The sequence below is a fragment of the Leptospira harrisiae genome, assembly GCF_002811945.1.
Lineage (GTDB): Bacteria > Spirochaetota > Leptospiria > Leptospirales > Leptospiraceae > Leptospira_A > Leptospira_A harrisiae.
The window spans coordinates 461,371-576,713 of sequence record NZ_NPDX01000001.1 but is presented as its reverse complement, the minus strand read 5'-3'; the positions used below and the strand labels follow the sequence as shown (position 1 = coordinate 576,713).

The 115,343-nt window shown below is 38.4% G+C and carries 101 protein-coding genes and 1 pseudogene (2 of these 102 only partly in view); 53 read left to right on the top strand and 49 right to left on the bottom strand.

Annotated elements, in window-relative coordinates; translation table 11 throughout:
* On the bottom strand, window positions 1-127 hold the beginning of the coding sequence (locus tag CH364_RS02730) for a hypothetical protein (protein WP_100742108.1). Its footprint begins 689 nt before the window's first position; only the first 127 of its 816 coding nucleotides appear in the window; its start codon is at window positions 125-127; the stop codon falls past the left edge of the window.
* Window positions 127-1,026 carry a histone deacetylase family protein gene (locus CH364_RS02725; RefSeq protein WP_100742107.1) on the bottom strand — a complete coding sequence of 300 codons (900 nt, stop codon included), beginning with the start codon at window positions 1,024-1,026 and terminating at the stop codon, window positions 127-129. The genes CH364_RS02730 and CH364_RS02725 overlap by 1 nt, the downstream gene beginning before the upstream one ends.
* Window positions 1,027-1,117: 91 nt before the next feature.
* On the opposite strand from CH364_RS02725, the gene pyk reads away from it, so the two are divergent.
* Window positions 1,118-2,554 (top strand): pyruvate kinase, encoded by a 1,437-nt coding sequence (pyk, locus tag CH364_RS02720; protein WP_100742106.1) that lies wholly within the window; start codon window positions 1,118-1,120, stop codon window positions 2,552-2,554.
* On the opposite strand, the gene CH364_RS02715 is transcribed toward pyk, so the two are convergent.
* The 7 genes from CH364_RS02715 to CH364_RS02685 all read right to left on the bottom strand — a co-directional run bounded on the left by CH364_RS02715 (window position 2,547) and on the right by CH364_RS02685 (window position 9,008).
* Window positions 2,547-3,797, bottom strand: coding sequence for a BaiN/RdsA family NAD(P)/FAD-dependent oxidoreductase (locus tag CH364_RS02715; RefSeq protein WP_100743358.1), 1,251 nt, complete (start codon window positions 3,795-3,797; stop codon window positions 2,547-2,549). The two genes, pyk and CH364_RS02715, sit on opposite strands and share 8 nt — an antisense overlap.
* A gap of 2 nt (window positions 3,798-3,799) precedes the next feature.
* Window positions 3,800-4,222 (bottom strand): VOC family protein, encoded by a 423-nt coding sequence (locus tag CH364_RS02710; protein ID WP_100742105.1) that lies wholly within the window; start codon window positions 4,220-4,222, stop codon window positions 3,800-3,802.
* 6 nt (window positions 4,223-4,228) lie between these two features.
* Window positions 4,229-5,416, bottom strand: coding sequence for a sterol desaturase family protein (locus CH364_RS02705; RefSeq protein WP_100742104.1), 1,188 nt, complete (start codon window positions 5,414-5,416; stop codon window positions 4,229-4,231).
* 142 nt (window positions 5,417-5,558) lie between these two features.
* Window positions 5,559-6,170, bottom strand: coding sequence for an ABC-type transport auxiliary lipoprotein, LBF_0736 family (locus CH364_RS02700; protein ID WP_100742103.1), 612 nt, complete (start codon window positions 6,168-6,170; stop codon window positions 5,559-5,561).
* 5 nt (window positions 6,171-6,175) lie between these two features.
* Window positions 6,176-7,123, bottom strand: coding sequence for an MlaD family protein (locus CH364_RS02695; protein ID WP_100742102.1), 948 nt, complete (start codon window positions 7,121-7,123; stop codon window positions 6,176-6,178).
* A complete protein-coding gene (locus CH364_RS02690) occupies window positions 7,120-7,887 on the bottom strand; it encodes an ABC transporter ATP-binding protein (protein WP_100742101.1) in 768 nt (255 codons plus the stop codon). The genes CH364_RS02695 and CH364_RS02690 overlap by 4 nt, the downstream gene beginning before the upstream one ends.
* Window positions 7,884-9,008 carry an ABC transporter permease gene (locus CH364_RS02685; protein WP_100742100.1) on the bottom strand — a complete coding sequence of 375 codons (1,125 nt, stop codon included), beginning with the start codon at window positions 9,006-9,008 and terminating at the stop codon, window positions 7,884-7,886. The genes CH364_RS02690 and CH364_RS02685 overlap by 4 nt, the downstream gene beginning before the upstream one ends.
* Before the next feature lie 87 nt (window positions 9,009-9,095).
* On the opposite strand from CH364_RS02685, the pseudogene CH364_RS18900 reads away from it, so the two are divergent.
* The 8 genes and pseudogenes from CH364_RS18900 to fliE all read left to right on the top strand — a co-directional run bounded on the left by CH364_RS18900 (window position 9,096) and on the right by fliE (window position 15,734).
* Window positions 9,096-10,183: pseudogene (locus tag CH364_RS18900) on the top strand (AraC family transcriptional regulator).
* Window positions 10,184-10,299: 116 nt separating this feature from the next.
* Entirely contained in the window at window positions 10,300-11,169 is an 870-nt protein-coding gene (locus CH364_RS02675) for a sterol desaturase family protein (RefSeq protein WP_100742098.1), read from the top strand.
* Window positions 11,170-11,407: 238 nt separating this feature from the next.
* A complete protein-coding gene (locus tag CH364_RS02670; protein WP_243401214.1) occupies window positions 11,408-11,698 on the top strand; it encodes a YciI family protein in 291 nt (96 codons plus the stop codon).
* Window positions 11,685-12,926: an RNA polymerase sigma factor gene (locus CH364_RS02665; RefSeq protein ID WP_100742096.1), complete on the top strand. Its 1,242-nt coding sequence runs from the start codon at window positions 11,685-11,687 to the stop codon at window positions 12,924-12,926. The genes CH364_RS02670 and CH364_RS02665 overlap by 14 nt, the downstream gene beginning before the upstream one ends.
* A gap of 80 nt (window positions 12,927-13,006) precedes the next feature.
* Window positions 13,007-13,858 carry an SDR family NAD(P)-dependent oxidoreductase gene (locus CH364_RS02660; protein ID WP_100742095.1) on the top strand — a complete coding sequence of 284 codons (852 nt, stop codon included), beginning with the start codon at window positions 13,007-13,009 and terminating at the stop codon, window positions 13,856-13,858.
* A 504-nt stretch (window positions 13,859-14,362) separates the two neighbouring features.
* Window positions 14,363-14,794 carry a flagellar basal body rod protein FlgB gene (flgB, locus tag CH364_RS02650; RefSeq protein ID WP_100742093.1) on the top strand — a complete coding sequence of 144 codons (432 nt, stop codon included), beginning with the start codon at window positions 14,363-14,365 and terminating at the stop codon, window positions 14,792-14,794.
* A gap of 10 nt (window positions 14,795-14,804) precedes the next feature.
* On the top strand, window positions 14,805-15,266 hold the full coding sequence (gene flgC, locus CH364_RS02645; protein WP_002975027.1) for a flagellar basal body rod protein FlgC: 462 nt from the start codon (window positions 14,805-14,807) through the stop codon (window positions 15,264-15,266).
* A 102-nt stretch (window positions 15,267-15,368) separates the two neighbouring features.
* On the top strand, window positions 15,369-15,734 hold the full coding sequence (gene fliE, locus CH364_RS02640; protein ID WP_100742092.1) for a flagellar hook-basal body complex protein FliE: 366 nt from the start codon (window positions 15,369-15,371) through the stop codon (window positions 15,732-15,734).
* A 69-nt stretch (window positions 15,735-15,803) separates the two neighbouring features.
* On the opposite strand, the gene CH364_RS18730 is transcribed toward fliE, so the two are convergent.
* The 5 genes from CH364_RS18730 to CH364_RS02615 form a co-directional block, all read right to left on the bottom strand.
* On the bottom strand, window positions 15,804-16,166 hold the full coding sequence (locus CH364_RS18730; protein ID WP_243401213.1) for a hypothetical protein: 363 nt from the start codon (window positions 16,164-16,166) through the stop codon (window positions 15,804-15,806).
* 139 nt (window positions 16,167-16,305) lie between these two features.
* Window positions 16,306-17,238 (bottom strand): MBL fold metallo-hydrolase, encoded by a 933-nt coding sequence (locus tag CH364_RS02630; protein ID WP_100742090.1) that lies wholly within the window; start codon window positions 17,236-17,238, stop codon window positions 16,306-16,308.
* A gap of 60 nt (window positions 17,239-17,298) precedes the next feature.
* A complete protein-coding gene (locus tag CH364_RS02625; protein ID WP_100742089.1) occupies window positions 17,299-18,903 on the bottom strand; it encodes a glycerol-3-phosphate dehydrogenase/oxidase in 1,605 nt (534 codons plus the stop codon).
* A complete protein-coding gene (locus CH364_RS02620) occupies window positions 18,900-19,751 on the bottom strand; it encodes an aminoglycoside phosphotransferase family protein (RefSeq protein WP_100742088.1) in 852 nt (283 codons plus the stop codon). Before CH364_RS02620 ends, CH364_RS02625 begins: the two co-directional genes overlap by 4 nt.
* A 15-nt stretch (window positions 19,752-19,766) precedes the next feature.
* Window positions 19,767-21,365 carry a xylulokinase gene (locus CH364_RS02615; protein WP_100742087.1) on the bottom strand — a complete coding sequence of 533 codons (1,599 nt, stop codon included), beginning with the start codon at window positions 21,363-21,365 and terminating at the stop codon, window positions 19,767-19,769.
* A gap of 242 nt (window positions 21,366-21,607) precedes the next feature.
* Between CH364_RS02615 and CH364_RS02610 the strand changes: the two genes are divergently transcribed.
* Entirely contained in the window at window positions 21,608-22,813 is a 1,206-nt protein-coding gene (locus CH364_RS02610) for an MFS transporter (protein ID WP_100742086.1), read from the top strand.
* A gap of 43 nt (window positions 22,814-22,856) precedes the next feature.
* Here CH364_RS02610 and CH364_RS02605 read toward each other — a convergent pair whose 3' ends face one another.
* Window positions 22,857-23,510, bottom strand: coding sequence for a TetR/AcrR family transcriptional regulator (locus CH364_RS02605; protein WP_100743356.1), 654 nt, complete (start codon window positions 23,508-23,510; stop codon window positions 22,857-22,859).
* Window positions 23,511-23,675: 165 nt separating this feature from the next.
* On the opposite strand from CH364_RS02605, the gene CH364_RS02600 reads away from it, so the two are divergent.
* Window positions 23,676-25,145, top strand: a complete 1,470-nt coding sequence (locus CH364_RS02600) for an aspartate aminotransferase family protein (RefSeq protein ID WP_100742085.1) — start codon at window positions 23,676-23,678, stop codon at window positions 25,143-25,145.
* A 246-nt stretch (window positions 25,146-25,391) separates the two neighbouring features.
* Window positions 25,392-27,092 (top strand): flagellar basal-body MS-ring/collar protein FliF, encoded by a 1,701-nt coding sequence (gene fliF, locus CH364_RS02595; protein ID WP_100742084.1) that lies wholly within the window; start codon window positions 25,392-25,394, stop codon window positions 27,090-27,092.
* A 1-nt stretch (window position 27,093) separates the two neighbouring features.
* Here fliF and CH364_RS02590 read toward each other — a convergent pair whose 3' ends face one another.
* Window positions 27,094-29,655 carry an adenylate/guanylate cyclase domain-containing protein gene (locus CH364_RS02590; protein ID WP_100742083.1) on the bottom strand — a complete coding sequence of 854 codons (2,562 nt, stop codon included), beginning with the start codon at window positions 29,653-29,655 and terminating at the stop codon, window positions 27,094-27,096.
* A gap of 86 nt (window positions 29,656-29,741) precedes the next feature.
* On the opposite strand from CH364_RS02590, the gene CH364_RS02585 reads away from it, so the two are divergent.
* Window positions 29,742-30,629 (top strand): alpha/beta fold hydrolase, encoded by an 888-nt coding sequence (locus CH364_RS02585; RefSeq protein ID WP_243401212.1) that lies wholly within the window; start codon window positions 29,742-29,744, stop codon window positions 30,627-30,629.
* 15 nt (window positions 30,630-30,644) lie between these two features.
* Here the strand turns inward: CH364_RS02585 and CH364_RS02580 are convergent, their stop codons facing one another.
* From CH364_RS02580 to dapA, 4 genes are read right to left on the bottom strand one after another with little or no spacing between them, the layout of a single operon-like run.
* The gene (locus CH364_RS02580; RefSeq protein ID WP_100742082.1) at window positions 30,645-31,691 is read right to left on the bottom strand and encodes a CdaR family protein; all 1,047 of its coding nucleotides are present in this window, start codon (window positions 31,689-31,691) and stop codon (window positions 30,645-30,647) included.
* Window positions 31,688-32,518 carry a diadenylate cyclase CdaA gene (cdaA, locus tag CH364_RS02575; RefSeq protein WP_100742081.1) on the bottom strand — a complete coding sequence of 277 codons (831 nt, stop codon included), beginning with the start codon at window positions 32,516-32,518 and terminating at the stop codon, window positions 31,688-31,690. The genes CH364_RS02580 and cdaA overlap by 4 nt, the downstream gene beginning before the upstream one ends.
* A 1-nt stretch (window position 32,519) precedes the next feature.
* Window positions 32,520-33,323 carry a 4-hydroxy-tetrahydrodipicolinate reductase gene (dapB, locus tag CH364_RS02570; RefSeq protein ID WP_100742080.1) on the bottom strand — a complete coding sequence of 268 codons (804 nt, stop codon included), beginning with the start codon at window positions 33,321-33,323 and terminating at the stop codon, window positions 32,520-32,522.
* Complete coding sequence (dapA, locus tag CH364_RS02565; RefSeq protein WP_100742079.1) at window positions 33,316-34,200, bottom strand: 4-hydroxy-tetrahydrodipicolinate synthase; 885 nt, start codon at window positions 34,198-34,200, stop codon at window positions 33,316-33,318. The genes dapB and dapA overlap by 8 nt, the downstream gene beginning before the upstream one ends.
* A gap of 77 nt (window positions 34,201-34,277) precedes the next feature.
* Between dapA and CH364_RS02560 the strand changes: the two genes are divergently transcribed.
* A complete protein-coding gene (locus CH364_RS02560) occupies window positions 34,278-35,345 on the top strand; it encodes an MraY family glycosyltransferase (protein WP_100742078.1) in 1,068 nt (355 codons plus the stop codon).
* Window positions 35,346-35,372: 27 nt separating this feature from the next.
* Window positions 35,373-36,356: a DUF368 domain-containing protein gene (locus CH364_RS02555; RefSeq protein ID WP_100742077.1), complete on the top strand. Its 984-nt coding sequence runs from the start codon at window positions 35,373-35,375 to the stop codon at window positions 36,354-36,356.
* Here the strand turns inward: CH364_RS02555 and CH364_RS02550 are convergent.
* From CH364_RS02550 to CH364_RS02540, 3 genes are read right to left on the bottom strand one after another with little or no spacing between them, the layout of a single operon-like run.
* Window positions 36,322-37,827, bottom strand: coding sequence for an aromatic amino acid ammonia-lyase (locus CH364_RS02550; protein ID WP_100742076.1), 1,506 nt, complete (start codon window positions 37,825-37,827; stop codon window positions 36,322-36,324). The genes CH364_RS02555 and CH364_RS02550 overlap by 35 nt on opposite strands.
* Before the next feature lie 43 nt (window positions 37,828-37,870).
* Window positions 37,871-39,340 carry a sodium:proton antiporter gene (locus tag CH364_RS02545; protein WP_100742075.1) on the bottom strand — a complete coding sequence of 490 codons (1,470 nt, stop codon included), beginning with the start codon at window positions 39,338-39,340 and terminating at the stop codon, window positions 37,871-37,873.
* A 54-nt stretch (window positions 39,341-39,394) separates the two neighbouring features.
* Window positions 39,395-40,426, bottom strand: a complete 1,032-nt coding sequence (locus CH364_RS02540; RefSeq protein ID WP_100742074.1) for an MBL fold metallo-hydrolase — start codon at window positions 40,424-40,426, stop codon at window positions 39,395-39,397.
* Between the two features lie 81 nt (window positions 40,427-40,507).
* On the opposite strand from CH364_RS02540, the gene CH364_RS02535 reads away from it, so the two are divergent.
* From CH364_RS02535 to CH364_RS02515, 5 genes are all read left to right on the top strand, one after another.
* Window positions 40,508-40,909 (top strand): hypothetical protein, encoded by a 402-nt coding sequence (locus CH364_RS02535; RefSeq protein ID WP_100742073.1) that lies wholly within the window; start codon window positions 40,508-40,510, stop codon window positions 40,907-40,909.
* A gap of 30 nt (window positions 40,910-40,939) precedes the next feature.
* The gene (locus CH364_RS02530; protein WP_100742072.1) at window positions 40,940-41,716 is read left to right on the top strand and encodes a YdcF family protein; all 777 of its coding nucleotides are present in this window, start codon (window positions 40,940-40,942) and stop codon (window positions 41,714-41,716) included.
* A gap of 100 nt (window positions 41,717-41,816) precedes the next feature.
* Window positions 41,817-42,209: a cytochrome c maturation protein CcmE domain-containing protein gene (locus tag CH364_RS02525; RefSeq protein WP_100742071.1), complete on the top strand. Its 393-nt coding sequence runs from the start codon at window positions 41,817-41,819 to the stop codon at window positions 42,207-42,209.
* Window positions 42,206-44,404 carry a heme lyase CcmF/NrfE family subunit gene (locus CH364_RS02520; protein WP_100742070.1) on the top strand — a complete coding sequence of 733 codons (2,199 nt, stop codon included), beginning with the start codon at window positions 42,206-42,208 and terminating at the stop codon, window positions 44,402-44,404. The genes CH364_RS02525 and CH364_RS02520 overlap by 4 nt, the downstream gene beginning before the upstream one ends.
* Window position 44,405: 1 nt before the next feature.
* Window positions 44,406-45,059: a cytochrome c-type biogenesis protein CcmH gene (locus CH364_RS02515; RefSeq protein WP_243401211.1), complete on the top strand. Its 654-nt coding sequence runs from the start codon at window positions 44,406-44,408 to the stop codon at window positions 45,057-45,059.
* Between the two features lie 35 nt (window positions 45,060-45,094).
* Here the strand turns inward: CH364_RS02515 and CH364_RS02510 are convergent, their stop codons facing one another.
* Window positions 45,095-46,252, bottom strand: coding sequence for an aminotransferase class I/II-fold pyridoxal phosphate-dependent enzyme (locus tag CH364_RS02510; protein ID WP_100742069.1), 1,158 nt, complete (start codon window positions 46,250-46,252; stop codon window positions 45,095-45,097).
* Window positions 46,253-46,326: 74 nt separating this feature from the next.
* Here CH364_RS02510 and CH364_RS02505 point away from each other — a divergent pair, with 74 nt between their 5' ends.
* Window positions 46,327-47,082, top strand: coding sequence for an SIR2 family NAD-dependent protein deacylase (locus CH364_RS02505; RefSeq protein WP_100742068.1), 756 nt, complete (start codon window positions 46,327-46,329; stop codon window positions 47,080-47,082).
* Between the two features lie 81 nt (window positions 47,083-47,163).
* Window positions 47,164-47,520, top strand: coding sequence for a DMT family protein (locus tag CH364_RS02500; RefSeq protein ID WP_100742067.1), 357 nt, complete (start codon window positions 47,164-47,166; stop codon window positions 47,518-47,520).
* On the opposite strand, the gene CH364_RS02495 is transcribed toward CH364_RS02500, so the two are convergent.
* The 4 genes from CH364_RS02495 to CH364_RS02480 all read right to left on the bottom strand — a co-directional run bounded on the left by CH364_RS02495 (window position 47,506) and on the right by CH364_RS02480 (window position 52,862).
* Window positions 47,506-48,183, bottom strand: a complete 678-nt coding sequence (locus CH364_RS02495) for a phosphopantothenoylcysteine decarboxylase domain-containing protein (protein WP_100742066.1) — start codon at window positions 48,181-48,183, stop codon at window positions 47,506-47,508. The genes CH364_RS02500 and CH364_RS02495 overlap by 15 nt on opposite strands.
* Window positions 48,180-48,710, bottom strand: coding sequence for a phosphopantothenoylcysteine decarboxylase (locus CH364_RS02490; protein WP_100742065.1), 531 nt, complete (start codon window positions 48,708-48,710; stop codon window positions 48,180-48,182). Before CH364_RS02490 ends, CH364_RS02495 begins: the two co-directional genes overlap by 4 nt.
* Window positions 48,711-50,081, bottom strand: a complete 1,371-nt coding sequence (locus CH364_RS02485) for a hemolysin family protein (RefSeq protein WP_100742064.1) — start codon at window positions 50,079-50,081, stop codon at window positions 48,711-48,713.
* Between the two features lie 171 nt (window positions 50,082-50,252).
* Window positions 50,253-52,862 carry a hypothetical protein gene (locus tag CH364_RS02480; RefSeq protein WP_100743353.1) on the bottom strand — a complete coding sequence of 870 codons (2,610 nt, stop codon included), beginning with the start codon at window positions 52,860-52,862 and terminating at the stop codon, window positions 50,253-50,255.
* A gap of 56 nt (window positions 52,863-52,918) precedes the next feature.
* Between CH364_RS02480 and CH364_RS02475 the strand changes: the two genes are divergently transcribed.
* The 3 genes from CH364_RS02475 (at window position 52,919) to CH364_RS02465 (ending at window position 58,997) form a co-directional block, all read left to right on the top strand.
* A complete protein-coding gene (locus CH364_RS02475; RefSeq protein WP_100787835.1) occupies window positions 52,919-56,413 on the top strand; it encodes a PAS domain-containing protein in 3,495 nt (1,164 codons plus the stop codon).
* Window positions 56,414-56,551: 138 nt separating this feature from the next.
* Window positions 56,552-57,487: a family 2A encapsulin nanocompartment shell protein gene (locus tag CH364_RS02470; protein ID WP_100742062.1), complete on the top strand. Its 936-nt coding sequence runs from the start codon at window positions 56,552-56,554 to the stop codon at window positions 57,485-57,487.
* Complete coding sequence (locus CH364_RS02465) at window positions 57,474-58,997, top strand: family 2A encapsulin nanocompartment cargo protein cysteine desulfurase (protein WP_100742061.1); 1,524 nt, start codon at window positions 57,474-57,476, stop codon at window positions 58,995-58,997. The genes CH364_RS02470 and CH364_RS02465 overlap by 14 nt, the downstream gene beginning before the upstream one ends.
* A gap of 15 nt (window positions 58,998-59,012) precedes the next feature.
* On the opposite strand, the gene epsC is transcribed toward CH364_RS02465, so the two are convergent.
* A complete protein-coding gene (gene epsC / locus CH364_RS02460; RefSeq protein WP_100742060.1) occupies window positions 59,013-59,879 on the bottom strand; it encodes a serine O-acetyltransferase EpsC in 867 nt (288 codons plus the stop codon).
* Between the two features lie 143 nt (window positions 59,880-60,022).
* Here epsC and CH364_RS02455 point away from each other — a divergent pair, with 143 nt between their 5' ends.
* Both CH364_RS02455 and CH364_RS02450 read left to right on the top strand, forming a co-directional pair.
* Window positions 60,023-61,900, top strand: coding sequence for an ABC-F family ATP-binding cassette domain-containing protein (locus CH364_RS02455; protein ID WP_100742059.1), 1,878 nt, complete (start codon window positions 60,023-60,025; stop codon window positions 61,898-61,900).
* The gene (locus CH364_RS02450; RefSeq protein ID WP_100743351.1) at window positions 61,897-63,651 is read left to right on the top strand and encodes a PP2C family protein-serine/threonine phosphatase; all 1,755 of its coding nucleotides are present in this window, start codon (window positions 61,897-61,899) and stop codon (window positions 63,649-63,651) included. Before CH364_RS02455 ends, CH364_RS02450 begins: the two co-directional genes overlap by 4 nt.
* Window positions 63,652-63,659: 8 nt before the next feature.
* On the opposite strand, the gene CH364_RS02445 is transcribed toward CH364_RS02450, so the two are convergent.
* Window positions 63,660-64,352 carry a hypothetical protein gene (locus CH364_RS02445; protein ID WP_100742058.1) on the bottom strand — a complete coding sequence of 231 codons (693 nt, stop codon included), beginning with the start codon at window positions 64,350-64,352 and terminating at the stop codon, window positions 63,660-63,662.
* A 280-nt stretch (window positions 64,353-64,632) separates the two neighbouring features.
* A complete protein-coding gene (locus CH364_RS02435) occupies window positions 64,633-65,040 on the bottom strand; it encodes a hypothetical protein (RefSeq protein WP_100742056.1) in 408 nt (135 codons plus the stop codon).
* 240 nt (window positions 65,041-65,280) lie between these two features.
* Between CH364_RS02435 and ilvC the strand changes: the two genes are divergently transcribed.
* Window positions 65,281-66,282, top strand: a complete 1,002-nt coding sequence (ilvC, locus tag CH364_RS02430; protein WP_100742055.1) for a ketol-acid reductoisomerase — start codon at window positions 65,281-65,283, stop codon at window positions 66,280-66,282.
* A 51-nt stretch (window positions 66,283-66,333) separates the two neighbouring features.
* Window positions 66,334-67,653 (top strand): thiolase family protein, encoded by a 1,320-nt coding sequence (locus CH364_RS02425; RefSeq protein WP_100742054.1) that lies wholly within the window; start codon window positions 66,334-66,336, stop codon window positions 67,651-67,653.
* A 247-nt stretch (window positions 67,654-67,900) separates the two neighbouring features.
* Here CH364_RS02425 and CH364_RS02420 read toward each other — a convergent pair whose 3' ends face one another.
* Window positions 67,901-68,773: a hypothetical protein gene (locus CH364_RS02420; protein ID WP_100742025.1), complete on the bottom strand. Its 873-nt coding sequence runs from the start codon at window positions 68,771-68,773 to the stop codon at window positions 67,901-67,903.
* A 35-nt stretch (window positions 68,774-68,808) separates the two neighbouring features.
* Between CH364_RS02420 and CH364_RS02415 the strand changes: the two genes are divergently transcribed.
* Together CH364_RS02415 and CH364_RS02410 are read left to right on the top strand one after the other, a co-directional pair.
* The gene (locus tag CH364_RS02415; protein ID WP_243401210.1) at window positions 68,809-69,735 is read left to right on the top strand and encodes an SH3 domain-containing protein; all 927 of its coding nucleotides are present in this window, start codon (window positions 68,809-68,811) and stop codon (window positions 69,733-69,735) included.
* Window positions 69,736-69,739: 4 nt separating this feature from the next.
* Complete coding sequence (locus CH364_RS02410) at window positions 69,740-70,993, top strand: phospholipase C/P1 nuclease family protein (protein WP_100743350.1); 1,254 nt, start codon at window positions 69,740-69,742, stop codon at window positions 70,991-70,993.
* On the opposite strand, the gene CH364_RS02405 is transcribed toward CH364_RS02410, so the two are convergent.
* From CH364_RS02405 to CH364_RS02395, 3 genes are all read right to left on the bottom strand, one after another.
* Entirely contained in the window at window positions 70,990-71,370 is a 381-nt protein-coding gene (locus tag CH364_RS02405; RefSeq protein WP_100742023.1) for a DUF2237 family protein, read from the bottom strand. The two genes, CH364_RS02410 and CH364_RS02405, sit on opposite strands and share 4 nt — an antisense overlap.
* A gap of 155 nt (window positions 71,371-71,525) precedes the next feature.
* Window positions 71,526-72,734 carry a M23 family metallopeptidase gene (locus tag CH364_RS02400; RefSeq protein WP_100742022.1) on the bottom strand — a complete coding sequence of 403 codons (1,209 nt, stop codon included), beginning with the start codon at window positions 72,732-72,734 and terminating at the stop codon, window positions 71,526-71,528.
* The gene (locus tag CH364_RS02395) at window positions 72,731-73,936 is read right to left on the bottom strand and encodes a M23 family metallopeptidase (protein ID WP_100742021.1); all 1,206 of its coding nucleotides are present in this window, start codon (window positions 73,934-73,936) and stop codon (window positions 72,731-72,733) included. Before CH364_RS02395 ends, CH364_RS02400 begins: the two co-directional genes overlap by 4 nt.
* 101 nt (window positions 73,937-74,037) lie before the next feature.
* On the opposite strand from CH364_RS02395, the gene CH364_RS02390 reads away from it, so the two are divergent.
* Entirely contained in the window at window positions 74,038-74,775 is a 738-nt protein-coding gene (locus CH364_RS02390) for a glutathione S-transferase family protein (protein ID WP_100742020.1), read from the top strand.
* Here CH364_RS02390 and cutA read toward each other — a convergent pair.
* Window positions 74,745-75,068: a divalent-cation tolerance protein CutA gene (gene cutA, locus CH364_RS02385; RefSeq protein ID WP_100742019.1), complete on the bottom strand. Its 324-nt coding sequence runs from the start codon at window positions 75,066-75,068 to the stop codon at window positions 74,745-74,747. The genes CH364_RS02390 and cutA overlap by 31 nt on opposite strands.
* 50 nt (window positions 75,069-75,118) lie before the next feature.
* Between cutA and CH364_RS02380 the strand changes: the two genes are divergently transcribed.
* Window positions 75,119-75,907 (top strand): NADase-type glycan-binding domain-containing protein, encoded by a 789-nt coding sequence (locus tag CH364_RS02380; RefSeq protein WP_100742018.1) that lies wholly within the window; start codon window positions 75,119-75,121, stop codon window positions 75,905-75,907.
* Window positions 75,908-75,929: 22 nt separating this feature from the next.
* Here CH364_RS02380 and CH364_RS02375 read toward each other — a convergent pair whose 3' ends face one another.
* Both CH364_RS02375 and CH364_RS02370 read right to left on the bottom strand, forming a co-directional pair.
* The gene (locus CH364_RS02375) at window positions 75,930-76,973 is read right to left on the bottom strand and encodes a hypothetical protein (protein ID WP_100742017.1); all 1,044 of its coding nucleotides are present in this window, start codon (window positions 76,971-76,973) and stop codon (window positions 75,930-75,932) included.
* Between the two features lie 108 nt (window positions 76,974-77,081).
* Window positions 77,082-78,176, bottom strand: a complete 1,095-nt coding sequence (locus CH364_RS02370; RefSeq protein ID WP_100742016.1) for a DegT/DnrJ/EryC1/StrS family aminotransferase — start codon at window positions 78,174-78,176, stop codon at window positions 77,082-77,084.
* A 133-nt stretch (window positions 78,177-78,309) separates the two neighbouring features.
* On the opposite strand from CH364_RS02370, the gene CH364_RS02365 reads away from it, so the two are divergent.
* Genes CH364_RS02365 through CH364_RS02355 form a run of 3 tightly spaced genes read left to right on the top strand, consistent with a single transcriptional unit; the run spans window position 78,310 to window position 84,212 of the window.
* Window positions 78,310-79,584 (top strand): valine--pyruvate transaminase, encoded by a 1,275-nt coding sequence (locus CH364_RS02365; protein ID WP_100743349.1) that lies wholly within the window; start codon window positions 78,310-78,312, stop codon window positions 79,582-79,584.
* Window positions 79,581-81,899, top strand: coding sequence for a hypothetical protein (locus tag CH364_RS02360; RefSeq protein WP_100742015.1), 2,319 nt, complete (start codon window positions 79,581-79,583; stop codon window positions 81,897-81,899). The genes CH364_RS02365 and CH364_RS02360 overlap by 4 nt, the downstream gene beginning before the upstream one ends.
* Window positions 81,900-81,947: 48 nt before the next feature.
* Complete coding sequence (locus tag CH364_RS02355; protein ID WP_100743348.1) at window positions 81,948-84,212, top strand: arginine/lysine/ornithine decarboxylase; 2,265 nt, start codon at window positions 81,948-81,950, stop codon at window positions 84,210-84,212.
* Window positions 84,213-84,259: 47 nt separating this feature from the next.
* Here CH364_RS02355 and CH364_RS02350 read toward each other — a convergent pair whose 3' ends face one another.
* Window positions 84,260-84,901, bottom strand: a complete 642-nt coding sequence (locus tag CH364_RS02350) for a hypothetical protein (protein ID WP_100742014.1) — start codon at window positions 84,899-84,901, stop codon at window positions 84,260-84,262.
* Between CH364_RS02350 and CH364_RS02345 the strand changes: the two genes are divergently transcribed.
* Window positions 84,900-85,934, top strand: a complete 1,035-nt coding sequence (locus tag CH364_RS02345; RefSeq protein ID WP_100742013.1) for a calcium/sodium antiporter — start codon at window positions 84,900-84,902, stop codon at window positions 85,932-85,934. The two genes, CH364_RS02350 and CH364_RS02345, sit on opposite strands and share 2 nt — an antisense overlap.
* Here the strand turns inward: CH364_RS02345 and dprA are convergent.
* On the bottom strand, window positions 85,924-86,850 hold the full coding sequence (gene dprA, locus CH364_RS02340) for a DNA-processing protein DprA (protein WP_100742012.1): 927 nt from the start codon (window positions 86,848-86,850) through the stop codon (window positions 85,924-85,926). The two genes, CH364_RS02345 and dprA, sit on opposite strands and share 11 nt — an antisense overlap.
* A gap of 11 nt (window positions 86,851-86,861) precedes the next feature.
* Window positions 86,862-87,779 carry a tetratricopeptide repeat protein gene (locus CH364_RS02335; protein ID WP_100742011.1) on the bottom strand — a complete coding sequence of 306 codons (918 nt, stop codon included), beginning with the start codon at window positions 87,777-87,779 and terminating at the stop codon, window positions 86,862-86,864.
* Window positions 87,780-87,829: 50 nt separating this feature from the next.
* Between CH364_RS02335 and CH364_RS02330 the strand changes: the two genes are divergently transcribed.
* Genes CH364_RS02330 through CH364_RS02315 form a run of 4 tightly spaced genes read left to right on the top strand, consistent with a single transcriptional unit; the run spans window position 87,830 to window position 90,894 of the window.
* Window positions 87,830-88,258: a GNAT family N-acetyltransferase gene (locus CH364_RS02330; RefSeq protein ID WP_100742010.1), complete on the top strand. Its 429-nt coding sequence runs from the start codon at window positions 87,830-87,832 to the stop codon at window positions 88,256-88,258.
* Window positions 88,255-89,028 carry an SDR family NAD(P)-dependent oxidoreductase gene (locus CH364_RS02325; RefSeq protein WP_100742009.1) on the top strand — a complete coding sequence of 258 codons (774 nt, stop codon included), beginning with the start codon at window positions 88,255-88,257 and terminating at the stop codon, window positions 89,026-89,028. Before CH364_RS02330 ends, CH364_RS02325 begins: the two co-directional genes overlap by 4 nt.
* A gap of 1 nt (window position 89,029) precedes the next feature.
* Entirely contained in the window at window positions 89,030-90,373 is a 1,344-nt protein-coding gene (locus CH364_RS02320) for a DUF445 family protein (protein ID WP_100742008.1), read from the top strand.
* Complete coding sequence (locus tag CH364_RS02315) at window positions 90,370-90,894, top strand: hypothetical protein (RefSeq protein ID WP_100742007.1); 525 nt, start codon at window positions 90,370-90,372, stop codon at window positions 90,892-90,894. Before CH364_RS02320 ends, CH364_RS02315 begins: the two co-directional genes overlap by 4 nt.
* Here CH364_RS02315 and CH364_RS02310 read toward each other — a convergent pair.
* The 4 genes from CH364_RS02310 to CH364_RS02295 are packed head-to-tail and all read right to left on the bottom strand — an operon-like array spanning window position 90,871 to window position 94,710.
* A complete protein-coding gene (locus CH364_RS02310; protein ID WP_243401207.1) occupies window positions 90,871-91,713 on the bottom strand; it encodes an alpha/beta hydrolase in 843 nt (280 codons plus the stop codon). The two genes, CH364_RS02315 and CH364_RS02310, sit on opposite strands and share 24 nt — an antisense overlap.
* The gene (locus tag CH364_RS02305) at window positions 91,676-93,661 is read right to left on the bottom strand and encodes an Lnb N-terminal periplasmic domain-containing protein (RefSeq protein ID WP_100743347.1); all 1,986 of its coding nucleotides are present in this window, start codon (window positions 93,659-93,661) and stop codon (window positions 91,676-91,678) included. Before CH364_RS02305 ends, CH364_RS02310 begins: the two co-directional genes overlap by 38 nt.
* 43 nt (window positions 93,662-93,704) lie before the next feature.
* A complete protein-coding gene (locus CH364_RS02300; protein ID WP_100742006.1) occupies window positions 93,705-94,190 on the bottom strand; it encodes a DUF3015 family protein in 486 nt (161 codons plus the stop codon).
* Between the two features lie 16 nt (window positions 94,191-94,206).
* Entirely contained in the window at window positions 94,207-94,710 is a 504-nt protein-coding gene (locus CH364_RS02295) for a DUF3015 domain-containing protein (RefSeq protein ID WP_100742005.1), read from the bottom strand.
* Window positions 94,711-95,316: 606 nt separating this feature from the next.
* Between CH364_RS02295 and CH364_RS02290 the strand changes: the two genes are divergently transcribed.
* The 3 genes from CH364_RS02290 to CH364_RS02280 are packed head-to-tail and all read left to right on the top strand — an operon-like array spanning window position 95,317 to window position 96,285.
* On the top strand, window positions 95,317-95,634 hold the full coding sequence (locus CH364_RS02290; RefSeq protein WP_100742004.1) for a TRL domain-containing protein: 318 nt from the start codon (window positions 95,317-95,319) through the stop codon (window positions 95,632-95,634).
* Window positions 95,634-95,957, top strand: coding sequence for a TRL domain-containing protein (locus CH364_RS02285; protein WP_100742003.1), 324 nt, complete (start codon window positions 95,634-95,636; stop codon window positions 95,955-95,957). Before CH364_RS02290 ends, CH364_RS02285 begins: the two co-directional genes overlap by 1 nt.
* 1 nt (window position 95,958) lies before the next feature.
* On the top strand, window positions 95,959-96,285 hold the full coding sequence (locus CH364_RS02280; protein WP_100742002.1) for a TRL domain-containing protein: 327 nt from the start codon (window positions 95,959-95,961) through the stop codon (window positions 96,283-96,285).
* Between the two features lie 58 nt (window positions 96,286-96,343).
* On the opposite strand, the gene CH364_RS02275 is transcribed toward CH364_RS02280, so the two are convergent.
* The 3 genes from CH364_RS02275 to CH364_RS02265 form a co-directional block, all read right to left on the bottom strand.
* Window positions 96,344-98,245 carry a serine hydrolase domain-containing protein gene (locus tag CH364_RS02275; protein WP_100742001.1) on the bottom strand — a complete coding sequence of 634 codons (1,902 nt, stop codon included), beginning with the start codon at window positions 98,243-98,245 and terminating at the stop codon, window positions 96,344-96,346.
* Window positions 98,246-98,404: 159 nt separating this feature from the next.
* Entirely contained in the window at window positions 98,405-100,531 is a 2,127-nt protein-coding gene (locus CH364_RS02270) for a toprim domain-containing protein (RefSeq protein ID WP_100742000.1), read from the bottom strand.
* 6 nt (window positions 100,532-100,537) lie between these two features.
* Complete coding sequence (locus tag CH364_RS02265) at window positions 100,538-101,908, bottom strand: DNA gyrase subunit A (RefSeq protein ID WP_100741999.1); 1,371 nt, start codon at window positions 101,906-101,908, stop codon at window positions 100,538-100,540.
* 239 nt (window positions 101,909-102,147) lie between these two features.
* On the opposite strand from CH364_RS02265, the gene CH364_RS02260 reads away from it, so the two are divergent.
* The 6 genes from CH364_RS02260 to CH364_RS02235 all read left to right on the top strand — a co-directional run bounded on the left by CH364_RS02260 (window position 102,148) and on the right by CH364_RS02235 (window position 110,726).
* Window positions 102,148-102,861 (top strand): hypothetical protein, encoded by a 714-nt coding sequence (locus CH364_RS02260; RefSeq protein WP_100741998.1) that lies wholly within the window; start codon window positions 102,148-102,150, stop codon window positions 102,859-102,861.
* Entirely contained in the window at window positions 102,858-104,408 is a 1,551-nt protein-coding gene (gene gltX / locus CH364_RS02255; RefSeq protein ID WP_100741997.1) for a glutamate--tRNA ligase, read from the top strand. The genes CH364_RS02260 and gltX overlap by 4 nt, the downstream gene beginning before the upstream one ends.
* A 98-nt stretch (window positions 104,409-104,506) precedes the next feature.
* Window positions 104,507-105,109 carry an ATP-binding protein gene (locus CH364_RS02250; RefSeq protein ID WP_243401205.1) on the top strand — a complete coding sequence of 201 codons (603 nt, stop codon included), beginning with the start codon at window positions 104,507-104,509 and terminating at the stop codon, window positions 105,107-105,109.
* 1 nt (window position 105,110) lies between these two features.
* Entirely contained in the window at window positions 105,111-106,217 is a 1,107-nt protein-coding gene (locus CH364_RS02245; protein WP_100741995.1) for a glycosyltransferase, read from the top strand.
* Window positions 106,214-109,033 carry a DNA polymerase I gene (polA, locus tag CH364_RS02240; protein WP_100741994.1) on the top strand — a complete coding sequence of 940 codons (2,820 nt, stop codon included), beginning with the start codon at window positions 106,214-106,216 and terminating at the stop codon, window positions 109,031-109,033. The genes CH364_RS02245 and polA overlap by 4 nt, the downstream gene beginning before the upstream one ends.
* On the top strand, window positions 109,020-110,726 hold the full coding sequence (locus CH364_RS02235) for a hypothetical protein (RefSeq protein ID WP_100741993.1): 1,707 nt from the start codon (window positions 109,020-109,022) through the stop codon (window positions 110,724-110,726). Before polA ends, CH364_RS02235 begins: the two co-directional genes overlap by 14 nt.
* Window positions 110,727-110,745: 19 nt before the next feature.
* Here the strand turns inward: CH364_RS02235 and CH364_RS02230 are convergent, their stop codons facing one another.
* Window positions 110,746-112,368 carry a hypothetical protein gene (locus CH364_RS02230; RefSeq protein ID WP_125232003.1) on the bottom strand — a complete coding sequence of 541 codons (1,623 nt, stop codon included), beginning with the start codon at window positions 112,366-112,368 and terminating at the stop codon, window positions 110,746-110,748.
* Between the two features lie 139 nt (window positions 112,369-112,507).
* On the opposite strand from CH364_RS02230, the gene CH364_RS02225 reads away from it, so the two are divergent.
* The 3 genes from CH364_RS02225 to CH364_RS02215 all read left to right on the top strand — a co-directional run.
* Entirely contained in the window at window positions 112,508-113,707 is a 1,200-nt protein-coding gene (locus CH364_RS02225) for an acyltransferase family protein (protein WP_165782913.1), read from the top strand.
* A 112-nt stretch (window positions 113,708-113,819) separates the two neighbouring features.
* A complete protein-coding gene (locus CH364_RS02220; RefSeq protein WP_004786974.1) occupies window positions 113,820-114,596 on the top strand; it encodes a GNAT family N-acetyltransferase in 777 nt (258 codons plus the stop codon).
* Window positions 114,593-115,343 carry the 5' portion of a hypothetical protein gene (locus CH364_RS02215; RefSeq protein ID WP_100741990.1) on the top strand. 380 nt of this gene lie beyond the right edge of the window, so the window shows 751 of its 1,131 coding nt (coding positions 1-751); the start codon lies at window positions 114,593-114,595; the stop codon falls past the right edge of the window. Before CH364_RS02220 ends, CH364_RS02215 begins: the two co-directional genes overlap by 4 nt.

The window sequence follows — 115,343 nt, the reverse complement described above, 5'->3', positions numbered from 1 at the left end:
TGAACAACCTTGGCTCCATATTGAGGGAGGTGTTAAGCTCTTTGGAGACATCTACTAGAGACAAATCATCTAAATTCAACCAATCAGATTCGTTTTTCTTTTTGTCTGTAGATGAAAAAACTCCCATTATTTTTCACCAAATGCTGTGATTGTATTAAAATGAATTTCAACAGTATCACGAAAATCACGAGCGTAACCACCCGCAAGAGTTACAACACAAGGTACATTCAATGACTCGGCAAACTTACGAACCATCAAGTCTCTTTCTTTTAAACCTTTCATTGAAACTTTTAATTCTCCAAGAGAATCATCTTCATAAGGATCAGCACCTGCAACATAATAAATTATATTGGAATCAAAATCTTTTCGGATTTGGTTTAAGGATGTTTCTAGAGTCGTCAAATATTCATCGTCTTTTGTATTCGGTTCAAGGTTTACATCTAAGTTAGATACTTCTTTTTTTGGATAAAGATTACCTTGGTGCATCGAAAATGTGAAAACTTTGTCATCATATTGGAAAATATAGGAATTCCCATTACCTTGGTGCAAATCCAAGTCAATGATGAGAGCATTTAAATTTGGATTTGTTTCTTTTTGTTTTCGTATAGCAATTGCTACATCATTCAAATAACAAAATCCTTCTGCTTTGTCTGGAAAGCTATGATGATAACCACCGCCCATATTAAGCGCAAACAAAAAACTTTTAGAAAGTTCTGCTGCCATTATCGTTCCGCCCACACCATACATAAAACTTTCCACAATACTTCGATTAAGTGGCAGTTCAGAATACATAGTTCGCGATGTGTGTTCGTAACTAAACAAATCGTCTAAATACTCTTTTGTATGAACGAGTTCTAAGTCCGCTTCCTCTGCTTTTTTTGGAAGCAAAATGTCCCAAGAGGCATAAACAGGATCCCTTTTGACTCGATTATAAAGATGAGAATACTTGTGAGCCGGAAACACATGACCCGGTAATTCGAGATTGTACGAAGAGTGGTAGATGAGAGCAAGTGCATTGGATGCCATTAAAATGATATTTTTGCGAAAAAAGACACAAGTCAATTCAATCCGTACAATTTACTTGCAGGAAAAATCAAAAAAGCTGAGAATAGGGTCTATGCCGGTAGACGACAAAATCCCTAACAAACGCACAAAAATTATCTGTACCATTGGACCTGCTTCAGCAAATCGTGAAACCATTCTAAATCTTATTTATTCAGGAATGGATTTGGCTCGGATGAATTTTTCCCATTCTACACATGATTACCACAAAGATATTTTCGAGTTATTACGTGAGTGTGAGCAGGAATCAGGTAAATCCATCGGCATCCTTGCGGATCTGCAAGGTCCCAAAATCAGAACGGGAAAGTTAGGTTCAGGGCCAATTGAGCTCAAAGCGGGTGACCAAATCGCCATTAACAATAAATCGGATTTCCTTGGAACTAAAGAAGAAATCGGGTGTACGTATCAATACATCTTAAATGACATCGATGTTGGACACAAACTTTTGATTGATGACGGTAAACTTTCATTTGTAGTAAAATCCAAAACGAAAGAAAAAGCAGTTTTAGAAACAGTCATTGGCGGAACGTTAAAAGATAACAAAGGAATCAACCTTCCTGGAACTCCTATCTCTGCACCTGCGCTTTCAGAAAAAGACATCGAAGATTTACAATTTGCATTATCACTAGGTGTGGATTACATCGCATTATCTTTTGTTAGACGAGCAAGCGACTTGGAAATGGCTCGGCAATTTATGAAAGATAGTTATGCCGGCCTCATCGCAAAAATAGAACGTCCAGAAGCCATTCAGAATATTGAAGAAATCATCGACAATTGTGATGGAATCATGATTGCACGTGGTGACTTAGGTGTGGAATTGGATACACAATATGTTCCCATCATTCAAAAAGAAATGATTACCAAACTGAACCAACAAGGGAAACCCGTGATTACAGCCACACAAATGTTGGAAACCATGATTGATAATCCACGTCCCACTCGTGCGGAAGCAAGTGATGTTGCCAATGCTGTGATGGATGGAACAGATGCTGTCATGTTATCTGGTGAAACAGCTTCAGGAAAATATCCAATAGAAACTGTCAGAACAATGACAAGTATCATACAAGCTGCGGAAGAATCAGAGATTTATTTATCTCATTTACGAAATATGGATAGAACTGAGTTTGAAGTAGAACGCACAGCTCTCGGAAGTGCTGCAGAATCAATTTCTAGATTGATCAATGCAAAAGCCATTATTAACTTTACGAGATCAGGTTATTCCTCCCTTCTTTCTTCTGAGTTTCGGCCTTCAAAACCAATTTATTCATTCACACCATTCCTAGGTACAGCAAGAAAGATGCAATTGTATTGGGGTGTGGAAGCATATGTAATGCCAATGATGGATAAGTTTCCAGATATGATTGCCTTTATGAGTAAAACATTAAAATCAGAAGGTAAATTAAAATCGGGTGATACAGTGGTGATTCTTTCTGGTGCACCGGGATCAGTGGCCCAAACTGTAGATTTCATTCAAATACACAAAATCAAGTAACAACTGTCTTATGAATGCCTCGGGCTGCGATACTTGCCGTAGTCCAGGCGTTTTGAAAATTAAATCCTCCTGTGATACCATCCACATCAATCACTTCACCAGTAAAAAATAGCCCAGGTGTCTGTTTACTTTCCATAGTTTGAAATTGTATATCTTTTCTAGAAACTCCGCCAGCTGTCACAAACTCTTCCTTGAAAACACCTTTCGCAACCATTCTTAATTTAGTTTGTGTTAGGGTAAGACTCAAATTTCGAATTTCCGACTTGGAAATATCTGAATAACGTTTATTTGGTTGGATCTTTGCTTCTTTCAATACCCATTCCCAAAAACGAGAAGGGAGTTTCCAATCCGGGTTTGGAGTCAATTTTTCTGCAGGAGATTTTTCTTTTTTAGAAAGGTACAAATCTTCGATGTCTTGTGCTTTTTCTCCACCAATCCAATTGATGGATAAATCCACTTTGTAATCTGCTTCAAATAAATTACGTGCTTCCCAAGCTGACAAACGCAAGGCGGCAGGTCCACTAAGCCCCCAATGTGTGATTAGAATCGGGCCTTTCTGAGGTTTGCCTTTGGGAAAAACTTTAATTTCAGCAAATGGAACAACAAGACCAGTTAAATCGATAAGATCTGTATTTTCCAAAGTTAAAGTAAAAAGAGAAGGCACAGGAGGAACTATTTTATGCCCTAATTTTTCAAGAATACTCCAAACCTTTCGGTTGGAACCAGTTGCAATGACTACAATATCAAAAGTATCTTCCAGACCACCTTCCCATAAAATGCGAAACACTGAAGGTATAGTTGGTTGTGAATTTGAATAAATACCAACTAACCCTTGTTCAAAGTGAATCGGTATTTTTTTGGATTTTAATTCGTTTAGAAAACATTGGATGATGGTTTCAGATGAATCTGTAGTTGGAAACATCCGTCCATCGGCTTCTGCTTTCAGGGCAACTCCTCTTTTTTCAAACCATTCAATTGTGTTTTTGGGTCCAAAACTTTCAAATGCCCAACGTAATTCTTTATTTCCACGAGGATAACGGTCCGAAAGAAGTTCTGGCTCAAAAAGGTTATGGGTTACATTACATCGTCCACCACCGGAAATTCGAAGTTTAGAAAGCGGTTCTTTCGATTTTTCAAAAATTTGGATTTCACACAATCCTTGTAACTCGGCTTCTATCTGAAGTGCAGCAAAACAACCAGAGGCACCTGCACCAATAATCGCAATTTTTGGTCTTTTTTTCAATCCTACCACTCACCAGTATTTGGCATTGAGGCCCAAGGTTCCTTTGGAGGTAGAGGACTGCCTTTCTGTAAAAGTTCAATTGAAATGAGGTCTGGTGACCTAACAAAAGCCATACGGCCATCACGCGGTGGCCGATTGATTGTAACACCCATCGTTTGGATCCGTTCACAAGTTTCGTAAATATTATCTACCTCGTAAGCCAAATGACCAAAGTTTCTACCTGTTGCGTAAGGTTCTGTTTGACCCCAATTGTGAGTGAGTTCGATCTCTGGGGCATCTGGTTCCCCTGTAGATAAAAACACTAGAGTGAATTTGCCTTCGGGATGGTCTTTCCTTCGTGTCACTTTTAGGCCAAGAATCTCCACAAAAAAATGAAGTGCAGCTTCCAAATCTAAAACACGAATCATTGTATGTAAATATTTCATCTTTTACTACGATAAGAAAAAATAGATCATAAGCACAAGCCAAGAAATATATTTTGGAATCTCAAATCGGTACCAATTTCGTTCTCCTTCCAAAAGTTTTCCCATGGAAATAAAGGAAAAAACTAAAAGGAAAAAAACGGAAACAATTTCTCCTAAAGAATACATATGCATTCTTTTCAAAAAGTATAATGTAAAAACCGTTGGCACAATAAAAGAAAATAAAAGGTAAATTCGGTAAACATTAGTTCCCGCCTTGTGCCTGTATTGTGGAATTCTTGATTTTCTATCAATATCCCATTTATTGTGATTTAACCAAATTTTCGGATCTCTGACCCCACGATCCAGAATCGCTTGAAGGTCATCTGGCCGAACGGAAGGGTAAGAAAAAAACGAACGAATCCCCTGCCATTTGTATTTTGTAGTCCACAAATCACTAAACAAATCACGGAATACGTGTAGTTCAGCTGTCACTGGATCATAAGTATTTAATTGAGAAACAAGTCCATACCGAGGTTCTTGTTTTTCTTCACAAAAAGTTCCAAAGATACGGTCCCAAAGAATAAATACCCCTCCATAATTTCTATCAATGTATTCGGGATTCATTGCATGGTGGACTCTGTGATGGGAAGGAGTCACAAATATATACTCAAACCAATTGGGGAGTTTTTTTATAGTACGCGTATGAACCCAAAACTGGTATGTACGATTCAACGCATCGATCACTAAATAAGACTCCACAGGAAATCCAAGTAGCGCAAGTGGTAAATAAAAAAGTCCAATTCCTATATTACGAACAAAAGACTGCCTAAGAGCAACAGACAAATTAAATTCTTCACTTGAATGATGCACTACATGAGAAGCCCACAAAACTTTGATTTCATGGCTATATCGATGCGCCCAATAGAATAAAAAATCGAGTAATACAAATAGAAGAATCCAATGTAAGGGAGAAGATGTAGATAAAAATATTTTCGAAAGGGACTCAATACCCCAAGAAATTTGATACAACTCGTTGTATACAAAAACCAAACCAAGAAGAATCACTCCGTCAAAAATTCGACTGAGAACTCCCAAACTCAAATCAGCTAAAGAATCTTCATAAAAATAATAATCCAACTTCTTGTATCGAGTGTAAATTACCTCGAGTAACAAAAGTAGAATGTAAAATGGTGCAATGGATTCGATGAGTCTCATAATACGTCCTTCAAGATCCTACTATTGACACTAGTTTCTCAGGAAAAGCAACCTCCTTTCGGAAGAGTTCAATATAACTTTTAAGAGAATAAGATACAGTTGCGCAAAATTGTTACTTTATGAGACCATTTGAATCCTAAACTCATTTTAAACGAGTACTCAGATCTAAATTTAATTCATTGAATGAATTAGTAAGTCCGATGTTCCAACCAAGAACCAATGCTTCTGGATCTTTTTTTTCAATGAGTTGATTTTGTTTGTAAGTTTTCCTGAACACTGGAGTTGAAATAGAATCCTTATCTTCATAAACAACAATCTCAAATTCGATCACAGCCTTCGGCTCTTTTGTGCGAAAATCACCATACATTTGAGAAAGGTTTAATTCAATAAAATGAGTGACATTGATTCTTGTGTTCATACTCGCATCCCACTCGAAGTTACCCGACTTCAAAAGAGAACGGACAAGTTCCTCTTTAAAGTTATGTGCAGGTGGAATAAAAAAACTATTATAAAAATCGGATTCATAAACAGCATTTTCTTTTCGATAAACGAACTCCTTTCCTTCAAACCGCTGAGAGATAAATACTTTTCGAACCACAAATGTCCGAGGTTTTGGAGTAACAAACAGTTGTTTGATTTCACCCACTTCTATTAAAAAGAATCGTTTTTCTGGGAAAGTTTTACTAACCCCAAAACACTGAGTGAATATAATTGTGAATCCAAATAAAATTAAAAAACGAATCAGGGCTTTCATACTTTTTATTTCCAAAGTTTAGATTTGTTTGGTGCTTCTCCGAAAAGAAACTGGGAAGGATATTTTTTAGCATTTGATGTTACTTCTTTTAAATCTTCCGAAGCAATACGCAAATTTTCAATCGAAGTAGAGATATCACCTTGGTTAGATGCAAGAAGAGTATCCAATCTTTTTAAAGTAGTTTGTAATTGTGAAACAGTTGCATCTAATTTTTTTGGTAACCCTTGTGTTTCAGGACTAGCAATGAGGGCTTTGACTTCTGCATTTGTTTTTCGAAGGTCGACAAGAAGGCCAGTGGACTCACGTGCCAAATCACCCAACTTTGCTTCTTGAATGGTTTGATTTAAATTTCGAATCAGCTCACCCACACCCAAAAGGATTTTATCAACATCTGCCTTTTCTACTTTATCAAAAAACTTATCCACCGATGCGGTGAAACGAGAGATGGTACTTGGTGCCGAAGGGATATAAATTGTTTTTGGCTCCCATTCTATTGACAAAGGAGGGTTTTTTTCTGGATTTAAATAGTCAACTTCGAGATACGCGGTTCCAGTTAATCCTTGTGAGGCGAGGCGAACACGAAGTCCGCTTTGGATCATTCGCTGAACAGTTCTCTTTAAATCATTTCCGTAAACACCTTTTACAAAGTCCGGAACAGACATTTTGATTAGAACATATCTCCCATACCGAAGGTCTGTATCTTCATTGAGTTTGTCTGAATATTCATTTTGGACAAAAGTAATCTCTTGAACCGTACCTACTTTCACACCTCGGTGTTTTACTGGGGAACCAATATCCAAACCTTGGACTGATTCATCAAAATAGGTCTCAAGGCTTACTGATCTTTGAAAAATATTTCCAGCTGTAAATACAATCAAAAACAAAATCAGTGTAAAAAAACTAACGAGGACAAAAATTCCAACTTTGAAATATATTTTATTCGATTGGTTCATAACTGAGAACTCTCCTGTGGGATGCGGTTGAAGAACTGTTTTACAAAAGGGTCTTTGGATTTTTCTTTTAAGTCTTTCGGTTTGCCTTCTGCAATGATTCCTTTTTTGCTTTTGTCTAAAACAATCACCCGATCTGCCATAGTAAACACAGAAGGAAGTTCATGTGTCACAATCACAAAAGTGACACCTAGAGTTCTCGACAAACGGATGATTAGGTGGTCTAACTCCACACTAGTGATTGGATCCAAACCTGCACTTGGCTCATCTAAAAATAAAATTTCTGGATCCATTGCCATAGCACGCGCAATTGCAGCACGTTTTTTCATACCACCAGAAAGTTCTGCAGGGTAAAGATGTGCAAAAGGAAAAAGCCCAACCATTTTCAACTTGGACATAGCAATTTCATTCATGATTGCTAACGGAAGTTTAGTAAACTCTTCCAAAGGCAATCGAATGTTCTCTAATAAGGACATGGAACCAAAAAGTGCACTTTGTTGGTACATCACTCCTATACGATTCCAAATTTCTATTTTTTTCTTACCTTCTGCCAATACAATATCATCTTCATCAATCCATATACGGCCGCTAAATGGTGATGTTAAACCAATCATATTTTTTAAAACGGTAGATTTACCACAGCCGGACCCACCGAGAATTCCAAAAATTTCTCCTCGGTTCACTTCAAAGGAGATATCTTCCATAATCACTGTATGGCCATATCCCGTAGTTAGATGTTCCACTCGAATGATTGGTTTATCTTTCATATTCGTAGGTAAAAATATAAGACGGAAAAAATTCCATCTAAGATGGAAACAAGTATGATAGAACCAACAACTGCCGAGGTAGTTGATTCCCCAACAGCTCCTGCTCCTGATGCAGTTTTTAGACCTCGGTAACAACCGATGGATGCGATGATCATTCCAAAAAAATAAGATTTTAAAAGTCCGCCTAAGATATCTGACAATCCCACAGCCAAATTCACTTGATTGATAAAAGTTACGAGAGGAAATCCAAAACTAATCAACACCACAGCTCCACCTATCAAACCAAACAAATTAAAAACGATGGTTAGGAGAGGAGTCATGAGTAAAGACGCCACCAAACGAGGGATAATGAGAAATTGAACAGGCGGAAGGCCCATTGTAGTTAATGCATCAATTTCCTCAGACACTTTCATGGTTCCGAGTTCCGCAGCAAACGCAGAACCAGACCTTCCAGAAAGAATGAAAGCTGTCATCAGTGGCCCAAGTTCACGAAAAAGAGAAAGTCCTACTAAGTTTGCAACGAAGATCTCCGCTCCAAACCTTCGCATAGGAATTGCTGATTGAAAGGACATGATGAGACCAAGTAAAAACCCAATCATAGCAATGATTGGGAATGCATTGACTCCCATGGATTCCGCTACACGAAAGGTATCTTTCCAACGAATTTTGGAAGGATGCAAAAAGGAACGCCAAAAAGAAACTGTAAGTTCACCGGTAAATGTAATCAGGTATTTAAACTCTAATAATGAATCGATGGTAATTTTCCCAATTTTTTCCGACCTTCTCAAAGAATGGGTATGTGTTTCCTTATTTTTTTTACTATCGTCTTCGGAGATACTCAAACGATATTTGAACTGTTCGCCTAATCCAAATAAGGTGAATTGGATTTTTCTTTGTTCACATTCCAAGCGAACTAATTTTAAAAAAGAAATCCCTGAAGAGTCTGCTTCTGTGAGATTGCCGGCGTGTAGAATAACAGTGCGTGGGGGATTTTTTTTTAAGATTTCAAAAAAGGCAGTCCAATCTTTACCAGTTTCCGTAGCCGTAAGGATTGCCGGAAGATGGATTTCTAAGTTGTTTCCTTCCCATAGAAAGGAGGATTGTCGATGAATTGTATCCACGTCTCAAACGTAATTCTAATTCGGAACGGACCCGAGGCAAGTGATTTTATTTTACAATCCAATCGATTGATTCAAATATGATCCACAATGTGGAATCTCACAAGTGGTTTGATCGGATTTTCTGCTGGGCTTTCTCTCCTCTTTGCTTGGGGCGAATTTATTAGAAAAAATACAACAGGCCAAACCAAAATCCAAGGAATGTTATTTCTCTTTGCCTCCCTGTTCCAGGCCCATACTTTCCTTTCCTACACTGGACTTTACCTTTTTTTCCCACACATTTATCTGATTCATTTACCCTTCACTGCCTGCATTGGTGCCTTCTCAAACATTATTTTTCAGAACTTTGGGACGACATTCCGAATAAAAACCGTTTTTCCTATTGGGAATTAGTCCCTGCTTTAGCGGTAATTACCTTACTACTCCCTTTTTATTTGTCTTCTGGTGAAGAAAAAATTGCTCTACACACAAAATACCAATCAGAGGGAGTGCCTCTAAGATTTCAAATTACCATTCTCATCGCTGTTTTGCCCATATTTTATGCGGCTTTTTACGTTTTTTCAAATATGGTAAAATACATTCGACTAGAGAGATTCAAAAAGTCAGCTCATCTTCGTTTGGTGGGAATTATTGTAGGTTTTGGAGCCTTTTCTAGCTTAGTGGGAATTTATACCTTATTCTTTCACCAAAGTCATGGATTGGAATTAGTTTCAACTCTCATCGCCTTACTTCTCATTGGTGTTTATTTACTCAGACAAAAAAGTCCAGAACTTTGGGGAGAAGTGCAGAGGATTGTCATCGAAGAAAAAAAATACCAAACTTCCCAACTGAGTGGATTCAACCTTGAAACTTTGCAAAGTAGGCTCAAACACTTAATGGAAGAAGAAAAAATTTACCGAGATGAAAATATCAACTTAGAGAAGTTAGCCAAAGAGATGGATCTTTCGGAACACCAACTCTCTGAATATTTAAATCTACACCAAAAGAAAAATTTCTTCCAGTTTGTGAACCATTACCGCATCCAAGAAACAAAAGAGCTTTTTTCACTACATCCTGAGAGGAATATCCTCACCATTGCCTTTGATGTTGGTTTTCCATCCAAATCCACCTTTTATGACGCCTTCAAACGTGAGGTAGGTACAAGTCCTAGCGAATTCAGAAAGTCATTAAAAGTTTGATCCGAATGGGTCCATGCGGAATCTTTTTTTATTCCGGCTTTACCAATCCGGTCGATTTGGATTTTGATTTTTGGTAGAATCGATACATTCTTGGAACAAAGGGTTAGGAGAGTTCTATGTTTGGTGGGCCGGTTCAATGTGAATTAGTTTTAGATTGTGTAACCAAAATTGGTTTTACACAAGGTGTTCTAAATTTTCTACGTTATTATCCAATTGCAGGATTTGCATTTTTACTATTCTATATTTGGCGAAAGGATTTTTTTGAAACCTACCGCATCCAAAAAGTATATCCCAAAGCAGAGAAGGTTTGGAAAGAGTTTCGCCAATCAGCAGTTACATTAATTGTTTTTACTTTAATTGCTATGACTAACATCACTTTGATGAAAGCAAAAATTGTTCCGAGTGCCGTTTACTTTGGGCCTGTTTCGAGTTTAGCGGGAATCGGATATATTTTTTTAAGTTTTTTACTGATTACCATCTGGCATGAGACTTGGTTCTATTGGATGCACAGATTTGCTCATATAAAAAAAGTATACCCACATGTCCATTCAGAACACCACCAATCGGTAAACCCATCTCCCCTTGCAGCCTACCGGTTCCAAGCAACGGAAGCATTTTTAGAAGCAATCTACATTGTTCCTTTTGTGATGTTTGTTCCTATACATTTTTATGTAGTTTTATTCCACACTTTTTATGCCATGATTCTCAACATTTGGTGGCATTTAGGATATGAATTTTTTCCGAAGGGTTGGGCCTCTCACCCCATTACAAAGTGGATCAACACATCTACTCACCATAACCTCCATCACCAAAAGTTCCAAGGAAACTACTCCCTTTATTTCAATGTATGGGATCGTCTCATGGGAACAAACTTTCCTTACTACGAATCTTACTATGAGCAAATCACAGAAGAAAGAGATATAAAACGAAAAGAACAAAAACCAAAAAGGAAAGTGGAAGCAGAAACGAATCTTTTAATCTCTTAATAAAATTGGGGTTATCTGCGAATCGATATGATGACCCCGATTCCATTCCTTATAAATTTGAACTTCAATTGCCGAGAACCTCAAAGAAATTGGTCATGAAGGGAAATATATTTTTTCCTATTTCTATGTCCCCATTTTCAAATTAGAAACGTTATCTAATTGAGGTAAAAAAATGAAAGAATTCACTTTAATTTTCAGGAATAGCAACAAGGAGGGAGAAAGACCCTCCCCAGACCAAATGCAAAAAGTGCTACAAGAATGGATGGCTTGGATGGCAAATTTATCTGCCAAAGACCAATTAGCTGACAAAGGAAACCGTTTAGCAATTACCGATGCAAAAACTGTTCACCCGGGAAATTTGGTAACAGACGGTCCTTACACAGAGATTAAAGAATTTATCAATGGTTATATCGTTGTTAGATCGGAAACTCTCGCTGATGCAGTGGAAATTGCAAAAGGTTGCCCCATTTTGAAAATAGGAGGGAATGTTGAAGTTAGAAAAGTCGTAACTCCTGATGACCACAGCTAACAAAGAAACAACAATTCTTTCCGATTTGTTTCGAAGAGAACAAGTTAAAATGACGGCTGTTTTATGCCGTCATTTTGGTTTGGAAGATCTAGATTTAATTGAAGATATAATTGCAGAAACATTTTTAAGAGCCATTGAAATATGGCCTCAAAGTGGAATTCCACAGAACCCATCGGCTTGGCTATACACCGTTGCCAAAAATATTGCCAAAGATGGTTTTAGAAAAAGAACATCTGAAACTAAAAAAATTAATAATATTATAAAAACCAATACTGAGGAAACCCAAGAAATTAGTTTTGAAGAAAGTTTGATTTCTGATAGCCAACTGGCTATGATTTTTGCTGTTTGCGAAAATACAATATCTCCTAAAAGTAGAGTTTGTTTGAGTCTACAAATTTTATGTGGCTTTAGTGTTGAAGAAATTGGATTTGCTCTTCACTCTAATAAAGAAGCGGTAAAAAAAATATTATTCCGTGCTCGTGAACAATTACGCCTATCAAACTTTGAAATTAAAGATCTAACAATTGAAGAAATCAAATTAAGAATGGACTCAGTCCTTTTAACAATTTACCTCCTATTTAACGAAGGTTATTCTTCAAAAACAAAAGATTCTGTGATTCGTTTCGATTTAATTAAACAAGCAATGAATCTTGGACTCTCCCTTTTGGAATCAAAGTTAACAAAAACACCAGAGTTATTAGCACTCATGTCACTTTTTTGTTTTCAGGCATCTCGGCTTGACTCTCGCACAAATATACATGGTTCTATCGTAATATTTACGGACCAAGATAAATCCAAATGGGACCAAAACCTAATACAAAAAGGGAATGAATATTTTTTAGAGGCGTTTACTACAACCTCTCGATCAAGATACCATTTTGAAGCCGCCATTGCCTATTGGCATACCCAAGAAGAGTCTTTGGAAAAATGGAAATACATTCTAAATATTTATGATAACTTTTTGGAAATTTATAATTCTCCTTCAGTATTTTTAAATAGAGTTTTTGCTTATTCAAAAGTTTACGGAAAACAAAAAGCATTGGATGAGATGAAAGTTTATACTAATTATAAAAATCGTGATTATCATTCTCTCCTTGGTTATTTATATTCCAATTCTAATATCGATTTGGCCTCAATTCATTACCAAAAGGCCATTCTAATGACAAAATCCAATAAGGAAATCGCACTCTTAGAACAAAAACTAAAAGAACTAGATTTAAAAAATTAACAAAAAGCAGAATTGGTTCTTTTTGAATAACGAGTTGACCAATCTTACCAATCATTCCTAACAGATAGAAAAGGAAATTTATGATCTATAATATCAAAGATAAGGTTGTTCTTATTACAGGTGCCTCAGGAGGGATAGGAGCGGCTTGTGCAAGAGAACTGTATGAACATGGCGCCAAACTTATATTAACAGATATTACTCAATCTTCCGTTGAAATATTGGCATCTGAATTTTCAAAAGAAAGAGTTTTAGCGAAGGCAATGGATGTAACCGATTGGGAATCAATCAAACAAGTGACAAGTCTCGCAGTTTCCACTTTCGGGAAAATTGATATAGTTTTTGCCAATGCTGGAATTTCATGGAAAGAGTCAGCGTATACAATTTTTAATTGTGATGAATCTGAATTTGAAAAGATTTTGGACGTAGATTTACTCGGTGTTTGGCGCACAATCAAATCCACTTTACCAGAGATTGTAAAAAACAAAGGCCAAGTGGTTGTTACCTCTTCCATCTATGCATTCACAAATGGAATGTGTAATGCACCTTATGCAACTTCTAAAGCAGGCATTGAAATGTTGACTCGCTCCCTCCGTGCGGAGCTTGCAGGTAAGTGCGCAAGTGCAAGCGTATTGTATCCAGGTTGGATTACAACCCCGCTCACCAAAGGTGTTTTTGGAGGAGACAACCTAACAACAAAGATGCGAGAGATGGGATTCCCACCGTTCCTAAGAAAAGCAATTCCTCCCGAAAAAGTAGCAAAAGCATTTTTGAAAGGACTGATCCACCGAAAACCAAGAATCATCGTACCTGCTCGTTGGATCCCCATCCAACTCCTCAGAGGAATTGTAGGGATTTTTTCGGATTGGTTTTTAGCAAAACACACCCAAATCCAATCCCTACTCCTCGAGTTGGAAAGCAGAGGAAAGAAATAAAAATGGTGAAGCGAGGACAAAAGCAGGGAAACTGAAAATTGAATGGGAAGGGAAAGGAACTGATTATGGCGAGTGCGTTTCGTTTTACACTCGGTACAAAAGGTAAGTGACTTACTTTTTGCGGTGACTTTCGATCAATTGCGAGTTTCAAAAGTGAGCGACTTTCCATTTCCAATCAACTTCCAAAGGGAATCGATTTGGGGCCAGAAATCTACACGTTGGTTTCCCATCTCACAAACTCTCCAAGAACTCGGATTTTAGTTATTTTAGTTCCATCGCCTGCGGCAGGGATCGAGCGGAAATCCCTCCCCTGAATCAATTTATGGTTTTGCTCTTAGAATGAAAGCCTTGGGGAGGATTGGAGGGAGAGCCCGACCCTGCATCCTTCTCCGTTTGGTTTTAGAAGCCATTGGGGCCGCCCCAAAAAAATCATTAAGAGGCGACATAAAATACTTTAGGAGGAAGAAAAACCGACCGAAGGGGAATGTAGAGAGGAAGAGAAATATGTTTGAAGCAACACATTTCATGAAAACTCAAGACCTTTTGGAACGTGGACTCGGCGCCGCAAGCCAGAGGCGTAAAGTGATTACTGATAATATCGCCAATGCGGACGTTCCTAATTTTAAACGTTCGGAAGTGGTCTTTGAATCGATGCTGAAACGTGCCATCGAATCAGAAAAAATTGAAAAGGACAAAGCAGTTCCCACAAAAATCACAAACGACCGTCATATTGAATTTTTTAAACCTTTAGATTATCGGGATGCAAAACCCAAAACCAATTTGGATTATCTCACAACGATGAGACCTGATGGAAACAACGTAGATATTGAAAAAGAAGTGGTGGATGCCAACCAAAACCAAATGAGTTACAGCCTTATGATTGATAGACTCAACCAAAACAACCGCCTTCTCAACATTGTGATGAGAACCAACTAAGGAGTAAGTTATGGGAATGTTTGATTCGATTAATATATCTGCCACTGGCCTTTCTGCCCAAAGACTCCGAATGGATGTCATTTCGAATAACATTGCAAACTCGACTACAACGAGAAATACCAATGGAGACGGTCCCTTTAGACGTGACCGCGTCATCCTAACACCGATTAACCTAAGAACCAATTGGAAAAGCCCTGTGTATCCTTTTGGGGTGGCTCCCGGTGAAGGCAAAGGGGTTAAGGTGATGAAAATCGAAAAGGACATGAGCCCTTTACGACTCACTTATGACCCAACCCATCCAGATGCCATCCAAACTGGCCCGAAAAAAGGCTACGTCGAACTTCCAAACATCAATATCGTTACGGAGATGACAGATATGATTTCCGCTTCTCGCTCTTATGAGGCCAATGTCCAACTCATCAATGGGTCCAAAGCCATGATGAATAAGGCAATGGAAATCGGTCGGGCGTAAAACCCGGCCTATTCCCTCAGTATTTTCACTTTTTTTAATGTGACATAATTTTTTTCTTTAGGTTTTTTAGATTTCGCCGATGGATAGAATGAGGAAACACCCATGTCCATTGACCGCATTTCCAATATCAGTTCCCAAACTTACAAACCCTATTCCCTTCTCCCACAAGGAGACAAGGTTGGGATCTTTCGTTCTGATGAACGCCACTATGGAAAAACAAATGAAGCCAAATCTCCGGATGAAGTCGCTGGAACTTTTGGGGATGCTTTGAAAAAGGCTTTTGAACAAGTCAATGACCAACAAACAGAAGCAGATGAACTCACACAGAAAATTGTTTTTGATCCAAACTCAGTGGAACTTCATGACGTGATGATTGCGGCAGAGAAGGCTCGAATCTCTTTGACATTTGCAAAAACGATGTCCGATGGATTTGTTAGAGCTTATAGAGAACTCACAACTCTTAGATAAAACTAATTCGAATTGATTCATTTTAACTTGAGAAGTTTATTATCTTAGTTAAAATCGAACTAAAATGGACTATGGCGTAGGGCGACCAAACACGCGCTCTACGGCCTCATACCTAATTTCTATTTTGTCACTAGGAGAAACTCGAACCCCGCGTTTCATTTGGATTCCATCCACTCTTTCCGCATTCACGTAAACCACCCAACCTTCTGACCAAGAATTGGATTTTCCATTCACTTCCATAATTTCTTCGGTTCTGTTGGTAGAAATAAAACGCATTGCTGGATCTTCTTTTTTGGACAACTCCGCCAAGATGAGAAGTAAATCTTTTGATTCGAATAAGGAAGAAGGGATCTTTTTTGTTTCTTCATACTCATCGGAAATAAATTGGATTTGGATTTGAGGTTCCTTGGATGTTTTCGATTTGATTGTCAAAGAGCATTGAACACCAGAAAAAATCAGTATGGCTATTATATTTAACAAAACGAATCGTGATAAAAATAATTTCCTCCACCGATTCTTAGGTTTGTATAAATTCTGATTCATATGTTTATTTATCGATTTAAGTTGGAATTTATACTTTTGGTTGTTTCTTTTCAAACGCATAGACTAACCCTTGCGCATTCAAATTCACATCTAGTTGCAGTAACTTCCAATCTGATTCGGTAAGTGTTATGGAATGTTTGTCTGCAAGCGTTTGGATCATGGCTTCTACCTTTGATTCCATAAAAGGCAAACGATTTTCTTTGGGGATGGTTTCCAAGTTTGTAATGGCTTCCTGACAAAGGATGAGACCTTCTTTTAAGTCAGTCGCATTTTCTTTTAAATTTCCGATCTCACCAAAATGAGTGAGGTAAGCAACCTCAGCTCCTGTTTCTAAAATTCGGTCGAGTGATCGGATGGCTTCCACCGAATCAAAGTCAGTGGGCGTGGTAGTCGGGAAAATAAATCGTTTTCCATTTTCTAAATGGGGATAGGAAATTCCAAAGGAATCACCGGTAAAAATTCCATTTGTTTTTTTATCATAAATACAGAAGTGGTGGTTGGCATGTCCTTTAGTATAGATAAACTGAAAGGAATGGTCTTTCCAAGAGAACCATTCCCCATCTTCCATCACACGAACTCTATCTTTAGGGACTGGTTTGATTTCTCCATACAACGAATCAAAGTTTTCTTTCCCATAAACGGATGTGGCACTTTTGATAAGTAAACTAGGGTCTATCAAGTGTTTGGCGGTTTTTGGATGAGCCAGTAGAATGGCATTAGGACAGGCTTCGAGAAGTGCCCAGGCACCACCGGCATGGTCTAAGTGCACATGAGTCACAATGACATAGTCGAGGTTTTCTCTTTTGATTCCCTCCGATTCCATAGTCATAAGAATCTTTGGAATGGCATGGGTTGTATTGGTTTCTATAACAACGCCATGGCCCTCTTCTTCTAAAAGATAAGCCGATGCCACTTGTGGCATCTTTGCATACTCGGTATCAATGGTGATCACTTTGCCCATAACATGATTGTATATGAGTAAAGTGATCTTTGTCAGCCGAAAATTAAGAACAGGAAAGGATCATACTGGTAATTTTAAAGTTTTGTAAATGATCTCTGTTTCTTTCTTTTTTGTGTCTTCCGACCATTTCCATTCCGAGGCAGCCGTATCAATGATTACCTTCATAATTTCATCCGAAAGAATTCCAAGCGTTCCAAGACCTGTTCTTCTTAAGAAAACATCCGTAAGAGATTTTGCCATTTCATAACGAATCACATACACTACTTCCGCTAAAATTTCACCATCGGCATTCAGAACTGCTGCCAGATTTTTGGATTTTCTAGCAAGTTCCAAAATGATTTCATATTGTAAACCGTAGTGACGGATCAAATAATCAATAGTATTTTCCGAGAAGTCAGAGTTTTGTTTTTTTGCCCCTTGGATGAAAATTTCCACATTCGGAATTTGCGAAGCATATAAGTGTTGTTTTGCGGAAATAGCTTCACCCGATTTTTTATCCAATTTCTTTTGGATTCGTTTGAAAATTGATTCTGCAAAATGTCTGCTTGTTGTGTACTTTCCACCGGCAGCGGTAATCAATCCTTGAATTCCATCTCGAGCATGATCATAGAGTTCTGACCTTCTTGATGCAGAATAGGTATCATCGGAACTTTCCACCAAAGGACGTAAACCCCCGTAAGCAAAAATAACATCATCCACTGTTAACTTTTCTTTCAGATGAGAAGTTTCATTGATATAATCAATAAACTCGGTGATACTTTCTTTGGTGAGTTTCCAATCTTCCACATTTCCAAAATAAGATTTTTCAGTGGGTCCAATCATCGAATGTCCGCGCCAAGGAGCGAAACTGAAATGGCCTTTATCACCCACATACAAAGTCATTAGGTTTGTTAATTTTTTGGTAATGATATAGATGCCTTCCGAACGTTTTTTCGGCATGGGTTGTTCTGTTTTAGGAGATTTAGAAAGAATGTTATGTGTCCAAGGCCCTGACGCATTGATCGTTACCTTAGAACGAATTTGGTGTTTTTGATTTGTCAAAACATCATGGACTAAAATCCCAACAACGGCTTTGTCTTCCCAAATCAAATTTTCAACCACTGTGTAGTTGGCAATTTGTGCACCATAAGAAACAGCTGATTTTAAAAAACTAAGGGTTAACCTTTCAGGACTCAAACAAATCGCATCATAAAAATAAGCGGCATCTTCAAAATCACCTAAGTTTTTTTGGTTGAGTTCTTTTCGTTTGAGATACTTATGATTGGGAATTTGTTTGGATTCGTCCCAAGTCCACTTACTATCAAAAGAAAGCAGATCATAAACAAAAAGTCCAATCCTTGCGATGAGTCCCGGTTTTGGAAGTACCATAGGATAAGGATAAACTAAATTAGGTGCGATGTTGGAAAGAATCCTTCGTTCTTTTAAGGCCTCTCGAACTAAACCAATTTCAAATTGTTTGAGATAACGTAGTCCACCGTGAATCAACTTTCCCGTTGCCGCTGAAGTGGCTCCACCGAAATCTTTTTTTTCAACCAAAGCCACCGTATAACCACGACTAGCCACTTCGTAAGCCAAAGTTGCCCCGGTGATTCCACCACCGATGATCGTGACATCAAACTCTTCACCCTTATAAGTTTCAATAAAACGATCTAACTTTAGGTTCATACTTTTCCACCATTAGCTAGCAAACGAATGGTTTGTGCCCTTAGTCCTTCTTTTTCACTTGCGATATCCCAAAGTCCCATCCGTAGGATGAGTGCAGGAAGTCTCCAAGCAGAAATTTCTGCATCCGTCATCCCACTTAATTTTTTATAAGCTTTCAAATACCCACCGAGAATGAACTTTCGGATGATTGTATAAAAAATTATTTTTAACTTTGGTGTTCCTGGCCAAAGTTCCCCATCGGTAAACAAAAGAAAGGTGAAGGCAACATCAGCGGCAGGACTACCTTTGGCCGCAGTCATCCAATCAATGATGATTTCATCTTTTCCTTCTACGATTACATTTTCTGGATGGAAATCCAAATGCAAAATGGAATTTCCATTGGGAAGAGTTGCGATATACGATTTGGCAATTTCTTTTTCAGTCGCACTCAAAAAAGAAAGTGGTGCAGATTCCAAACAATGGTTTAAGATTTCTTTTATGTCTTTAAATTTATCTGATTTTAACTGATGAATTCCGTAATGTAACTTCGCAAGTTTTCCTGCGATCCGAAAGAGTTCTAATGGATTTTTGTCTGGAAGTTTTGTAAGTGAAATTCCATTCAACCTGTCAAATACGATTCCAAACCTATTCTCCACTTTAGCTTTTCCATAACAACGCATCTTCGTTGCACCTTGCTTATTGGCTTCGATGGTGTTTGTTATTTCTAAATCGATTTCCGATTCCTTTGCCTCAGGAAAAAAAAGTTTTAGAATTTGATTTTCTGGCAATGCAAATAGATCTGCTGACCTTCCGATTGCAAAAGGTTTCCCCAAACTTGTTTCACTGTATTCTTTGTTTTGATTGTCCATTTCCTTTTCCCGAACCTATGTATTTAAAATTGCAAAATTGTTTTTATTATTTTGATAAAGTTTCTTAAAGACTTTAAAGTTTTTATCATAAACTTCTTTATGTTTCGGATTAGGAGTCCATCTGTCTTGGATGGGAATCATTGATTTGATATCTTCAAATTTTTGAATTTTTCCAATTCCAAAAGCTACAATGGCAGCTGCTCCCATCGCGCCAACGTTTTCGGGATGAACCACTCTTTCAATGGTTTTTCCCGTGATGTCAGCTAACAACTGACAGATAAAGGCAGACCTTGCCACTCCTCCGACAAATCGAATGGTATCTGATGTAGGAATCTTTTTATCAGAAAGTTCTAAAATCCAACGTTTATGAAAAAGGATTCCTTCCACTACCGCACGGATAAGAGTTCTTTTTCCTGTATGTAAGCTGATGTTAAAAAATATCCCTCTAGCTTTTGGGTCTTCAAAAGGACAACGGTTTCCATGAAGCCAAGGTGTAAATATCACTCCCTGCGAACCAGGTTCCGTATCTTTAATCGAATCAAACATAAACTCGAATAAACTTTCATACACGGCATCAGGACCATCAGTGATTTTCTTTTTTTCTAAGTACAAATCGATTTCATCTAGGGCCAAGTGGTCTCTCACCCATTGCAAACATTTCCCTGATGTTTCTTGTTCCCCAAAATAATTATAATAACCTTCTCTCGCTCCAACAATGGAAGCAATCCTTGCTTCTATATCCACAGTTCTTTTTTTGGTAACGGTTCCGATCCAACCTGAAGTTCCTGCATAGATATGTGTGTCACCTTCACTTACAGCACCGGCTCCCACACCAATGAGCGAGGCATCTCCACCACCACCAAACACGGATATGTTTTCTTTTAAACCCAAATACGCAGCAGCTTCTTTTGTGAGTCCACCCACTCTGTCAGAAGAATTCACAATCTTTGGTAAATGATCCAAACGAACACCGAATAACTTACACAAAAGAGGACTCCAATTTCCTTTCCCTACCCTTGAGTTATATAAAAAAGTAGCAAAAGCAGAATCTCTTGTCATCACTGCTTCGTTAGTTGAGCGAGCGATTAAATATTCTTTTACATCAAACCACCACTTTACTTTTGAAAATACTTCTGGTTCGTTTTTTTCGACCCATTTGTATTTCCAAATCGGATCTTTGACACTGGCAGCAACTGCCCCCGTAATCCAAAGCGATAACAAAAGTTTTACGGCATTGATGCCTTCAATTTTAAAACCGTGAACAATTCCTTTTTCTATTTCTTTGGTGGCCCTTTGGTCCATATAACTCATCGCAGGGCGTACTACTTGAAAGTTTGCATCGGTGAGCACCAAACCTTGCATTTGCGAACAAAATGAAATTCCTTGGATGGACTCTGGTTGGATTTTGGATTGGGTTAGAATTTGTGTTGTGGTTTCTTTCATGGAAAACCACCAATCTTCCGGATTTTGTTCGGCTCCCCCATTGTCAAGAAGTTGGATCGAATATTCCTTTGATGCTGAATGCACAAGCTCCAAAGCCTCTGACATCCGGAAGAGACAGGTTTTGACCCCCGTTGTGCCGATATCGTAAGTCAGTATATACCCAGATTCCATGTAATCTCCGTCCGTTCGCTTTTTCACGCAATCCTGCCTCTTTTTCCCCGCTCCAGAGAGCTATCCGAAAGGACTTTCGTTTTTCTCCTGGAACTAGAAAAAAGTGAGTGATGACTCACAAAGATTTAGAATCATCGGCTCGGATGGCAAATCATTTTCCGTCGGGATTTCTCTGTGAGAGAATTTATTCCGAACGTTTGTTTGGATGCCAAATCCGTAGATCGTAGAAAAAGGGAGTCCCCATGAGCCAAAACACTCCAAAATTATATTCCTACCGCTGGGTCGTGTTATTTGCCTATATCGTCATCACTGCCACCATTTGTTTGCAATGGTTGACCTTTGCTCCCATTGCCCGTGATGCTAAAGAGTTTTATCAGGTAAGCCCTTTACAAATCGATTTACTCTCACTCGTATTTCTCGGCGTTTTTGTTTTCATTGCGATCCCCGCTTCTTATGTAATTGATACTTACGGAATCAAAAAAGGCGTTGGGTTTGGAGCCATACTAACAGGAGTTTGCGGGTTACTCAAAGGAATTTATGCTGCCGACTATTCCATAGTTTTAATCTGCCAAATCGGTTTGGCCATAGCCCAACCTTTTTTACTAAACGCAGTCACAAAGATTAGTGTACTGTGGTTTCCCATCCAAGAAAGAGCCACAGCCGTTGCCCTTGGAACTCTCGCCCAATTTCTAGGAATCATTCTTGTGATGATCCTCACACCCATCTTACTCCAATCAGGAAATTCCATTCCGCAAGTGATGATGATTTACGGTTTTGTTTCTGTGGGTTCAGCGATTCTTTTTCTTTTACTCATAAGAGAAAAACCACCAACATCTCCGAGCACTCACGGGGAAGACCGCGAACTTCCCTTTCTGGAAGGGCTTCGTTTTTTATGGAAACAAAAAGATATGCGAAAAATCCTATTTTTGTTTCTCATTGGCCTTGGGGTCTTCAATGCCGTAAGCACTTGTATCGATCAAATTTGTGAAATCAAAGGACTGAATATCGACGAATCAGGACTTGTTGGTGGAGTGATGCTGATTTCTGGAATCATCGGAGGGATCATCATACCGCCGTTATCCGACAAATTACAAAAAAGAAAATTATTTCTCATCATTGCAATGGCAGGATTTCTCGTAGGACTTTGTTTATTCACCTTATTCCAAGGATTTATTTTCCTACTCACAGGTTCCGTGATCATTGGATTTTTTCTCCTCGGTATTGGAGCACCCATCGGATTTCAATACTGTGCGGAGATCACTTCCCCCGCACCGGAATCCACTTCACAAGGATTGTTACTCCTTGTGGGACAAGTGTCAGGAATTTTATTTATCTTAGGACTGAACTTTTTTGGAATGATATCGTTTCTCTATATCTTACTCATTTTATCACTGATTAATTTTGTGATGGTGTTTTGGTTAAAAGAATCACCGTTTATGGAAAGTTAATTGAGAAAATCATTCGCACTGGGGGTATCATTGAAAATTACCCCTACCCACCGAGTGCCCTACGGATCACTCGCATGACCCCCGCCACAACATCTTCATCCTTATCAAAGACATCTTCCCCTAAATAGATCTTCATGCGTTCTTTATAATATACGGTGGAATAAGAAAACTGTAAGGTCATAAAAATATTATCCAGTAAAAAAGCAGACAGGTTACTGTCTATATCGGAGGAGATGGTTCCTTCCTTTTTGGCAAGATTGATCATTTCGATATAACATTTTGCAGATAAAGATTCAAGCTCACCAGAAAGACGTGTGATGAGTTCATAATTACTTTCCGTTGTCATTTCATTGTAGAGACGGATGATGTCTTGGTTGATCCGCGAGTGGGTTTGGATGATACGAATGATCTTTTCTATTTTGCCAAACAAATCCAGATCCAAGGAAAGAACAGATTCTAAGGTTTTTTCTAATTGGGTGATTCCATGATCCACCACCGTGAGGAAAAAATCCTCTTTGGTTTCGAAGTATTTATAGAGGGAACCGACACTGATCCCCGCTTTTTGAGCGATGGTATTCGTATTGGCGCTGGTAAACCCGCGGTTGGCAAATTCAGAAATGGCTGTGGATAAAATTCGATTCCGTTTTTCTTCGGAAATCCGTTCAAAACTATCATTAAAATGCTTTGTCTCTGCCATACCCATCTCCTTCCTATAAATGAAAAAAGGCTGGATTTCTCAAGGAAATTGATCGCAATTTTCCAAAGAATCCGTCATTCTCGAATAATTTTTTGAATTCCTTCTTGACAATGAGTGAGTCATCACTCATTGTCAAGTAAAAAGACCCGGAAGAGGAAAGATAATATGGCCCAAGGCTTTTCCATGAACGAATACCCAGATGTAGACCAAGTTTACAAAGACTTAAGGAAACTCATTTCCCTTCCCATCCGCTCCATTCGTAAAGATGCTATGGATGATATCATTCATAATTACTTTGATAAAAAATGCAGTAAATCCAAAGCCATGATCACAAAGGCTTCGGAATACATTCCCGGTGGAGTCCAACACAACCTTTCTTTCAATCACCCCTTCCCTCTTGTATTCACAAAAGCGTCGGGTGCCTATCTCTACGATTTAGACGGAAACAAATACATCGATTTTTTACAAGCGGGTGGACCAACGGTTCTTGGTAGTAATCCTACCTCTGTCCGAAAAAAAGTCATCGAACTACTAGACACAACGGGACCTGTCACTGGCCTCTTTCACGAATACGAATACAAGTTAGCCGAAAAAATAGTAGAGTTAGTTCCTTCTGTGGAAATGTTTCGGATGCTCGGTTCGGGAACGGAAGCTTGTATGGCATCCATTCGTGTCGCAAGACTTGCCACTAAGAAAAAAAACATAGTGAAGATGGGTGGTGCATATCACGGTTGGAGTGACCAATTGGCGTATGGACTTCGGATCCCAGGCACAAGACATTTTGAAGCCAATGGAGTTCCTAAATCAATTTTCAAATACACACAAGAATTTTATCCGAACGATTTGAACGCTTTAGAATCCGTTCTCAAAAGAAATCGTTTCCGTGGTGGTACAGCCGCTGTTCTCATTGAACCAGTGGGTCCAGAAAGTGGTACAAGACCTCTTGACCGTAATTTCAACAAAGGTGTTAGAGAACTTTGTGATAAATACGGTGCTCTTCTTATTTTTGATGAAGTGGTCACTGCATTCCGTATTGGACTCAGTGGTGCACAAGGGTATTACGGTGTGACTCCTGATCTTACTATTTTTGGAAAAGTGGTGGCGGGTGGATATCCATCAGCTGGTGGACTAGGTGGTAAAAAAGAATACATGAAATATGTATCTGCTGGATTACAAACAGGCACCAAAAAGGCGTTAATCGGTGGAACCATGGCAGCAAACCCACTCAGTTCTGCTGCTGGTTACTTTACACTTTGTGAAATGGAAAAAACTGGGGCTCTTGAAAAATCAGGAAGAGCCGGAGACCGCCTAACAAAAGGATTACAAAAATTAATCAAAAAGTATGACCTTCCGTTTGTTGCCTTCAACCAAGGTTCCATTTGCCATTTAGAAACCGTTGGTACTATGTTACTCGACATCAATATCAAGAAGTTTTGGACCATCAAAAAAACCATCTCCGAAGCACATAAAAGAAAACATGCGATGGAAGAAATGGGTGCCGCTTATATGTCAGAAGGTCTAGTGACTCTCGCAGGAAGTAGACTTTATACCAGTGCTTCCGATACAGATGCAGTCATTGATGACGCCCTCAAACGATTTGATCGTGTGTTTCAAAAAGTGGAAGGTGTGGCTTAAGGGGAATTCTCCGAGAAAACTAGATCTTCCATTCGATTTCTAGTTTTCTCTATACTTTAAACCAAACCTCATTTCTGACCCGGCCCATTGAAAGACGGCTGAAAACGGGTGGGCACCACCGTTTCTAATCGGTCTCATATAGAAATTAAGCTAAATCCTCCTTAATTTCATTCTCTTGCCGAAAAGTACTTGTACATTTCGGAATTCCCGGGACATTATGTCTCAAATCCTGACGAGGCCCGTACTATGCCTGAACCACTGCAAAAAATCATCGATAATCTCAAAGAGTTATTAAACAAACTCGATAAAACCAAAAAAATGATTTTGGGTGGTGTGCTCGCCGTTGTGGTGGTGGCAGTCATCATCTTATCCAATGTCTCGTCACAACGGAACCGTGTGGTTCTCTTTAAGGATTTGGATTCCAAAGACTTTTCTGAGGTAACGAAAAAACTAGATGCTCTTGGTTACTCTTATGGTTCGAGTGAAACAAATCTCATCACAGTAGATCCCGAACAAAGACAAGAGATCGTCACAAAACTTGCACAAGAAAATTTAATTCCTGCAGGTGTGACCGGTTGGGAACTATTCGACATTGAAAAATTCACTGAAACCCAATTCGACAAAGACATTAAAAAATACAGAGCACTCAAAGGTGCGATTGAAAAATCACTCAATACCTTAAGACCCATCGAAAGATCCGATGTGAACATCGCCATCCCAGAAGGTGATCTTTTTGAATCCAATTCCTATCCTGTGAAAGCCAGTGTGATTTTACACTTCAAACCGGGTGTAGAAGGAATGAGTAAAAAAGAAATCAAAGGGATTGTGAACTTAGTCGCTCGTGCTGTTCCGAAACTCAAACCAGAAAACGTAAGTGTGGCCGATCCCGATGGTAAAATTATTTCTGACTTCGAAGAAGACTTAGAAAAAGAAAGATTAGAACTTAGGATTGTCCAAGAAAAACTCCGAATCGAAGAAGAAGAACGAGTGAAACGTCTCATCGACATTCGCAATACCCTTCGTTGGTATTTGGGTGGAGAAGATCGTGTGGACATCACACGTTTTGAATATTCCTTCAATTGGGACCAAGAATCCTTAACCGAAAATGAAGTATTACCTGTGGTTGCTGAAGAAGACAATCCGGAAACACCATATAACGAAAGAAAGTTGGTAGATGGATATTCTTTAAAAGTATCTTCCAAAGAAACAAAAGAATCGTTTAAGGGTCGCGGGTTTACTCCCGATGGTCCCGCCGGTACTGAGCCGAACCTTCCTCCTGGTTATAAAGACACGGACTACCAAAAAGCAGAATATTCCAAAGACGAAAATATCAATAACTACGAATTCAACAAACGTGTGAAAGACATCAAACGCCAACCTTGGAAGATTGAAAAAATTGGTTTGTCTGTAGTTGTGGATGGTGTTTGGGAACGAAAGGAAAGAGAAGATGGAATGGGATATGATAGAAAGTACATTCCTGTTGCCGAAAGTGACCTAAAACTCGTTCGTAAAAACTTAGAAGCTGCGATTGGATACACAAGATCTCGCGGTGACCAAATCAGTGTCATCACCATTCCAAAAGATAGAACCGAACAATTTCGTGCAGAAGATGAAGAGTTTCAAAAGCAACGTGCCATTCGTAATATGGTGATTGCCTCACTCGTAATTTTAATTTTACTCATCCTTGCGATCTTAGTTTACCGTGCGATCAAAAAAGAAATCGCAAGAAGAAGAAGACTCAGAGAAGAAGAACTTGCAGCTCAACAACAAATGATGAGAGAAGCTGCTCTTCGAGTGATGGACGAAGGGGGAGCCGAAGTCGAACTCTCCCTGGACGAAAAACTCAGAAGAGAGTTACTCGAAAACGCCATCAACCTTGCAAAAGAAAAACCAGAAGATGTGGCTCAGTTACTTCGAACTTGGCTTGCCGAGGAAGAACAAACTTAAATTAAGATTCGTTTTTCCAACGGATATTGGCACCATGAGTGATCCGGGAATACACTTCCCGGAAATACTGATTAGGTGCCTTCCCGTCCGGATCTTGCGAATAACGGGGTCTTAGGCGGTGGACAAAATACATATCTAACTCACCCTTATTTTTTCCGTGAATTTTTCCACGATATTCCGTAACAAAAAAATACTTCACTAGTTCATAAGTTTCTTTAGAAACATTGATTTTTCCTGTTTCACCACCAGACTCCATTCGGGAAGCCGTGTTGACAGTATCTCCCCAAATATCATAAGCAAACTTAAATCGACCCACAACACCTGCGACTACAGGGCCAGTATGGATTCCTAATCGGAGTTCCCAAAAAGGCAAACCTAAAGTAGATTTGATTTCTTTCAATTGGTTCATAAAACTCTGAATCTCTAATGCCGCCAAACAAGCGTCAATGGCACTGGTTCTTGTTTCTACAGGAAGGCCACCGGCACACATATAACTATCACCAATGGTTTTTAATTTTTCTAAATTGTTCCGGAGAATGATTTCATCGAATTGAGTGAAACAGGCATCCAGTTCCTCGATTAAACTTTGTTCATCCATTCCTTCGGCCACTTTGGTAAACCCTTTGAAGTCAGTAAAAAGGACTGTGACGTTTTCGATCCGAGAGGGTGTCACACTTCCTTTTTGTTTTAATTCTTGGGCGACTTTATAAGGCAAAATATTGAGAAGTAATTTTTCAGATTCCTCCATTGCTTCTTCTGCTTTGTCCTGAGCAATCAGAGCTTTTTCTCTTTCTTCATCTGCCTTTTGTTTTTCTAAATCTAGTAAAAAGTAACTGATATCAAGTTCTTCTGCTAAGGGACGAGACATGATATAAACAACAAGGTAGTTAAACAAAACAAGAGGAAGCACTATCATCGTTAAATGAAAGGCAGATTCCCCTGCCCCATATTGTTCACGGATCAGAGGAAAATACAAAATCGCAGCAATGGCCATGGTAATGAGGCCTAAGTTGGCAAGTCTTTGACTGAGTTGGATGGTTCTACCTTCCAAAGATAATGCCCCATGCCGGAGTACCGCGTAACCAAGTAAAAATGCCGGAACGAATTGAAAGTCCGCAATAGGATAAATAGGAAAACCATGGCTTGGCAAAAGTGCAGCTAATAACAAAACAGCTGATAATAAAAACGATCCAATGATCCATTTAGAAGCAAAGTTGATATACCCTTTGTTTCTTAGAAAAGTGATTAAAACTAAAACCAAAGCAATGGCGCCATTCAGCCCCACAAGAAGTTCGGCAGGTCCCCCATGATGGACTCTCGACCAAGGGTAATCAAAATATCCTACGAATAAATATGGAGAAGGTGCAAGGATTGCTGCACTCACACAAAGTAAGTCAATCCCTTGCAACCATTTCGGTGATTTTTGGCCAATGGCCTCAAATACCAAACGAACCATGATACTTGGTGCAAAAGCAAATGCTACAAAGGTCATTTGCGAAATTCGAAGTTGCACTACATAAGAAATGTTTAACTTTAGAGGAACCGATTGGATGACATAAAATCCGGTTAAGATAAGAGCAAAGGCACAGAGTTGGTTGATCCTCGCCGAAGGATTGGCACCTGCAACAATGATAGATAAAAATACGGCACCAAACACGGATACAACGGGAGGTATTCCCCAAGGATACCATTTGGCTGACTCATAAGCATCTGGAGAAAGTCCAAAAGAAACACCAAAAGAGATAAATATCAAAACAAATGATAAAAGCGCAAATAAGAAGTAAAACATTCCATTCTTTTGGAATAGCAGTTCGTTCACATCAAAAAAGTCAGAACGAAACACTCCATACGCCACAAGTAACATAGGGATGAATAAAAAGAATCCTCCCGGATACACTTTGAACCCAAGGATACTTGGTGCATTCAATGTTGTTAGTAAAAAAAGTAAATTCACTCCATGAAATAAAGTTAAGTGATAATGTTTACGAATGTATTGGTAATGTTTAATAAAAGAAGGTAAAATTAAAAAGAAATACCCGAGCGGAGCTAAAATTCCCCATGGCCGAACAAATGAACTTCCTCTAGGATACTTTCCGAAAGTGAATTCAAAAACTGTTGTTTCAAATCCTTTTCCAATCAATACACCAAAATACAATACTAAACTTGCAAACCAACAAAGATAAGAATAATACAATAATAACTTACTTTGTTTGCCAGTCATATGGTAGGCTAAATAAAAAGCGGTAGGAGCCAACGGAGCGACCAAAAAGTATAGTAGATCATTCCAAAAAACTAATGTATTTACATCTTGAATCCAAGCCCGCGTGGTTAAAACAAGTCCTACCGATCCAAAACTGATAAAAGAAATCGTAAGGTTTAAATGGAAAATTCTAGTATTTGCGTCTGATTTACGAAACTTTTGAAAGGCAAAATAACTTAAAAATACTCCTACAAAAAATGTAAGAATTCCCGGTGCTCCATAAGGGATCTGATGCCAAAAATATTCCCAATCCGAAATGGTTCCTTCCGGTTTTACAAAATAGATGAGTGGGTATGATTCCATCCCTTTAAAGATCGGCTTTGGGGAAATCAGAAAGTAGCAAATTCTTCTATTTGACTCACTTCCTCTTTTGTTGTTCTATGTCGGATATGGTTGATCTTAACTTTCCAAAAAAGAACGCTACTGAATGGTTAGCTAATGGTAAATTTTTCGAATATAAGAAGTTCCAAATCTTCTTTATCCAAGAAGGAAGAGGACAAAATTTAATTCTGCTTCATGGATTCCCCACTTCCTCATGGGACTATTCCAAAATTTTTAATGGACTCTCACGTTATTTCAATACGATTGCAATTGATTTTTTAGGATTTGGTTATTCATCAAAACCGAAAAAACATAAATATACGCTCATCGAACAAACTGATATCATAGAATCCTTTATTGAAAAAAATGCATTACGAAGAGTGAAGTTTGTTTTCCATGATTATGCAGTCAGCGTAGGTCAGGAAATTTTAGCCAGACATTTAGAACGGACGGATCGTACGTATGAAATTGACGGTGCCGTTTTTATGAATGGGGGGCTTTTTCCTCACCTACATAGACCCACATTCAAACAAAAACTTCTCGCCACACCGATCTTAGGTGCCTTCCTTTCCAGGTTTTATGATGAAAAAAAATTCGGAGTGGCTTTCGCACAAGTGTTTGGCAAAAATACAAAACCAAGTGACAAAGAAATTTCTGTTCTTTGGAAACTCATCACCTATCCAAACAAAGTTTTGATTCCACATAAACTTTTAAAATACATTCCAGAAAGAAGAATCCATGGGGAACGTTGGAAAAATGCACTCCTCCAAACAGAGGTTCCTTTACTTTTTATCAATGGAGGAGAAGATCCAGTGAGTGGACGCCATCTAGCAGATGAAATTGAAAAACTTCCGATCAAAAACAAAAAACTGATTCGTTGGGAAACAATTGGACATTATCCACAATGGGAAAATCCAGAAGAAAGTTTTAAAGAAATCTACGAATTTCTAAAATAAAATTTTGATCAAAAATTAAGATCGATCGGAGGGAATGGTTTCAGGAACTTCCATTCCCGTTCCATCATCAGTTGGATCTGCTTCCGGGTTTTGTTCTTTCACCTTATATCGAATTTCGATTTTTTCCGGACTAATCTGTAAAATTTCAATACCTTTTAAATCTTTGTTTTTGACGATCCGAACTTTAGCAACTTGCGGTTGTAATTCGGGAACAATTTTGTTTTTGATGGGATCAAAGATATAGTTACATGGAACTTGGGCTGTAATTCCCGTCAGGATTTGTGCCGAACGAATCGGTTTGAGAGAAAAATATCGAATGGCAACTTGTTCTTCCGAAAGTTCTGCATCCAAACGGACATCCTGTCCAGAACAAACGATTGGGATCCCAGCTGCGGTTTGTTCTCCGGTTTTATAAGAAAGAGGAATGATATTTACATTTACGGTGACATCTCGCGATCCAAGGACATTCACACCCTTGGGTAAATCGGGAATACGGACTGTTTTTGCGAAAGGTTCCTTTTTATCCAAAAGGGAAATTTCAGGTAATAAAACCTTATTGATTTTTTCTAAATCTTGCGGTTTGCCACTGAGTGTAATTTTTTGCGGACTTACAATTTGTGTCAACTTTTCAAAGTTAGCTGGCGGTGCTCCTTCAAAAACTACTTCCAAAGGAACAACCTTTAAACCACGAGATTCAATTTCAACAGGAACTGTTTTTTTCAGTTTGGTGACTTTGACGCCACTAGGAACTCCTACAATTTTTTTAATAGGAACTTCTGTCACACCTAACTGTACGTCTTCGGGATCAATCACAGCTTTCATAAACTGTGAGTAATAGTTTACCACATCTTTCAATCCTTCAACACGAATAGGAATGGTTTTTTCAGGGTTTTTGGAATAATTCAAATTACCAGATAACTTTGGATAATCGACTGGGACGTTAATTGTTTTAATCAATACCTTTGAATTTTGAAGATTTACGTAAAAGATACTAGCGATGATTAACGAAACAAGTTTTGCCTTCCAGTTTCGGACAATTTTTCCAAGAAGTTTTACAATCATATACTCACACTCGCATCCTTCTCTTTCGGTTTGCGAAGTGAATCATCCTTAGACCTTCGAGTTCCAGTCATCAGTCCGCTCACGAGAGCTTTGAGTTCGAGAGGTTTGACAGGATGTAACATTTCCCCTTCAAAACAAATAGTAATGTCACCTGTTTCTTCAGAAGTGACAATGATTATGGCATCTGTTTCTTCAGAAAGTCCTAAGGCAGAACGATGCCTTGCTCCCAATGTGGCAATTTCTACCGAACTACTCATTGGTAAGTAGGAAGCGGCACATACAATCCGATTTTGTTCGATAATCACTGCTCCATCATGCAGTGGAGAATTTTTAAAGAAAATGGTTTGTAAAATTTCGGATGTGACTTGTGCATCCATAGGAACTGCGTTTTCCGAAATATCTTTTAAACTAATGTCTTTCACAAGTACAATTATGGATCCTGTTTTTTCTTGTGACATGACCCGAACCGCTTCCACGATAGGATCTAAATCAAATGTTGGTTTAAGGAAAAACAATCTAAGAAGACGTATCCTTGCCAAATCTCCAGTCAACCTACGAAGCTCCGGTTGCAAAAGGACAATGATAGCAAAAACTAAAGCAGGTCTGATGTTTGTGAGAATCCATTCAAGAAGCTCAAACCCTAAATATTCAGCAAGACTACCTGAAATCCAAATGATACCGACTCCCAGTAAAAGCTGAATCCCACGTGTTCTACGTAAGGTGGTGTATGTTTTATAAATTAGAAAGGCGACGATAAGAACATCTAAAGAAATGGAGATATAATTTTTACTCCATGGAATGATGTATAATCCTCGGAAAAAATCCAATTTATATTCCTAACACATCAAACATATTATAAAGACCTTTGGATTTCCCGTGTAAAAATTCGGCAGCTTTCACCGCTCCTGTCGCAAATGTTTTACGATCTTGGGCTTTATGTGTGATTTCAATTCGTTCTTCCGGACTTAAAAAATATACAGTGTGTTCCCCGACCACTTCACCAGCTCGCATCGTATGCATGGCAATTTCTTTTTGATCTCTCTCTGAATACATTCCATGGCGACCATAAATAACATTTTCTTCCGAACGTTTGGTGGCATTCAAAAGCACTTCTTTCAAATACATAGCTGTTCCTGAAGGAGCATCCTTTTTGTGTCTATGGTGGATATCGAGAACTTCTACATCAAAATCTTCATCTAACACTTTTGCTGCGATCTCAGTTAATTTAAATAAAAGATTCACACCCACCGACATGTTTGGTGAAAACACGATTGGTATGGAAGTGGCAGCTGATTGGATGAGGGACTTATCGGAATCGGTAAGACCAGTTGTGCCAATTACCAATGGTTTTTTATTTGCCAAAGCAACATTTAAAATCGTTTCAAATCCTGTATGTGTACTAAAATCAATTAAAACATCGGAAGACTCACATGCTTTTTGTAAGTCAGAAGAAAGTAAAATTCCTGTTTCTTTAATTCCAGCATGGTTACCCGAATCAAATCCTGCATACACAGCACCTTCTCTGACAACGGCAGCACTTAACTCTGATTTTTTGGAAAGGGAAAGAACTTGGATGATGGCCTTTCCCATCCTTCCCCCAGCACCAACGATACCAACTTTGATTTTAGACAATGCCTTCCTCTTTCAATTGGAATACTGTTTTTTTGAATGTATCGGCCGCTGAGCCTTCTGACAAAGATGTCATAGGAAGACGAAGTTCATTGTCACAATACCCAAACCAACTCATAGCTGCTTTGATGGGAATAGGATTTGTTTCAATGAAGGCATTGATAAACACAGGAAGGAGTTTGTAATATATCTTTTTTGAGGCTTCGAGGTCACCACGTAAATACAAAGAAACCATATCCACACAAGCGCGAGGAAAAAGATTGGATACAACGGAAACCACTCCCCTTCCACCGATAGATAAAACCGGAAGCGTTAGGTTATCATCACCTGACAACAAATCAAAGTCAGGTGGAGTGGCAGCAATGACCTTAGCCATTTGTCCTAAATCTCCTGTTGCCTCTTTGATCGCTGCAATTTTTGGATGGGCCGCAAGCCTTGCAACAGTTTCCGGTAGGAGATTCACGTTTGTCCTTCCGGGAATGTTGTACAACATCACAGGTTTGGATGATACATTGGCAATCTCTGTAAAATGACGATACATTCCCTCTTGAGTGGGTTTGTTGTAGTATGGGTTGACAGTAAGAATTCCGTCCACCCCATCAGCACATGCAGACTCAGTAAGTTCAATTGCCTCTTTCGTAGAATTAGAACCAGTTCCAGCAATGACTTGGATTTTCCCAGCCACAACTTTGACAGTTTTTTGGATGAGTTCCTTATGTTCCGCATATGAAAGGGTAGGAGATTCCCCTGTTGTCCCACAAGGAACCACACCCGCCACGCCGGAGCGAATCTGGTTTTCTAGGATTTTAAAATAACTATCATAATCGATTTTCCCCTGGCGGAAGGGGGTGATGACCGCTGTATAAACGCCCTGAAACATAAATTAAACATCGAAGAGGGACGGAATTTTGCAATAAAAAACTGCCAAAAGACCCCGTACCGATAAACTTTGCGAAAATGGTCTCTTTTTTACCACTTACGATTGTCATTCTAGCGTTTCTCAGCCTCATTTTGCATACATTCTATGTTTATTCGCATTTTGGGGTCAAAGATGTGCCAAACGAACGGAGTTTGCACGATGTAATTACAAAAAAATCAGGAGGAATGTTCTTTATCCCTCTATTTCTCCTCGCAAGCCTCTCACTCCTTTTTTTCCCCAATCCTGATTTTTTGATTTTTTCCAAAGAGGATCCTTCGCTAAAGTTTGACATTTATCTTTTGTTAGCCGGAGTTTCTATTTTTTGTATTTTAGGTTTCGTTGATGATTTGTATCATCTTAGCCCCAAACTTCGTTTGTTTTTAGAACTGAGTGTTGTGGCCCTATTTTTAATTTTAATAAACCCAGAAATCACTTATTTTGGAATGAATACGATTCCAAAACCTCTGCAAGTGATGGTTCTTACGGTCTTTCTTGTTTTTGCAGTGAACCTAGTAAACTTTATGGATGGGATGGATTGGTATTTGGTTACAACCCTCTTTCTCTCCTTTTTTTCATTAGTGTTGGTAACTCCTCAGTTTTATGGGAATGGCCATCTTGGTTTTATTTTTTATACAATTTTATTTGTTACTATGTTTGGTTTTATATTTTATAATTTTCCTAGAGCAAAACTATTTATGGGAGATAGTGGCTCATTAGCATTAGGATTTTTTGTGATGGCATTACCATTGTTTGTTGGTAAGTGGGGAGAAACAAAATCGACAGTTTGGGATGTAACATATTATTTTTATCTGTTTCCTTATTTCTGGTTGGATGGAATTTTTATCCTTCTCAAACGATTTTTCCAAAAAAAACATTTGTTCCAAGCTCATAGAGAACATCTCTATCAAAGGATCACAGAAACCAAGTTAGGAAAAATTGGATCACTTGTTATATTTTTCATTTTAAATTTCATTGTTGTTTGTATTCATTTTGTATTAACAATTCAAAAGGTTCCGCCTCTTTTTATCTTTCTCATACTTTTCCTTTTTTCTGTCTCCAGTTACGGAATCCTTTGGATTTTGATCCGCAGAAAAAACCTTGCATAAAGACTTTGGACTTCCATCCTTTCCCTTATGCCTCTATCGAAAAAAGAAATTTTATTCTGCCTTCTCAATGGCTTTCTCATCGGGATTGCCAACCTCATCCCCGGTGTTTCCGGAGGGACCTTTGCACTCATCCTCGGACTTTATGACAGGTTAATCACTGCCATCACTTCCCTAAACTTAGATACCATCAAAGTTTCACTTACTTTCGTATTTGGATTCTGGAAAGAAGATGTAAGAAAACGTTTTGCCTTGGAAATGAAACGAATTGATTTTTGGTTCCTTGTCTTCTTAGGAATTGGTCTTTTGTTATCTGTGATTTCTGGTGCCAAACTCATCCAGTTTTTACTACAAAATCATCCACAAGCAACACTCGCACTTTTTATTGGACTTATTTTTCCATCTCTCGCTGTCCCATACAAACTCATCGAAAAACACAGCTTAGTTGTTTGGTTATTCCTCATTCCAGGAATTCTACTCACCATTGTCCCAAGTTTTTTTATGGGGGATACAACAGGATCCGAAAATCCTCTGATTGCCTTTCTCACAGGAGCCGTTGCGATTTCTGCAATGATTTTACCAGGAATCTCTGGCTCTTACATCATGCTCGTGTTAGGTGAATACCAAATCGTGATTGGGAAACTTTCTACCATCCTCGAACCAAGTTCCATCATTTTTCTCGGAGCTTTTGGAATTGGATGTTTACTTGGACTTCTGATTTTTACTCATTTTGTAAAATGGTTATTTGTTAAATATAAGTCGCATACAATGACTTTTTTACTGGGACTGATCCTCGGATCCTTTTTTATCCTTTGGCCTTTTAAAGATTATGCGCATGGTCAGGAAATCGTAGGTAGGTCGGGAGAAGTGAAACGAGACATTCAAATTGCTACTGCAAAGAATGTATTACCAAAAGATTTTGCAGAAACACAAATCCCACTCGCAGCATTAGTTTTTGGGCTTGTGCTTGGATTTGGACTCAACCGTTTGGAATCTCTACAAGAGAAGAAGTAGAATTTTTTAATCTTTCCATCAATGTCTGGATTTCAAAGTCCAGACTTCGATCTGCCGCCATGGTCTTTAGGCCCGTAAACAAATCTTTACTTGGAACCAAATCCTTTCTTTTGGCAAACCGAGAACTCTGAAAAACCGAAAAAGCAAATATAGAAAGTAATTTATACGCACTGACAACCGTTCTGCGATTTCTTAAAACCGAAATTGCACCCATAGGAACAATGTCTTGGTTATTGCCATTGGTAGGAACAGACTGCACAGAACCTGGCATACTATCTCTTCGCACTTCTGCCGTTAGGTGAGTCGACATAAGACCTAATCCCGATAATCCTGCATACGTACCAGGTTTATCTGACAACATCAAAGGGAACTCACCGTTTTCATTTGGTTCATAGAGATAATTCAAAAATCGATCCACCCAAGTAAACCAAACAGCCATCGCATTCTGCAATCTGTCAGCGGCAAAACTGACTTGGGCAGCATAAAACCCACCACCTTCGGCAAACCGAACTCCCTCTTCTGTAGGAATTAAAACAGGATTGTCCGAAAGAGAATTTAACTCTTGCTCAACGACATTCCCTATAGAAATTATTTCATCCAAAATAGAACCAAGGATTTGAGGGATACAACGGATAGAATATATATCTTGGATTCTACTCCCCTCTTTTTTCACTTTGGAATGTTTAGAAACGATTGGATAAAGAATTTTAACAATTTCTTTTGGGCCATCAAATTGTTTGTGGTTGTGGTAAGCTGGATGGAAGGCGTCAGAAAAAACAGAATGAAAACTAAATAAATACTCGAGAAGTTCCAAACTAAAAGAAAGTATATTGCGAAATTCGATTACTTGGAGCCCTAAAAGTGCAGTGGTAAAACTTGTTCCATTGGTGAGAGAAATTGCTTCCTTAACCTTGGGAGTCCAAGGCAAACCAGGGATTTTGGAAGTTCCTTTGTTCCACCGACTCGGTGCTAAATCCTTTCCTTTTCCAGTAAACCCAGATTCACCAAGAAGTGCCAAAGGAATATAACTGAGGGGAATCAAATCTCCAGAAGCTGAAAGAGAACCTTTTTCTGGCAAAACAGGAATACAATCCAACTCCAAAAGTGTATTCAATAATTCTAATGTATGAAAGTTAATTCCTGATCCACCAAGTGACAAACAATGAATTCTAGCAGCAAGAACAGCCCTAGCTTCGTTATGACTTAAATGGGAATGCGGGATTCCATCAGAAGAAAATACAGGTTCTACAGTTAGATGATAAATTAAAGATTTTTGGATATTTTCAGTATCCTCATTGGATACGAATGCATGTGGTCCAAACCCTGTATGGATTCCATAAATTAGTTTTTCTTTCGAAACTTTTAAAAGGGATTCTAATTGGTTTCGCTCTGTTTCTAATGACAGGCGAACGTTAGTTAAATGAGAAAAAGAACCGGACCTAGATAAAGATTGGAGTGTTGATAAATTCAAATTGTTTTACAACCGGGGAAAATTCCCCGGTTTGTCCAAAGGTTTAGACGAAGAATACGAAAGTAATGAGGATAAACACAGGAACTAAAATTCCCATAGAGTATGCTAAGTATCCACCAAAAGATGGCATCTTTACTTTGTTTTCTTCCGCAACGGATTTTACCATAAAGTTAGGAGCGTTACCGATATAAGTATTCGCACCCATAAATACGGCACCCACTGAAATGGCTTTTAGAATTTCTTCCGCTTGGACATTTCCAATGAACTGACCTAACGTGAGCGGAGCTGCCGCACCCGCTGGAGTGAGGAGACCAGAAGCTAACGAACCAAAGGTGAGGTAAGTCGGAGCATTGTCTAAAACAGAAGAGAAAGCTCCTGTTGCCCAGAAAAACTGCCAGTTTTGTGTGATCCCAAGTTCTTTACCATGTGCCTCAAGTAAAACAAGAGCAGGAATCATCGTGATGAAAATCCCAATAAATAGGTATGCTACTTCTTGGATTGGATGGAGGGTAAAGTTGTTAAACTTACGATCTGCTTCTTTAGAAGTAAACTTAGAAAGACCAATTAGAACAATTAATACTGCCTCACGGATAAATCCTAGAGTTGGAGTATTGTTGATTTCTGGAATGTAGTTACTGTTTAAAAAAGCAACTGCTAAAATCACACCGAGTAACCAAATGAAGTTCACTTGACCACCGATAGAAAAAGGAGTTGCGAGTTTATCGTCGCGTTTCAAATCTTTTTTGGTTTCTTTTTTGTAAGCAATCGTATCCCAAACGAAATACACAACGAGCAATATAGAAACTGCCACGAGCATCTCAGGTAAAAGTTTGAATGTCCAAGTGAATGGAACTCCTTTCAAATAACCGAGGAAAAGTGGAGGGTCACCAAGTGGTGTCAAAGATCCACCAATGTTGGAAACAAGGAAGATAAAAAACACAACTGTGTGAACCACATGTTTTCTCTCGCTATTTGTTTTTAACAAAGGACGGATGAGTAACATAGAAGCCCCAGTGGTTCCAATAAAGGAAGCTAAAGCTGCACCAATTAACAAATATAATGTGTTATTGAGAGGAGTTGCATGAATGTCTCCCTTAATCACAATTCCACCGGAAATATAAAACAAAGATCCGAGTAAAATAATAAAAGGAATATAATCAAAGAAAACCGTGTGAACAATATTATGGCTGTAACCATAAATCAAAAGAACCACAAAAGAAATGGCACCAAGTCCTACAGCAAGGATCAATTTGTTATTATTGTCTTCCCACCAATGAGAAGTTTTGTGAGAAGCAACCGGTAAGATTGCGATGGAAAGTAAAATGGCAACAAAAGGTAATACCGACCAATATGGTAATTCCTGGTGTACTGATTCGCCGTGTGACGAGTGTCCTGTTTCTTCCTGAGTGGTTGTTTGCGTCTGAACCGGAGTTGGATCTTCCGCAAATAAACCTGCCGTTGTCATAGACAAACAAACCAGGAAGACTATCATTGTGAGAAGCTTCTTCAACATGCTCACCATCCTTTTTTTTTAGGACAGCTTACCTGAAATCGAAACCTCTTGGAACTAAAAAAACCGGGATTCTCCAATTTTTAAAGGAACCAAACGATCCTCGGAGATTCCCGATCGTTTTAGCTCTTCTTTGGTGCGGGGCACAGGAGAATCGAGTTTTTCGTCAGAGAGAACGAAGGTCATGTAGTGCATTGGCACCATATATTTTGCCTTTAGGTCAGAAAAAGCTTGGACCGCTTCTTTCGGATCCACATGTACTGCCTCCATCATCCAACGAGGTTCCGTGGCTCCAATCGGCAAAATGGCAACGTCAATTTCGCCCAATCGTTCTGCCACTTCTCGAAAATGAGTGTAATAACCAGTGTCACCTCCGAAGTAAACTCTCTCGTTTTTTCCGGAAATATGGTAACTCCCCCAAAGCGATTCGTTGCGATCAAAAAGTCCTCGCCCACTAAAATGTTGGGTTGGTGTGAAAGTAATTTGTAATCCTGAGGTTTTTGTTTCTTCCCACCAGTCCATCTCCTTTACATTTTTCATACCTTCACCTAACAACAATTTTTTGTTACCAAGTCCAGTAAGAACGAGAGGATGAAATTTATCTTCTAACTGTTTGAGTGTAGGTAAATCCGTATGGTCATAATGATTATGTGATAAAACCACTATGTCAATTTGTGGTAAATCCTCGATTTTAATCCCTGGAGGAGTATAACGTTTTGGGCCAATAAATCCAACTGGGGAACATCTTTCACTCCAAATGGGATCTGTGAGAATGTTCACTCCATCAATTTGAATGAGAGTGGTGGCATGCCCAACCCAAGTCACAGAAAGTCTCGATGGATTTGCACTCAATTCCTTTCCATCATTTCCAACTACAGGGAAAGGAGGATAGTCTGCCGGATCTAAACTCGTAGGCAATTGAAACCTTTGGAATTGCCAAACTAGAAGATCGGAAAAACCTTTTGGTTGAATGTTAGGATTTGGATTTTGAAATCCATTTTTCGTATGGTGTGGTTTACGAATACTGGCGTCGGCAAAACAGGACAAAACAAAAAGAACTAGGATACATTGTAAGTATAGGGACTTCACGAGGATTAGACAGAAACAAACTTCCTATGTTTGGAATTTTCGATTGCGTTTTTTTGAAACCGGAACGATCATTCTTTTACTATGTTTAGGTATGATGAGACAAAGGATCTGATGATTGCCTATGCGAAATGGCGAGATACTGTGGATCGTACAGAAGGAAGCGAAACCGTGTTTGGTGCCAATGCAAAAGTTTCGGAAATTGCAAGGGATCTCAGAGAAGATGCAGAGTTCGAACTGAGAATTTTAATCCAAGATTTAAAAAAACAAAATCCTGCTGCCATCAAGGAATGGGTGGAAGTCACCAAACAATATTTACACAAAATTGAATCTCCCATCCCGGAAGAACAAATCCAACAGCGAAAACAAATTGCTCGCGATTGGAAATATTCCCGCTCTCCCCTTGGAATTTCAGTTCGTTACCCTCACCCCTCTCAGTATTGGGGAAGTGGGATTGGAGTTCTCGGCCCCGATTTAGACTGGTAAGATCCGCAAGGTTTCCGAAACCTATTACCAATGGATTCTATTTTTTTTACTCTTTCCAAACTTGCTACGCTCCTAGTTTATCCTCTTCCTTTTTTTTTCCTATTAGCAATCCTACTCATTCTGAAAACCAAGTCTGGACATGGGAAGTTTCGGCTTTTCCAAATCATTTTATTTTTATATCTTACATCAAATGCATATGTTGCAAACTTCCTCCTACAATCTTTAGAAAAAGACTACCCTCCAATACAAATTTCAGATCTTCCCGAATCAGACGTTGCGATTGTGTTAGGTGGCATGATCCAAACCATTTCCGCACATCCTGGTCGACCTGAACTGACTGATTCTGCAGACAGACTAACAGATGCAGTACGAATTTACAAAGCAGGTAAGGTAAAAAAGATTTTATTTACTGGTGGATCAGGTCTTCTTTTTGCTGATACCTACCGAGAAGCAGATCTTGCAAAAGAAATATTTATTGGCCTTGGTGTTCCCGAAAAAGACTTAATTTGGGAAAACCAGTCCCGAAATACCTATGAAAATGCAGTAGAAACTAAGAAACTACTCCTGGAAAAAAACTTAAAAAAATCAATCCTGATCACATCTGCCTTTCATATGAAACGTGCAGCCGGTTGTTTTGAAAAACAAGAGATCCCATTTATTCCCTTTCCTACAGACTTTCGTTCGACCAATTTAAATTCAGGAGCCTTTGAACTTTACATTCCATCAGCGAGTTTTTTGGACCAAACCTCTCTTTCGATTAAGGAATGGGTGGGATATTTCGTATACCGCTACAAATCCTTCCTGTAACTCACGGATTTCCCTCGTTTTTTTAAGACCTTTTTGTTTGACCGAAACTTGCAATCAGAGAGGTTAGAGGAAAGACGGGAATCCGTCTAAAGAATGGATTATGAATCGTAAGTTTTTAACTCTTTTGTTTCTCATTGGGCTCTCTCTTGGCGGGATTGCTTATTTTTCCTCTCAGGAAACTTCCTATCTTCTTTTGGATGCTTCGGAACTCGCTGCCAACCAAACCAAATATTCAGATCAAAACCTACGCGTGCGGGGATTTGTGAGAGTGGGGAGCCTTGTCCGTGAGGGTAAAAAAGCAAAATTTGATTTGGAACTGAATGATCAAATCATCCCTGTTTTTTTTACAGGTGCCACTCTTCTTCCAGATGCCTTCAAAGAAGGTGCCAGAGCTCGTGTGGACGGAAAGTTAGACCACGGAGTGCTTGTCGCAAGTCACGTCGAAGCAAAATGTGCCTCCAAATATGAAGCGGGATACGCTGAGGAACAATGAACAATTTAGGAACCATCCTTCTCTCAGCCTCTCTTGCCATTTTAATTTTTTCCGCATTACAAACCATCTACGGAATTTATAAACAAGAACGAAAAGCGATCGAACTTGGTCGCCTTGCATTAATGACAAATCCTTTTGTCATTGTCCTAACATTCACAGTTTTATTAACCCAACTAGTAAGATCAGACTATAGCAACTATTATGTGGTAATGCACTCAAGCGAGCACTTACCGTTGTTTTATAAAATGACATCCATTTGGTCAGGGTCATCTGGAAGTTTGTTATTTTGGAATTTGATTCTAAACGTTTTTACTTTTATTGTTTTATGGCAAACACGTAAGTCCATCGAAGATCGAATTCCAATGATGAATCTCATCCTTGCTGTTCTTTCTGGATTTTTTTCTTTCCTTGCCGTATTTTATGGAGATGCACAACCATTCCGTGAATTTGTCCCGGAAGCAGCTGCAGGTCGGGGCCTCAATCCCCTACTCCAACATTGGGCGATGATCATCCATCCTCCGATTCTTTACATTGGTTATGTGAGTATATCGATTCCTTTTGCCATTGCTATGTCGGCTCTTGTATCGGGCCAACTTTCTGAAGATTGGATGAAGTTCATTCGTAAATGGACTTTGTTTTCTTGGTTCTTTTTGGGAACAGGAATTTTACTCGGATCCAAATGGGCCTATGAAGAGTTAGGTTGGGGTGGGTATTGGGCTTGGGATCCTGTAGAGAATGCTTCACTTATGCCATGGTTACTCACAAGTGCCTTTGTACATTCTGTTGTGATTCAAGAACGAAGAGGAATGTTGAAGTTTTGGAATATGTTACTTGTGATCCTTGCATTCCATTTTAGTTTGCTTGGAACTTGGATCACTCGTTCGGGAGTTTTGGAAGGACCACATAGTTTTTCTAAATCTACAATCGGAACTCCTTTTATCATTTATATCATTGGAAGTTTTTTGTTTTTTACAGGGTTTGTGGTGTATCGCCGGAAGCACCTAACACCTGAAAGAAACTTAGAAGCAATTACTTCCAAAGAAGGTAGTTTTCTTTTAAATAACTTTTTGTTAGTTCTTTCCACTGCCGCTATTTTGCTCGGAGTATTTTCCCCTCTTTTGTATGGAAAAGAATTTAAGGCACCTTGGTTTAACTCCTGGGGAGTACCTGCGGGAATTTTCCTTTTGCTTCTAATGGGAGCCGCCCCCTTACTTGCTTGGAGAAAAGGAGCGGGAGCTGTCTTTTTTTCCACCTTACTCAAACCTCTAATCGCAGGTGTGATAGGTGGTGGACTTTACATACTTTTTTATTCACAAAACTTTACCAAACCTGATAGTAAGTATGGGGATGTTTTGGCAGAAGTGTATTCCGTGCTGACTGTAACCATAGGTGTGTTTACTATTTCCGGTATCATCCAAGAATACTACAGAGGGATTCGGGCACGTAGAGAAGAGTTCCAGAACGAAAATATTTTTGTAGCCGGTTACCGGATGTTACTTAAAAACAAACGGCGGTATGGTGGTTATCTAGTCCATTTTTCACTTGTTCTTATTTTTATCGGTTATGCCGGAAACGCATTTAAAATCAATACTTCAGTTCGTTTCTTTTACGAACTCCAACCACCGACTTCGGAAGAAATTGTTTATCAATCCATTGACAAAGCAATGATTGGTGGTTACCAAATCGAAGCCTCCACACTCAAACTGAAACCAGTTCTAATTTCAAGACTCGGTGGAGAACCAAATATTCAGAATGTGATTGTTTCCCAAGAAGGAACATACGGGATTTTTCGAGGAACTGATAAACTTTCTGAACTTACAACGGAACGTAGATTTTACCCTCAGATCTCTCACCTAACGGGAGATTTTGAAACACATATTCCCACGAGTGAACCAGCAATCCTATCTATGGCAAAAGAAGATTTTTATATCCAACTAGGAGCCATTGAAACCTCAGATTTAAAATCAGAAAACCCTGATCTTCCTTTGATGTTTATGCAGTACTATTTTACTCCTGGTTCAGAGATGGATAAACTTAAATTCTTCCTCAACTTTCCAAAACAAATTGTGGCAAATCTTGAAGTTTGGGTGAACCCACTTGTGAAACTCATTTGGATTGGTTCACTCCTCTATTTTCTATCAGGAATATTCTTATTATTACCTGCCGGCGAAAACAAAAAGAAGGCGGTTGGTTAAAATGATTTCTGTTGATCAAAACAAATTCCAAATGAATAAAAGTTTATCTTCTGCCTTTTCAAAAATTCATTTCTGTTCCAAAATAAAATTCAGTCTTTTATCCATTGGATTTTGTTTATTGTTCCCTAACCTCCTTTTGGCACAAAAAACGACAACGAATCTCAAAGAAGAGGCCCAAATCCAAACCTTTCTGAAAGTTACGGAAAACATTCGTTGTATTTGTTTGCCAAGTCTTCCGATCCAATCTTGTTCATTTAACATGTGTGCGGCGTCAAGTTATCTCAAAACCTTTATTGAAAATCGAATCAAAGATGGAATGAAGGAAGAAGAGATCATCTCAAAAATGGAAAATGGATTTGGGACTTCCGTTTTACAAGATCCGATTGTAGTGATGTTTCAGGAAAATGGGAACCAAGGTATGGTAGATTCTATTGTATACGGATTTGGACCAAAAATTTTAGCACAACCCGATGGAACCTGGATCAACTTTACCTTGTTTGCCTTTGGTATTTTAGGACTTTTTGGGATCTACAAATATGGGACAAAAAAAAAGAAAGAAACTACAGATTCGAACACCAAACATTCGCCAGGTGATTTAAAATCTACCACAGAACAAATCAAAAACAAAATCCGTAAATTCGAAGAAGAAACTTAAGAACAAATTTCAAAACCAAAAAAAACATAAACCGATTAGAGGGAATTCCATTTCTCTCTAACTCGGATGAGCTCCTTAACCAAAACCTGAATATCACTTAACTTTAATTTTGCATTGAGACTAATACGTAACCTTGGAGTAGAAACTGTAGGTGGGCGGATGGCCCGAACATCCAATCCTATTGTTTGTAGATGATTCGCATAATACAAAGCTTCTTTCTCTGTTTCAAGAAGTAACGGAACAATATGCGAAGTAGATTCTGTAATGGAAAATTCATTTTGTTTTAGGGATTTTTTTAGTTCATTTGCCAGAGAAAGCAATTCGTCTCTTTCTTTGTCCATGGAACCAAGTAATGATAATGCAAAGGAAGCAAGTTCTGAAATTATAGGAAGTGGAGCAGTAGAAAAAATAAAAGAGCGCATTACATTCACTAAATGATCGCGACCTATTTTTTTAGTAACAATGATTCCACCTTCAAGTCCCAGAGATTTTCCCAAAGTGTATACTCGGTAATCAATAGAAAAAATTTCAGAGAGAGTCAAATCTCGAAACACAAGTCCTTTCCCACTGGGTCCATAAATTCCAAATGCATGAGCTTCATCTAAAACCAAAACAAATCCAAATTCATTTTTTAACTTGAGTAAGATTTTTAAATCGGGAGAATCACCGTCCATACTAAATAGGGTTTCAGTCACAACGATTCGTTTTTTCTTATGCCCTGGATCATCTAAGTTTGCTTTTTCCAACAAAGTCCGTAAGTGGTTTAAATCCAAATGATTGTAATATTTCTTTTGAGCACTAGAAATTCGAATTCCATCTAAAATAGATGCATGATTGAGCCGATCGGTGAAAACAAAACAATCGGGACTGGCAATGGAATCCAGAAGACCAAAGTTAGCTGTAAATCCAGTCGAAACAAGAAGTGCGGCTTCTCCTTCCACAAAACTGGCAAACTCCGATTCAAACTGATCCATCTTATGAGTATTCCCGCGTACGAGGCGAGAAGCAGTGGATCCAAATGGATAAATTCCTTTTTTCGATTGGAAAAAATCCATCATACGAGAGTTAGTTGCAAGTCCCATATAATCGTTGGAACAAAAATCAATTCCTTGATAGAGTTTAGTTTCCCGAAACAATTGTTTTTCGCGAATGGAATCTAGTTTTTTTTGGACTTCTTCCCAGTGATTTGCCATTGACTACCAGTTTTCTATTTCCAGGTTATTTTCCGATTTAATTTTTTACCCAATTTCTTAGAATGATCCCATACATGGGTCTCCTTCTGCCTGATCACATCCAGAAAATTCGCTCTGCAGAGAATATTTTATTTCTGACAGGGGCAGGCATTTCTAGTGAAAGTGGGATTCCTACGTTTCGAGGGGATGGTGGGTATTGGAAAAAATTCAAAGCAGAAGAACTTGCGACACCCGAAGCTTTTGCCACACATCCCGAAGTGGTTTGGGAATGGTACGATTACCGACGAAATGTATGTTTTGAGGCAAAACCAAACCCTGGTCACCTAACAATTGCAAATTGGCAATCTCATTCAAAAACAGTAAACCTAATCACTCAAAATGTAGATGGACTCCACCCGAGGGCTGGGAGCAAAAATCTTCTGGAAATTCATGGTAATATTTTCCGTGCAAGGTGTACAAGTTGTGATGAAAAATTTTCACTAAGTGCAGAAGGGATGAACCAAAAGGGTTTAAAACATTGTCCCTCTTGTGAATCGCTACTGCGACCCGACATTGTTTGGTTTGGTGAGAGTTATGACAATCGTTTACTAACAAAGGCATGGGAACAAAGCAAACAATGTCATGTTGTGTTTGTAATCGGAACTAGCGCGAACGTTTCTGTTCCATCTAATTTGGCTCTGACTGCAATCCGAAATGGTGCACTTGGAATTGAGATCAATCCGGAATCCACATCCCTCACACCTTCTATGCAACTTCATTTTGCAGGGAAATCAGGAGAGATCCTGCCTGAAATTTTTAAGGAAGTGTTTCCAGACACAAAACAAAACTAAAAATTTGTTTATGTTTGAAGGTACCAAAATATCTTATCAATCATTCATTCACCATTCAAAAATACCGAATAAGAGAACTTTATGTTAACAATCTTTCTACTTGTACTTTCCAATATCTTTATGACCTTTGCTTGGTATGGACATTTAAAATTTGCAAAGTCAAACAATATGTTTTATATCATCTTGTTTTCTTGGGGGATTGCCTTTTTTGAATATGTATTAATGGTTCCAGCCAACCGCATTGGATATACTGTTTATAAATTTGAAGGTTTCCAATTAAAAATCATCCAAGAAGTCATAACCATTTTTGTATTCATTCTCTTTGCCACTCTTTTCCTTGGAGAAAAAATCAAATGGAATTATATAGTTAGCTTTGGACTGATTCTACTCGCAGGTTATTTTGCTTTTGGTTTTGGAACGAAATCAAACGGACACTAAAAAGGAAACCAGTTCTTCAGCGATTTTTTCTTTTGGGAGGGGGCCAATTTCTTTTTCCAGCCCACTAACGCCAAATATACGAACTGTAGATTCCACTTCACCAAAACCTTTTCCTGAACCTACGTAGTTTCCAACAATATAGTTAAGCCCTTTCCGAACCAATTTGTCTTTAGCGTGTCGTTCCAGTTCTCTGGTTTCAGCTGCAAATCCAACTCGAAGAGAATTAAAAATTTTATGTTCTGTGACATACTCTGTCACCTGTTTTAACACATCAGGATTTTCTTCTAACTCCAAAAGAAGTCCCTTTGTCCCTTCCGAAGTTTTTTCTTTTTTGATTTTATGTTCCGCGGTCATGATGGGTCGAAAGTCGGCCGGAGCCGCTGCCATCACAAGCAAACTATCGTTAGTAATTTCTGATAAAACTGCATCTCTTAATTGGATTGTGGTTTCGACTTCAATGTTCCGAATGGCCCCGTTAACATGGGTATAACGTTCCAAAGTATTGCCGTGGATATAAACCACTTCCACAGGGTATTTCAAAAAAGCAGAGGCAATCTCAAAACCCATTTTTCCGGAAGAAGCATTGGAGATGTATCGAACAGGATCAATCCATTCCCTCGTGGGTCCGGAGGTGACAATGACTCGTTTGAATTTTAGATTCATGAATTTGATTTATGAAGTTTGATGATTTGTTCCATAATGGATTCTACAGTGGCAAGTTTGCCATAACCCTCATCACCACAAACCACAACCCCTTTATCGGGAGAAACAATATTCACTCCATCTGATTCAAGGGTTTTTAAATTTCTTTGGACAGCTGGATGTAAATACATACCAGGATTCATAGATGGAGCCACTAACACGGGAGAGGTGCAAGCTAAGTATGTTGAAGTTACCAAATCATCAGCAATTCCGTTGGCCATTTTTCCAATGATATTTGCCGATGCAGGAACCACAGCAAATACCGACGCAAGGTTTTTGATTTCGATATGAGCCATACCCGTATCAAATTCATCCACTCGAACTGGTTTTCCCGTCAGTGCTTCGAACGTAATTTTTCCAACAAATTTGGTGGCATTAGAAGTCATGATCACTCGAACTGGATACCCTTGTTTGGTAAGCCCTCTTACCAAATCACAAGCCTTGTAAGAAGCAATGGATCCAGAAACAGCAATCACAATTTCTTTCATTTATCTGTCCTCGTAAGAAAGTTCTCGTTCCAATTCGGAATCGTTATCTTCTTCTAATTTAGGAGTAAATAGAATGGAGATGATTTTATTCCCTTCCATCTTTTTTACTTTCAGACTTCCTTTTTTGATTTGAACGATGCTACCTTCTTTTGGCATATCTTCGTTCTTTTCCATAAAATAACCAGCAATGGTCCTTACTTCTTCCATATCAGAAGGTTCTTCCCCTTCTAAAATATCAGACAAACTAGAAAGTTCTGTTTCACCATCGAGAGAAATGGTTTTAGTTTTTTTATTTTTTGAAGTTACATCCACTTCATCAGTGTCTGTTTCATCTCGAATTTCACCAAAAAATTCTTCTATAATATCTTCTAACGTAAGTAAGCCGGAAACTCCACCGTATTCATCTATGACAATTGCCATATGTTGTTTTTTTTCACGGAGTTTTGTCATCACTCGTTCGATGGACATTGATTCTGGAACTTTCACAAAATCCTTTTCCATAATAACGGTAATTTTTTCTTTTTTGCCTTTGGCGGAAAGATGTGCCGCTTGCCACTTTAAATATTTTTGAACGTGGACTATTCCAACTATTCGATCTAAAGTTTGATCATAAACAGGATATCTAGAAAAACTATGTTCGGCAATGAGAGGGAGCATTTTATCTATCGTTGACTCTTGTGGAATCCCAATAATAGAAAGTCTATGCGTCATTACATCCTTAGCAGTGTGTTCGGAAAAATCAAAAGTCTTTTGGATAAGTTGCATCTCTGCATTGTCAATCCGACCTTGTTTCCGTTGTTCCTCAATGATGATCATGAGCTCTTCTGCTGAATGAACATACTTATCACCTGTCCGCTGTAAACGGAAGAGTGTAAGAATTCCCCCGGCAAGACGATTCATTATGAATGTTACAGGAAAGAACAAATAATAAAACAACCACATGGGACCGGAAACACCGAGTGCAATCGCCTCTGTGTTTTGGATGGCTAAGGTTTTTGGAACAAGCTCACCCAAAATCACATGCAAAAGTGTGATGAGTGTGAACGATACTCCAATCGATATACTATGGATGGTCACTAGATCCAATTCAATATGGAACATGTGAAGGAATCCAGAGACTACGCTTGCAAACAATGCTTCTCCAATCCATCCGAGGAGTAGGCTTGCCACAGTAATTCCCACTTGGCAAACCGATAACATATCATCGATTTTTGATACGGCTTTTTTTGTGATATGAGCCATTGCTCTGTTTTCTTTGACAAGCTCTTCAAGACGTGAAGGCCGGATGGATACCATGGCAAATTCGGCTGCGACGAAGAAACCATTGACAAGGACGAGAAGGAAGATGAGAAAGATGCCGATTATTTCCATAGAAACTCGGGCACCACTAAAGTATTATGATCAGGGTCCATTGGTATGAGGAATAGAATTAAGTATTTTGGACCGATCTCCCAGTGTCGCCTACATTTTGGCTCATTTTTGCCAGAAATGAACAGGATCTAGGGTTTTCGTCCAAAAGATTCTACGATCATTATGTCCCTTTTATTGGGCTGTTGCTTGGATCCAAACTCCCTCTTCCCTATATTTGGAAGGATCGGCTAGCCCTCCGACAGAACCAGAATCCAAAACAGGTAGTGTTGGCAAGTATCCCACTTTTTTAGTACCTGAGCGAAACCAAAAATGCAACCACTGGTAGTGCCAAGTATAATCCGACCAAGACTTTCCAAGGACACGTTCGGTATACACTACCATACGCGGTACTGTCCGGTAGTCGATCCTACGAAACAATTTTAAAAATGGAATTTCTTCTGAATATCCTGATTCCGATTTACATGACCAAGAAAGATTTGTGAATTGTGCCACAGAACTGGTGTTTGCTGGAAAATCCCACAGATGTAATCTTTCTTTTTCTTTTAAAATTCTGGATCCCTCAAAGTATGCTGTATCTAATAAATTCATTCCTTTTCCTTCCAGAGAACGTATGTTTGGTGGACATTTCCAAGAAAACACCCCAAGAGGTTTGTGAGGGTCCGAACCAGGGAGGAGGGAAAAGAAAAAGACCACTTGAGTCTCTCTCATATCTTTTTTGAGAGATCTCATTAAACTTGCACCCGATTCATTGAAATAAATTTGTACAGTCTCGGTATCTTTATTTGCATTTACCAAATCTTTGATAGACTCGATTACTTCTGTTGTATCTGGTCTTTGTGAATGGATGACTTTCCAACTCAGTTGGTTTCGTTTGGATTCTTTTGGATTGAATGTAAAAAGATAAAACTCATCTTTGTATGGCAACAAAAGAACAGTTGGTAGTTTTGCCGATTCTAAGTTCCGAACGGATTCTTCTTCGTTTTTTCGTTGGATTTGGCTTTCTGTTTCTCTGCTGTCTGCATACGTAGAATCAAAAAATTTTGATTCCCTGGCAGTTGAAAACCCAGACAAATATTGGAACTGTTTGTCCACAAATTGGATTTGGAATAAGGAATGGGGACTCCCCTTAACACTCCGATTCCATTTTACTGAATTGTATTTGTAAATAGAATCAAGAAGGCCCCAAACATCGCCGTCATCTCGCAAATGGCTGAGTGCATATTCAAAGAACAAATCTGTTGAAAATGCAAGTGGTCTATAATTTCTAATGTAATACAAATCTTCATAAAGATTGTTTTGAAGAAAATCGGCGACGCCATCGCGGATATTCCCATTCACTGGACCTTTTTTCCCGGAAGCCGTATGGGCAAATACAAAACCAAAGTTACGGAGAAACTCTGCCGCATAAAAAGCGTTTTCTTCGTCTAAAATCCCTCTACTCTTTGTTAGCTCAATTGTGGATTTTCTATACTCTTTTCTATAAATTTGGTTGTAACCTTGTAAAATGGTGGCTGCATATTCCAACCGTCTCCATTTTTTTTCCTGAGCCATATAAATGATTTCGTCTGTCATTCGAGAGGACAACTCTGGATTTTGGTCCATTAACATTTGGGAAATTCTAAGTTTAGGCCAAATGTCTGATTCACTTAATTTTTCGGGGTCTTTGATTTTCTGAAGGGCTTTGAGTGCCGCTTCCGATCCACTTACTTTGTATAAGGATACAGAAATTAAATCCTTCACCCCGGTGATGGACATTGGTTCATTTAAAAAAGGATGGTGGATATCAGCCGACCAATTGTTCAAATCTAGTTTTAAATAATAATCTAACGATTTTTTATATTCTTTTTGAAAATAAGCAAGAGCACCTAACTTTACATAAACTCGATTTAGAATGGATGTTTTTTTCCCTTTGGCTGATCTTAAAAAATTTAACAATGATTCTTCTGCAGCGGGATAATCACCCAATAAAATTTGGAAAAAAGCCATTCTTTCGCTTGAATTTTCGCTAATAGAACCATCTGCAATTTTTTCCAAATCCATCATCATTTTCTGAAGATGGATTCCTTCTCTGACAAAACCAAGAAAAGAAAGTTTTGCAGGAAGATCTTCGTCCACTCGATCCAATAACGGAATCCATTCCAAATTAGGATCTTCAAAAAAAGGCGAACTAACTCGCATGATGTTCACAAAATGTTTATGCATGTCCTTCTCTTTACCGGAAGGAAGGTCAATATAATACTGCAAACGAAATACACGGCATAATGAATAGTACGGTTTGTTCTTTTGGCAATCCATTCGGATCATCGATTTTTTTTCATCTTCTCCCGTTTGAAAAAGATTGGTTCGCATATTTTTGGCTAGGTTACGAAAATAAGTGTTGGGTTCCTTTTGAATGTAAGTATCTAGGACTTTGATCGCTTGTACTTCTTCCCCTTGCGACTGTTTCCATAAAGATGTCAATAATGAATCGGCAAAAGAGTACTCACCTTTTTTGGTCCTTAGATCATAAAGAATATTGGCGATCCCTACTTTATCTTTTTTGCGAAGGTAATATTCCCCTAACATTAGATAGTAATCAATCTCTTGGATTTGGGACATTCCTTCTGGGTTCTTAAATCGAAATTCATCCCGAGCATTTAATATTTCTTTTCCTTGGATAAGAAGTTTGGTGGTTGTTCCCGCTACGACCCAACCATGATTTCTTGGGGATTGGCTCATCAAATTTCCAGAAAAAATCAAGGAAATACAGTAGAGAAAAATAGAAAGTGACAGGCGATTCATCATCGTATCCATTATTCTTTAGGACCAATCGTTTTGGTCAAGTGACATAACAATTCATGGCAGAAAGTTTCAACTACCAATCCATAGTGGAGAGTTTTGACGAATTCCTAATCTACCTAGATCCTTTTTTAGAAATTCAATTTTCACGCACTTCCCCTAATCTCTATCTGCCACCTGATTCCATTTCGACAGGAAAACATATCAATGACCTTCATATCACTCCAAGAGATGCGCTGATCCTTACTAACCTTTGCCAAGAAACTTTAGCAAGAAGAACGCCATTCCAATTTACAACAACCCTTCTCGGAAATCCGTTTCGGATCTCAGGTCGATATTTGGAATCCAAAAACATTCCTGGTGTGATCCTTCGCGGCGAACCAAATTTTAGCATTGAAAATGTGATTTTGGATAGTGGTCCCTATGTTATCTTCCGATTTAAATTTGATACGGAATTTTTAACAACTTATGTATCTCCCAATGTTTCGCTAAATCTGGGTTACCAAACAGGTGACTTCAAAAAGGGGATGTTAAAACCCGACGACCTAATTCATCCAGAAGACAGAGACATTGCCATTCAAGAAGAAAAGGATTACATAAAAAATAAATCACGCACATACCAAAGGGAGTTTCGGTTTCTAAAACAAGATGGTATATATATTTATGTTTCTGTTTATAGTGTTGTTAGTTATTTTAATTCCATACCCACTGAAAAAATTTCTTATCTTATAGATATTACAGAAAGAAAAGACAAAGAACTAGAAATCCTGAAACAAAGGGATGAACTCTCACGGATCAAACTTTTATTTGAAGAGACCAATGCCGCTGCCAATGTCGGTGCTTGGGAAGTTGATTTACTAAACAATTCTTTGTTTTGGGCTAAGGAAACGAAAAGAATTCACGAAGTTCCAGATGATTATATCCCCGAATTAAAGGAAGCATTTGACTTTTATCCCCAAGAAGCCCATAAGCAAACCTTAATAGATTTATTTAGCAAAGCAGTAACAAAAGGCACTTCATATGATTTGGTATTGCAAATAAAAACGAAAACTGGAAAACTTAAATGGGCCAGAGCCATCGGACATTCTGTTTTTAAAGACGGAAAATGCATTCGAGTTTTTGGAAGTTTTCAAGACATCACAAGAAGCGTCAATTTAGATATTCAAAGAGAAGATGCCCTCTCGAAATTAGAAACCATTTTAGATGCAACAACGCATGTAACAATCATCGGTGCAGATACAACAGGAATCATTACACATTTCAATAAAGGTGCCGAATACCATCTACAATACGATGCGGAAGAAGTTGTTGGTAAAACCACTCCGGCAATTTTCCATAGACCAGAAGAAATCCAAGTTCGTTCTGCAGTTTTATCACGTGAATTCGGAATTCCAATTTCTGGATTTGATACATTTGTTCACAAAGCAAAGTTAGGTGAATTTGAATCTCATGAATGGACATACGTTCGCAAAGACAAAACTGAATTTCCTGTCCAACTTGTAGTCACTGCCACCAAAAACAAAAACGGAGAAATCACAGGGTATCTTGGGATTGGAATTGATATTTCCGCACACAAAGCCACCGAAGAAGCGTTACGTGCTAGTGAAAGTCGTTGGCAATTTGCTCTCGAAGGTTCAGGAGATGGAATTTGGGATTGGAATTCCCAAACAAACAAAGTATTCTTTTCCAACCAATGGAAAAATATGTTAGGTTATTCGGAAGATGAAATTGGTTCTGATATATCCGAATGGGAATCCAGGGTCCACCCCGAAGACAAACCAAATTATTTTGCTGACCTAGACAAACACTTTGAAGGAAAATCTACGGTTTATGTCAATGAACACAGAATGTTGTGCAAAGACGGATCCTACAAATGGATTTTAGACCGTGGCAAAGTCATTGAATGGACAGAAGACGGAAAACCTCTCCGGATGATTGGAACTCATACCGACATCACCGAACGGAAGGTACTTGAAAAAGCTCTCATCGTTGCGAGAGAAAATGCAGAAAAAGCTTCTCAAGCAAAGTCGGACTTTCTTGCCAATATGAGCCATGAAATTAGGACTCCACTGAATGGTGTGATTGGGTTCTCTGACCTTCTGATGCGGACAGAACTTAACCAGGTTCAAAAAAAATACATGGAAACAGTTTATCTTTCTGCAAGTTCCTTACTTGATTTAATCAACGATATATTAGATTTTTCTAAAATTGAATCTGGGAAAATGGAACTTTATAAGGAAAGAGTCAATATTTATGATTTACTCCACCAAATTGCTGAGATCGTAAAACATAAAGCATACGAAAAAGGTTTAGAACTCATTCTAAACATTTCCCCAAAAGTTCCCAGAAACATATTTGTAGATTCATTGAGATTACGACAAATTCTATTGAATTTGATTGGCAACGCTTTGAAGTTCACTTTAAAAGGGGAAATCCAAATTAAAATCTCTGCGGAACCTAAAGAGAATAATGAATATGAATTTCTTTTTGAAGTCATTGATACGGGAATTGGAATTAGCCCAGAAAATAGCGACAAAATCTTTGAAGTGTTTTCACAAGCGGATACATCCACAACGAGACAGTTCGGCGGAACAGGTCTTGGGCTTTCTATCTCTAGTAAATTATTAAACCTCTTTGACTCTAAGATGCAATTAGAATCAGAAAGAGACAAAGGTTCTCGTTTTTATTTCAAATTCACAACCCTTGCTGATAATGAAAGAAATACGGAACCAGAACTTAATGAAATCAAATCCGTAATGGTCTTAGATGACAACGAAACAAACTTATTTGTCATTCATGAAATGTTGTCATATAAAGGAATTCGTGTGGATGGATTTCGATCCCCAAAAGAAGCTCTTGAAGTTATTGGTTCGGGAACATCTTATGATGTGATTATATCCGATTTCAACATGCCTGAAATGAATGGTTTGGATTTTATTGAAAATCTTCTGGAAACAATAAAATCCAATAAATTTAAAAAACCATACTTATCTCTTCACACATCTTCCAATGATGAAAGTATCTATAAACGTTGTAAAGAACTCGGAATACAATCCATTCTATTAAAACCAATCCAAACAAACATATTATATGAAAGTTTGGAAAAACTGGTTTCAGGAAAGAATCAGGAAGTGGTCACACCAAATTATGAGCCTGTCCACCCCATCCAAACCAACGAAAAAATTAAGATCATGATCGTAGAAGACAATCCTGTGAACATGATGTTAACCAAAGCCATTGTGCAAAAATCTTTACCTGGAACCATCATCATCGAAGCGGAAAACGGAATTTTAGCTGTTGAAAATTTTATCCAAACAGAACCACAACTAGTTTTTATGGATGTACAAATGCCAGAAATGAATGGTTACGATGCTACTAAGGCAATTCGTAAATTGGAAAATGGAAAATTGGTTCCTATCATTGCACTCACCGCCGGCACTCTGTCAGGTGAGGAAGAAAGATGTTTGGATTGTGGAATGAATGATTATATTTCAAAGCCCGTCGTTTTAAAAACAATTTCTGAAAAAATGAAACATTGGCTACAAATCCAATAACCCGCAATTCTACTGGACGAATTGTACAATATACCACACAAAATTTAATTCTATTTTAAGACCGATCCTCGTTTCTCGTATTCGTTCATAAGAACAGATTCAACCATCAATGCACCATTTCCGAAAAAGAGGTCATTTATGGCAGAACATACCCAACATGCTTTGGGAGATTTAGCCGCACGCCAACTGGCAAATACGGTAAAAACAAATGCACAATATGGTGCAATTACTCCACGTTTTTTAGTTAGGTTACTCGATTGGAAACCTTTAGAGGCAGGGGTACTTCGAGTCAACCGCGTTAAATCCAATACACAAGTAGATGTATTATGCGGACAAAAAGGGGAACAAGAACTTCCTGAAACATTTGTCAATTATGAAGAAAAACCTCGCGAATACACTCTTAGCTTAATATCTACAATCCTTGATGTACAAACTAGAGTTTCAGATTTATATAGTTCCCCACATGAACAAATCAATGAACAACTTCGTTTGGCGATTGAAAGTGTAAAAGAAAAACAAGAACTAGAACTCATCAATAACGAAGACTATGGACTTCTAAAAAATGTTCCAGCCCACCAAAGGATTAGTACAAGAAAAGGACCTCCTACGCCTGATGATTTGGATGATCTCATCACAAAAGTTTGGAAAGAACCTTCTTTCTTTTTAGCACACCCGCTTGCCATTGCTGCCTTTGGACGTGAATGTACAAGACGAGGAGTTCCACCGGCCACAGTAACTCTGTTTGGTGCACAGTTTCTCACTTGGAGAGGACTACCTCTCATTCCGACCGACAAACTTCTAGTCAATGGAGAAACCAATCCAAAATCCGCAGTGGGAACTTCGAACATCTTACTTCTGAGAGTGGGTGAAAAAAAACAAGGGGTTGTAGGATTATACCAATCCAACTTACCAGGGGAACAAACACCCGGGCTCTCTGTTCGTTTTATGGGGATCAACCGTTCTGCCATTGGTTCTTATTTGATTTCTCTCTACTGCTCTGCAGCCATACTTACTGACGATGCGATTGCGGCACTCGACAATGTAGATGTGGGAAATTATTATGAATACAAATGATCCGAGTTTTTTAAATCTAAATTCGGACTCATTCCCAAATGTTTCTTCAACTCAGTTTCCTGATGAAAAAACACTGGAAAAAATGGCAAAGGAAATGTTTGGTGTTTTGCAATCGTTTGGTGGTAATCACGTTTCCACCGCGGGTTTTCCATCAAATGACTTACCTTCGCAAAATTTACCAAAAGAGTCCTTACCTTATTTAGAAGACTTAAAATTAACGGATACAGGTTTTTCCTATTCTGATTTTTTGTCCTTTCCAAGTATCAACACACCGCAGTCAGGTGGTGGAAATCTAGCATCCGCAAGGAGAGATTTTCCTATTTTGACGGAAACGGTGAATGGGAAACCTTTGGTATGGCTCGACAATGCAGCGACCACACAAAAGCCAACTTCGGTGATAGAAAGATTATCTCAGTTTTACCTCCATGAGAATTCGAATATTCACCGTGCGGCCCATACTTTGGCTGCACGGTCCACCGATGCTTATGAAAAGGCAAGGTCTCTCGTCCAAAACTTTATCGGTGCAGGAAGTGTAGAAGAAATTGTTTTTGTGAGAGGAACCACGGAGGGAATCAATCTCCTTTCCAATATCGTCTCCGACAAACACATCCAAGCTGGAGACGATATTCTCATCACTCATTTGGAACACCATGCGAACATAGTTCCTTGGCAAATGGTCTGTGCCAAAAAAGGGGCCAAGTTACGAGTGGCACCAGTGGATGATTCAGGACAGATCATTCTCAGTGAATACGAACGTCTGTTAAACTCTAAAACAAAAATCGTATCCATCACTCAAGTTTCCAATGCACTCGGAACTGTAGTTCCTGTAGAGGAGATGACAAGGTCGGCTCATAAAGTGGGAGCTCTTGTGATAGTGGATGGGGCTCAGTCCGTTTCTCATATGCCAGTGAATGTACAAGAGATTGATTGTGACTTCTTTGTGTTTAGTGGTCACAAACTTTTTGCTCCGACCGGGATCGGTGTGGTTTATGGAAAAAAAGCCATCCTAGATAGTTTGCCTCCTTGGCAAGGTGGTGGGAATATGATTCAAGATGTCAACTTTGATCATACCACTTTCCAAGAAGCTCCATTTCGATTTGAAGCGGGAACCGGTAACATCGCCGATGCGGTAGGACTTGGAGCAGCGATCGAATACCTGAACCAATTTGGAATGAAACAGATTTCAGCCTTCGAACATGATTTATTGGAATATGGCACCAAAGAATTGTTAAAGGTTCCGGGTCTACGTTTGATTGGAACATCCAAAGACAAAGCCGGTGTGTTATCCTTTGTCATTGATGGATTCAAAACAGAAGCGATTGGAAAAAAACTAGCAGAAGAAGGAATTGCTGTGCGTGCAGGACACCACTGTGCCCAACCAATTTTAAGAAGATTTGGATTGGAATCTACTGTGAGACCATCACTTGCTTTTTACAATTCTTGTGAAGACATTGATGCACTCATCCGAGTGTTGTACAGGTTAGGAAGCAAAAATCGGATTGGGATTTAGTGATTTGATTCTAGTTCAAATGGTGAAATCCAAACCTTGGATTTCATTCGAACTTCTGACTCGCACTTCAGATTTCTGATACACAACCGAATAAGGGGGAATGCTTTGAGTGATCCAAGCATTCCCCCCGATGATGGATTGTTTGCCGATGACAGTTTCGCCGCCAAGGATTGTGGCTCCTGCATAAATCACCACACCCTCTTCGATCGTCGGATGTCGTTTCTGTTTCGCCAAAGACTTGTTTACTGAAAGAGCTCCGAGAGTCACACCTTGGTAAATCTTTACATTGTCTGCAATACGCGTGGTTTCACCGATAACAATTCCTGTCCCATGGTCCATAAAAAATGCCCTACCAATTTCTGCACCAGGATGGATGTCAATGCCTGTTGCTTCATGTGCCACACCAGATAAAAGTTTTGGAAAGATAGGAAGTGAAGATTTAAAAAAATAATTAGCCACTCTGTGAACAGCTCCTGCGTAAAACCCCGAATAGGCGAGAATCACTTCATGAATACTCTCTGCAGCAGGATCTCCTAAAAAAGCAGCTTCGGCATCTTCCCACATCCATTGGTACAATCCAGGAAGTTTGGCAATGAAGTTGTGTAAAATATCATCTAATGCAACGATTCGACCAAGTTCTTTATCCGCATATGTTGCATAAGGTTCTAGTAAATTTTTCCAACGAATTCGAAAGAGTTCCAACTGATCCGTAATTTGATCTTTGGAAGTAAAATTACGTTCGGAATGGTATCCTGAAAATAAAACTGAAAACAATTCTTCCAAAAACCGGTTGGCAACTTGTTTGCCACCCACAACAGATTCGGGAATGGATTGCCGACTGAGAATCGAATTATAAAATTCATCTTGTCCGTTCGATAACATATGACCCAGTAAGTCTTTGAATGAAAAAGCAGAGAATGCGAAAAAACGTATTCCCTTAAAAACCAGTGCAAAGCAGGTAAATTAGATGTACAATCATGACAAAATATTGAATACGATTGTCCGAATGGGCCTCATTCCATCTCATGGACATTGTGCTAGTCTCCGTATCCAAACTTTCCAAAACCATCGGCGAAAAAAAACTTTTTTCAAATCTTGACTTCTCAATCAGCGAAGGAGAAAAACTCGCCATTGTCGGGATCAATGGATCGGGTAAGTCCACATTACTCCGCGCCCTTCTTGGGAAAGAAGAAACAGACTCCGGACAAATCATCAAAAACAATAATCTTAAAATTTCTATCCTCGACCAAAACCCAATCTTTGATCCCAAAGAAACCATTCTTGATCATATTTACAAGGGTGATAACAAACTAGTCAAAACCATCCGCCAGTATGAAGATATTTGCGAACGAATGAGCGAAGGGGAAGAAGGACTTGATGATGCATTTACAAATGCCTCACAAGAGATGGACAGACTTTCTGCTTGGGATTACGAACAACAAATTAAGTCCATATTAAAAGAGTTAGGTGTCGAAAGACTAGAAAGAAAGATGTCTGAGTTGTCTGGGGGGATGTTAAAAAAAGTAGAACTTGCGAAGTCTCTCATTGATGAAAGTAATTTACTGATTTTGGATGAACCAACAAATCACTTGGATGTAAAATCCATTTTATGGTTAGAAGATTATTTGGCGGGACTCGATAAGGCAATTTTACTCATCACTCACGATCGTTATTTTTTAGATCGGATTGTTACTAAAATTTTAGAACTGGATCGCGGTAGCCACTTTCTCTATGAAGGAAACTACTCTATTTATTTAGAACGAAAAGTAGAAAGAGAAGAAACTCTCCAAAAACAAGAAGATAAAATCAAACAGTTTTTAAAACAAGAAGTGAAGTGGTTGAAACGCCAACCAAAAGCACGCTCCACAAAACAAAAAGCAAGGATTGATCGTGCGAGTGATCTCCAAAACAGAGAAAAACGCGAAATTCAAAAAGATCTAGAGCTGAGTGTGGCCGCCAAACGCCAAGGGAAAACCATTTTAGAAATTCATAATTTGAAAAAAGGAATCGCAGATAAATTACTCATAAACGATTTCACTTATACTTTTAAAGCTAAAGAAAGACTCGGAATCATTGGTCCCAATGGAATTGGGAAGTCGACACTTCTTAATTTAATCTCAGGTCGCATTACGCCTGATAGTGGATTTATCAAACCAGGAATGAACACAAAAGTTGGATACTTTGACCAAACCAGTTCCGAACTCCCACTAGAGAGAAATGTACTCGATTATATCAAAGATGTGGCCGGTGAAATGATAGAAACCGAATCAGGTGAAAAAATTTCCGCCTCAAAAATGTTAGAACGTTTTCTTTTTGATGGGAAATTACAATACACTCCCATCGCCAAACTTTCTGGAGGCGAAAGACGACGCCTTTTCCTTGTTCAGATCCTGATGACTGGCCCAAACTTTCTCATCTTAGATGAACCAACAAACGATTTGGACATCCAAACACTTTCAGTATTGGAATCTTTTTTAGATGAATTTCCAGGAACTGTTGTAATCGTATCTCACGATCGTTATTTTTTAGACCGCACTGCGGAGAGCCTACTAATCTTTCGTAAAGAAGGAAAACTCGACCATTACATTGGAACCTTTTCTTCCTTTTTGGAAAATGATTCTTTAGAATTAGAAAACGAACAAAGTTCCCAAAAACCAAAAGAAGTTCTGCAAACGACAGTAGTTTCGGACAAACCACAAAAATCCAAACAAGACCAAAAGAAACTTTCCAAATTAGAATCTGAGATTGCGAAACTTGAATCATCTAAACTAGAATTAGAAAAGAAATTGAGTACATTCGCAAATGATCATACAGAACTTCAGAAAATATCTGAAGAAATCCAAAAGATAGAAACGGAAATTCTTTACAAAATGGAGGAATGGGAAATGCTTCAATCCGAATGAAGACAGTCCTATATACAAGAATTTTTATTTGGACACCCATCATCTTTATTGGGTACTTCATCTCAGCACAAATTGGTTTTAAAATTGCCTTCTTAAATAGCCAAGTTTCACCCGTTTGGCCACCAGAAGGAGTGGGTCTTGCTTCTCTTTTGCTCCTTGGGCCTGTCGCTTTGCCTGGAATTTATTTAGGAGCAACCCTTGCCAATTTTTTTAACAACCCTCATTTACCAACGGCATTCCTGATTGGTATCGGAAATACCCTTAGCAGTTATATCAACTACCGGATCATCAAACGAGTCACAGAAAAAAGTGATCCGATTTATTCCACAAAGGATTTAATATATTTCTTAAGCATAGGTACTTTTCCTGGTTCATTTGTAAGCACCATTTTAGGTGTCACAAGTTTATGGTATTGGGATTTTTTATCTTCTGAACTTTATTTCAATGTATTCTTTACTTGGTTTTCGGGAGAGATGCTCGGTTTTCTCATCGTTGCTCCTTTACTTTATGTTTGGTTCCATCCCAAAGCAAAATTAAAATTGGAACTACGTAAACAAATCGAACTTTTAGTTTGGATCGTTTTAGTTTATATTTCTGGATCCATTGCCTTTAGTGATGAATGGCCCCTACTCTTTTTGCCCATCCCCTTTGTCATTGTGACAAGCATTCGGTTTCGTCAATTTGGAGCCACGCTCTCCACAGTTGTCCTCGCCTTTACTGCTGTTACACTGACCATCGAAGGAAAAGGTGTATTTGCGAGAAAAGATGCAAGTGGACTTTCCATCAATGATTCCCTAATTTTTTTAGATGCATTTTTGTTTTGTATCAGTGGGATTGCTTATTTTCTAGTTACCGCCACGAGAGAAAGAGAAAGAGCACAACTTGCTTCTTTGAGGTCCTTACAGTTCTTAAATGAATTAAAAGAAAAGGCCAATGAAGAATTGGAACAGAAAGTTTTAGAAAGAACTGCTGTGATTGAAGAACAAAGAACGGAAATTGACAAACAATTGGATATGGCAAAACGCATCCAAGAGTCTCTCTTCCCTCAAAAAGAAATTACACCTCAAGGTGTGGAAATCCTATTTAAAAATATCCCCATGATGAAAGTAGGCGGGGATTTGTATGATATAGTTTGGAAACCAGAAAGACAAGAGTTAGGTGTTTTTATCTGCGATGTTTCTGGACATGGAATTCCTGCTGCCCTATTAAGTGCACTTGTCAAAACTTCACTGGAAAAATGGAAACAAGATCCTTTGGATTTAAAAGATAATTTAGAATCCATTCGCCACCAACTCATTCCGAATCTACGGGAACATTTTGTCACAGCAAGCCTACTCCATCTTCACACTGGTTCGGGGAATCTCACGTTTGCAAGAGCTGGGCATTTTCCACTTTTTATCATTCGTAAATCGGGTGCTCTTGTTAGTTTGAAACCAATGGGAAGAATCATTACGCCAATTTTTGATATCCTTGCAGAAGAAGAAAGATTCCAATTGGAAACAGGAGATTTGATTGTCATGCTCACAGATGGACTCACCGAAGCAAGAGAACCAGAGTCATTCCAAATGTTTGGAGAGGAAAGGCTTCTCCATTTAATTCGCGATATGCGAAGCCATCCTCTCCTCGAAATCCGAGACCAAGTTTTCCAGTCAGTCATCCAACTTTCTGGTGGAATTGCAGCCATCCAAGATGATTTGACACTTGGACTCATACGTTATTCTGGTAGTGCTAACGAAAAAACCAAAGTTTGATTTTGTTTTTATTCAGGCACTACTTTTGTCTCCTTTGCTAATTCGTTTGGTAAGGCTAAGTAAATCTCATCAATGGCTTCTTGGAATCCGTTTAAGTACAAAGTCGAAACTAGACTAGGTTCGTTTGTTAAATTCCCATTATTTCTCATTTGAAAAAGAAAAGGAAAAGGGATATACCAAGGGCTCATATAACTAGTTCCAGAAATTGTGCTTACTTTTTCCGACAATAAACTGTTCTTATAAAACAACTTTACCTTAACTTCCTGAATGATCTTTTGTTTACAAGGAATCATACAATAAGTTATCAATTGAATCATTTGACTAAATCTTCCTTCTTCCCAATCACTGTGTGGCCGGTTGGCCGTAACAAAAAAAACATAATCCGTTTTTACATCTGTTAGTTGAAAATTCTTATCATCGATATTATGAACATAAATATCCTTCCAACGGTAACGCGAATGTCCAATTTCCTTTTGTTTTTTGGCAAAATACTCGTTGATTGGCTCACCAAACAAAGGATCCATTTCTATCCAACCCGTATGCTGTTTACTAAAATAAATACGGTTTTGATTCAAGATGGTGATGGAGTCAGAGATTTTTGTTTTTGAAGATTCTTTAGAATATGGTTTAAGATTTCTATCGACATCGGCAAAGGAACAGTGATAAAGGAAAATGAAAAGGTATACATAGGTAAATTTCACTAATCAGTCAGTCCTTGGTCTGAGGCGTTTCTAAAAATTCGTCAATACAAGGAAGGAGAATTTCTGCTCTTTCCGGTAAGATAATTGGATTCATCGGATACATTCTCTGTTCTACAGGTAAAAGACTCACACATCCGACAGAAAAAAATGTGGAGACCATAACGATAAAGCCAAGTAAGGAAAACCTACTAAACGGAAACTTCTGATCCTTCGGACAAAGTGTACTGTTTTTTAATTTTCTGTCCGAAGAATTTTGTTTTAGAATTAGATATCCCAAGATCTATAATCTCCACTTCCCGGGACTGCCAACATTATGGTACCTTCCTGCAGGGACATGGAAGGGGTTATGGCCACCACCATGAGATCTAGGTATTTGAAACTGATTTCCTCCACCATTGTATGGATAATTTACACCATAACCTCCTCTCGACCCATTGTAGGGGTAAGGATACTGGCTGTAGTTATTCCCGTTCTGGCTTGGATGCCTTGTATAATAAGAGTCGTGGACAAGATCTGGAGTGATACAACCTCCTCCAAACAGTGTCAAACTACTCACAAACAAAAAAGAAAGAATACACCTAACAAAACGTTTGTGGTGCATCTTCTCAATGGATTCAAAATTGATTCGGTTCATCATGACTTCATTATAGGAGTCTGGAACCATTTCTCCAATGGAGGGTTTCCGCATTTGCGGAAAACACCTATGCCAAACTTTGGAGTTCCTATCCGATTTTTTGACAAAGGTTTAAAATATTATGTCACTAAGCGCCCTTGATGTGGAGGAGGCGTTAGCCGTCCGAAGGACCGAAGCGAATGCGAAAGTCCGGAACAAGCAAGGAAAGGCGCCCTAATTCGTTCTTGTTTCCCTCCTTATAGTTAAAAATGATGGAGAAATAAGTTAAATTTTCCGCAGGAAGTGTGCCCATCCATGGCAAATATCTATTACGACGACAGTTGCGATCTAAATCTCCTTAAAGGTAAAACCATTGCAGTGATTGGCTACGGAAGCCAAGGTCACGCACAAGCTCAAAACATGAAAGATTCTGGTTTGAAAGTCATTATTGGACTTCGCGACGGATCTAAATCAATCAAAGAAGCCAAAGAAGCTGGATTCGAAGTGTACAATGTTGCGGAAGCTGCAAAAAAAGCAGACATCATCCAAATCCTTGCTCCTGATACAATCCAAGCTGACATGTATAAGGCGGAGATTGAACCAAACCTTAGCGAAGGGAAGGCTCTTGTATTCTCTCATGGATTTAACATCCATTACGATCTCATCACTCCTCCTAAAAACGTAGACGTGTATATGGTAGCTCCGAAAGGCCCAGGACACTTGGTTCGCCGTGTTTACACAGAAGGTGGTGGAGTTCCTTGTTTAATCGCTATCTACCAAGATGCAACTGGCCAAGCAAAAGCTCGTGCCCTTGCTCATGCAAGTGGAGTGGGCGGAGGAAGAGCTGGAATTTTAGAAACATCTTTCCGTGAAGAAACAGAAACTGACCTTTTCGGGGAACAAGTAGTTCTTTGTGGTGGTGTTGCAAACCTCATCATGAGTGGATTCGAAACACTAACAGAAGCAGGTTACGATCCTGAAATCGCTTACTTCGAATGTTTACATGAAGTGAAACTCATCACTGATTTGATTTACGAAGGTGGCCTTGCTCGTATGCGTTATTCAATCTCTGATACTGCAGAGTATGGAGATTATATCAGCGGACCACGTATCATTGATGCTGGTGTGAAAGCTCGTATGAAAGACGTTCTCACTGATATCCAAAAAGATAAAGGTGCAGCGTTCGCTAAACGTTGGATGGCGGATACAAAAGCTGGATACCCAGAATACAAAAAACTCAAAGAAAAAAATGCAGCCCACCCTATCGAAGCAGTAGGAACGAAACTACGTTCGATGATGAAGTGGCTTGCGAAGTAATTGTTAAGGTAACTAAAGTTTTAGTCTAAAGAAAGGAAGAAGGGATTTTATATGAAAGTAACACAAAAGATAGTACTCGCAGCACCTGCACGAACTCCTTTTGCTCAAATTGGAAAGGCACTCTCGCAGTACTCTGGTCACCACCTTGGTAAAATCGTTGGTGAAGAAGTAATGAAACGCAGTGGTTTGAAACCTACTGATATTGACGGTGTAATCGTGGGAGAAGGTTTTTCTAACGCACCAAACTCTGCACGTGTGATTGCAAACTTACTTGGACTTCCTATGGAAATTCCTTGCCTTACTGTTGCAAACAACTGTGTATCTGGTTTGGAAGCAGTTGCGGAAGCCACTCGCCGTATTTCCCTTGGTGAAGGAAAAGTTTTCCTCGTCATTGGGGAAGAGTCGCAAACTTCTATGCCTTTTGTTGTAAAAAATGCGCGTCTTAACAAAAAAACAAACAGCTTAGACTCTCTTGTAAAACTTCTTCCAAACGACCTTCCTGAAGGTGTGGAACTTCGTGATACACTCGAAGACGGACTTGGCGATGGCGAAACTTCTTTCGGTATGCAAGTAACGGCAGAAATTCTCGCACAAAACTACGCACTTCCACGCGAAACACAAGACAAAGTAGCTTACGAATCTTTCAAACGTGCCTTTGATGCCACTCAAGAAGGTCGTTACAAACCATATATTATGGAAGTGAAAGACGATGAAGGGAACATGTTACAAGCTGACGAAGCAGTTCTTCTTCGTGAAGGTCTTGTAAAAAACCCTACTCGTATGGGTCGTGCAATGTTACTCTTTGACAACCCACAAATGAAATTTGACCAGTTCAAAGAAAAATACAGCAAATACTTAAAGAAATCTCATGGACCAACTCTTTCTATCTTCAATGCAAGCCCACGTTCTGATGGAGCGGCTGGTATCATTGTAGCTTCTGAAGAGGCGGCTAAAAAATTAGGTCTGACTGCAAAAGCTTATGTTAATGGTTTTAACATGCGTGGTGTGGATCCAAACCTTATGGGTCTTGGACAAGCAGAAGCAACGATTGCTCTTCTTGGTGAAACTGGTGATAAAATCGAAAACATCGACATCATCGAAATCCACGAAGCTTTTGCTGCAACAGCTGTAGCGGCTCTTGAAGAAATCAAATCTAGAACTGGTCTTGACTGGGAAAAGAAATTTGATGAGAAAAAAATCAACCCGAACGGTGGATCTATCTCCATTGGACACCCGTTTGGTGCTACTGGTGTGAGACTCCTTCACAACGCTATCATGGACTTTGAAGAAAACAAAGACGTGAAAAAAGTGTTAGTGACTGCATGTGCGCACGGTGGGATCGCAGGATCTATGATCGTAGAAAGAGCTTAAATAGCGAATTTAAGTTTCGAATTAAGTTTCGTTCGAAAGATCGATGAAAAAGCCAAGGGTAACCTTGGCTTTTTTGTTTTTGGCGTAGGACCTTTTTTCAGAAGCGGACTTTGGAAAAGATGAACTTATTGGAAAAGAATTTTTAGTTTTGCGAAAGGGATTTGTAAGTAAGGAAAGGATGTGATAGAGAGGACGTATTGGGTGGCGGGTCTAGTTCCCCACCCTAATCAGGGCGGGGATACAAGATTCACATCCTACCCCCAAACCGCGCAAGCATCGGAACAAGACCCTCTTTTGTCTGGCCCGCTGTATCGTATCCAGGAAAAATTTTAAACAGTTTCAAATAAAAATGTTTTTCAATACGTTTGTTGCCGTTCGTTGTTTTTTCAAAGACATCCTTGGTAAACAAATGAAATTCAAAATAACCTGAATGAAACTTTCCATCAGCAGAAATTCGATTCCCAATTCGAAAACGTAATGGATTATTTGAATCTAAAGATTCGAAACAAGGTTCATCCCCAAAAGAAAGTGTTTTTGTAATATGAATTTTATCGCGGATCCCCATTTCCACAAATTCCTTTGCACCAGGAAGTTGCAACAGAACCTTTCCCTCTCGTCGAAACTCTAAACTATAAGATAAAATTTCTAAATTAGAGATATCAACTGAATTTATATCAATCGTTAGGTGATGATCGAGAATCTCAGTCGATCGAGTAATCACACTCCCTTCCCTTTGTCCGATGGTAATGATTTTACTTACGTTTAATGGAACTACATATTTGAAAATGACTCCAGGGTCAGGTAAGTCTTTTCCGAACACAGTCATGGCTGTATGGATTGGGGTTTGGGTGATCGTATGAATGTCTGCAATGTTAAGTTCATTTGCATTTGATCGATTCTGATTTGATGTAGTATTAATTTCTTTTAATGAAGATTTTGATTTAAATGTTTCTAACGATTTTAACTTAGCAATCGTCAGCCTTTGCATGACAGTGACTAGGACAAGTACGGCAACCAACAAAACAAGTACAAATACCCAGGTTTCATAGGTATTCATCTTCTCTTCTAACATACGTATTTGTTCCATAGAATACGGTTTTAACACTTGTGCGAGTATCATTCACTATCCTTTGAGAGAAAAAGCCTACAATTTGATTGTCGACCTATCTCCTTAAGAAAAATACCATTCCTTTTGAAAAGAGATCGACTCAAGGGACTCTGTTCCCTATTTTTTCCACTATGTCGGGTTACAAATTTTTACTCTACATTCTAATAATTTTTTTTGTTTTTCCCATCTATCCTGAAAATCACTGGGATCAATATATACATGAAAAAAAAATCAATTCCACCTATCATATATTTGGTGATAACGTCAATATTAGAGATTCTAACAACATAAATGCAAAAGTTTTAAAAAAACTTTCAATTGGTGATTCTGTCAAAATTCTCACAAAAACGAACCAAATTTTGGAACAGAATTCAGTGAAAGAATACTGGTATGAAGTCCAATCTGGAAAAGATATTGGATATGTTTGGGGAGGATTACTCTCGGACTATTCTTTTGAATGGAATGACAAAATTATATTGTGTCGAAACTTAGGCATTCAATTAGGAAAACTCGAATTAAAATTAATACAAAACAACCAATTATTAGCCAATGGTACTTGGACTGTGGGACCGATTAGCAATGAAGGTTGGGACCACAACATCTACCAACCATCATCTTTTTCACCGAGCCCTGTAGCAGTGTTTGGCTTAAGGTATTTTATATTCTCTGAAATAGAATACGGATATACAAACGAACAAATATTTACAATAGACAAAGATTCAAAATTTGTTTCACAATTTTCTTGGAACCCTGGTGCTTGTGATCCTCCTTCATGTGCGGAATCTTGGCTTGTTTTTCCAAACGAAAATTTAATTGCAGATAAAAAAATCAATCGCAAGGTTACAAAAGGCAAACCCAATACAATCATCGAACTAACTCATAGTTTTGAAATCGATGACGAAAGTTCTCATGAGTACTACCAATCCGAATACAATTGGAATGGAACTATTTTTCAAAAAAAGGAAAATCAATAAACCAATGAATAAAATAATTTGCTTATTTACAATTTTAGTTTTTACTATTCCTGCCTTTGCTTGGAACAACCACGCTGGGATCACATATTTAATTCTCAAGGATCACTGGAAGGCAGGCCAAACCCCGAAGGTAAAAGTTGAATCTTTAAAATCATTTTTATCAAAAGAAAAATCTAAAATCCAAGAATCATTAGACAACTCTGAAGAATGGGCTTTGAAGCGACTTCCACACCTAACTTCAACAGATAAAAGTTTAAAATTTTCGAAAACAACAAAGGACTCTGATCTTGTTGTTAGTTTTTACAAAGCACTTCGAGTCAACCCAAACCACAAAGCAGCCTTATACATCCAATCTGTCCCAAAAAGGGGTGGATCCAAACTTCCGCTGGATCAGCTAACAACACTAAACGAAAAAGGAAAACTAGTGTTTGAAACCTTTCTATCATTACAAGAGGGACAAACAATTGGTGCAGATGAAGTTCTAGTTTCTGCCACTGACGAACCAGACTATGATTTAGATCTATATTTATTTGAAGATAGTGGAAGTGAAGTTGGCAAAGTGTATGGATTCGGAAGCCAGCCATTTGGTAATCCGGCCGTTGAGTTTTCATCTCAAGCTCCTTTCCATATGGGTTTTTATTATGAACCAGGGATCATTTTTGCACTTGCGGGTTTTTTGAAACGAACTTATCCAGAATACCGAATTCACCAATTTACTGAACTTTCAAATTTAGCATTTCGGACAGGACATCCATATTGGGGGTATCGCTTTGCTGGATGGGCATTACATTACATTCAAGACCTAACGCAACCTTACCATTCCTCAGTGTTACCTAGAGTCAGTGCGGCAAAACAAATTGGCGTACAACTTGTATCTATTGTTGGATACCAATCACCAAAAAACGATATGATTAGTTTTGTTTCCGGAAGACATACACTCATCGAAGAATACCAATACTATTTAATCAAAAACTTAATTGAAACAAAAAACTGGAGCCATCCCGTAGCAAGTTCCATCACTGAATTTTCAAATGAAAATATTGTCCAATGGCCAGGTGTGGAATTCGTAAGGGAAAATGTATGTCGAGAAGCATACCTAGCTGGGGAACCAACAGATGAACAATTGGAGAATTTAGAAATTCCAACATACGAAACTCTTTATGAACCAAACCATCCCATTCATAAAATTCTTGGAACCCTTCTTCACAACACTTCCAAACATACAAGAGCATACTTAAATGCTTTGAAAATTAACTAGTCAAAGTCATCGGCGGCAAATCTTTCAAGAAGTTCCAAAGGCACAATCTCTAACGCTCGTTTGTGGGTAGATTCCAAAAATACATTGGGAGCTACCCCATTACGATAAGCTTCCAACCATCTGGAAGCGCAGAGACACCAACGTTCCCCAGGTTTCACTCCAGGAAAAGCATATTGTGGCCAAGGTGTAATGAGATCATTTCCACTTTGTTTTTGAGATTCTAAAAATTCTTCAGTAGCAAGAACACAAACAGTATGTGAACCGATGTCATCATCGGAAGTATTACAACATCCATCTCGGAAAAAACCAGTGAGAGGTTGAGTGGAACACGGAACGAGAGGTCCACCTAGCACATTTAACGATTCATCCATTTCCATAGGAATTTCAAACTAGGATAAGCAATGGAATCTGGGAAGATGTTTCTGCAATCATGAGAGAAAAAAGATGGGGGTTTGCACCCCCAGTAGAACGACCAAAAGGTCTTGGAAAGCCTATGGCCAATATACTATACATATATTTACTTGTCAAGCGATTACGCATTGACTTCAAAAAAAAGAATCTTTTTTTCTTCGCCGTTGATCCGCACCCGCATCTTCCAGCGACCTATAAATTCCTTGTTTTTTGGAATCAAAAAAAAACGACTATCTGAATCCAAATAATTTTGGGTTTTCCATTTATGGTAAAAAGGTTCTACGGAATTATTATCCTTTGTGATATTAATTTCAATTTCTTGGTTCTTCGGTTTTGCAAATTCAAATTGAATCGCGTAGTTTTCGCCCAATCGAAAGGAAGATTCTCCACAGCGAATTTTTTCACCACGCACATTGAATTTACACAAACGGATGTCCTCATCCAAAATATCTCCCCGAAGAGGTTCTTCTCCAGGTTTTGGATGCCAATATAAGTAAAACTGAGATAACGTTTCTCGTTCTGAATTTTGAGTTTTGAATACAGTAGGAATAGTTGTGACTTCCAATTGGCGAGTGGGTTTGTGAACTTCAAAATGTAAATGTGGACCTTGCGTAAAACCAGTGTTACCTGAATAACCGATCATTTGGCCAGCCTCTACAAAATTACCAACCTTTACTAAAACTCCGTCCTTCATTAAGTGGGCATAATTTCCCAAAGTACCATCATCATGCAAAATAATAATATAATTTGCTTTAGTTAATAAATCTTTTCGGACTCCACCTTCACTAAACTTAGATACCACTGCAACTACTTGGCCTTTTCTTGCTGCTAAAATGGGAGTTCCAACTGGCAAAATAAAATCAACAGAGTATTTCAAATTTCCAATATGGGAAAATTCACCGTTATAGGCTTGGGCGACACGAGAACGAATTCCTACAGGAAATGGCAATAGATACGTCACCGAATCATCATGTATACTTTCCCGATCACCAAACATTACGTGAACAGCAAAGGATGTGAATGTAGGTTTTGTATTATCTTCTAAAACAAATTTAGAAACAAAAACCGACTCGCTTCCTTTTAAAACTAAATATTGTGGAAAAGTATGCGTTGGTTTAAAATTTTTTACTGTGACGTTGACCATCACAGAATTGACGGGATATATCTCTGGGTTTCGGTTTTTGATATATAAATCAAATCCATTCTCAAAATCTTTTACAATAAAACAGACATATTCGGAAATACAATTGTCAGTGTCTGTCGGCTCAGCAACTAAATCAAAACTGAGAAATGAAATAAATAAAATAAAAACTAAAAAACAATTTTTCACATTACACCCGTTATCTGAAACTGCATTTCTTTTTGAATTACTCCGTCTATTGAGATTACCGCCGTCCAATCACCTTCTAATGATTCTAAAGGATCTTCCAATTGGACATCCAAAAAGGTATCCCACCATTCAGGATTTGTCTCCCAATTATACAATTTAGAAATAGTCGTACCATTTTTACGAACGGAAATTTGTATCTTGTAACGAGATGGTTTTAAAAGAGGAACATAAAAGTAAAGTGGAGAACCTTTGGTAAATGTTGTGGTTGAACATCCCAATTTTTCCAAGTTTTGAACCGAATCACAAATTTGGATTTCCTCTGTATCGGAAACGGTTTTGACCACTGGTTCCACCGGTTCCCTCCTCCAATGGAGTTGTCCTTCCGCAAGAGCTTCCGAATCGGAAGATTCTGTTCGAAATTTTGTCGGAATGGTTTTTTTTCTTAAATGGGGAGTTGGTTTATAAACTTCAAAATGAAGGTGGGGTCCATCGCTAAATCCAGTGCTACCTGCGTAACCAATGGGTGATCCAGATACAACTCGTTGCCCACGTTTAACAAGAACACCCATATAACGTAAGTGTGCATATTGCCCAATCGTTCCATCGTCATGAAGTATTTTTACATAATTAGCTGAATGAATGTATTTGATTTCAAATCCACCTTCGTTATTTTTTTGTTCAGTATCAATGACAATTCCATCCCTGGCTGCAGTGATCAAATCTCCTTCCTTCAATCCAAAATCAATTGAATAACGGTTGTCACCCTGATGACTTTTTGTGCCCTTATATCCTTGGTAAACTCGGACCTTCATTCCTTTGTCAAAAGGTAAATCGTAAACTGTTTTAGGGTTATGATGAACTGAAAAATTACCTAGAATCCATTTGTATTTAATTTGATAGACCCAACGTTTGTTTGGTTTCTTTACAGTAAGTCGGAAAAGTTTTTTCCTTTTGGATCCCTGAATGACTGTCACAAGTGGAAGTTTGATATTACTTTTCATATTCTTAGAAATTGCATTCACCGATAAAGTTGTAGCTGTTTCCTTGATTGCGATTTTATTCTGAAAGAATATGTCCACCCCTGTTTTGTCCTGAACATAAATAACACAAAGTCTGTCCATGGAACAGAACTCCGAATGATCTTTGGCAATCAAAATTCCCAAGGGAGAAATTAAAAATAGAATGAATATGCCAAATCTCATAAAACAGGGATCATATTAACGAAAGGAAGCACTTAAGACAATCTATTTTCCGTTATAAAAACTTGATTGCCTTATGATTTCTTTTCAGTAACCCTCGACACATGAGTTCAACCTTATATACTTTTCCAATCTCACATTTTTCTGAAAAAGCAAGGTGGGGATTAGACCTTGCCCATTATCCTTATGAACTAAAACCATTGGTTCCAGGGCAACACATCCAAACCCTAAAGCCACTTGTAAATGATTTGTATGTGCCAGTTTTAGAAACAGATTCAGGCGTGATTCAAGGTTCAGGCAATATTATTGATTTAGTGGAAGAAAAGGCATTTGGCCATAAAGCTTCACCAGAAGAAAAACTGATGGAGGAAAAGATCGATTCACATATTGGGAAAAGTTTACAAACCTTATTGTATCACTTCATACTAGATTATCCAGAAATCGTAGGAAAATTGTTTTTATTAACCCCAAGTAAAGTAAGTGAACCAGTGGGACCACCAGAACATTTTGAATTGATTGCTCTCTCTCTCAAAAGAAGATATAAAATCACACCTAAAAACTTAGAAGTTGTAAAACAATTGTTAGATGAATGTTCTAAAGAATTAATCGAAATTTACAAAACTCGAAAATTCTTTAACGGAACTTCCTTCGGAAGAGTGGATCTTACCATGGCAAGTCTTATGGGAATGTTAGCTGAACCAAAGGACTCACCTGCCTATCCTTGGTTTGCTTCTGTTCAAATGCCGGAGTCGTTTCTCACTTGGCGTAAAGAATTAGGGTTTGAATTGATATTCGATAGAATCGGAGAGTTCTATAAAGAATTCCGAATCCAATCCAAATAGTCAGGATTCCCAGAAACTATTGGCCATACCACAATGCAGGGAGTATCATAAGAATGTAATTCTTTGATCCTATGCGTTAATTGATTTAACTTATCCTTTGTTGTTTTGAATAAACATACAATTTCAGAAGACTCTTCAATTTTGCCTTTCCAAATGTAAACAGAATCCATACCTTTGATGGTATTGGCACAAGCCGCAAGTCGTTCGCTGACAACTTGATTGGTTATTTTTTTTGCTTCTTCTTCTGTGGAAAAAGTAACGTAGACTGTGCAGAATTCCCATGACTCATTCATAAATTTTATTTCCTACTTGATCAAAATTTTATATACTTTTGATTTTGTGTATGTCTTTTCTAAATCCCAAAACATACTTATTAATAATCGCCATCTGTCTGCCCCTTTTTGCAGAACCACTCAATCCTCCGAGTGTCACTTCTTCGAGCCAACTCCAACCAAAATCAAAAAAATACACTCCCGTATTTGCAATGGATGGAAAACTCAAAACCAGTTGGGTCGAAGGGGCAAATGGGGAAGGTATCGGAGAAACCTTACAAATCAAATACAAAACACCGATTAGTTTCCGTTCCTTATCCATCTATAACGGGTTTGGTGATCCAAAACTTTGGGCTGCCAACAACAGAATCAAAAAACTAAAAATTTCAACAGAGGATGGCAACGAAGAAGTAGTCACTTTGAAAGATAGTTTGTCACTCCAAATGATCGAATTCAAATCCGAACTTCGTGCCAAAGAAATTTCTCTTACCATCCAAGAGGTTTATAAAGGGACCAATACAGAAAACACTGCCATTGCAGAACTTGTTTTCAATTCAGAACAAGCAGGTTCGGCGCTCATCCCTCCAAAAAATACTTGGGCCATAGGAAAGTGGAAAACAAAATCCAATATAGCAAGAATCCAACTGCATAATGATGGAACATGTGAGATGGGTTATGAAACTGCAAAAATGTTGTGCACTTGGACAGAAAAAGGGGACAAAGTCATTGTTAGTTTAGAGGCAACCCTTCCCCTCACCAACACAGATATTTTAGAAATCAAACGACGAGGAAATCCATCGGATCCAATCCTTGAGATCAACGAAAAACATGAGTTTTTTTCCAATAGGGATGGAGTTTAATTTAAGACGATTATAACTAAAATCAATCCATCCAGGATAACCAAATGGATTCCACCACGGAAGGTTCTTTTTCTTCCGTGGTTTCAAAATACAAAACAGTATTTTGGTATGGTTTTCCTGAAAGGTCTCTAACGGGCGTTAAGAGTATCAAATGAATGCCTAATTCTTTTTCTAATCGTGCAATGGTAGACCACTCATCAAGGGAACCTTGTTTGGGATAAGGCAAAATCAAAATTCCACTCACCACTTCCCCGTTTGGGTTTCTTTTTTTTCTCACTTCCCACAAAATGCGCCCAATCGAATAACGAAAGTTAAACTCCGAGACCGGCTGGATTTGAACCTTTCCTTCTTCTTTGAATAAAAATCCATCGATAGCACACGGCCCAGAATACTCTTTAGGAACGAGTCCCTTGGTATCATTTACAAGATCCATTACAGGTGGTAAAAAGTGAGCTGAATAAGGAAGCTCTGTTCCTCCGATTCGAATCCCACGAAACACTCCTTCTTTATCGATAAGCATTGTAGTAGAAGTTAAATAAAAGAATTCTCCATCACGAACATCCCAGAGTGTGGAAAAATCAAAAAACCTTTCCTCTCCCACCCACGATTCTGCAAGGATAGGAAACCCAAAAAGTTTTTTATTTACCTGAGCCATCTTCCAAGAATCAGAAGCTGATTTAAAGATTATATGATTTCGACCAGCAAGACCAAATTCACTTTTAAGAACTATAGGAAGTTTTGCCTCTTCCAGTTCAGCAAACAAGTGTTCCTCGGAAGTAATTACCTTAGCCGCTAAAGGTGAATGGTGTTTTCGAAAATCCAGTTGTGTGATTTTTGAATTGAGATAACGAGAGGTTTCGATACGAACCGGATCTTCTAAAAGTCTACCTTCATACCATTCGTTTCTGCATCCCCATTCTACAAGAGAAACTTCACCAAGTAAATCCCCTTCTTGGATAGGAGTGCCTGGAGTGAGGCCAGAGTTTTTCCAGTGTGTATAAAGTTCATCGCTCGGTAGTTCTTCGACTAGGACAAAGTCTTCGGTTTTTGTGATGGGAAAAAACATCTTCTCCAAACACCGATTCCTCCGTTTGAGGGAGGAATCTAAATTCAGAGGTTTTGGATATAATCTATACTCAAATAATGAGTCTAGAAAATAAAGTGATGGGACCAATCAATAGATTCGTCGGATGGCAGTCGCAATCCGTTGTACATTATCTTTTGTTAGGTTAGGATAAATAGGGATACAATGCCCTCTTTGGAAGAGTCGCTCTGCATTCGGGAACTCCAAATGATTTTCTTCCAAAACGCGGTGCAGAGGTTCTTCTACCGTTTTTTGTGTTCCAATATGGATGGATTTAAAATATCTTTGGATCTCTTCATGGTTTTGGCCAGAAACAACAATAGGAAATCTTTGGAAGGTATCTTCTGTTGGATTTTGGAAATAAGTTTCTAATCTAGAATTTTGTACTGCTTGTAAATACGCAGAGGCAATTTTTTTCTTACGTTCTAAGATGACACCCAATTTAGAGAGTTGTTCAATTCCTAAAGCCGCTTGGTAATCCACCAAATTGTAATCATACTTAGGTTCACCAAAGTTACGTTTGGCGGATGATCCCGACTTATAAGATTTTACTGCATTGGAAAGCGAAACTTCAGAAGTGATGATCATGGCACCATTACCAGTGGTGATGATGTTCTCAGCACTAAGTCCACATATTGCAATTTTGGATTGTTTGCCTACCGTGATCGTTTCTGAAGTAGCTCCGATGGCTTCTGTAAAGTCTTCTACCACTTCCAAACCTTCGATGGAATAATCTGTAATGCGAATGAGTGATCCAAAACCATGATCAAAAAGTGCAAAACGTGCACCGGATTCATTTTTTTTGCGAAGGAATTCTTCCGGACATGGATGAAAGGAATTTCGTTTCAAATCCACAAGCACAGGTTTTGCTTGCAAAAGAAAAATGGCATCCAATGCCGAAATCGGTGCATAACTAGAAAGTAAAACGGAATCACCCGCTTTTACACCTAATGCGAGTAATGCTAGATGATATGCCGATGTGAGAGAATTAGAAGAAATGGCATGTTTGATTTTGAAGGTGTGGCAAAACGTTTTCTCAAATCTTTCTACGATTTCACCAGTAGAAAGGTGTTCGTCCACGAGACATTCTAAAACACCTTTCAGGTCTTCCCTCGAAAGGGTAGGTTTAAAAAATTCGATATCTTTTTCTTTTCGAACAGGTCTTTGTATTGTTTCGGTGCTCATCCAACAGCACTCCTCTATATTATGTCACTTAAATAGCCGATTTCCGTATTATGTCACTTCATTTTTCGAAATGAGAACATAATTTTAGGATTTCATTGGAAAAATGGTTCTGGCAGAAGGAAGTCTCAGAAATATGACCCCCATGATGGATTCTCCCTCTTCCCTTTGGGCCAGCCGCCTCCGCCAAAACCAAGGAATCCGCTCCCTGATGGAGGATTTGGGCCAAGTGACAGGCCACCCGGAGGAAATACTCCTAGGCGGAGGAAATCCTGCCCACATCCCAGACGCTGAGGCAATTTTTGCCGAATGTTTTCGTGAACTGGCAAATGACCCGTGCCTTTCGGCCCTTCTTGGCGATTACCAAGCTCCGATCGGGAATGATCGTTTTCGTTCCCTTGCTGCGGAATCCCTATCCCCTCTTTTAGGTGCGAGTCTTACCAAAGACAATATTGCTTTTTTTAACGGCAGTCAAAATGCCTATTCCTATTTACTCAACATCCATTCGGGAAAAATGAAAGATGGGAGTTTTAAAAAAATTCTTTTGCCAATTGTTCCAGAATACATCGGTTATGCGGATCAGTCCATTGAGGCTGATGCATTTTATGCAACCGAACCAGAAGTCATATCAACAGGAAAACATAGATTTCGGTATGGGTTAAACAAAACAAAATTTGATCTTTCTGAAATTGGTTGTGTGGCCCTGTCTCGTCCCACAAATCCCACAGGAAATATTTTATCGAACAACGACATTGAATGGATGGAAGAAAAAACCAAAAAACAAAATCTTCCCCTTCTCATTGATTTAGCCTATGGAAATCCATTTCCCAATTTGATTGGATCGGAAGAACCAGTCCATTACCAAGAAGGAAGGACTCTCTCCCTTAGTTTTTCCAAAATAGGACTCCCTGGGGTTCGATTAGGAATCATTGTTTCGAATCCCGATACAATAGAAACCCTATCATCGTATGCTGCTGTAGGGAATCTCGCTGTGGGAAATTTAGGTGTTTATATGATGGACATTCTCTTTCGTAAGGACATCCTCAAAGACCTCTCAAAAAACGTCTTACGTCCGTTTTATGACAAAAAAAGAGAGCTGGCTGTTTCTATTTTTGAATCAGAATTTCAGAAACAGGGAGTCGAATATGAAATCCATGAACCAATGGGTGGCTTTTTCCTTTGGATACGTTTCCCCAAGTTAACAGTAAACAATCACAAACTTTACCACCTTTGTAAAGATAAACGCCTCTTCATTGTCTCAGGACATTATTTCTTTCCAGGGTTAAACTCAGATTTTTCGCATACCCAAGATTGCATACGTTTGACATATTGTCGTCCTGAAGAAGAATTAGCCAGGGGAGCCCATATCCTTGCGGAGATTGTGGCCTCTAAGCAAACGAAATCCAAATGAGTGAAGACAGCATTGATCTATCAGACACAGTCTTAGAGAACCCCTCGTCTAAAGACGAAGGTTCCAATGATAGACCCTCTGCACAGTCTTACATTTTTTTGTCCGATTCGGTCGGAAGCCTCACACCTACAGCGCGTTGTATCTTAGATGAACTGAAAGACTGGCACAAACGTGTCGAAAAACATGGAAGTAGAGAAAAACACGCATCGTATCTATTGACGGTGGATAAACTTCCCGAAGCCTTAGGAAAATACACTAACCTCGGATCCCAAGGCCGGTCCGAAAGTTCGATCCATCATGCACTAAGGCAAATTTTAGACATTGACCATCGGGGACAAAATAGAGCGGCTTACGCTTATCCATATCTCATTCGTACGGGCAGTAAAATCTCTTCTAAAATTGCACTCATTGCACCGCAAAACGAAAATAAAACGGACACTCAACCTTATAGGCAAGCTTGTTTTCGTTTTTCACAAGAACTCATCAAAGTGTTACTTGAGAACCGCGCAAAAAAAGGAAGGAACTGGGATGAAGAAAATCCTGGAGCCCTTCTCTTACAAAAAAACAAAGAAGGAAACACTTGGCTCTATCCTAAACTTGGATCTCTCGAAGCAGAAGTTTCCTCACTTGTGCGAAAGGGGTTTGGAAATTTACCATATATACCGATGCCAGACTTTCTCCAAGACTTTACTGCTTTTGCAAGAGAACAAAATTTAGCACTCTCCATTCTTGCGGACTATCATATTGTCATTGATGAATTAAATATTTTACCCGATGGAAGTTTCAAACGATTACCTGAAGTTGTGAACCAAATCCTCGCCCAAATGAATGGATTGGAACATTTCACTAAAGATCAACTCACCAAACTGGCAAAGGACGCCAAGTATGAATCTTTTCTTGCCACCTTTAGTGATTACATTTCCAAACCTAAATTTTCTTCTTCAGAATCCAAAATGAATCCAGAAGAAGAAGTGAAAAAGTTTATATCAATCATTGAAAACTTTCCTTACCCAACAGAAAAAGCTAACAAATCTCTTTCAATCAAAGAAACTATTGAACTAAGTGTGAAAATTTTAAAAAGACTTTCTGAAGAAAAGGGATCCGTTCTCACGCGTAAAGATGATAACATTTATGGTACTGTAAAAAATGCTGTCATCTCTCGTATACCAGAACATACAAAAAATCACAACACCCTCTTACGAATTGATTTTGAAGAAGAAGTTGCAAAGGCAGGAATCACTTCTGAAGAAAAAGTAAACGAATACATCAAACGTTTGAAAGACGATGTATTTTCTGATCATTCTTATTATGAAGAAAAACTACCTGATGGAAGGTCGGTTTATTATGTAGTGGATCATGGTTATATGGCTGCAGTCATCCACAAACTAGCGTTTGAAGGCAGAACCAATCCTGAATACAAAAAACAATTGGGTTATGCGAAAATCATCAACCACAAACTTTCCAATCCCAAACACCCAGAACTCAATAACAAACTAAAACCTGAAATCATAGCAAAACTCAACGCCGATGTCAAAAACATGGAAGTGGAAGAATTGGAAAAAGAACGTTCCAATGAAATTCGTTCAAGATTCAATGCGGTTCCAGGCATTTTAACATTTGTAGTCAGCACACTCATTTTTATCACCGGAGCATATTACCTTCGTTCGGCGATGCCAATCTTTTTTGGTGTGCCCTTTTCTGTTGTGCTTGGGTTTATGGCAGCCATCTACTTCCGTGAAAAATCCACAGAAGAGATCCGAGAAGACATCAAAAATTCCGGAAAGTTTTCGGGAATTGGTGATTGGGGAAAACCAACTTACAATTCCAGTTCCTCCTCTTCTTATGAAGACGAAGTAGAAACTTCAAAAAAAGAAGAAAAACTCTCTCATATCTACAAAGCCGCAGATAACTTCGTATTTCCTAAACGATTTAACAAAATCACCGACAAAGTGTTGGACCCAAAATCCTTACGTTCTCGGATCTACGAAAACTTGGACAATATCAAACGTAACAATATGACTCTCGGTAAAGAAAAGGATGACGACAAAGTGGCTTCTACTGTGGAATATGCAGTTCTACAATCTGTTTCTACCATTGTGATTCCTGACGATGTAGCCATTCGGGATCTTCCAAACACCATTCTCATCAATCGTAACGACATGAAGTCTGCGCTCTTTCGTGGCCAACTTGCCGACCACTACAGAGAAGAGATGAACAAAAAGAAATTTGATAAAAAACTAGTTAAGTACTACACCTACCTCATCAACACAGTTGAGATGGAGTATTATAAATACCTTCCGAAAAAACGGGTCTAAAAACTAAAATCATTTGATTCCCTAGGGGTCGCTCTTCCTATGGAGTTGATGTATCAAAACGGTATCGTACAATTTCCTATCATCATCATCGATGAAGATTTTCGTTCCGAAAATGCCAGTGGTCTTGGCATTCGAGCTATTGCAAAGGCCTTAGAAGGCGAAGGGATTGAAGTTCTGGGTGTGACCAGTTACGGAGACTTGACGAGTTTTGTGCAACAACAGAGTCGGGCTTGTGGATTCATTCTTTCGATTGATGATGAAGAGTTCACTCCAGAAACAGAAGGTGAAGTTCCTGATGCACTCCGCCAACTCAAAGACTTTGTGACTCAAGTACGTCATAGAAACGCCGACATACCGCTGTTTCTTTATGGGGAAACAAGAACCAGTCGTCATATTCCTAATAGTATTTTAAAAGAACTCCATGGTTTCATTCATATGTTTGAAGACACACCAGAGTTTATGGCCCGTGCCATTCATAGAGAAGTCAAATCTTACTTAGATAGTTTACCTCCTCCTTTTTTTCGTGCCCTCACCCAATATGCACATGATGGAAGTTATAGTTGGCATTGCCCAGGTCACTCGGGTGGAGTTGCTTTTTTAAAAAGCCCCGTCGGCCAAATGTTCCACCAATTTTTTGGGGAGAACATGTTACGTGCTGACGTTTGTAATGCGGTGGATGAACTAGGACAACTTCTGGATCATACAGGCCCTATTTCTGCCAGTGAAAGAAATGCCGCACGGATTTTTCAATGTGATAGTTTGTATTTTGTTACGAACGGAACTTCTACATCCAATAAAATTGTTTGGCATAGTACGGTTGCCCCTGGCGACGTTGTGATTGTTGACCGCAACTGTCATAAAAGTATCCTTCATGCCATTACCATGACGGGAGCCATCCCTGTTTTTTTAATGCCCACAAGAAATCATTTTGGAATCATTGGACCCATTCCTAAATCCGAATTCAAATGGGAGAACATCCAGAAAAAAATTGCAGAACACCCTTTTGCCAAAGAAGTAAAAGGAAATCCAAGAATTCTTACTATCACTCAAAGTACTTATGATGGAATTCTTTACAATGTAGAAGACATCAAATCAGAGTTAGACGGAAAAATCTCAACTCTTCATTTTGATGAAGCATGGCTTCCACATGCATCCTTTCATAGATTTTATACGGGAATGCATGCCATTGGATCGGATAGGCCAAGGCCAAAAGAAAGTATGATCTTTGCCACCCAGTCCACCCACAAACTTCTGGCAGGTCTTTCCCAAGCAAGCCAGATCCTTGTGCAAAACAGTGAAAAAGAAACCTTAGATAGAAACCTTTTTAACGAAGCATTTTTAATGCATACAAGCACAAGTCCACAATACGCGATCATTGCTTCTTGTGACGTTGCTGCAGCCATGATGGAAGCTCCCGGTGGAAATGCACTCGTAGAAGAATCCATTGAAGAGGCACTCGATTTCAGACGTGCTATGCGAAAAGTAGGTTTAGAACTCGAAGAAGACTGGTGGTTTAGCGTTTGGGGCCCTGAGGCTCTCATTGAAGAAGGTGCCGGTGAAAGAGACGAATGGATTCTGAAAGCCAATGATCGTTGGCATGGGTTTGGTGATATTGCTGAAGGATTCAATATGTTAGATCCCATCAAAGCAACTGTCATCACTCCGGGGATGAGTGTGGAAGGAGAATTTGCTGATTGGGGAATCCCTGCTCTCATTCTCACCAAGTACTTAGCAGAACATGGAATCATTGTAGAAAAAACTGGTCTTTATAGTTTCTTTATCATGTTTACCATTGGAATCACCAAAGGCCGATGGAATACCATGGTTACCGAATTACAACAGTTCAAAGATGATTATGATTCCAACCAACCTCTCTGGCGTGTGATGCCAAAGTTTACGACAACTTATCCTAAATACGATCGGATTGGATTACGTGACCTTTGCCAATCCATGCATGAAGTTTACCGGGCAAATAATATCTCTCACCTAACAACGGAGATGTATTTGAGTCCCATGATTCCTGCGATGAAACCTTCGGAAGCTTTTTCCAAAATGGCACACCGTGACATTGAAAGAGTTCCGATTGATGAATTGGAAGGACGGATCACTTCTGTGTTACTAACACCTTATCCTCCAGGAATTCCACTTCTGATTCCAGGAGAAAAGTTCAACATGACAATTATCCGTTACTTACAATTTGCAAGGGAGTTTAACTCTAAGTTCCCAGGTTTTGAAACTGATATCCACGGCCTTGTGGAAGAAAAATCAGAATCCGGAATTGTGACTTACTATGTGGATTGTGTATCTGAATAAAAAATCAAATCCCAACTTCAGGCCAAACAAATTAGCCTGAAGTTGTTTTACTCCCATTCAATCATCTTCACTACATCTTTCAAACAATCTTCCCTATATTCTTGGTTTGGTTTCAATGTAGGCAATCCAGAATACCACTTGCCATCAGGGTATTTCAAATCTACCCAAAAGGTAAAAAGAGTGGTTTCTCCATTGTTATTTTTAATTTCAATGTTTAGAAGTTTTAAATCGGAAACACCAGTTTCTTTATAAAACACTTCTCCATTCCTTGTACGGATTCGGATTTTTTTAGGAACCACTTCAAAGGTGATCCCTTTTTTTTCTTCTCGTTTTTGTTTCAGTTCCCAAGAGTCAATCCGCACCGAGTCCAGTTCGTTTACATTCAATTTCTTTTTATAAAGAATTCCATCTTTTGAATGTTCAAAAGCCATCGACTGACTGCCGCTAGACGACTCGCCACGAACGGTTCGTCCATCACAAAGAGTCAGGTTTAAAACTTTTGATTCGGAAGAATCTTTGTCTCCACGAGCATTTCTTGGTTCTTTGGATTCTTCCAAAGGGATGGAGGGAAGGTTTGGTTCCTTGGGCAATCGTGGTTCTCCGAGTACCGGAGAAAAAAATCCGAGGGTCCCTACCCAAAGAAAGAGTCGCAGTCGGATGAAGTTTTCCATATTCTGACCTTTATCCATGGATGCATTTCTTACTGCAACTTTTCAAACCCTTCCTTTGCCAGTTCTTTTACTCGTCATCATTGGCTCCATCCTTGTTTTAGGAAAAGCCGCTGACGTACTTGTCGATGAGGCAGTTTCTCTCTCAACAAGATGGGGAGTTCCCAAAATGATCATTGGGGCCACCATCGTGAGTTTGGGAACCACCCTTCCAGAAGTTTCCGTATCGGTTCTTTCCGCTTTGGAAGGAAATCCAGGAATTGCACTTGGGAATGCCGTTGGTTCCATCATTTGCGATACAGGATTAATTTTAGGAATCGCCATCCTCATTTCCCCACCTGACATTGACAAACGACTTGTCAATCGCCAAGGTTGGATCCAAGTCCTCGCCGGATTTTTACTTGTGTTTGCGGCCCTACCTTGGACAAACCTAACATCCGTTTTTTCTACTGGTGGACGAATTGACCAAGGAACCGGATTTGTATTTTTAATCCTACTTGCTGTTTATATTTATTTAAGCATTCGTTGGTCTCGATCCAAACCAGGGGAAGTCGAAGCAGGAATTGATGCCACAACCGAGTATGATGAATCTCCTTTTTGGATTGTTTTATTAAAACTAGTAGTTGCCATTACCTTGGTCATTTTATCTTCCAAGGTTCTCATCCCGTCTGTCCAAGAAACAGCCGTTCGCCTGTCCATTCCTGACTCCATCATTGGAGCCACACTCGTGGCATTTGGAACTTCCCTTCCAGAACTAGTGACTGCCATCCAAGCCTCTCGTCGTGGGCATTCTGAACTTGCGGTGGGTAATATCATTGGAGCGGATATTTTGAATGTTCTCTTTGTTTCCGGGGCCGCTGCAGCTGTGACAAAAAACGGACTCGAAGCTCCCGTAAGTTTTTTTACCTTCTACTTTCCTTCTATGCTCATCGTTCTTGTGTTATTTCGTTTAGGGATTGTTTTCTCTAAAGACAAAATCAAACGACCGTTTGGTGTATTTTTACTTTTTATTTATGTCCTAGCCACTGTAGCAGGATTTGTGTTTAAAGGGTAAGGTCTAAATCCCATTCACCATCTCTTCGAATTCCAGAAGGGATGGTGCGTTTGTTTTTCCATTCTTCATAACTCATCTCCTTACTTTCCAAAATCATTTTTTCTTTTGGGATTTTCATTTCCGAAAATAACCTTTGCGCACCTTGTCTTATGAGTAACTTTCCTCCTTCGTTATCAAATTGTTTCGGATGATCAAAAACAAAGATCTCACGGTTTTGTTCCATCGCACTATAGGCCGTAGAAATGGTTCCTGATTTTCTGCCTGATTCCATAATGTACACTTTGTCCGAAAGACCAGAGATAACACGGTTCCGTTTGGGAAATGTCCATTTCGCAGGTTCTGTTTTGAGTAAAAATTCGGTAATCAGAAGCTGGTTTGGATCTTCTTTGATACGTTTGTAAAGATCCCGGTTTCCCGGTGGGTATTCCATTCCCAAAGTAGTTCCGAGAACTCCAATCACAGGAACATTTAAATCCAAAGCAGAAAAAAAAGCCTGCCGGTCGATCCCAAGAGCCATACCCGAAACAACCGCCAAATCTTTGTTTATCGAAAGTAATTCCACGAGTTTCCTTGTGGCAGAAAGGGAAACTGGCGAAGACTTCCTTGTTCCAACAATGGCCACAAGAGAAGACTGCAATAATTGAACATTTCCCAAACAAACAAAAACAAAAGGAGGATCGTAGATTTCCTTTAAATTTTTTGGATATTCAGGGTCATAAAAACTAACGAGTTTCCAATGAATATCTTTTGATTTTTCCCATTGGATACATTCCGACAGACATTGGTTCCAAAAATCTTCTTCAAAATACTGTGGGAGGGTAAGATAAAGTTCAGAAAAAGATTTGAAGTTTCGCCAAATTTTTGTTCGGCGAAGAAAAGAAGTAATCCGAGGATGGCCTAAAATCGAAACAACCACAATTTAAGAGGTCAGTTTGATTTGTTTTGGGCCCCCAATTGGTTTAAGTTTTTTATGACATTGCGGTAAGATGAATTTTCATCCAATGGTTCACGGATGGTTCCTTTTTCTTTCATCTCTTCTAATACAGATTTAATCCGCGAGTATTCATCATAAGCTAAATTTGATTTTCCCACTTGGTATAAAAAATTGGCCTTTGCAAACCGAGTGGGAACATTGTATGGCTCTTTGCGTAAAATTTGATCGAGAAGGGAAAAGGCCGATTCTACTTCATCATACCCATTCGAAAGGTTTCCATTCCAAGCCTCATCCTTCAAAGAAGAATCAAAATATATAAGAGCCAATTGAAAAGGAAACCGAGAATCTTCTTTGTCTAGTTTGGAAAGTTGTTTAAAAAGTCCGATGGCACGATTTCGTCTCACAGGTTCCCAACCCATATCTTTGGAAGCATTCGCATAAGCCACAGCTGTTTCATATAACAACTGTTTATCTAGCTTTCCAGACTGGATGGCTTTCTCAAAAAATGGCAAGGCCGATTCATAAGAATGGATTTCAAATCCACCTTGTTTGGAATTGGGAAGAGTTTCACCAATGGCCTCTTCATAATAACGGGCACCTAAGTCCGCCGAACCTGCTCGCATATAAGCCCTGGCAATTTTCCAAGAAAGGGCTGCCGATTGGTTGGACTTTTGGACCATTTTTCGAATCCGTTTGTCCATTTCTTCGATTTCCGCTTCTTCCAAAGCCAACTTTTCTTTCCAATTCACTATGTCTTTTTCGGAGGGAAGTTCCCCACCAATTCGTTTGCGGTATTTGGATTCCGTGAGTGACTTCAGATAGTCACAACCAGACAAACTAAATCCAAGCAGGAGAAAAAGAATCGCCAGTGGTAAGGAAACCAAAGAAAACCTGCTGTTTTTTGTGCCCATCAGTTCGATTTTAGTTTCTTTCTTTTGGATGAAAAGAAAAAAATGTGATTATGTCTCATAGTTTTCGAAGGCTGGGTGAATCCGATATTTCCCCACTCCTCCAATGGGAATCTCTATGTTTTCCTGGTGAGGAATGGACAGAAAAAATGATCCAAACTCACCTTGAATTCCATGTGGCTTTTGGTTTGGGAGATCAGGAAACAAAGAGTTATGCTCTTGTTTGTGAAACTCCTTGGGAGATTGAAATCTTTCGGATCGCAACTCTTCCCAACTATCGTAAGTTAGGTTTGGCTAAAGAACTATTGTTTGCACTATTTCTAGAATTTCCGAAAAAAGAATTCTTTTTGGAAGTGAAAGAATCGAATGCAGCTGCCATAACACTTTATGAGTCCGTCGGTTTTATTGAATTAGAGAGACGTAAAAAATACTATCCGGACGGATCCACAGCTGTCCTGATGAAGAGGAATCCAACTGAATGAAAAATGCATATGTCACTGGCGCATCCCAAGGAATTGGAAAAGAATTTGTTCGTGCTCTTGCGAAAGACTATAATGTCTTTTTAATTTCCCGTACGGAATCCGATTTAAAAAAAGTAATTTTAGAATTAGAACCGAAATCCAGAGGGATTTTAAAATACTTCGCTTTGGATCTTACCAAAAAAAAAGATGTAGAGGAACTCGCAGATATCATTTCAAAAGATAAAGATGCAGAACTCGTAGTCAACAATGCAGGATTTGGAACTGTCGGTGAATTTGCCGCATTGCCACTCGACAAAGAATTAGATGAAGTCAATCTAAATGTAAAAACGTTAGTTCACTTAAGTCATGTTGCTCTCAACCGTTTCAAAAAAAATAAAAAGGGATATTTGATTAATGTGGCATCTATCGCTGGTTATTTGCCCGCACCAGGTAGTGCGATATATGCAGCCACCAAAGCTTTTGTAAAATCGTTTACAGAGTCCATTCATGAAGAAGCAAAACTTCATGGAATTTATGTCCAAGCTCTTTGCCCTGGACTCACACATTCCGACTTCCACCAAAGAGCGGGTATTAGCAAATCCAAATACCCATCTTTTATGTGGCAAAATGCCGATGTAGTTGTGGAAGAATCATTAAATGCACTTCGTTATAACCAAGCAGTGTGTATCACGGGCTCCTTCAATCAGGGAGCAATTACTGTATCTGAATTGATCCCAAGAGGATTCCTACGCAGGTTGAGTGGGAAATATCTAAAGTTAGAAGAGGAATAGGATGGATGTTGCAAAATTAGATTCCTGGTATCGCAGGCTCCTTGTTATTTTTTCCATCATAGGTGGGGGATTTCAACTTTACTACGAAGGAAATGTTTGGGTCAATGCTGTCTTTGTGATTCTTATGGCAGGAATGGTGGGATACTTCACCAATTTTCTCGCTATCAAAATGTTATTCCAACCTAAACATGGTAAGGTGCTTGGTTGGTCAGGTCTTGTTCCCAAAAACAAATCAAAAATTGCGAAATCACTTGGTGAAAGTATCCAAAGTAATCTACTTCATCCCGATATTATTTTAACTTATATCTACGAACGTAACTTAGTAGAAACGGGAATCCAAAAAATAGTCAAAGAAATTGATGAAGCCATCCATAACGTAGAAATCAGAACGATGCTTGTGACAAAGATCATTTCTATGTTAAAAGAAAGAGGACCCGAAATTTTAGAAGTTATCTTCGACTTCTCAGAAGAAACCATGAAAAAGATGGCGGAACGTCCCGAGGAAGTGCAAAAACTTTGGGATTATACAAAAGAGCGCCTAACATACTATCTAACGGAAGAAACCAACCGGGAAGAACTAGGAAAACAACTCCGAGTGGTGCTCCTAGAAGAGATGCCAAAACTCGCGAATTTACTCAATGAAGGTTTAGAAGAGTATTTAAAAACAAGAAGTACACTTGGTAAAATTGGAATTGGTGTAAAAAAGATTTTTTCTTTTAACGAAGAAGCCATTCGCGAACTTTTGGAACGTTTTGTGAAAGATCCTGAAACATCAGATCAGTTTATGAATATGATGGATGAAATGATGGGTGGCCTCCAAGAACGATTGAATTCAAAAGAAACTCAAGAATTCATTACTGGAAAAATTTCTAATTGGTTGGAAGCTAGTGGTGATTACGCCAGACAAAACCTTCTACCATCCGGAATTGAAAGGTTACAATCCTATTTAGATGATCCGAATAACTGGGAAGAAATTGAAAAGAATTTCTTTCGTGCCGTGGATTGGGTCAAAAAACGCCTTCTCGAGTTTATGTACAGCGAAGAAGGAAAAGTGTATCTTAAAACCAATATAGAAAAATTTGTCCACAATATCAACGTGACTGCCCTCGTTGAAGAACGAGTGATGGCACTTGACACAGATGATTTGGAAAAAATGATTCTGGATAACACAGGTGGAAACCTTGTCGTCATACAATTCTTAGGTGGAATTTTAGGAATGATTGCAGGACTCATCCAAGTTCATATTTATTTTGCGGTTCCGGTGGGAACACTTGTTCTTGTCACCTACATTGCCCACTACAGAAACCAGAAACGGATTCTCGCAAACTCAGAACAACTAATATGAATTTGAAATGTAAAACTTTTTTTTACAACTTACCTGTCTTATTTGTTTTAACGTTCTCCATCGAAATGGCGACACAGTGTACTTCGAAAAAAAGTTTTATTAAATTGGTATCCAAAGAAAATGAAACAGGACTTTTATATTTAGTACGTCCAGATCATACATCTCTTGCTTTTTGGAACTATGAATGTATATTATCACGTTATCCGGAAAAATTTTCTTCCCAAATCGAACCAACCCCTCTATTTAAAATTGAACTTGAGAATGCCTCATTAGGTTATCTTCGGTTATCTGAGGGAACTTATCGTTTGGATGTGATTGGAAAAAATGATGTTACAAAAGTTTTTCAAATCAAAAGAGGAGAAGAAAAATACTTCGAACTTAAAATATTCAGTGAAACAAAATTAAGCAGAAGTGAGTTAACCTTCAAAGAATTTGATAAAGAATCTGCTCTATCAGAAATACTTTCAACCCCTACTTTCTTAGAATCCCAGTTTGAATCAGTACAAATGTCGATTGAGTAAAACCAAAAAATCTTTTGCAAACTTTGATCGACCAAGATTCATCCAATCCACATGCCCTCCACCACGGATTTCCCAAAAAACTTTAGGTTCTTTGGCTAAACAAAAAATCTGTTTTCCATTTTCAAAAAACACAACCGTGTCTTCGGTTCCATGAATGATTAAAAGTGGAATGGGAGAAAGGTTTGCAATTACGTCGCGTGGACTTGTGTGATCATGAAAAACCCAAGAGAATAGATTCCCCATCGGAGGAAAGACCACATGATTCATTGTTTGTTTTGCAACTTCTCTATAGGATGGAAAGGATCCATCAACACAAAGCAAAACGATTTCGTTTTTGTCTTTCCAATCGGCAACCGAACGCATAGCAATAGCACCACCCAAACTTTGACCATAGACAATTAACTTGGAACCTCTTTCCCTTGTTTCTTTTAAAGCATAGTCTAATACTAGTTTGCTGTCTTCAATTATATCTTCAGGATCAGGATCGCCTTCGGATTCACCATAACCTCTATAATCAAATACAATCAGTTCATATCCATGGTTCACAAGCCAAACAAGCGACAAAAAATGGGCACTCATATTTTGCCCATTCCCATGAAATTGTAAAATAACCGCTTTAGGAGTTTCCTGTTGTTTGGAATAAATTCGCCAAACATTTAACTTCACTCCATCTTTTGTTGTCAAAAAAGTGGGTGTGTATGAAAAACCCATTTGTTTCGGAGTAAAATAAGTTTCCTTAGTTGGATGATAATACAACGAGGAACAGTTTACCAAAAAAAAGCTAAAACAAATAATGATATGAAATAAGTGCTTCTTCATAAAACCTTTCCCCATTTACCTCGACTCGTAATTCATGTGTATTTGAAAATGCATATCGAATTTTGAAAGTAACATAATAAGAATTTAAATTGTGGCTCAGTTGGTAATTTTGTGCTGTGGCTCCTGTATAAATTTTCCAAGCACCCCATTCATTCTGATAGAGTAAACTTAAGTTTCCTCCATAACGGATTCCATTTTCAAACATTCTGCCATTTTGTGTCTTAAATCCACCAAGAACACTTAAGACTCCAAGACTCATCGGTGTTTTTCCAAATTCATTCGAAAAAGAATAACCCATACGAAAATCAAAATTTCCAACTTGTTTCCTAAGAGTTTCGTTGTTATTTTGATAAACGGCCGTTTGAATACCGGTATCCAAAAAATAAGAAAAATTTTTTGAAATTGCATTATAGGGATTCAAAGAAGCGACTTTAATGGCACTTACAGACGTAAGCTCTGGTTTATGATTTTCATAGGCCCGTATCGTTGTATCAAAAAAAGCCAATTCCGAATTGGGTGCATGACCTTTACTCACATTCAAAAGATCGTGATAGGCAATTCTATATTTAAATTCAGCGAAATTTCCCAAAGAAGAAACGCCAAAGGAAGTAGCAACGCGACTCAATGGGTGTGAGGCCTCAGGAGGTGTAGACAAAGGCATTTGTTCTTTTGAAATATATTCATCATTTTGTTTACTTCGAAAAATGAGTAACTTATCGTAGTATTCTTTATGTTGTTTTGGGATCTCTGTTTGATTTGAATACCTATATCGATAAGTATCAAGTACGGCATCTGTAACTAAAGACATTCGAAAATTATCTTTTGGTTCAGGAAGAAAAGCATTTTCAAAACGTATCATTTCAAAATAAGTGATTTTTTCCTCCTCTGTCATATCATAAATTTTATATTTAATTTTGGAATATAGAGACGGGCGATATTTTTTTGAAATTACAAAGCCATCTTCAGCTAAGTAAAGTTTAATGGTATCACCGGGTGCAACAATCCAACCTGTTTTTTTACTAATATCTAAGTCAGGAATAGATACTTCTAAAATTTCCATTAAATGGTAAGAACAGTTTTCGTTGATAAAAAAATAATCAAAGTCTGCTCTACCCATTTCCCAAAGATGACGAATCAGCCTCTCTCTTTCTTCTGGTTTTAACTTTAGTTTGTATTCCCAAAGATCCCGACTTTCCATATCATTATATTCGTTTACTTTTAAATAATATGGGAAAATGGCAAAGGTGCCAGGATAACCTCCAGTTAATCCTTTTACAGCATAAGCAAACCCATTCATTTCCCCTGGGTTGGCAGCATAATTGACACCATAATCTAATAACTCGGAATTTTCATTTACCTTATTATTGAGTTTGATGAGGGTATGCCCAAACATGGAAGCTGGTGCTTGCATGTAATAAGATGAAAACACAACAGATATCGAATCGGGAGTTAGGGCTTCTTTCCAAATTTCAAAACGTGGACATTGAACTTCGGTAAGTCGACTAAAATCAAACTTGAGTTTTCCTTTCAGCCAATTGTATCTTTCTGGATAAGCACACTGCGGGTGTTGTAATCCTTCAGGGATTGGTTCTTCTGTAAAAAAACTATGAAGGGTTGCGATTAACTCTTTTTCTGGATGGTATTTTCCCTCATCCGAAAGAAAGTAACGTTTGTTATCGACTTCACTTTCCCAAAACCCCCACCTAGTTTTTTTAAATCGTAATAACCGATACCAATGAGTTTCTTCTGCTAGATGTTTTTTCTTCGCTTCGTTTATCAATTCTTCAAGGTATTGTTGGCTTTTGGAAGACTTGGGGATTTCTTTCCCTTGTTTTCTTGACGTTAAAAAATCTAATTCAAGTATATTTTGTTCGCCGGTGGGTTCTATGGCCCCAAGCGAAGTAGTAAAAAGAATAAAAAGAAAAGTAAGTAGGTACAGAGGAAACACCAGAACATCCAATTGGTTGGATGTTCTGATTTTTTACAAAGGTTTAGATTTTGCAGTAATTTTTTACTGTTTGGTCTTTTTCCAGAGTTTCATGGAGGTTTGACAACATCAAACTAGGGTTTGCTTTTGATTCTTCAGTGAAGATTCTAGAGTAGTTTTCTTTCACTACTTCGCTGAATCGAGCACCAGATTTACATTCAAAAAGAGTGGCTAGGTTAGAAAGTTTTTCCCCTTTACCAGCTGCCATTTCTTGTTCCAAACTATCAAAGTTCATATGCACATAAATTTCACGTGCATGTTCTTTTTGGGCAACGCCATCTGCTGTACAGTTTGAAGTTCCAGTAGTGATCCCAAAAGTTTGGCTTCCCGCAGTTCCATTTGTTGTAGCAACAAATATCTGATTACCACCAGGCATGACAAGAGTTCCTAGTCCACATCCCGCCATACCATATTTAGGTGCAGCAGACATTTGAGAAGCAAGGAGAACCATAGAGATTCCGATCGTGGAGATGAGTGTTAACTTTTTCATTTTATTTCATATCTCCTTAGATTTGTGAGCAAGACTTAGCGAGGATTTTATCGCTTTTAACTTCTGATTTAACTGCGGAAAGTAAACTTGCGGGAGTTGAATCTTCGGTGATGAGTTTAGCGTAGTTTTCTTTCGTCACTTGGCTAAATCTTGAAATTGAATCACTAGAGCAACCTAGAAGGCTACCAAGAGACTCTAATTTTTCCCCTTTCCCAGAAGCCATTTCTTGGCCTAGAGAATCGTAATTCATTGTTACAAACAACTCTTGTACTTTGTCTTGTTTCACAACACCGTCAGCAGTACAGTTGGAAGTTCCAGATGTAATGCCAAAAGATTGGTTAGCGTAAATTCCATTTGTTGTAGCAACTAAGATTTGCTCACCGTCATTCTTATGGAACACGTATGTTCCCAGCCCACAACCAGCCATACCATATTTTTTTGCTTCTACAGCAGTAGATGTCAGTGCGACAGCTACAACGGCAGCAGACAAAAATAGGATTGAGGTAATTCTTTTTCCCATTTCGAATTCTCCTTTTGAAACTTTCGAATCAAATTCGGTCGAAGGCTAACGGAAGGATTTATTTTAGTCAAAAACTTTTTGATTACGAAAGGAAAATAATCGATTACTGCGATTCTAACTAACACTAGACAAACGAGAACGCCTCATCAAAAAATACGATCTGTTCGATTCACCCCTCCGCCCAGTTTTATTTTTAGAATAAAGCAAACTGTTTCTAATAAAATAATGTCCCTTTACTCGGAATCCCCCTTTTGAACGTAAAAATTTCAACTACAAATGCTTCTGCTGGAAAATGCACCTAATGGCCATCTTCTGGCTATTGAACACCATTCACTTTCTAGGACTTCTAAACTTATGAGCTTATGAGCTTTCAGCCAAAATTCCAGAAGTGAATCAAAAAAGATGATACACTAACACAAGAACGAAAGTTGGCGTGAAATCTGTATTAGGGGAACTTATCTGACCAGAGTTATGTGAGGCCTACTCCCAAGTCAAATTAAAAAAAAGGCGCCAAACTGTTCAGTTTTTCTTTATTTGCATAAATGTTTTTTTTTTGATTTGATTGAAATCCCAAGAAAATTTCCAATCGTCGCCTAGGAGACAAATATGAAGTTAAAAATAGCATCGATTGCAATTTTTTCTCTAGTCGCTTTGGTGAATTGTTCATCAGGGTATCAGACTGGTGGGTTTGCAGTGTTCCAAAACTACACTTTGAATAAAGACGTTTCAACCGGTACAGACCTTGGAACAAAAACTGGTAAAGCATGTGTATCCAACATTATGGGTTGGATGACAACTGGCGAAGGCGGAATTAAAGAAGCAAGTGCAAAAGTAGATATGAAAAAAGTAAAAGCAGTAGACTACCAAATCACTGGTTTTCTTGGCTTCTGGACAAGAGTTTGTACAATTGCAAGGGGAGACTAATGAAGAATTTAATTAAAGTATTAGGTATATTAATCATCGCTGTTTTTTTTGCCAATTGTTCCGTTCAATACACAACACCACCGGGATATCTTTTTCAGAATATTACAATGAACAAAGACGTTTCCACTGGAAATGACCTTGGAACAAAAACAGGAACTGCTTGTACTCACGGTATTCTTTCTATCTTGTATTTAGGAGATGGTGGCATTGGTGCAGCGGCAGAACAAGGTGGAATCAAAGTTGTGAAAGCTGTTGATTATTCACGACTTTCTTTGTTAACTCTCTTATACAGCAGAGTTTGTACAATTGCGAGAGGAGACTAAGATGAAAAAAATTAACCTTTTATTTGTTATGATGATAGGGTTTGCCCTTTTCAATTGTTCCGTTGCTGGTCCAGGATATGGAATTAACCCAGGATACTTGTACACCAATGTAACACTCAATAAGGATATTTCAACTGCAACCGAAGTTGGAGCTAAAACTGGAGATGCTTGTGCGTATTCCATTGCTTATGCAATTACTGTTGGAGATGCAAGTATTAAGAGTGCCCAAGAAGATGGTGGAATCAAGGTTGTGAAAGCTGTTGATTATCAATATACTAATATTTTTGGTCTTTTTACTAGCATTTGTACGATCGCAAGAGGAGACTAACAACCTCTTACCATTGCCTAGTTTCGATTAGGCAATAGTATATCTCTACCCCTGCCCCTTATTCCCCCAAAAACTGAATCCCCGAATATACGAGCACCGGTTTCCCATCCACTTTTTTTAGATCCATCCTCTCCCCTAAATTGCGACCAAAACCTAATATCCGAAGTGTGGATTCTGATTCTAATTGGCAAGGGAATTGGTTAGTATTTTCCATACCACCTAACAAATAATAAATTTTTGCATTGATAAATCCACGTTTATCTACTTTAAGCTCCACTCTGGAAATGAGTGAATACGGATCCTTCGTTTTATAAGTTGTAAAAAAAGATTTTTCTGGCAACCGGTAATCAGGTCGGACCAAAACTCCAAAACCCCAACTTCCTTTGGCAGCATTTAGTGAATACAAAGTAAAAACAGAATTCCCTTCCCAGGGTTCAAATTCGATCCGCATAGATTCTAATGTTTTATCTTTTATAGGAATCAAACCGAAAAACAAACGTAAGTTGGTTCCGAATCGATTTTCTTTTTCCACCAAATCAAAGTCAAAACCCATCATTTCAATTTTAGGTGGATTGCCGGGTTTTACTTCGTGAACACTCAAAGGAGAAACATAAAGGCCATAAAAACCATCTAAACGGTTTTGGTTTTTGCGTTCTGGCAAAGGAGGAGATTCTAATTTCAATCCTGTTTTGTATTCGTATACAATTTCCAACAATTCTTTGTTCGTTGGTCGGATGGATCCTGTTGCAAAACTCAGAGTATTTCCCACAATAAAACTTGTAGTTTCGGATTCTGGTTCATACACCAAATCTGCAAAAAACGGTGGTAAGGATCCAGAGTGACCGGAAATCCATATGGATTTTTCTCCACTCACCATTTCCTCTATCAAAACAGGAAGACCTAGTTTCATTTGAAAATTGGAACTAGGGCCGTTTTGGATACGATGGAATTCAGAAAAACTGGCTTCTGAAAGTAAGCCACCTCCCCTTTTGCTTTGGAAGAATGCCTTCATAAAAAGCCCCATATCTTCCCCGGTGGTCGATAAAGAACCTGCCGTCAAATCACGAATCACAGGCAGTTGTGTTTTTGTTTTCCAAAGTAAACCAGAATATCCAGATACTAACTCTGAACCGTCATTTAACTCTAACAAGGTGGAATGTTTCATTCCTGCTTTCATAAAAATATTCTTTTGGAAGTATTCTTCAATGCCAACGCCTGATGTACGTTCAATGATATTTCCCAAAAGTCCAAATCCATAATTGGAATAGGAATGGGTTTTCCCAGGTTCGTTTCTTTCCGTCAAAGGTAGAGTTTGTGGGAGGGTACGAAAAGCAGCTAATATCTCAGGTTCTTTTGCATCTGGGGAAAGGAAAAAACCGGAAGCCAAATCAGAAGGTAATCCCGATTGGTGGGTTAAAATGTCTCGAATGGTGATTTCGCGATATTTTAGCTCTCTAGTGGGCATCGAATTTATTTCCGGTAAGTATTTGGATACCGGATCATCTAATCGAAGTTTACCTCTCTCTTGTAATTGCAAAAGTGCAATTCCTGTAAAAAGTTTGGTGATACTTCCAATTTTAAACCTATGTATCTGGTCTTTATTGTTTATTCCCAAAGTTCCAGAATGGACTACACCATCACCTAACATATACATGAATGATAAGGATTTGATTCCGGATTTCTGCAATTCTTCTATTTTAGATGAAACCACTTTTTCTGTTGCGGATAAGTTTTTGTGATAAACTGCATTGGGTTTTTCTTGTAGAGAAGAACATTGAAAAAAAATAAAAATATTTAAAATTAAGAAAAAGGATTTTGATTTACGATTTAAAGAAACGGGGATTGGAAAAAATAAAGGCAGTGGATGAAAAGGTAGAATCGATTCTTCCTTTTCTTTTGATTTGGTCTTAGATAAAGACTTTGTTGAAGGCTTAACTTTTTTAGGAGACCCAGGATTCATCCCCTAAAAATTACGAATCAGAAATCGAAGGCAAGCTTATAAATTGGAAAACCCTTAAGACCTATGGAATGAGGAGTGATCGCTATGCCAAACGGAAAGAACTACAAAAATCCCCTTCGTTTGGCTTTGTTTGTCGGCAAAAGTTTTAAAAGAAAAACATTAGTCTTGGATCACACTCATTGAGTATTCAGAAATTGCTTCCCTACGTTTTTCCGCATAGTCTTTGTGGAACCAAAGGTCTTGTGTATTTTTTGCAGTCTTTTTGTTTCCCACTGTAATGGTGGTCATACAATGGTCGACGGCATATTTCATTGCCTCTTTTCCTGTTTCCCCAAGTCCCTTATTTCGTTTTTTACGAGTAATTTCGGCACCTTGTTTATTAACACGAACAACTAACTTGTCGTAGTCGGAATCATCAATACAAAATACAGTTTCTTTTTTTGCATCTTTCCACTTCACATCCACTTCGTAAAGTGGAGCAGCAGAGATATTGATAAAACCCAAATCAAAAAGTTCGGGCCAATACTCATAGAAAAAAGACAACATGAGTGACCGAATGGCATATCCATCAAAATCTGCATCGGTAATGATACTAATTCGATCGTAGTGAAGTTCATCAATGGACTTTACTTTTTGGTCTAGAGGAAGGCCCACGATGGCAACGATGTTTTTCATTTCTTCGTTTTGCATAGCCTTTGCAAGAGACATCCCTTTACAGTTCAGTGGTTTTCCCCGAAGTGGGAAAAGTCCATGTAACTTTGGATTTCTTGCAGGGCGTAAACCCGCAATCGCCGAGTCCCCTTCTGCCACAAATAGAATTCGGCCTGGATCGTTTGGTTTGCCAGTCGGAGGCATCAGCTTAGGGATATTGTTTCGAGACGCCTTACGGAGGCCTTTCTGCGCGTCCTCGAGCTGTTTCAGCTGGGTCCTACGTTCCATCACCATCTTAATTTCTTCGATTAGACCTGTTTTTTTCAAAAGTTTGTCGAGATGTTTGTCCACAGACTTTCGGATGTCCTCATTTAAGTCATTGATGAGGTAAGATTTATCTTGGGATTTAAAACGTGGATTGAGGATACGAAGGTTCACATACATATGAAAACAATTTCTTACATCGTTTCGCGTACATTGTGTATTGAGTTTCTTTTCTAAACTTACAATTTGTGATTTTTTACGAACCTCATCACAAAGTCTGTTTTCTAAATACTCGATGGCAGATCCACCTTGTGGGCAAAAAATGGAGTTCACCCATGTTAGGTTTTTATTTTGGCCCAAAACCACATAGGTTTCCATATGGATTTGTGAAGCAGAAGTTTTATCTGCATAATCTAATTTATAGTAAACCATCTCGGAGTTACTAAAAATCTCATCAAAACCTTTTTTAAATTTGTACTTTTCTTTTCCCGTTTTGTGAATGAATACAACTTCGAGTCCTGGATTTGACATCGCAATGTCTTGCAGGTATTGTTTCACCAAATTAATGTTAAAAGTAGTATCTAGGTTATTAAAATAAGCAGGGTTTAATTCAAATTCAACCGTGGTTCCGTGGTCTTCCTTTTTTGCTGTTTCCACAACTGCTGTCATTCCGGTTTTGTCACAAGGAGCTTTCAGTTGTTTGATTTGGTCAGCGGAAAGTAGAGGACAGTCAGCAAAAGTTCCGTGTTCATCAAAATACAAAAACACTTTTTCCATATCTTCTTTTTGAAGTTTGAAACTACGAATGACTTTTTTAGCATCATCATGAATGCTAAACATCTTTTTATAAGCTTTCCCACCATTTATGGTTTTTACTCTGAAAAAAGAGGACACCATTCTAACAAGAGAAATCCCTACTCCGTTTTGTCCGGCGACATGATCTTCCTTTGCAATATCATCAAAGTTTTCTCCATACATCAAATGGAGGTAAACCCCTTCTGCATTGTCAGCAGGAATTCCACGACCATTGTCTTGGATGGTCACTCGTTTGCGATCAGTAGACAATTGTACGATGAGTTTGTTCATCTTGTCTTTTTCTGGAATGGATTTGTCGTTTAAGTTTTTTCTGTACTCATCCACACAGTTCATACAAGCTTCATCTAAACATTTAATTTTTGCCGGAATGTCAGATAACTCTTCGTGGGACACTTCATACGTTCCCGCACTGTCCTTGGTAAAAAAATGTTGCTCGAAAGTGGAAAGAGAGTTTTGGCCAAGCCACATCCCTGTCCTCATTCTTACGTGTTCTACGTGAGATAATTTCTTAAAATTTCGCGAATTTCCTGAGGTTTTTTCAGTTTTTTGAGCCATAACTATTTATTTCGGATCCCATTTTTTCTTCAGTTCATCAAGTTCATCGGTCATAAAACCGGTGAGTTTTTTATCATCTTTTTGTAATGCCGTATACTCTGTGTATTTTGTTTTTGCTTCTACAATGGCATCTTCACATTTACGAACTTCTTCCAAAGTCATTCGATACACAGGAATGGAACTCAACCATTCGAAATAAACGAACTTCGCTGCTTTCAATTTGTCTTCGAATTCTTTTTTAGATTTAATCCCTGTTACTTTTTCGTTCCATTTTTCTTTGATAAAACGAATGAGTTCCGAATTTCGATCGATCTTTTCTTTTTCGAGACCTGCGAGTCGTTTGAAACGACGAATGAGATGAGTTTTTCTAAAATCACAGAATCGTTTGATAATTTCTTCAGGGACAAAGTTACGAAGTTTTCCCTCGTGAGTGATGACGTTGATCGTTAAAACTTCATTGTTTTCTTTAGAAAAAAGTTCTTTGATTTCTTTTTCAGAAGGTTCTTCCCCTTTTTTCGCAACGAGTTCGATTTTAAATGTTTGGCTGGAATGATCCACATAGTCTTTTAGCCAATTGTCTTTTTTCTCAATCAAATCATCTAGATGGTTAACTACCTTTTCTCGGTTCCAGTTCATCGGAGCATCAACGAGAAACAATTTTCCATCTTCTTTTTTAAATCCGAAGGTAGTGGACATCACAGTGCTACCGTTGTCATTTTTGGACAACTTCACTTCTCCACCGTACCCTTTGTACCATGGAGTGACTTTTTTAGGTTTTCCAGTTTTTAAATAAGTCACTTGAGAATCGATGACATCACTGAGTTTATGTGCAGGAATGAAACAACGAAACCCCGTTGCAATCCCTTGGATGTTATTTAAGAGTACAACTGGAACTTTTCCTACAAAATGAATGGGTTCATCTTCGGTTTCATCGTAGTTTTTGACATAATCAATGTCCGGTAAACTTTCAAAGAATCCTAAATCTTTCGCAAAGTCGGAAAGTTTGACTTCCGTATAACGAGGGGAAGCAATTGCATTCGGATCGAGAACGTCACCAAAAGTTCCTTCTCCATGTACGAGCGGATAGTTATTAGCAAAAGCAAAGTCTTGTGCCATTTGGGAAAGGGCGTCTTGGATGGAACGGTCACCGTGCGGGTGGTATCCCATGGCAAGTCCTGCCACTTTTACCGTTTTGGTATGGCGGTTACGAGCATCCGAGTTCCACATCGCCCATAAAATCCTCCGTTGAACAGGCTTTAGACCATCAATTTCTTGCGGAATGGCTCTTGAATCGCATACATAGCGAGAGTATTTCCTTTGGTCATCATTCACTTGGTCTTCAAAGGGGCGTTTCGGATACTGTTCTTCGTTCTTCATGGTTCCAAATGACACAGGGATGGGGTGAATTGACTTGTCAAGCGGTTTTCCCTTTTTAGACTGGCGATACGCACCGGTCTATGTCCCCAGAAACTCAAGTATACTCCCGATTCTATTGGCTTTTATGTACTTTGATTTTTTTTTCTGGATCCAACTGCCAGAACCTGAAATCACTCATCACTAGAGAGTCAATTTCAGAAATTCCGGCTTCCGTTTTATACATCAAATCACCTAGAAAAATGAACTCAACTTTCTTTAGAGAAGGTTCATCTCACTTCCGATTCATTGAATGGGAACCTGGCAAATCCGTCGGATATGCAGAGAAAATTGAGCTCAGTTTCATTGCTTATGACAGTAACTTATTATCAAAAATCAAAGCTGAGTTTGGAAACGAACCTTTTGAATCTTATAAGATCATTTGGAATCGAAAAGTAGGAAAATTCAAAAAAGAAGACTCAGAAAAACGTATTTTCTTTTTTTATACCAACTCTTATTTTTCAGAAACCAAGGGTTCAACTCTTACTTCCCTATTAGAAAACAAAAACAATTCCAATGAAATTAAATCTTCCATCGAAGAATTCGACATATTTGAATTAGGTGGGGATACAGCACAACTCCTTGAAGAAGGAATTCGTTCCGAACTTGGCGGTGATAGTCGTTGGTCTCATAGTTTGGGAAGTATGGAATTTTTTGCCAACTCCACAGTTTTTTCCAAACAAGAAGCTGGTACAATCAAATCGGAACATATATCCAATCATTATGACTATCTACAACTTCGTTATGAATTAAACGAAACAGAATCCGATAAACTATTTTTTAAACTAATCTATAAAGAAAATGATACACAGATATTCTTTGTTCCGCCATACACCAATGGACTTACTTCTAAAACAAAAGAACCATTTGGTTATAAACGGATCGGAGACTTTTTACTCAAAGAGGAAATGAAATGACAGAAGTTCGCACTCGTTTTGCCCCGTCCCCATCCGGATTTCTCCATGTAGGAGGAGCAAGAACCGCTTTATTTAATTATTTATATGCGAAAGCAAAAAAAGGAAAGTTTTTACTTCGTATTGAAGACACTGACCAAGATCGTTCCACAGAAGCATCTTTCAAAATTATTTTAGAATCTTTGAAATGGCTTGGTATGGAGTGGGATGAAGGTCCAGGTGTGGGTGGCCCGAACGGCCCATACACTCAATCGGAAAGAATTCATATTTATAAAGAATACACAGACAAACTGATCTCTGAAAAAAAAGCGTATCGTTGTTTTTGTTCTGCAGAAGAACTCGACGGCAAAAAAAAACAAGCCGATGCGATGGGAATTCCATACATCTATGATGGGAAATGTTCAGACCTTACTGATGCAGAAATCCAATCTCAAATTGAGAAAAAAATTCCTTTTACAGTAAGATTCAAAACTCCTCATAAAATTGTCATCGTAGATGATATGATCCAAGGAAAAGTAAAGTTTGAATCCAAACTCATTGGTGACTTTATTATTGTGAAGTCCGATGGGTTTCCGTCGTATAACTATGCTGTGGTGATCGATGATGCACTCATGAAAATCACTCATGTGATTCGCGGAGTGGGACATCTTTCCAATACCCCTCGCCAAATTTTAATATTTGAAGCCTTTGGATTTCCACTTCCACGTTTTGCTCATGCGAGTGAAATTGTAGGAACCGATGGGAAAAAACTTTCCAAACGTGCGGGAGCTACCTCCGTCCTTGCCTTCCGCGACTTAGGTTATTCCAGTGATACCATGAGAAACTATATGGCACTCCTCGGTTGGACTTCGCCTGATGGTAAAGAATATATGAGTGATGCGGAACTTTGTTCCGTCTTTGATGTGGAACGCTGCTCCAAATCCCCTGCTACCTTTGATGTGTTCAAAAAACTCAAAGAAGAAGAAAAGGAAACAGTTGATTTCAATAAGTTATCCCTTCTCGGACTTGCAGAATATCTAAACCCGAAATCAAAACTCAACTGGATGTCGAATAAATACATCCGTGATGTAAAAATAGAAACTTTAGGAAAGGAACTCGAACCCTTTCTGAAAGACTGCCAAATTCCAGAAGAATACAAAATAGGAACCAATCCACAACTCCTTTCCATTTTAGATTCAGTGCGTGTGTATTTGGACAGACTCATACAAGCTCCACCCTACATCGAAGAATTCTTTTTAGAAAATCTCCAATTTGAAAATGAAGAAGCGAAACAACTGATTTTGGAAGGAAATGGCAAGACGGTAGTTTCTGCTTTTTACCAAACGGTGAAAGCAAAACCACTCACCTCTCCAGATGAATACAAAGAAGCCATGGCAAAGGCAGGAGAAACCACTGGGGAAAAAGGTAGGACTCTTTTTATGCCCATTCGGGCCATCACAACGGGGAAATCTCATGGTTTGGAACTTCCCATCCTTTTTAGCCTACTTGGCCAAGAGAAGCTTCTCAAACGAATGGAGCAGCTAGCAAAGGCTCTCGGGATCTCCATTTAGGAAATTTTTTCCTAAGCATTTCCTAATTAAAGGATTTTTGACTTTTTTTCTCCCTCTTGTTCGTGTAATATGAGTAAGAGAGGGGGAAAAAGCGGCAGTTGACAGCACCATCAGAAGTTTTACCGTATTTGCTATGCCCCTCTCCTGGGTCGTATGCGATGTTTTTACCTCCTGACATGTCTTCCGTTAAACATTTCAGAAAAGAACTCAAACGAACCTTGGAAGACAATGGCTTCAACACAGAAAATGTCATGCACATTGAACTTGCTGCTGATGAGGCACTGACAAACGCAGTATCTGCCAATGTATCTTGTCATTGCGATGAAACCATCATCTGTCGCTGGAGGATTGACTCCTCAAAATTCACTCTTTATATCTTAGATTATGGATCAGGATTATCGGAAGAAGGATCGCTTCCCGAAACCGACAAAGAACTTCTTCGGTCCAACCAATCTCAATGTTTTAGTACCTTCCTCGACCATATCAAAAATCACCAAAGTAAAAAACCGGACACCCTTCCTTATAATGGTTCCAGCCAAAAACATAAGAACATGGGAAAAGGATTGAAAATTATCAATGCCATGATGGACTCCGTTAAAGTAATGTTTCACGGAGAAGGAATGGTAGACGAAGCACCGGCGGGATTCAAAGTTATGGGTTCCATCATCGCACTCGAATACGACCGTTCCAAACACTTATAATTTGATCCTTCATATCAATACTTCACGCGAGTGGCGTGGCGGAGAACAACAGCTTTTTTATTTAGTCCAAGGACTTACCAATTTCAAAATTCCTCAAATTGTTGTAGGACAACCTGGTTCTCCCTTAGAAACAAAATGCAAAGAGAACGGTTACGAATTTATACCAATCGAAATGCGTGGGGAATGGGACAGAAAAGCATATAAGAATATTCGATCCCTCTGTATCTCAAAGAACATAAAACTCATTCATACTCATACAGCACATGCACATACACTTGCATTACTTGCGAAACGAAACCATTTAAACATTCCGTTGATTGTTTCAAGAAGAGTGGATTTCAAACCAAAGTCCAGTTTTTTCTCACGATGGAAATACCAACACCCAGCTAACGATTATTATCTACCTGTTTCGCAAAAAATCAAAGCTGTGATGATTGAAAGTAAAATTGCACCTGAAAAAATTATCACCGTTTATTCTGGAATTGATTTAAAACGATTTTCGAAATCTGCTCCACACGAATATTTAAGAGAAGAATTTCACATTCCAAAAAAATGTATCATCATCGGAAATGTGGCAGCCTTAGTCGATCACAAAGACCAAGAAACTCTTCTAAATGCAATCTCAAAAATGAAAACGAATATTGACTTCCGACTAATGATCGTTGGTGATGGAAAACTAGAAAACAAATTAAAAACACAAGCAGAACAATTAGGAATTTCTAATAAAGTTATTTTTACTGGATATAGAAAAGATATTCCTGCACTCCTCTCTTTATTCGACATTTTCACCCTCACTTCAAAAGAAGAAGGTCTAGGAACTTCTGTTTTGGATGCGATGGCATCGGCTCTTCCCATTGTTGCTACGAACGGAGGTGGGATTGGAGAAATGTTAGATCATAATGAAGGAGCTTATGTTTGTTCGGTGGGCGATTCGGAAAGTATTGCCTTGGGTCTAGACAAACTAGTTGGATCAGAAGAATTAAGAACCAAGTTCGGAGCTTTCAACAAATCTTCAGTAAAACGATTTTCTGTTACCAAAACAGTTGAAAAAACAAAACTAATCTATTATTCCTTTTTAGGAGATACTTTGTACGGAGAAGGAATATGAGTGGAAGACTTCTTATCATTGATGGCCATGCATTAGCTTTCCGAGCTTATTTTGCATTTGCAGCTTCCAACCTAACCAATTCCAAAACAGGTCTCCCCAGCGGAGCAGTCTTTGGATTTTGGAGGATGTTATTCAAACTCCTTCAAGACGAAAAAGTAACTCACATTGCCTTTACCTTTGATCCTGGAACAAGACTCGAAAGAAATGATTTGTATGAAGATTACAAAGCTCATAGAAAACCAATGCCTGAGGATTTAAAACCTCAACTTCATACAATTTACGAAATGTTAAAGGCTTTGGAATTTCCTATGTATAAAATGAATGGAATCGAGGCCGACGACATCATTGGGTCTTTATGCAAAAAATTTGGAAAAGATTTTGAAGAAATAGTGATTCTTTCGAGTGACAAAGATTTATACCAAGTCCTCGACAAAAACATACACATGTTACGTGGGAAACGGGGAGTTTCCGAATTTGAAAAGATCGATCCAAAATGGGTAGAAACAAATATAGGAATCACTAAAGAACAAGTGCCAGATTATATGGGTCTTTTGGGTGATGCATCCGATAACATTCCTGGTGTCAAAGGAGTGGGTGAAAAAGGTGCTGCTAAACTCATCCAAGAATTTGGAAACTTAGAAACCATTTACAAAAAGTTAGACCAGGTAAAAAACAAATCACTGATTGATAAGTTAGCGGCTGATAAAGAAAATGCATTTTTATCTAGAAAACTCGCAACAATTGTCACAAATCTCAAACTCGATATCAAAAAAAGTGACTTAAAGATACCGAATTATCATGATCCGGCGAAGGTACAATATTTCAAAGACGAAGGATACAATGTCCTTCACCGTGATCTTGCCAAACAAGCGGGAATTCCAATTGCCGGCGATGGAGATTCCAAAGATAAAGTTTCCGAATCGACAACAACTAAAAAAGGTAAAAAATCATCAAAAGAAACTAGTGATACAGAACCCGAAATAAAACCAAACAAAGGTTCTGCGGTTGACAGAAAAAATTACAAACGAATTCAAACCTTAGATGATTTGAAAAAAATTGTAGCAAAACTGGATCCCAAAAAACCAATCTCCGTAGATACAGAAACCACTTCCCAAGATCCAATGCTTGCTGAATTATTAGGAGTTTCTTTTTCCGAGGAACCTGGGGTTGGTTACTATGTTGCTTTCTCCCATCCGGAGTCCATCTACAGCCACCTCCTCCCTTCACCCGAAGAAGGACTCAATGTTTTAAAACCGATGTTAACAGATCCCAAATGGAAAAAAGTGGGACAAAACATTAAATATGATCTTTTAGTGCTACGAAATTATGGAGTCGAACTAAAAGGAATTTATTTTGATACCATGTTAGCATCTTACCTTTTGAATCCAGGGGAACGCCGCCATAATATGGATGATATGGCTGTAGACTATTTGAATTACAAAACGATCACTTACGAAGAGTTAGTTGGAACTGGAAAGAAAAAACAGAATTTATACGATATTGATCCCGAACGAATTTCTGAATATGCATGCGAAGATGCAGACATTACCCTACAACTGCATAATGTACTTTCCCCAAAAATGGAAGAAGGAATCCATAAAAAACTTTTTTTTGAAATTGAAATGCCAGTACTTCTTACTTTGGCGGATATGGAATTTGAAGGAATCACTGTAGAAAAAGGATATTTTGAATCTCTTTCTAAAACATTTGAAGCAAAAATCAAAGAACATGAAAAGAACATTCACTTCTATGCAGGAAGAACTTTTAACATCAATTCAACGAAAGAATTACAAACAGTTTTATTTGAAGATTTAAGACTTCCTGCAGAGAAAAAAACACAAACAGGGTATTCCACAGACCATTCCGTTTTGGAATCTTTGCAAGGAACCCATCCCATCATAGATCACCTGTTAGAGATTCGTAAATTCTCAAAACTCAAATCTACGTATACAGACACACTGCCAACACTCATCAATCCCAAAACAGGTCGTATCCATACCAGTTACAACCAAACGATTGCTGCGACTGGTAGATTGTCCTCTACAAACCCAAACTTACAAAACATTCCTATCAAAGATGAAGAAGGAAGATTACTCAGAAAAGGTTTTATTGCAAAAAAAGGATACGAAATTCTATCTCTTGACTATAGCCAAATTGAGCTAAGAATTATGGCCCATTTTGCTAATGATCCACAAATGATGGATGCTTACAAATCGGGAGCAGATATCCACAAAAGAACTGCGGCAGGAATTTTCGGAGTCCCAGAAGACCAGGTAACTTCCGATATGCGAAATAAAGCAAAAGTAGTAAACTTTTCAGTCATTTATGGAGTTACTTCTTTTGGTCTTTCCAATAATTTAAGGATCAGCCGTAAAGAAGCAAAAGAATTTATCGAAAAGTATTTTGCCACTTACAAAGGTGTTCAAACTTATATGGAAGAGATTGTTGAATTCTGTAAAGAACATGGTTATGTGGAAACCCTCCTTGGTCGTAGACGTTATTTGCCAGACATCAATTCCAAACACAAAATGGCGAGTGAAGCGGCTAAACGTGTAGCGATCAACTCCCCCATCCAAGGTACATCTGCCGATATGATCAAGTTAGCGATGATCCAAATTCAAAACAAAATCAAAAAGAATGGTTTTCATTCTAAACTTTTATTACAAGTTCATGATGAACTTGTTTTCGAAGTGGATCCAAAGGAAAAAAAAGAATTCTACCAAATGGCCAAAGACGAAATGGAATCTTCAATGAAGTTAAAAGTTCCCATCGTCGCCCAAGGAAAGTTTGGCGGGAACTGGGATGAAGCGCATTAGGCCATTAGCCTTTGTTTTTTTATTTTTTACATTCTATCTTTGGAATACAAAAGTCCTATTCGAAACAAACAACCTTTATGGTCGTTTCGACTGGGATATGTATAGTTTCCATGTCGAATTTTTAAGAAAATCTTTTTTAGAATTTCAAAATTTTCCGTTATGGAATCCATATTATGGAGCCGGGTTTCCTGTTTGGGAAAACCCAACAAGTAAAATAGGAAGTTTCACTCATCTACTTGTTATTTTCTTTCCAACACTTACCGCACTAAAACTAAGTTTTTTAGTTTACTTTTTCATTTCCGGATTTCTGAATTTCCATTCCTTTCGACTTTATACGAAGTCCAACAATTTAACCTCACTCCTCTTTGTATTTCTATTCCAATTCTCTGGATTTGTATTTCAAAAGTTTTATGCAGGGCATTTAAATCAAATCCCAGCTTTATTTTTACCTGCTTTAGTTTTTTATACATTATACTTTGTGCAAAAAAGAAACTGGGAAATCGGTCTTAGCATTGCAACAATCACCTACATATTGTTATCCGAAGGAAGTATATATCCACTCACACAGTGTTTTTTTCTTCTTTTCTTTTTGGTTTCCCGAGAAATTTTCATTTCCGCGTCACCAAAACAAAGTATTTTAAACATCACAATTCTAGCTGTAACTGTTTTAATCCTCCTCTCTTTTAAGTGGATCCCCATGTTTCAATTCATTCATTCAGTGGGTAGATACTTTGTAGCAGACACGTTTACACTTTCCTTAAATGATATTTATCTTATTTTTTTTGGCTCTTCCCAACACCCACTTCTATCAAATTCTCTTTCTAAAATGCAATATCGGTATTGGGAATATGGAAACTATTTAGGGCAGTTTCCACTTTATCTTTTTCCCCTTCTTTTCTTCACAAAGAAGAAGATGGCATCAGTATTATTTCTACTCATACTTGTTTTATGGATGATGATGGGAAATATTTCCCCTTATTCACCAGCGTCAGTTTTAGAACACTTACCCATTTATTCCTGGGAACGAGTGTATCCACGCTGGAGTCTCAGTGTAGTTTTTTTATATGTTTGGTGTTTGGCGGCTGGTTTTCAAAATTTTTGGAATTTAGTTCCACCAAGATTTCATAAAGTATTAGGAATCCTCACAATTCTTTGTTTCTTCTTTCATACCCAAGATACGAAACGAATGAACACCAAGTTTTTATCAGAAATCTTTGTCCTTCCCTTGCCAAATCTAAGCATTGAAAACCAAAATATTTACCCGATCACAGTTGCCACTGTACCCGATTATGGTTCGGATTCTCGAATGTTACCTGCCTTAATCACAAACCTATCCACAAATGATTTCTATGAAAACTTAACCTTCTACTTTACAAACCAAACAATTTCTGACAAGGATTACAAAGGTGAATTTTATTTATTAACGAAAAAAGAAAAGGTCACTCCAAAATTATGGAAACCTGATCAATTTGAATTTGCTTCCTTATCAAAAGGAGAAACTCTTATCTTAAATCAAAAGTATAGTCCAAACTTTACGCTAAATGACAAAGAATCTACTGTCTGCTCTTTCAAAGGTTACTTAGCAATTTATGCCAAGACAAAACTTCTAAATCCAGTCATTTCTTATAATCCAATGAGAGTATTCAGCTTCCGACCAAAGATGAATCAAAGCTGCTTCGATGCCTCTAAGTAGTTTTCTGCCTTCAAACCTGTTACATTTTTCTTTGGATTAGAAAAGCATTCTGGAACCAATTAGTGTTCCAAATAAAAAGAAGACCATAAGAAACGAGAATAGCTTGCAACGGCATTGCGGTGAGAGTAAATCGATAATCAGCAAAAAATATTAAATGAACAGAAAAAATCATTAAATACATAGAACCGATCAAAAAATCTTTATCAATTAGAGATCGATATATACCAATAAAAAGAAATACAGTTAATAGAGAACGGTATAACGTCTGAGACAATGACAACGGATTTTGATAATAAATTGAGATAGGTCGAGGTCCACCGGCTCCCCAAAACCAAAGAACAGTTTTTTTCCATAAATTATGAATCAAAATATTAGGATTTTTTAAATTTGCAAATAGGACATTCCTAAATATTTCATCCTTATTTTGGCTTAAGTTAATTTCTTCAGAATAAGTAAACCAATGACGAGAATAAGTTCCTTGAGCATAAGGATTGTTCCCCACTAAAAAATTAAATTCCATGTTAGTACTGGCAAAGAGAGGTGATGGTCTATCAACTTTCCCTTTAAATGCAACATTAATAACAAAAAACAGAAGCAAAATAGTAATAGGCATAACTGCTCGAGAAATACGTCTTCGATTGCTAATCAAATATATTAGAACCGACAAAATAAAAACAATAGGGAACCAAGATCGCAATTCGGTTAGAACAAAAACAACAAGCAGAATACCGAAACAAAAGAGGACTTTTGAATAACTACTTGATTCAGATTTGAGTCGATAAAACAGAAACAAATACATTGAAAAAAACGGATGAAATAAATTTTCATTCCAAAACTGATTAGAGAAGGAGACGTAGTGGCTAGAAAGCAAATAAAACAGACCAACCAACACAACAACTGCCTTTTTTTTTGTGTAGCCCAAAATAAAACTTAACAAACAATACAAACCAACGGCTCCAATTAAAATCATTAAAATTTTCGGAACGACTTGCCCTTCACCAAACATTCTAAAACAATAATAAAGAAATATAGTCATTCCCCTACTAAACGAACCTTGCAAAAAATCCTCTCCTTCCAAAAGTGCCTTTGCCGCAGAAAAGTATGTTTTCGGGTCATCACCTTCTGCAAGAAAAAAAGGATCAAAATATAATGCGATAAACCTTTGAAAGGTGCTAATCATCACTATTAGAAAAATGGTCAGGTTTATGCGAGAAATCACCCACTCATAAAAATCCCGAAGTAGCTGATGATGAAATACCAATACAAGGTAAAGGGCAGTTGCAAAGGAAATTACGAGGTATTTTTTAAATGGAGAGTATGTATCCGGTTTCAACTTAATTGTTAACAGAAAAATTATCATCCAAATGAGTAAGACTAGATTTTTCATTCTTGTGTTGTGCAAACAAAGAGTGTCAGGCAAAACAAAAAGATACAAAAAAGCAGTGGTTAACAATAACAGAAAACAACCTAACTGGTAATAAATATCCCGATAAAGCCAAGGTCCAACTAACGGTGGATCTGTAGCAGAAAAAGACAGATTTTCAAACAAAATCCTAGCCTGGTTAGCGTTAGCGAATGCGATCAGTTTCTGAAAACAAAATGCGATCGCAAGTAGAATTGAAAATTTTAGAATGATCCGCAAAATCTTCTCCATGAGCTAACTCAAAAACTACTCTCAAAAAAACCTAACAGATGTAAATCAATTATATCTTATTAAATTACAATTTTCTAAAGCTATGGACTTGACATGCGAAATCATCCAGGAAGTGATTGTCAAAAACATGAAAAAGTATTTCCGTCACCTAACGAATCCTCATCCACGTGAAATTTTGAGCCTCCATACGATTCGAGGGATTGGGATAATTTTAGTGCTATTGGTTCACTTTACCCATACAGTAGCGAAAGACGCTATTATCGTTAACCCGCATCTCTTCCTTTTCTTCTCGAATTTTTCCTCTGCTTTGGATGCCTTTTTTGTATTAAGCGGCTTCTTAATTTCTGAACAACTTTTCAGGGCACATAAAAATGGAAAAGACATGAGTTTTAAGAGGTTTTTCAGAAACCGCGTTCTCAGAATATTTCCAGGTTATTATTTCTTTATTACTACGATTGCGCTTTTAACTTTTTTGCAAATCCTGCTAATCGAAAATGCTATTGAGAAAAAAGGAATTACTGACTTAAGTATTTTAAGTGCGTATATTGACCTGAAGTCAATGTTTCGTGCCTCATGGGCAGACTTTGTATTTGTAGGGAATTATATTAAAAATCTTCATGTCCATACTTGGTCATTGTCTGTCGAAGAACAGTTCTACTTTTGTATCCCATTTTTTATGACATTTGTCTTGTTTAAGTATCCGAAACATACGATGACATTTCTGGGATCACTTTATTTTATTGCCCTTTTGTTTCGACTTTTCTATTTTTATTCCGATGACGTAACGAATAAATTTGAAAAAATGTATTACTCAACTGAAACTCGTTACGATGCATTCATTGTTGGGATCATAATCGCATATTGGAGTCAATATAAACCAGAAATTCTAAAATCGAAATTTCTCAAAAGTTCGATCACTTTGCCAATATTCCTTCTGCTTATTGTCTTGAGTCATTTGATTCGTAAGGATGACTCTTTTATGGCAGTCACCTTTAAAAATAATTTGATAAATCTAGGTTTCGGATCTCTTGTAATCGCTTGTTTAAACCTAAAAGATTTTTCGTATAATACAGTAATTGGTGCGCTATACAAAAGTTCCATGACCTTATTAGCGAGAATTAGTTTTACTATCTACCTTTGGCATATGACAGTCTTATCGATCCTCGGAAATTTAAAACTAACAAAACCAGATTACCTCGAAAATTCAGTGTTCTATATAATTTACTTTATCGGGTATATGTTACTTAGTATTTCAGTAGGTGTTATATTATACCGAGTGATTGAATATCCATTTATCATGATAAAGGATAAACACAAAGCATTGTAATCAAAATGTAACTTCTCTCCTCGGAAACAAAATCCGATTTTTACCTTATTGTCACATGATCGTAACTGATTCATTTTAACGTGTCAGTAGATAAACAAGAGGATAAAATCCGATGAAACCAAATACAATCAACAAAACAGAACGAATCCTAGAAGTTCGGTTGGCAGAAAACCAACTAGAAATTGAAAGAGCACTTGCACTACGATACGAAGTTTTCAACTTAGAAATGGGAGAAGGTCTGCCACAATCTTCTGCAACGAGAAAGGATCGTGACGAGTACGATTTGTACTGCCACCACCTAATCGTAATCGATAAATCTACTGATGATAAAAAAATTGTTGGAACCTACCGAATTTTAACACGTCAAAATGCAAAAAACGGAATTGGTTTTTACAGTGAAAATGAATTTGATATTACTTCTATTTACAATCTCCCAGATGAGATTGCCGAAGTAGGACGTTCTTGTGTTCACCCTGACTACCGTGATGGTTCAGTGATCTCTTTACTCTGGCAAGGTCTTGCTGAGTTCATGAATAAACATAATGTTCGCTACTTGATGGGTTGTGGATCCATCCACTCCACTGATGCTGGAGTTGCTTCCCAATCATACGGATTTTTAAAAGCAAAAGATGCCATTGCACCAGAAGAATTTCGTGTGTATCCAAACCCAGACTTTGTTCTCCCTGGGTTTGATGCTAATTTCCATGTTGAAGATCCAAAATCGATCTCCAAAAATATCCCTCCACTTTTGAAAGGATACCTCCGAGTGGGTGCTAAAATCTGTGGAATTCCTGCACTGGATTCTGTTTTTGGTACTACAGATGTGTTTATTCTTTTCGACCGCAAGGAAATTACGGAGAGATATGCGAAACACTATATGAATGCATGAGTCTTAACCAGGAAATAGATTACCAGCACCCAACAAAAAAGGATCAAATTCGATTTTTCGTTTTTACCCTTTTTTTAGTTCTTACGATCTGTGCCGGTTATTTCCTGGGGTTTCCTCGGTATTATCTAGGATGGTTTTCCTTTGCGATTGCATCGTTTTCTGTGGCCGGAAACGATGCAGTCCAAACCATCGGAACATTTATCGAGAGTAAAAAATCAGTTCATTGGCTACAAAAGATTCTCGTTTTCGGTGGTCTTTTATTTTTCGTTCATTTGGTAGCTTGGTTTTTACATGGTGGTGAAATTCATTTCCACAGGTTAGATTCCATTCCCGAAACCAAAGAATTCAACCTACTCCAACTTCTAGCACCTGTTTTACTCGTTGTCATTACAAGACTCAGGGCTCCTGTTTCTACAACATTTCTCGTATTAGGTTTGTTTGGTGGCAAAAGCATCGATCAAATGTTAACTAAATCTTTTTTTGGTTATGGACTCGCCTTCCTTGTGGCCATTGTCGTTTGGGCCATCCTAGTGAAAGTAGACCCTCACGAATACCATGAAGTCCATACCCCTGATCCTGTATCTGAACGCAGGTGGTCTAGGTTACAATGGCTTTCGACAATGTATCTTTGGGTGGCTTGGTTATTACAAGACACAGCAAACATTGCCGTCTTTTTGCCTCGTCAATTGGGTATCATCGAATTTTTTACGGCCGTCTTCATCCTGATCGTTGCCTTACTCATCATCA

Bases quoted from the DNA above. Each gene is read 5' to 3' on its own strand.
- cutA (WP_100742019.1), bottom strand. From the start codon at position 75,068: ATGAATGAGTCATGGGAATTCTGCACAGTCTACGTTACTTTTTCCACA.
- fliF (WP_100742084.1), top strand. From the start codon at position 25,392: ATGCCTGAACCACTGCAAAAAATCATCGATAATCTCAAAGAGTTATTA.
- CH364_RS02475 (WP_100787835.1), top strand. From the start codon at position 52,919: ATGGCAGAAAGTTTCAACTACCAATCCATAGTGGAGAGTTTTGACGAA.
- CH364_RS02665 (WP_100742096.1), top strand. From the start codon at position 11,685: ATGACCACAGCTAACAAAGAAACAACAATTCTTTCCGATTTGTTTCGA.
- CH364_RS02375 (WP_100742017.1), bottom strand. From the start codon at position 76,973: ATGTTTTTTCCCATCACAAAAACCGAAGACTTTGTCCTAGTCGAAGAA.
- CH364_RS02450 (WP_100743351.1), top strand. From the start codon at position 61,897: ATGAAGACAGTCCTATATACAAGAATTTTTATTTGGACACCCATCATC.
- polA (WP_100741994.1), top strand. From the start codon at position 106,214: ATGAGTGGAAGACTTCTTATCATTGATGGCCATGCATTAGCTTTCCGA.
- CH364_RS02280 (WP_100742002.1), top strand. From the start codon at position 95,959: ATGAAAAAAATTAACCTTTTATTTGTTATGATGATAGGGTTTGCCCTT.
- CH364_RS02405 (WP_100742023.1), bottom strand. From the start codon at position 71,370: ATGGAAATGGATGAATCGTTAAATGTGCTAGGTGGACCTCTCGTTCCG.
- CH364_RS02300 (WP_100742006.1), bottom strand. From the start codon at position 94,190: ATGAAAAAGTTAACACTCATCTCCACGATCGGAATCTCTATGGTTCTC.
- CH364_RS02370 (WP_100742016.1), bottom strand. From the start codon at position 78,176: ATGAGCACCGAAACAATACAAAGACCTGTTCGAAAAGAAAAAGATATC.
- CH364_RS02530 (WP_100742072.1), top strand. From the start codon at position 40,940: ATGGATTCTATTTTTTTTACTCTTTCCAAACTTGCTACGCTCCTAGTT.
- CH364_RS02630 (WP_100742090.1), bottom strand. From the start codon at position 17,238: ATGGGCAAAGTGATCACCATTGATACCGAGTATGCAAAGATGCCACAA.
- CH364_RS02435 (WP_100742056.1), bottom strand. From the start codon at position 65,040: ATGCGGAAACCCTCCATTGGAGAAATGGTTCCAGACTCCTATAATGAA.
- CH364_RS02285 (WP_100742003.1), top strand. From the start codon at position 95,634: ATGAAGAATTTAATTAAAGTATTAGGTATATTAATCATCGCTGTTTTT.
- CH364_RS02615 (WP_100742087.1), bottom strand. From the start codon at position 21,365: ATGGAATCTGGGTATATACTGACTTACGATATCGGCACAACGGGGGTC.
- CH364_RS02520 (WP_100742070.1), top strand. From the start codon at position 42,206: ATGAACAATTTAGGAACCATCCTTCTCTCAGCCTCTCTTGCCATTTTA.
- epsC (WP_100742060.1), bottom strand. From the start codon at position 59,879: ATGTTATCGAACGGACAAGATGAATTTTATAATTCGATTCTCAGTCGG.
- CH364_RS02220 (WP_004786974.1), top strand. From the start codon at position 113,820: ATGAAACCAAATACAATCAACAAAACAGAACGAATCCTAGAAGTTCGG.
- CH364_RS02330 (WP_100742010.1), top strand. From the start codon at position 87,830: ATGTCTCATAGTTTTCGAAGGCTGGGTGAATCCGATATTTCCCCACTC.
- CH364_RS02470 (WP_100742062.1), top strand. From the start codon at position 56,552: ATGGCAGAACATACCCAACATGCTTTGGGAGATTTAGCCGCACGCCAA.
- CH364_RS02365 (WP_100743349.1), top strand. From the start codon at position 78,310: ATGACCCCCATGATGGATTCTCCCTCTTCCCTTTGGGCCAGCCGCCTC.
- CH364_RS02590 (WP_100742083.1), bottom strand. From the start codon at position 29,655: ATGGAATCATACCCACTCATCTATTTTGTAAAACCGGAAGGAACCATT.
- CH364_RS02265 (WP_100741999.1), bottom strand. From the start codon at position 101,908: ATGAAGAACGAAGAACAGTATCCGAAACGCCCCTTTGAAGACCAAGTG.
- CH364_RS02495 (WP_100742066.1), bottom strand. From the start codon at position 48,183: ATGAATCTAAAATTCAAACGAGTCATTGTCACCTCCGGACCCACGAGG.
- CH364_RS02535 (WP_100742073.1), top strand. From the start codon at position 40,508: ATGTTTAGGTATGATGAGACAAAGGATCTGATGATTGCCTATGCGAAA.
- CH364_RS02545 (WP_100742075.1), bottom strand. From the start codon at position 39,340: ATGTTGAAGAAGCTTCTCACAATGATAGTCTTCCTGGTTTGTTTGTCT.
- CH364_RS02270 (WP_100742000.1), bottom strand. From the start codon at position 100,531: ATGGCTCAAAAAACTGAAAAAACCTCAGGAAATTCGCGAAATTTTAAG.
- CH364_RS02585 (WP_243401212.1), top strand. From the start codon at position 29,742: ATGGTTGATCTTAACTTTCCAAAAAAGAACGCTACTGAATGGTTAGCT.
- CH364_RS02505 (WP_100742068.1), top strand. From the start codon at position 46,327: ATGGGTCTCCTTCTGCCTGATCACATCCAGAAAATTCGCTCTGCAGAG.
- CH364_RS02360 (WP_100742015.1), top strand. From the start codon at position 79,581: ATGAGTGAAGACAGCATTGATCTATCAGACACAGTCTTAGAGAACCCC.
- CH364_RS02395 (WP_100742021.1), bottom strand. From the start codon at position 73,936: ATGAGATTTGGCATATTCATTCTATTTTTAATTTCTCCCTTGGGAATT.
- CH364_RS02315 (WP_100742007.1), top strand. From the start codon at position 90,370: ATGAATTTGAAATGTAAAACTTTTTTTTACAACTTACCTGTCTTATTT.
- CH364_RS02235 (WP_100741993.1), top strand. From the start codon at position 109,020: ATGAAGCGCATTAGGCCATTAGCCTTTGTTTTTTTATTTTTTACATTC.
- CH364_RS02600 (WP_100742085.1), top strand. From the start codon at position 23,676: ATGGCCCAAGGCTTTTCCATGAACGAATACCCAGATGTAGACCAAGTT.
- CH364_RS02625 (WP_100742089.1), bottom strand. From the start codon at position 18,903: ATGAACCTAAAGTTAGATCGTTTTATTGAAACTTATAAGGGTGAAGAG.
- CH364_RS02710 (WP_100742105.1), bottom strand. From the start codon at position 4,222: ATGAAATATTTACATACAATGATTCGTGTTTTAGATTTGGAAGCTGCA.
- CH364_RS02525 (WP_100742071.1), top strand. From the start codon at position 41,817: ATGAATCGTAAGTTTTTAACTCTTTTGTTTCTCATTGGGCTCTCTCTT.
- CH364_RS02705 (WP_100742104.1), bottom strand. From the start codon at position 5,416: ATGAGACTCATCGAATCCATTGCACCATTTTACATTCTACTTTTGTTA.
- CH364_RS02500 (WP_100742067.1), top strand. From the start codon at position 47,164: ATGTTAACAATCTTTCTACTTGTACTTTCCAATATCTTTATGACCTTT.
- CH364_RS02485 (WP_100742064.1), bottom strand. From the start codon at position 50,081: ATGGAAATAATCGGCATCTTTCTCATCTTCCTTCTCGTCCTTGTCAAT.
- ilvC (WP_100742055.1), top strand. From the start codon at position 65,281: ATGGCAAATATCTATTACGACGACAGTTGCGATCTAAATCTCCTTAAA.
- CH364_RS02670 (WP_243401214.1), top strand. From the start codon at position 11,408: ATGCAAAAAGTGCTACAAGAATGGATGGCTTGGATGGCAAATTTATCT.
- CH364_RS02275 (WP_100742001.1), bottom strand. From the start codon at position 98,245: ATGAATCCTGGGTCTCCTAAAAAAGTTAAGCCTTCAACAAAGTCTTTA.
- fliE (WP_100742092.1), top strand. From the start codon at position 15,369: ATGTCCATTGACCGCATTTCCAATATCAGTTCCCAAACTTACAAACCC.
- CH364_RS02610 (WP_100742086.1), top strand. From the start codon at position 21,608: ATGAGCCAAAACACTCCAAAATTATATTCCTACCGCTGGGTCGTGTTA.
- CH364_RS02420 (WP_100742025.1), bottom strand. From the start codon at position 68,773: ATGATACTCGCACAAGTGTTAAAACCGTATTCTATGGAACAAATACGT.
- CH364_RS02335 (WP_100742011.1), bottom strand. From the start codon at position 87,779: ATGGGCACAAAAAACAGCAGGTTTTCTTTGGTTTCCTTACCACTGGCG.
- CH364_RS02660 (WP_100742095.1), top strand. From the start codon at position 13,007: ATGATCTATAATATCAAAGATAAGGTTGTTCTTATTACAGGTGCCTCA.
- gltX (WP_100741997.1), top strand. From the start codon at position 102,858: ATGACAGAAGTTCGCACTCGTTTTGCCCCGTCCCCATCCGGATTTCTC.
- CH364_RS02620 (WP_100742088.1), bottom strand. From the start codon at position 19,751: ATGGACAATCAAAACAAAGAATACAGTGAAACAAGTTTGGGGAAACCT.
- dapA (WP_100742079.1), bottom strand. From the start codon at position 34,200: ATGTTTCAGGGCGTTTATACAGCGGTCATCACCCCCTTCCGCCAGGGG.
- CH364_RS02700 (WP_100742103.1), bottom strand. From the start codon at position 6,170: ATGAAAGCCCTGATTCGTTTTTTAATTTTATTTGGATTCACAATTATA.
- pyk (WP_100742106.1), top strand. From the start codon at position 1,118: ATGCCGGTAGACGACAAAATCCCTAACAAACGCACAAAAATTATCTGT.
- CH364_RS02310 (WP_243401207.1), bottom strand. From the start codon at position 91,713: ATGAAGAAGCACTTATTTCATATCATTATTTGTTTTAGCTTTTTTTTG.
- flgC (WP_002975027.1), top strand. From the start codon at position 14,805: ATGGGAATGTTTGATTCGATTAATATATCTGCCACTGGCCTTTCTGCC.
- CH364_RS02515 (WP_243401211.1), top strand. From the start codon at position 44,406: ATGATTTCTGTTGATCAAAACAAATTCCAAATGAATAAAAGTTTATCT.
- flgB (WP_100742093.1), top strand. From the start codon at position 14,363: ATGTTTGAAGCAACACATTTCATGAAAACTCAAGACCTTTTGGAACGT.
- CH364_RS02425 (WP_100742054.1), top strand. From the start codon at position 66,334: ATGAAAGTAACACAAAAGATAGTACTCGCAGCACCTGCACGAACTCCT.
- CH364_RS02390 (WP_100742020.1), top strand. From the start codon at position 74,038: ATGAGTTCAACCTTATATACTTTTCCAATCTCACATTTTTCTGAAAAA.
- CH364_RS02480 (WP_100743353.1), bottom strand. From the start codon at position 52,862: ATGAATCGCCTGTCACTTTCTATTTTTCTCTACTGTATTTCCTTGATT.
- CH364_RS02325 (WP_100742009.1), top strand. From the start codon at position 88,255: ATGAAAAATGCATATGTCACTGGCGCATCCCAAGGAATTGGAAAAGAA.
- CH364_RS02605 (WP_100743356.1), bottom strand. From the start codon at position 23,510: ATGGCAGAGACAAAGCATTTTAATGATAGTTTTGAACGGATTTCCGAA.
- CH364_RS02410 (WP_100743350.1), top strand. From the start codon at position 69,740: ATGAATAAAATAATTTGCTTATTTACAATTTTAGTTTTTACTATTCCT.
- CH364_RS02260 (WP_100741998.1), top strand. From the start codon at position 102,148: ATGAACTCAACTTTCTTTAGAGAAGGTTCATCTCACTTCCGATTCATT.
- CH364_RS02555 (WP_100742077.1), top strand. From the start codon at position 35,373: ATGCCTCTATCGAAAAAAGAAATTTTATTCTGCCTTCTCAATGGCTTT.
- CH364_RS02290 (WP_100742004.1), top strand. From the start codon at position 95,317: ATGAAGTTAAAAATAGCATCGATTGCAATTTTTTCTCTAGTCGCTTTG.
- CH364_RS02690 (WP_100742101.1), bottom strand. From the start codon at position 7,887: ATGAAAGATAAACCAATCATTCGAGTGGAACATCTAACTACGGGATAT.
- CH364_RS02320 (WP_100742008.1), top strand. From the start codon at position 89,030: ATGGATGTTGCAAAATTAGATTCCTGGTATCGCAGGCTCCTTGTTATT.
- CH364_RS02675 (WP_100742098.1), top strand. From the start codon at position 10,300: ATGTTTGGTGGGCCGGTTCAATGTGAATTAGTTTTAGATTGTGTAACC.
- CH364_RS02465 (WP_100742061.1), top strand. From the start codon at position 57,474: ATGAATACAAATGATCCGAGTTTTTTAAATCTAAATTCGGACTCATTC.
- CH364_RS02355 (WP_100743348.1), top strand. From the start codon at position 81,948: ATGTATCAAAACGGTATCGTACAATTTCCTATCATCATCATCGATGAA.
- CH364_RS02580 (WP_100742082.1), bottom strand. From the start codon at position 31,691: ATGATTGTAAAACTTCTTGGAAAAATTGTCCGAAACTGGAAGGCAAAA.
- CH364_RS02345 (WP_100742013.1), top strand. From the start codon at position 84,900: ATGGATGCATTTCTTACTGCAACTTTTCAAACCCTTCCTTTGCCAGTT.
- CH364_RS02725 (WP_100742107.1), bottom strand. From the start codon at position 1,026: ATGGCATCCAATGCACTTGCTCTCATCTACCACTCTTCGTACAATCTC.
- CH364_RS02695 (WP_100742102.1), bottom strand. From the start codon at position 7,123: ATGAACCAATCGAATAAAATATATTTCAAAGTTGGAATTTTTGTCCTC.
- CH364_RS02295 (WP_100742005.1), bottom strand. From the start codon at position 94,710: ATGGGAAAAAGAATTACCTCAATCCTATTTTTGTCTGCTGCCGTTGTA.
- CH364_RS02380 (WP_100742018.1), top strand. From the start codon at position 75,119: ATGTCTTTTCTAAATCCCAAAACATACTTATTAATAATCGCCATCTGT.
- CH364_RS02490 (WP_100742065.1), bottom strand. From the start codon at position 48,710: ATGAAAGAAATTGTGATTGCTGTTTCTGGATCCATTGCTTCTTACAAG.
- CH364_RS02510 (WP_100742069.1), bottom strand. From the start codon at position 46,252: ATGGCAAATCACTGGGAAGAAGTCCAAAAAAAACTAGATTCCATTCGC.
- CH364_RS02350 (WP_100742014.1), bottom strand. From the start codon at position 84,901: ATGGATAAAGGTCAGAATATGGAAAACTTCATCCGACTGCGACTCTTT.
- CH364_RS02560 (WP_100742078.1), top strand. From the start codon at position 34,278: ATGGTCTCTTTTTTACCACTTACGATTGTCATTCTAGCGTTTCTCAGC.
- CH364_RS02225 (WP_165782913.1), top strand. From the start codon at position 112,508: ATGAAAAAGTATTTCCGTCACCTAACGAATCCTCATCCACGTGAAATT.
- CH364_RS02455 (WP_100742059.1), top strand. From the start codon at position 60,023: ATGGACATTGTGCTAGTCTCCGTATCCAAACTTTCCAAAACCATCGGC.